Origin of the sequence: Streptomyces sp. NPDC092370 (assembly GCF_044755265.1) — a bacterium.
Taxonomy (GTDB): Bacteria; Actinomycetota; Actinomycetes; order Streptomycetales; family Streptomycetaceae; genus Streptomyces.
The window spans coordinates 224,117-335,027 of the sequence record NZ_JBIVQO010000006.1 but is presented as its reverse complement, the minus strand read 5'-3'; the positions used below and the strand labels follow the sequence as shown (position 1 = coordinate 335,027).

106 protein-coding genes and 4 pseudogenes (1 of these 110 only partly in view) are annotated in these 110,911 nt (G+C 71.9%); 63 read left to right on the top strand and 47 right to left on the bottom strand.

What is annotated here, in order from left to right; genetic code table 11:
- Positions 1-67: 67 nt before the first annotated feature.
- Positions 68-184, bottom strand: a pseudogene (locus tag ACIQHQ_RS20755) (LacI family transcriptional regulator); the annotation flags it as partial.
- Between the two features lie 148 nt (positions 185-332).
- A complete protein-coding gene (locus tag ACIQHQ_RS20750) occupies positions 333-1,037 on the bottom strand; it encodes a FadR/GntR family transcriptional regulator (RefSeq protein WP_402613358.1) in 705 nt (234 codons plus the stop codon).
- A 167-nt stretch (positions 1,038-1,204) separates the two neighbouring features.
- Between ACIQHQ_RS20750 and ACIQHQ_RS20745 the strand changes: the two genes are divergently transcribed.
- From ACIQHQ_RS20745 to ACIQHQ_RS20710, 8 genes are read left to right on the top strand one after another with little or no spacing between them, the layout of a single operon-like run.
- The gene (locus tag ACIQHQ_RS20745; protein ID WP_402613357.1) at positions 1,205-2,278 is read left to right on the top strand and encodes a sugar ABC transporter substrate-binding protein; all 1,074 of its coding nucleotides are present in this window, start codon (positions 1,205-1,207) and stop codon (positions 2,276-2,278) included.
- Complete coding sequence (locus ACIQHQ_RS20740) at positions 2,275-3,765, top strand: sugar ABC transporter ATP-binding protein (RefSeq protein ID WP_402613356.1); 1,491 nt, start codon at positions 2,275-2,277, stop codon at positions 3,763-3,765. The genes ACIQHQ_RS20745 and ACIQHQ_RS20740 overlap by 4 nt, the downstream gene beginning before the upstream one ends.
- Entirely contained in the window at positions 3,758-4,783 is a 1,026-nt protein-coding gene (locus ACIQHQ_RS20735) for an ABC transporter permease (RefSeq protein ID WP_402613355.1), read from the top strand. The genes ACIQHQ_RS20740 and ACIQHQ_RS20735 overlap by 8 nt, the downstream gene beginning before the upstream one ends.
- A gap of 37 nt (positions 4,784-4,820) precedes the next feature.
- The gene (locus ACIQHQ_RS20730; RefSeq protein WP_402613354.1) at positions 4,821-6,164 is read left to right on the top strand and encodes an L-fuconate dehydratase; all 1,344 of its coding nucleotides are present in this window, start codon (positions 4,821-4,823) and stop codon (positions 6,162-6,164) included.
- Positions 6,161-6,916: an SDR family NAD(P)-dependent oxidoreductase gene (locus ACIQHQ_RS20725; protein ID WP_402613353.1), complete on the top strand. Its 756-nt coding sequence runs from the start codon at positions 6,161-6,163 to the stop codon at positions 6,914-6,916. Before ACIQHQ_RS20730 ends, ACIQHQ_RS20725 begins: the two co-directional genes overlap by 4 nt.
- Positions 6,913-7,905, top strand: coding sequence for an aldo/keto reductase (locus tag ACIQHQ_RS20720; RefSeq protein ID WP_402613352.1), 993 nt, complete (start codon positions 6,913-6,915; stop codon positions 7,903-7,905). Before ACIQHQ_RS20725 ends, ACIQHQ_RS20720 begins: the two co-directional genes overlap by 4 nt.
- On the top strand, positions 7,905-8,222 hold the full coding sequence (locus ACIQHQ_RS20715; protein ID WP_402613351.1) for an L-rhamnose mutarotase: 318 nt from the start codon (positions 7,905-7,907) through the stop codon (positions 8,220-8,222). Before ACIQHQ_RS20720 ends, ACIQHQ_RS20715 begins: the two co-directional genes overlap by 1 nt.
- The gene (locus ACIQHQ_RS20710) at positions 8,219-9,052 is read left to right on the top strand and encodes an amidohydrolase family protein (protein WP_402613350.1); all 834 of its coding nucleotides are present in this window, start codon (positions 8,219-8,221) and stop codon (positions 9,050-9,052) included. Before ACIQHQ_RS20715 ends, ACIQHQ_RS20710 begins: the two co-directional genes overlap by 4 nt.
- Here ACIQHQ_RS20710 and ACIQHQ_RS20705 read toward each other — a convergent pair.
- Positions 9,040-10,461: a lipase maturation factor family protein gene (locus tag ACIQHQ_RS20705; RefSeq protein WP_402613349.1), complete on the bottom strand. Its 1,422-nt coding sequence runs from the start codon at positions 10,459-10,461 to the stop codon at positions 9,040-9,042. The two genes, ACIQHQ_RS20710 and ACIQHQ_RS20705, sit on opposite strands and share 13 nt — an antisense overlap.
- A 144-nt stretch (positions 10,462-10,605) precedes the next feature.
- On the opposite strand from ACIQHQ_RS20705, the gene ACIQHQ_RS20700 reads away from it, so the two are divergent.
- From ACIQHQ_RS20700 to ACIQHQ_RS20690, 3 genes are all read left to right on the top strand, one after another.
- Complete coding sequence (locus tag ACIQHQ_RS20700; protein WP_402613348.1) at positions 10,606-11,742, top strand: DUF6777 domain-containing protein; 1,137 nt, start codon at positions 10,606-10,608, stop codon at positions 11,740-11,742.
- A 77-nt stretch (positions 11,743-11,819) separates the two neighbouring features.
- A complete protein-coding gene (locus ACIQHQ_RS20695) occupies positions 11,820-13,907 on the top strand; it encodes a SpoIIE family protein phosphatase (RefSeq protein ID WP_402613347.1) in 2,088 nt (695 codons plus the stop codon).
- Positions 13,908-13,929: 22 nt separating this feature from the next.
- Positions 13,930-14,793: an Fpg/Nei family DNA glycosylase gene (locus ACIQHQ_RS20690; protein WP_402613346.1), complete on the top strand. Its 864-nt coding sequence runs from the start codon at positions 13,930-13,932 to the stop codon at positions 14,791-14,793.
- 12 nt (positions 14,794-14,805) lie between these two features.
- Here the strand turns inward: ACIQHQ_RS20690 and ACIQHQ_RS20685 are convergent, their stop codons facing one another.
- The 4 genes from ACIQHQ_RS20685 to ACIQHQ_RS20670 all read right to left on the bottom strand — a co-directional run bounded on the left by ACIQHQ_RS20685 (position 14,806) and on the right by ACIQHQ_RS20670 (position 17,008).
- On the bottom strand, positions 14,806-14,958 hold the full coding sequence (locus ACIQHQ_RS20685) for a hypothetical protein (RefSeq protein ID WP_402613345.1): 153 nt from the start codon (positions 14,956-14,958) through the stop codon (positions 14,806-14,808).
- A 36-nt stretch (positions 14,959-14,994) separates the two neighbouring features.
- Positions 14,995-15,645 carry a zf-HC2 domain-containing protein gene (locus tag ACIQHQ_RS20680; protein WP_402613344.1) on the bottom strand — a complete coding sequence of 217 codons (651 nt, stop codon included), beginning with the start codon at positions 15,643-15,645 and terminating at the stop codon, positions 14,995-14,997.
- Positions 15,646-15,796: 151 nt separating this feature from the next.
- Complete coding sequence (locus ACIQHQ_RS20675) at positions 15,797-16,309, bottom strand: hypothetical protein (protein WP_402613343.1); 513 nt, start codon at positions 16,307-16,309, stop codon at positions 15,797-15,799.
- A gap of 153 nt (positions 16,310-16,462) precedes the next feature.
- Positions 16,463-17,008, bottom strand: coding sequence for a sigma-70 family RNA polymerase sigma factor (locus ACIQHQ_RS20670; RefSeq protein ID WP_402613342.1), 546 nt, complete (start codon positions 17,006-17,008; stop codon positions 16,463-16,465).
- Between the two features lie 222 nt (positions 17,009-17,230).
- On the opposite strand from ACIQHQ_RS20670, the gene ACIQHQ_RS20665 reads away from it, so the two are divergent.
- Entirely contained in the window at positions 17,231-18,385 is a 1,155-nt protein-coding gene (locus ACIQHQ_RS20665) for a CapA family protein (protein WP_402613341.1), read from the top strand.
- Positions 18,386-18,388: 3 nt separating this feature from the next.
- Here the strand turns inward: ACIQHQ_RS20665 and ACIQHQ_RS20660 are convergent, their stop codons facing one another.
- Both ACIQHQ_RS20660 and ACIQHQ_RS20655 read right to left on the bottom strand, forming a co-directional pair.
- Positions 18,389-19,819 carry an amino acid permease gene (locus tag ACIQHQ_RS20660; RefSeq protein ID WP_402613340.1) on the bottom strand — a complete coding sequence of 477 codons (1,431 nt, stop codon included), beginning with the start codon at positions 19,817-19,819 and terminating at the stop codon, positions 18,389-18,391.
- 110 nt (positions 19,820-19,929) lie between these two features.
- Positions 19,930-20,390: pseudogene (locus ACIQHQ_RS20655) on the bottom strand (universal stress protein).
- Between the two features lie 82 nt (positions 20,391-20,472).
- On the opposite strand from ACIQHQ_RS20655, the gene lysX reads away from it, so the two are divergent.
- Both lysX and ACIQHQ_RS20645 read left to right on the top strand, forming a co-directional pair.
- On the top strand, positions 20,473-23,757 hold the full coding sequence (gene lysX / locus ACIQHQ_RS20650; RefSeq protein ID WP_402613339.1) for a bifunctional lysylphosphatidylglycerol synthetase/lysine--tRNA ligase LysX: 3,285 nt from the start codon (positions 20,473-20,475) through the stop codon (positions 23,755-23,757).
- A gap of 89 nt (positions 23,758-23,846) precedes the next feature.
- Positions 23,847-24,692 (top strand): polysaccharide deacetylase family protein, encoded by an 846-nt coding sequence (locus tag ACIQHQ_RS20645; protein WP_402613338.1) that lies wholly within the window; start codon positions 23,847-23,849, stop codon positions 24,690-24,692.
- A 39-nt stretch (positions 24,693-24,731) separates the two neighbouring features.
- On the opposite strand, the gene ACIQHQ_RS20640 is transcribed toward ACIQHQ_RS20645, so the two are convergent.
- Positions 24,732-25,400: a class F sortase gene (locus ACIQHQ_RS20640; RefSeq protein ID WP_402613337.1), complete on the bottom strand. Its 669-nt coding sequence runs from the start codon at positions 25,398-25,400 to the stop codon at positions 24,732-24,734.
- 351 nt (positions 25,401-25,751) lie between these two features.
- On the opposite strand from ACIQHQ_RS20640, the gene ACIQHQ_RS20635 reads away from it, so the two are divergent.
- Positions 25,752-26,345: a hypothetical protein gene (locus tag ACIQHQ_RS20635; protein ID WP_402613336.1), complete on the top strand. Its 594-nt coding sequence runs from the start codon at positions 25,752-25,754 to the stop codon at positions 26,343-26,345.
- 121 nt (positions 26,346-26,466) lie between these two features.
- Here the strand turns inward: ACIQHQ_RS20635 and ACIQHQ_RS20630 are convergent, their stop codons facing one another.
- The 3 genes from ACIQHQ_RS20630 to ACIQHQ_RS20620 form a co-directional block, all read right to left on the bottom strand.
- Positions 26,467-27,003 carry a hypothetical protein gene (locus tag ACIQHQ_RS20630; protein ID WP_402613335.1) on the bottom strand — a complete coding sequence of 179 codons (537 nt, stop codon included), beginning with the start codon at positions 27,001-27,003 and terminating at the stop codon, positions 26,467-26,469.
- 225 nt (positions 27,004-27,228) lie between these two features.
- Positions 27,229-27,993 (bottom strand): DUF4239 domain-containing protein, encoded by a 765-nt coding sequence (locus ACIQHQ_RS20625; RefSeq protein WP_402613334.1) that lies wholly within the window; start codon positions 27,991-27,993, stop codon positions 27,229-27,231.
- Between the two features lie 25 nt (positions 27,994-28,018).
- A complete protein-coding gene (locus tag ACIQHQ_RS20620; RefSeq protein WP_390978191.1) occupies positions 28,019-28,150 on the bottom strand; it encodes a hypothetical protein in 132 nt (43 codons plus the stop codon).
- A gap of 151 nt (positions 28,151-28,301) precedes the next feature.
- Between ACIQHQ_RS20620 and ACIQHQ_RS20615 the strand changes: the two genes are divergently transcribed.
- The 4 genes from ACIQHQ_RS20615 (at position 28,302) to ACIQHQ_RS20600 (ending at position 33,203) form a co-directional block, all read left to right on the top strand.
- Positions 28,302-28,649 (top strand): hypothetical protein, encoded by a 348-nt coding sequence (locus tag ACIQHQ_RS20615; protein WP_402613333.1) that lies wholly within the window; start codon positions 28,302-28,304, stop codon positions 28,647-28,649.
- Between the two features lie 291 nt (positions 28,650-28,940).
- Positions 28,941-29,921 (top strand): SCO0930 family lipoprotein, encoded by a 981-nt coding sequence (locus ACIQHQ_RS20610; protein ID WP_402613332.1) that lies wholly within the window; start codon positions 28,941-28,943, stop codon positions 29,919-29,921.
- Between the two features lie 328 nt (positions 29,922-30,249).
- On the top strand, positions 30,250-31,062 hold the full coding sequence (locus ACIQHQ_RS20605; RefSeq protein ID WP_402613331.1) for an SAM-dependent methyltransferase: 813 nt from the start codon (positions 30,250-30,252) through the stop codon (positions 31,060-31,062).
- The gene (locus tag ACIQHQ_RS20600; RefSeq protein WP_402613330.1) at positions 31,059-33,203 is read left to right on the top strand and encodes a putative bifunctional diguanylate cyclase/phosphodiesterase; all 2,145 of its coding nucleotides are present in this window, start codon (positions 31,059-31,061) and stop codon (positions 33,201-33,203) included. The genes ACIQHQ_RS20605 and ACIQHQ_RS20600 overlap by 4 nt, the downstream gene beginning before the upstream one ends.
- A gap of 98 nt (positions 33,204-33,301) precedes the next feature.
- Here the strand turns inward: ACIQHQ_RS20600 and ACIQHQ_RS20595 are convergent, their stop codons facing one another.
- Positions 33,302-34,186: a LysR family transcriptional regulator gene (locus ACIQHQ_RS20595; protein ID WP_402613329.1), complete on the bottom strand. Its 885-nt coding sequence runs from the start codon at positions 34,184-34,186 to the stop codon at positions 33,302-33,304.
- Positions 34,187-34,269: 83 nt separating this feature from the next.
- On the opposite strand from ACIQHQ_RS20595, the gene ACIQHQ_RS20590 reads away from it, so the two are divergent.
- The 5 genes from ACIQHQ_RS20590 (at position 34,270) to ACIQHQ_RS20570 (ending at position 39,369) form a co-directional block, all read left to right on the top strand.
- Entirely contained in the window at positions 34,270-34,977 is a 708-nt protein-coding gene (locus tag ACIQHQ_RS20590) for a succinate dehydrogenase (RefSeq protein WP_402613328.1), read from the top strand.
- A 1-nt stretch (position 34,978) separates the two neighbouring features.
- Positions 34,979-36,925: a fumarate reductase/succinate dehydrogenase flavoprotein subunit gene (locus tag ACIQHQ_RS20585; RefSeq protein ID WP_402613327.1), complete on the top strand. Its 1,947-nt coding sequence runs from the start codon at positions 34,979-34,981 to the stop codon at positions 36,923-36,925.
- Positions 36,922-37,671, top strand: coding sequence for a succinate dehydrogenase/fumarate reductase iron-sulfur subunit (locus ACIQHQ_RS20580; protein WP_402613326.1), 750 nt, complete (start codon positions 36,922-36,924; stop codon positions 37,669-37,671). The genes ACIQHQ_RS20585 and ACIQHQ_RS20580 overlap by 4 nt, the downstream gene beginning before the upstream one ends.
- Positions 37,672-37,786: 115 nt before the next feature.
- A complete protein-coding gene (locus tag ACIQHQ_RS20575; protein ID WP_402613325.1) occupies positions 37,787-38,554 on the top strand; it encodes a GNAT family N-acetyltransferase in 768 nt (255 codons plus the stop codon).
- Entirely contained in the window at positions 38,554-39,369 is an 816-nt protein-coding gene (locus ACIQHQ_RS20570; RefSeq protein WP_402613324.1) for a lysophospholipid acyltransferase family protein, read from the top strand. The genes ACIQHQ_RS20575 and ACIQHQ_RS20570 overlap by 1 nt, the downstream gene beginning before the upstream one ends.
- Positions 39,370-39,411: 42 nt before the next feature.
- Here ACIQHQ_RS20570 and ACIQHQ_RS20565 read toward each other — a convergent pair whose 3' ends face one another.
- On the bottom strand, positions 39,412-41,757 hold the full coding sequence (locus tag ACIQHQ_RS20565; protein WP_402613323.1) for an ATP-binding cassette domain-containing protein: 2,346 nt from the start codon (positions 41,755-41,757) through the stop codon (positions 39,412-39,414).
- Positions 41,758-41,768: 11 nt separating this feature from the next.
- Positions 41,769-42,755 (bottom strand): LLM class flavin-dependent oxidoreductase, encoded by a 987-nt coding sequence (locus ACIQHQ_RS20560; protein ID WP_402613322.1) that lies wholly within the window; start codon positions 42,753-42,755, stop codon positions 41,769-41,771.
- Positions 42,756-42,885: 130 nt separating this feature from the next.
- Here ACIQHQ_RS20560 and ACIQHQ_RS20555 point away from each other — a divergent pair, with 130 nt between their 5' ends.
- Positions 42,886-43,596, top strand: coding sequence for a DNA polymerase beta superfamily protein (locus ACIQHQ_RS20555; protein ID WP_402613321.1), 711 nt, complete (start codon positions 42,886-42,888; stop codon positions 43,594-43,596).
- Here ACIQHQ_RS20555 and rpmF read toward each other — a convergent pair.
- From rpmF to ACIQHQ_RS20540, 3 genes are all read right to left on the bottom strand, one after another.
- Entirely contained in the window at positions 43,579-43,749 is a 171-nt protein-coding gene (gene rpmF, locus ACIQHQ_RS20550; RefSeq protein WP_104786949.1) for a 50S ribosomal protein L32, read from the bottom strand. The genes ACIQHQ_RS20555 and rpmF overlap by 18 nt on opposite strands.
- A 106-nt stretch (positions 43,750-43,855) precedes the next feature.
- Complete coding sequence (locus tag ACIQHQ_RS20545) at positions 43,856-45,451, bottom strand: cation acetate symporter (protein WP_402613320.1); 1,596 nt, start codon at positions 45,449-45,451, stop codon at positions 43,856-43,858.
- Positions 45,445-45,891, bottom strand: coding sequence for a DUF485 domain-containing protein (locus ACIQHQ_RS20540; protein ID WP_402613319.1), 447 nt, complete (start codon positions 45,889-45,891; stop codon positions 45,445-45,447). Before ACIQHQ_RS20540 ends, ACIQHQ_RS20545 begins: the two co-directional genes overlap by 7 nt.
- 431 nt (positions 45,892-46,322) lie before the next feature.
- Between ACIQHQ_RS20540 and ACIQHQ_RS20535 the strand changes: the two genes are divergently transcribed.
- On the top strand, positions 46,323-46,817 hold the full coding sequence (locus ACIQHQ_RS20535; RefSeq protein ID WP_402613318.1) for a hypothetical protein: 495 nt from the start codon (positions 46,323-46,325) through the stop codon (positions 46,815-46,817).
- Between the two features lie 78 nt (positions 46,818-46,895).
- On the opposite strand, the gene ACIQHQ_RS20530 is transcribed toward ACIQHQ_RS20535, so the two are convergent.
- The 5 genes from ACIQHQ_RS20530 to egtA all read right to left on the bottom strand — a co-directional run bounded on the left by ACIQHQ_RS20530 (position 46,896) and on the right by egtA (position 51,617).
- Entirely contained in the window at positions 46,896-47,111 is a 216-nt protein-coding gene (locus tag ACIQHQ_RS20530) for a dodecin (protein WP_402613317.1), read from the bottom strand.
- 117 nt (positions 47,112-47,228) lie between these two features.
- Positions 47,229-48,191, bottom strand: a complete 963-nt coding sequence (gene egtD, locus ACIQHQ_RS20525; protein ID WP_402613316.1) for an L-histidine N(alpha)-methyltransferase — start codon at positions 48,189-48,191, stop codon at positions 47,229-47,231.
- On the bottom strand, positions 48,188-48,982 hold the full coding sequence (egtC, locus tag ACIQHQ_RS20520; RefSeq protein WP_402613315.1) for an ergothioneine biosynthesis protein EgtC: 795 nt from the start codon (positions 48,980-48,982) through the stop codon (positions 48,188-48,190). The genes egtD and egtC overlap by 4 nt, the downstream gene beginning before the upstream one ends.
- Positions 48,982-50,319 carry an ergothioneine biosynthesis protein EgtB gene (egtB, locus tag ACIQHQ_RS20515; RefSeq protein WP_402613314.1) on the bottom strand — a complete coding sequence of 446 codons (1,338 nt, stop codon included), beginning with the start codon at positions 50,317-50,319 and terminating at the stop codon, positions 48,982-48,984. The genes egtC and egtB overlap by 1 nt, the downstream gene beginning before the upstream one ends.
- Positions 50,316-51,617: an ergothioneine biosynthesis glutamate--cysteine ligase EgtA gene (gene egtA, locus ACIQHQ_RS20510; protein WP_402613313.1), complete on the bottom strand. Its 1,302-nt coding sequence runs from the start codon at positions 51,615-51,617 to the stop codon at positions 50,316-50,318. Before egtA ends, egtB begins: the two co-directional genes overlap by 4 nt.
- Before the next feature lie 293 nt (positions 51,618-51,910).
- Between egtA and ACIQHQ_RS20505 the strand changes: the two genes are divergently transcribed.
- A complete protein-coding gene (locus tag ACIQHQ_RS20505; RefSeq protein WP_402613312.1) occupies positions 51,911-52,756 on the top strand; it encodes a TIGR02452 family protein in 846 nt (281 codons plus the stop codon).
- Here the strand turns inward: ACIQHQ_RS20505 and ACIQHQ_RS20500 are convergent.
- The 3 genes from ACIQHQ_RS20500 to ACIQHQ_RS20490 are packed head-to-tail and all read right to left on the bottom strand — an operon-like array spanning position 52,719 to position 54,835.
- Positions 52,719-53,165, bottom strand: a complete 447-nt coding sequence (locus ACIQHQ_RS20500; RefSeq protein WP_402613311.1) for a type II toxin-antitoxin system PemK/MazF family toxin — start codon at positions 53,163-53,165, stop codon at positions 52,719-52,721. The two genes, ACIQHQ_RS20505 and ACIQHQ_RS20500, sit on opposite strands and share 38 nt — an antisense overlap.
- A 28-nt stretch (positions 53,166-53,193) precedes the next feature.
- Positions 53,194-53,364 carry a hypothetical protein gene (locus ACIQHQ_RS20495; protein ID WP_402613310.1) on the bottom strand — a complete coding sequence of 57 codons (171 nt, stop codon included), beginning with the start codon at positions 53,362-53,364 and terminating at the stop codon, positions 53,194-53,196.
- A gap of 25 nt (positions 53,365-53,389) precedes the next feature.
- Positions 53,390-54,835, bottom strand: a complete 1,446-nt coding sequence (locus tag ACIQHQ_RS20490; RefSeq protein WP_402613309.1) for an amidase — start codon at positions 54,833-54,835, stop codon at positions 53,390-53,392.
- A gap of 238 nt (positions 54,836-55,073) precedes the next feature.
- On the opposite strand from ACIQHQ_RS20490, the gene ACIQHQ_RS20485 reads away from it, so the two are divergent.
- Positions 55,074-56,462 carry a glycoside hydrolase family 43 protein gene (locus ACIQHQ_RS20485; RefSeq protein WP_402613308.1) on the top strand — a complete coding sequence of 463 codons (1,389 nt, stop codon included), beginning with the start codon at positions 55,074-55,076 and terminating at the stop codon, positions 56,460-56,462.
- 58 nt (positions 56,463-56,520) lie between these two features.
- Here the strand turns inward: ACIQHQ_RS20485 and ACIQHQ_RS20480 are convergent, their stop codons facing one another.
- Entirely contained in the window at positions 56,521-56,970 is a 450-nt protein-coding gene (locus ACIQHQ_RS20480) for a spore-associated protein (protein WP_402613307.1), read from the bottom strand.
- 344 nt (positions 56,971-57,314) lie between these two features.
- Here ACIQHQ_RS20480 and ACIQHQ_RS20475 point away from each other — a divergent pair, with 344 nt between their 5' ends.
- The 4 genes and pseudogenes from ACIQHQ_RS20475 (at position 57,315) to ACIQHQ_RS20460 (ending at position 61,464) form a co-directional block, all read left to right on the top strand.
- Positions 57,315-58,232, top strand: a complete 918-nt coding sequence (locus tag ACIQHQ_RS20475) for a hypothetical protein (RefSeq protein ID WP_402613306.1) — start codon at positions 57,315-57,317, stop codon at positions 58,230-58,232.
- Between the two features lie 59 nt (positions 58,233-58,291).
- A pseudogene (locus tag ACIQHQ_RS20470) lies at positions 58,292-59,011 on the top strand (SAM-dependent methyltransferase); the annotation flags it as partial.
- Positions 59,012-59,113: 102 nt separating this feature from the next.
- Complete coding sequence (locus tag ACIQHQ_RS20465) at positions 59,114-59,911, top strand: serine/threonine protein kinase (protein WP_402613488.1); 798 nt, start codon at positions 59,114-59,116, stop codon at positions 59,909-59,911.
- Positions 59,908-61,464 (top strand): protein kinase, encoded by a 1,557-nt coding sequence (locus ACIQHQ_RS20460; RefSeq protein WP_402613305.1) that lies wholly within the window; start codon positions 59,908-59,910, stop codon positions 61,462-61,464. Before ACIQHQ_RS20465 ends, ACIQHQ_RS20460 begins: the two co-directional genes overlap by 4 nt.
- A gap of 62 nt (positions 61,465-61,526) precedes the next feature.
- Here ACIQHQ_RS20460 and ACIQHQ_RS20455 read toward each other — a convergent pair whose 3' ends face one another.
- Positions 61,527-61,712, bottom strand: a complete 186-nt coding sequence (locus ACIQHQ_RS20455; RefSeq protein WP_402613304.1) for a hypothetical protein — start codon at positions 61,710-61,712, stop codon at positions 61,527-61,529.
- A gap of 420 nt (positions 61,713-62,132) precedes the next feature.
- Between ACIQHQ_RS20455 and ACIQHQ_RS20450 the strand changes: the two genes are divergently transcribed.
- The gene (locus ACIQHQ_RS20450) at positions 62,133-62,582 is read left to right on the top strand and encodes a hypothetical protein (protein WP_402613303.1); all 450 of its coding nucleotides are present in this window, start codon (positions 62,133-62,135) and stop codon (positions 62,580-62,582) included.
- A gap of 119 nt (positions 62,583-62,701) precedes the next feature.
- On the opposite strand, the gene ACIQHQ_RS20445 is transcribed toward ACIQHQ_RS20450, so the two are convergent.
- On the bottom strand, positions 62,702-62,833 hold the full coding sequence (locus ACIQHQ_RS20445) for a hypothetical protein (protein ID WP_402613302.1): 132 nt from the start codon (positions 62,831-62,833) through the stop codon (positions 62,702-62,704).
- A 548-nt stretch (positions 62,834-63,381) separates the two neighbouring features.
- On the opposite strand from ACIQHQ_RS20445, the gene ACIQHQ_RS20440 reads away from it, so the two are divergent.
- A complete protein-coding gene (locus ACIQHQ_RS20440) occupies positions 63,382-63,810 on the top strand; it encodes a VOC family protein (RefSeq protein WP_402613301.1) in 429 nt (142 codons plus the stop codon).
- A gap of 63 nt (positions 63,811-63,873) precedes the next feature.
- Here the strand turns inward: ACIQHQ_RS20440 and ACIQHQ_RS20435 are convergent, their stop codons facing one another.
- Positions 63,874-65,133 (bottom strand): MFS transporter, encoded by a 1,260-nt coding sequence (locus tag ACIQHQ_RS20435; protein WP_402613300.1) that lies wholly within the window; start codon positions 65,131-65,133, stop codon positions 63,874-63,876.
- Between the two features lie 141 nt (positions 65,134-65,274).
- Positions 65,275-65,727 (bottom strand): YbhB/YbcL family Raf kinase inhibitor-like protein, encoded by a 453-nt coding sequence (locus ACIQHQ_RS20430; RefSeq protein ID WP_402613299.1) that lies wholly within the window; start codon positions 65,725-65,727, stop codon positions 65,275-65,277.
- Between the two features lie 107 nt (positions 65,728-65,834).
- Here ACIQHQ_RS20430 and ACIQHQ_RS20425 point away from each other — a divergent pair, with 107 nt between their 5' ends.
- A complete protein-coding gene (locus ACIQHQ_RS20425) occupies positions 65,835-66,854 on the top strand; it encodes an RNA polymerase sigma factor RpoD/SigA (RefSeq protein ID WP_402613486.1) in 1,020 nt (339 codons plus the stop codon).
- A gap of 83 nt (positions 66,855-66,937) precedes the next feature.
- Here ACIQHQ_RS20425 and ACIQHQ_RS20420 read toward each other — a convergent pair whose 3' ends face one another.
- From ACIQHQ_RS20420 to ACIQHQ_RS20410, 3 genes are read right to left on the bottom strand one after another with little or no spacing between them, the layout of a single operon-like run.
- Positions 66,938-67,393: an archease gene (locus ACIQHQ_RS20420; RefSeq protein ID WP_402613298.1), complete on the bottom strand. Its 456-nt coding sequence runs from the start codon at positions 67,391-67,393 to the stop codon at positions 66,938-66,940.
- 56 nt (positions 67,394-67,449) lie between these two features.
- Positions 67,450-68,052 (bottom strand): DJ-1/PfpI family protein, encoded by a 603-nt coding sequence (locus ACIQHQ_RS20415; RefSeq protein WP_402613297.1) that lies wholly within the window; start codon positions 68,050-68,052, stop codon positions 67,450-67,452.
- Positions 68,049-69,038 (bottom strand): GlxA family transcriptional regulator, encoded by a 990-nt coding sequence (locus ACIQHQ_RS20410; protein ID WP_402613296.1) that lies wholly within the window; start codon positions 69,036-69,038, stop codon positions 68,049-68,051. The genes ACIQHQ_RS20415 and ACIQHQ_RS20410 overlap by 4 nt, the downstream gene beginning before the upstream one ends.
- A gap of 119 nt (positions 69,039-69,157) precedes the next feature.
- Here ACIQHQ_RS20410 and ACIQHQ_RS20405 point away from each other — a divergent pair, with 119 nt between their 5' ends.
- From ACIQHQ_RS20405 to ACIQHQ_RS20395, 3 genes are all read left to right on the top strand, one after another.
- On the top strand, positions 69,158-69,817 hold the full coding sequence (locus tag ACIQHQ_RS20405; RefSeq protein ID WP_402613295.1) for a dienelactone hydrolase family protein: 660 nt from the start codon (positions 69,158-69,160) through the stop codon (positions 69,815-69,817).
- 91 nt (positions 69,818-69,908) lie between these two features.
- Entirely contained in the window at positions 69,909-70,553 is a 645-nt protein-coding gene (locus tag ACIQHQ_RS20400) for a phosphoribosyltransferase (RefSeq protein ID WP_402613294.1), read from the top strand.
- 83 nt (positions 70,554-70,636) lie between these two features.
- Positions 70,637-71,617: a TerC family protein gene (locus ACIQHQ_RS20395; RefSeq protein WP_402613293.1), complete on the top strand. Its 981-nt coding sequence runs from the start codon at positions 70,637-70,639 to the stop codon at positions 71,615-71,617.
- A gap of 22 nt (positions 71,618-71,639) precedes the next feature.
- Here ACIQHQ_RS20395 and ACIQHQ_RS20390 read toward each other — a convergent pair whose 3' ends face one another.
- Both ACIQHQ_RS20390 and ACIQHQ_RS20385 read right to left on the bottom strand, forming a co-directional pair.
- Positions 71,640-72,830 carry a CaiB/BaiF CoA transferase family protein gene (locus ACIQHQ_RS20390; RefSeq protein ID WP_402613292.1) on the bottom strand — a complete coding sequence of 397 codons (1,191 nt, stop codon included), beginning with the start codon at positions 72,828-72,830 and terminating at the stop codon, positions 71,640-71,642.
- Between the two features lie 354 nt (positions 72,831-73,184).
- Positions 73,185-73,796, bottom strand: coding sequence for a TetR/AcrR family transcriptional regulator (locus ACIQHQ_RS20385; protein WP_402613291.1), 612 nt, complete (start codon positions 73,794-73,796; stop codon positions 73,185-73,187).
- Positions 73,797-74,037: 241 nt separating this feature from the next.
- Here ACIQHQ_RS20385 and ACIQHQ_RS20380 point away from each other — a divergent pair, with 241 nt between their 5' ends.
- The 4 genes from ACIQHQ_RS20380 to ACIQHQ_RS20365 are packed head-to-tail and all read left to right on the top strand — an operon-like array spanning position 74,038 to position 78,800.
- A complete protein-coding gene (locus tag ACIQHQ_RS20380; protein ID WP_402613290.1) occupies positions 74,038-74,583 on the top strand; it encodes a (2Fe-2S)-binding protein in 546 nt (181 codons plus the stop codon).
- Positions 74,580-75,572, top strand: a complete 993-nt coding sequence (locus ACIQHQ_RS20375; RefSeq protein WP_402613289.1) for an FAD binding domain-containing protein — start codon at positions 74,580-74,582, stop codon at positions 75,570-75,572. Before ACIQHQ_RS20380 ends, ACIQHQ_RS20375 begins: the two co-directional genes overlap by 4 nt.
- Positions 75,569-77,683, top strand: a complete 2,115-nt coding sequence (locus ACIQHQ_RS20370) for a xanthine dehydrogenase family protein molybdopterin-binding subunit (protein ID WP_402613288.1) — start codon at positions 75,569-75,571, stop codon at positions 77,681-77,683. Before ACIQHQ_RS20375 ends, ACIQHQ_RS20370 begins: the two co-directional genes overlap by 4 nt.
- Positions 77,676-78,800, top strand: coding sequence for an XdhC family protein (locus tag ACIQHQ_RS20365; protein ID WP_402613287.1), 1,125 nt, complete (start codon positions 77,676-77,678; stop codon positions 78,798-78,800). The genes ACIQHQ_RS20370 and ACIQHQ_RS20365 overlap by 8 nt, the downstream gene beginning before the upstream one ends.
- A gap of 180 nt (positions 78,801-78,980) precedes the next feature.
- Here ACIQHQ_RS20365 and ACIQHQ_RS20360 read toward each other — a convergent pair whose 3' ends face one another.
- Positions 78,981-79,544, bottom strand: a complete 564-nt coding sequence (locus ACIQHQ_RS20360; protein ID WP_402613286.1) for an NAD(P)H-dependent oxidoreductase — start codon at positions 79,542-79,544, stop codon at positions 78,981-78,983.
- Positions 79,545-79,670: 126 nt separating this feature from the next.
- Here ACIQHQ_RS20360 and ACIQHQ_RS20355 point away from each other — a divergent pair, with 126 nt between their 5' ends.
- From ACIQHQ_RS20355 to ACIQHQ_RS20345, 3 genes are all read left to right on the top strand, one after another.
- Positions 79,671-80,339, top strand: a complete 669-nt coding sequence (locus tag ACIQHQ_RS20355; protein ID WP_402613285.1) for a TetR/AcrR family transcriptional regulator — start codon at positions 79,671-79,673, stop codon at positions 80,337-80,339.
- An 82-nt stretch (positions 80,340-80,421) separates the two neighbouring features.
- A complete protein-coding gene (locus ACIQHQ_RS20350; protein WP_402613284.1) occupies positions 80,422-81,471 on the top strand; it encodes a LacI family DNA-binding transcriptional regulator in 1,050 nt (349 codons plus the stop codon).
- A 492-nt stretch (positions 81,472-81,963) separates the two neighbouring features.
- Positions 81,964-83,400, top strand: a complete 1,437-nt coding sequence (locus ACIQHQ_RS20345; RefSeq protein WP_402613283.1) for a benzaldehyde dehydrogenase — start codon at positions 81,964-81,966, stop codon at positions 83,398-83,400.
- A 35-nt stretch (positions 83,401-83,435) separates the two neighbouring features.
- Here the strand turns inward: ACIQHQ_RS20345 and trxA are convergent, their stop codons facing one another.
- Positions 83,436-83,816, bottom strand: coding sequence for a thioredoxin (trxA, locus tag ACIQHQ_RS20340; protein WP_402613282.1), 381 nt, complete (start codon positions 83,814-83,816; stop codon positions 83,436-83,438).
- A 121-nt stretch (positions 83,817-83,937) separates the two neighbouring features.
- On the opposite strand from trxA, the gene ACIQHQ_RS20335 reads away from it, so the two are divergent.
- Positions 83,938-85,368, top strand: a complete 1,431-nt coding sequence (locus ACIQHQ_RS20335) for a dihydrolipoyl dehydrogenase family protein (RefSeq protein WP_402613281.1) — start codon at positions 83,938-83,940, stop codon at positions 85,366-85,368.
- 171 nt (positions 85,369-85,539) lie between these two features.
- On the opposite strand, the gene ACIQHQ_RS20330 is transcribed toward ACIQHQ_RS20335, so the two are convergent.
- Complete coding sequence (locus ACIQHQ_RS20330; RefSeq protein ID WP_402613280.1) at positions 85,540-86,184, bottom strand: peptide deformylase; 645 nt, start codon at positions 86,182-86,184, stop codon at positions 85,540-85,542.
- 154 nt (positions 86,185-86,338) lie between these two features.
- Here ACIQHQ_RS20330 and ACIQHQ_RS20325 point away from each other — a divergent pair, with 154 nt between their 5' ends.
- Entirely contained in the window at positions 86,339-87,742 is a 1,404-nt protein-coding gene (locus ACIQHQ_RS20325; RefSeq protein ID WP_402613279.1) for a PepSY-associated TM helix domain-containing protein, read from the top strand.
- A gap of 68 nt (positions 87,743-87,810) precedes the next feature.
- Here ACIQHQ_RS20325 and ACIQHQ_RS20320 read toward each other — a convergent pair whose 3' ends face one another.
- The 3 genes from ACIQHQ_RS20320 to ACIQHQ_RS20310 all read right to left on the bottom strand — a co-directional run bounded on the left by ACIQHQ_RS20320 (position 87,811) and on the right by ACIQHQ_RS20310 (position 89,170).
- On the bottom strand, positions 87,811-88,170 hold the full coding sequence (locus ACIQHQ_RS20320) for a tetratricopeptide repeat protein (protein ID WP_402613278.1): 360 nt from the start codon (positions 88,168-88,170) through the stop codon (positions 87,811-87,813).
- Positions 88,171-88,238: 68 nt separating this feature from the next.
- Positions 88,239-88,691: a MarR family transcriptional regulator gene (locus ACIQHQ_RS20315; protein WP_402613277.1), complete on the bottom strand. Its 453-nt coding sequence runs from the start codon at positions 88,689-88,691 to the stop codon at positions 88,239-88,241.
- The gene (locus tag ACIQHQ_RS20310) at positions 88,688-89,170 is read right to left on the bottom strand and encodes a MarR family winged helix-turn-helix transcriptional regulator (protein ID WP_402613276.1); all 483 of its coding nucleotides are present in this window, start codon (positions 89,168-89,170) and stop codon (positions 88,688-88,690) included. Before ACIQHQ_RS20310 ends, ACIQHQ_RS20315 begins: the two co-directional genes overlap by 4 nt.
- Positions 89,171-89,282: 112 nt before the next feature.
- Here ACIQHQ_RS20310 and ACIQHQ_RS20305 point away from each other — a divergent pair, with 112 nt between their 5' ends.
- Positions 89,283-90,248, top strand: coding sequence for a pirin family protein (locus ACIQHQ_RS20305; RefSeq protein WP_402613275.1), 966 nt, complete (start codon positions 89,283-89,285; stop codon positions 90,246-90,248).
- Positions 90,249-90,838: 590 nt separating this feature from the next.
- On the opposite strand, the gene ACIQHQ_RS20300 is transcribed toward ACIQHQ_RS20305, so the two are convergent.
- Entirely contained in the window at positions 90,839-91,744 is a 906-nt protein-coding gene (locus tag ACIQHQ_RS20300; RefSeq protein WP_402613274.1) for a MerR family transcriptional regulator, read from the bottom strand.
- 1,779 nt (positions 91,745-93,523) lie between these two features.
- On the opposite strand from ACIQHQ_RS20300, the pseudogene ACIQHQ_RS20295 reads away from it, so the two are divergent.
- From ACIQHQ_RS20295 to ACIQHQ_RS20230, 14 genes and pseudogenes are all read left to right on the top strand, one after another.
- A pseudogene (locus tag ACIQHQ_RS20295) lies at positions 93,524-94,653 on the top strand (PLP-dependent cysteine synthase family protein).
- The gene (locus ACIQHQ_RS20290; RefSeq protein ID WP_402613273.1) at positions 94,650-95,951 is read left to right on the top strand and encodes an MFS transporter; all 1,302 of its coding nucleotides are present in this window, start codon (positions 94,650-94,652) and stop codon (positions 95,949-95,951) included. Before ACIQHQ_RS20295 ends, ACIQHQ_RS20290 begins: the two are co-directional and overlap by 4 nt.
- 485 nt (positions 95,952-96,436) lie before the next feature.
- Entirely contained in the window at positions 96,437-96,787 is a 351-nt protein-coding gene (locus ACIQHQ_RS20285) for an NADH-quinone oxidoreductase subunit A (RefSeq protein ID WP_402613272.1), read from the top strand.
- Positions 96,788-96,810: 23 nt separating this feature from the next.
- A complete protein-coding gene (locus tag ACIQHQ_RS20280; RefSeq protein ID WP_402613271.1) occupies positions 96,811-98,334 on the top strand; it encodes a hypothetical protein in 1,524 nt (507 codons plus the stop codon).
- Complete coding sequence (locus tag ACIQHQ_RS20275; RefSeq protein WP_402613270.1) at positions 98,327-99,271, top strand: NADH-quinone oxidoreductase subunit H; 945 nt, start codon at positions 98,327-98,329, stop codon at positions 99,269-99,271. Before ACIQHQ_RS20280 ends, ACIQHQ_RS20275 begins: the two co-directional genes overlap by 8 nt.
- 13 nt (positions 99,272-99,284) lie before the next feature.
- Complete coding sequence (locus tag ACIQHQ_RS20270; protein ID WP_402613484.1) at positions 99,285-99,848, top strand: NADH-quinone oxidoreductase subunit J; 564 nt, start codon at positions 99,285-99,287, stop codon at positions 99,846-99,848.
- Positions 99,845-100,150 carry an NADH-quinone oxidoreductase subunit NuoK gene (gene nuoK, locus ACIQHQ_RS20265; protein WP_402613269.1) on the top strand — a complete coding sequence of 102 codons (306 nt, stop codon included), beginning with the start codon at positions 99,845-99,847 and terminating at the stop codon, positions 100,148-100,150. The genes ACIQHQ_RS20270 and nuoK overlap by 4 nt, the downstream gene beginning before the upstream one ends.
- Positions 100,147-101,997, top strand: coding sequence for an NADH-quinone oxidoreductase subunit L (locus ACIQHQ_RS20260; RefSeq protein WP_402613268.1), 1,851 nt, complete (start codon positions 100,147-100,149; stop codon positions 101,995-101,997). The genes nuoK and ACIQHQ_RS20260 overlap by 4 nt, the downstream gene beginning before the upstream one ends.
- Before the next feature lie 5 nt (positions 101,998-102,002).
- Positions 102,003-103,511: a NuoM family protein gene (locus ACIQHQ_RS20255; protein ID WP_402613267.1), complete on the top strand. Its 1,509-nt coding sequence runs from the start codon at positions 102,003-102,005 to the stop codon at positions 103,509-103,511.
- Positions 103,512-103,516: 5 nt separating this feature from the next.
- Positions 103,517-104,938, top strand: coding sequence for an NADH-quinone oxidoreductase subunit N (locus tag ACIQHQ_RS20250; RefSeq protein ID WP_402613482.1), 1,422 nt, complete (start codon positions 103,517-103,519; stop codon positions 104,936-104,938).
- A 133-nt stretch (positions 104,939-105,071) separates the two neighbouring features.
- Positions 105,072-105,386 (top strand): hypothetical protein, encoded by a 315-nt coding sequence (locus tag ACIQHQ_RS20245; RefSeq protein ID WP_402613266.1) that lies wholly within the window; start codon positions 105,072-105,074, stop codon positions 105,384-105,386.
- Positions 105,387-105,492: 106 nt separating this feature from the next.
- On the top strand, positions 105,493-105,954 hold the full coding sequence (locus tag ACIQHQ_RS20240) for a hypothetical protein (protein WP_402613265.1): 462 nt from the start codon (positions 105,493-105,495) through the stop codon (positions 105,952-105,954).
- 87 nt (positions 105,955-106,041) lie between these two features.
- Positions 106,042-106,707, top strand: a complete 666-nt coding sequence (locus ACIQHQ_RS20235) for a DUF305 domain-containing protein (protein ID WP_402613264.1) — start codon at positions 106,042-106,044, stop codon at positions 106,705-106,707.
- Positions 106,708-106,838: 131 nt separating this feature from the next.
- Positions 106,839-107,705, top strand: coding sequence for a F510_1955 family glycosylhydrolase (locus ACIQHQ_RS20230; RefSeq protein ID WP_402613263.1), 867 nt, complete (start codon positions 106,839-106,841; stop codon positions 107,703-107,705).
- Positions 107,706-107,777: 72 nt separating this feature from the next.
- On the opposite strand, the gene ACIQHQ_RS20225 is transcribed toward ACIQHQ_RS20230, so the two are convergent.
- The 3 genes from ACIQHQ_RS20225 to ACIQHQ_RS20215 form a co-directional block, all read right to left on the bottom strand.
- Positions 107,778-108,407 carry a TetR/AcrR family transcriptional regulator gene (locus ACIQHQ_RS20225; RefSeq protein ID WP_402613262.1) on the bottom strand — a complete coding sequence of 210 codons (630 nt, stop codon included), beginning with the start codon at positions 108,405-108,407 and terminating at the stop codon, positions 107,778-107,780.
- A 43-nt stretch (positions 108,408-108,450) separates the two neighbouring features.
- Positions 108,451-108,855, bottom strand: coding sequence for a PaaI family thioesterase (locus ACIQHQ_RS20220; protein WP_402613261.1), 405 nt, complete (start codon positions 108,853-108,855; stop codon positions 108,451-108,453).
- Positions 108,856-109,726: 871 nt separating this feature from the next.
- Positions 109,727-110,422 (bottom strand): GAF and ANTAR domain-containing protein, encoded by a 696-nt coding sequence (locus ACIQHQ_RS20215; RefSeq protein ID WP_402613260.1) that lies wholly within the window; start codon positions 110,420-110,422, stop codon positions 109,727-109,729.
- 266 nt (positions 110,423-110,688) lie between these two features.
- Between ACIQHQ_RS20215 and ACIQHQ_RS20210 the strand changes: the two genes are divergently transcribed.
- A protein-coding gene (locus tag ACIQHQ_RS20210; RefSeq protein WP_402613480.1) for an endonuclease/exonuclease/phosphatase family protein crosses the window boundary here: on the top strand, positions 110,689-110,911 show its beginning. The gene runs 578 nt beyond the window's last position; only the first 223 of its 801 coding nucleotides appear in the window; the start codon lies at positions 110,689-110,691; its stop codon lies beyond the right edge, outside the window.

Sequence of the window (110,911 nt, the reverse complement as noted above, 5' to 3'; positions counted from 1 at the left end):
GTCCCCGTGCCACCGTGCGGCCGAACCCCACGCTGTCCTGGGACAGACGGCCCAGCGCCTACCGGCGGTCCGCCACCGCCGCCATCGCACCCGCGTCGTCCGCCCACACCGGCGAAGGACCCGGGTGCCGTTCGTCCGGCTCGCCGCCGATCACCACGGCGGGCAGGCCGAGTTCGTCGAGAAGTACGACGAGGAACAGCTCATGGCGCTGGTGACCCTGATCGCTTTCATGAGCACCGCGAACCGGCTGAACGTCCTACTCGAACAGCCGGCGGGCGGCTACCGGCCCGCTCCGTTCACGTAGCGGGGGGGTGCCGGGCCCTGGGCCTGACCTAGGGCTCGAGCTGCGCCCGCAGCCAGTGCTCCACCTCGCCCACGTGCGCGGCCGCCGCTGCCCGGGCCGCCTCCGGGTCGTGGGCGGCCAGGGCCCGGTGGATCGCGGCGTGCTCGCGGCGGGTGCGGGCGAAGGCGCCCTCCTCCTGGTAGCCGCGCCAGACGCGGGCGCGGAACGTCCGCGACGACAGGCCCTCCAGGATCGCGGCCATCGTCTCGTTGCCCGCGGCCACCGCGATCTCCCGGTGGAAGGCCAGATCGTGGGCGAGGATCTCCTCGGGATCGTCCGTGGCGTTCATCGCCGCCAGGTGCTTCTCCACCTCGGCCAGCTGGTCCGCGGTGATCCGCGCGGCGGCCAGCGCCGTCGCCGTCGACTCCAGGATGCGCCGGATCTCCAGCAGCTCCACCAGTTGCGGGCCGCGCGACAGGTCCGCCACGACACCGAAGGTCTCCAGCAGATCGCCGGCCTCCAGCTGGGTGACGTAGATGCCCGAGCCGTGCCGGGCCTCCAGCACACCCAGGACCGTGAGCGCGCGGATCGCCTCCCGCATCGAGCTGCGGGACATGCCGAGCTGGGCGGCCAGATCGCGCTCGGTCGGCAACCGCTGGCCCGGTTCCAGCCGGCCCTCGCCGATCATCGCTTTGATCCGCTCGATGGCGCGCTGCGTCACGGTGCCCTTCTGCGGCGCTGTCTCGTCGTCCACGCCATTCCTCCGATCACCGCGCTCCGCCGCAGTCTAACCAGCCAAGTGGTCGGACCACTATGGGCCGAAGGTGGGTAAACATGTCGTCGAAGGGTGTTCTGTCGAGGGAGTGGTCTGATAAGTATGCGGGCATCTGCTGGAACACCGGTCGATGGGAGCACCCCGAGATGCCCGGAGGCACAGTGTGGAAACGGAACACGTCACGGATCCTCGCCGCGGTCGCCGCGGCCGCCGGAATCTCCCTGATGCTCGCCGCCTGCGGCAGCACCAAGGACACCGGCGCCTCAGGGGCCGCAGGCGGTGACGGCACCGGCAAGGTCGGGGTGGTGCTGCCCCTGCTGACCTCACCGTTCTGGCAGGCGTACAACGACTACGTGCCGAAGATGGCGAAGTCCGAGGGTGTGGACGCGATGAAGACCGTCAACTCCAACAGCGACCCCTCGCAGCAGATCACCGACATCAACAACCAGCTCAACCAGGGCGTCGAAGGTCTGGTCGTCGCCCCGTTGGACAGCGCCGCCATCGAGGCGGGACTCGACCAGGCCGAGCGCAAGGGCGTGCCGGTCGTCGCCGTGGACGTCGCGCCCGACAAGGGCAAGGTCGCCATGGTGGTCCGGGCGAACAACACGGCGTACGGGGAGAAGGCCTGCCAGTACCTCGGCGAGCACATCACCTCCGGCAAGGTCGTGCAGATCATGGGCGACCTGGCCTCGGTCAACGGCCGCGACCGCTCCGAGGCGTTCCGCGCCTGCGTGAAGAAGAACTTCCCGAAGCTGAAGGTCCTGGAGATCCCCGCCAAGTGGGAGTCCGACACGGCGGCCTCCAAACTCGACACCCTCCTGAACGCCAATCCCGACATCAAGGGCATCTACCTGCAGGCGGGCGGCGTCTATCTCGCCCCGACGCTCCAGACCCTCAAGTCCAAGGGCATGCTGAAGAAGGCCGGGCAGCGGGGCCACATCGCCATCGTCTCCAACGACGGCATCCCGCAGGAGTTCGACGCGATCCGCAAGGGCGAGATCGACGCGACCGTCTCACAGCCCGCCGACGCCTACGCCAAGTACGGCATGTACTACATCAAGGCGGCGATGCAGGGGAAGACGTTCAAGCCGGGCCCGACGGACCACGACTCGACCATCGTCGAGCTGCCCAGCGGCATCCTGGAGGACCAGCTGCCCGCGCCGCTGGTCACCAAGGACAACGTCGACGACCCCGAGCTGTGGGGCAACACGGTCGGATGAGCAGCCCACTCGCCGAGGCCCGGGACATCGTCAAGCGCTACGGCCCCACCACCGCCCTCGCCGACGGACGGCTCACCGTCCTGCCCGGCGCGTCACACGCCCTCGTCGGCCGCAACGGCGCCGGCAAGTCCACCCTGGTCCGCATCCTCACCGGCCTGCAGGCCCCCGACGAGGGCACCGTCCGCTTCGACGGCGAACCCGCGCCCCCGCTCACCGACCGGGAGGCCTGGCGCCGCAAGGTTGCCTGCGTCTACCAGCACCCGACGGTCGTCCCCGAACTGACCGTCGCGGAGAACCTGTTCATCAACCGCCAGCCGCTGCGCCGGGGCCTCATCAGCTGGCGTCGCCTGAAGTCCGAGGCGGCCGGGCTCCTCGACACCTGGGACGTGCGCGTGGACCCCGGGGCCCGCACCGCCGACCTCAAGGTCGAGGACCGGCAGATGGTGGAGATCGCCCGGGCGCTGAGCTTCGGCGCCCGCTTCATCGTCCTCGACGAACCCACCGCCCAGCTCGACAACCGGGAGATCGAACGCCTCTTCACCCGCATGCGGGCGCTCCAGGACCAAGGCGTCACCTTCCTGTTCATCTCGCACCACCTCCAGGAGGTGTACGAGGTCTGCCAGACCGTCACGGTGCTGCGCGACGCCCGCTGGATCACCACCGCACCGGTCGCCGACCTCCCGCGCCACGCGCTGGTGGAGGCCATGGCGGGGGAGACCATCGCCGAACGGGCCGGGCGGCAGCAGGCCGTCGAGGCCGCGGGCACCGTCCTCCTCGACGTCCGGGGGCTCGGCTCGTCGGCGTACGAGAACGTCGACCTCACCGTCCGGCGCGGGGAGGTCGTCGGACTCGCCGGGTCCAGCGCCAGCGGCAAGATCGAGCTGGCCGAGACGTTCACGGGACTGCACACACCCACCACCGGAACGGCCCGGCTGGACGGAGCGCCGCTGCCGTTCGGCGATGTCGGCAGAGCCCTCCGAGCCGGAGTCGGCTTCGTGCCCCGCGACCGGCACGAGCAGGGCCTGGTCTTCGGCATGTCCATCGGCGACAACGCCACCCTCAGCGTTCTGCAGCGGCTCGGCCGCTTCGGCTTCGTCGGCACCGACCGCAAGCGCGGCGTCGCGACCGAGCTGATCGAGCGGCTCGACATCCACGCCGAGGGCCCCGAGCAGCCGGTCTCGGACCTGTCCGGCGGCAACGCGCAGAAGGTCGTCATGGCCCGGGCCCTCGCCTCCGACCCCCGCCTCCTGGTCCTCGTCAACCCGACCGCGGGCGTCGACGTGAAGTCCAAGGAGTCCCTGCTCGCCCGCGTCGACAGCGCCCGCGAGGACGGCACCGCCGTGCTCGTCGTCTCCGACGAACTCGACGACCTCAGGCGCTGCGACCGGGTCCTCGTCCTCTTCCACGGCCGTGTCGTCGCCGAGCACCCGGCGGGCTGGCGCGACCACGAGCTCATCGCCTCCATCGAAGGAGTGGACCATGGCTGACACCAAGGCCGCGCCGGTGACGCCGGTGAGCGGGACGGGCACCGGCTCGGCGAGGACCGTGCTGCTGCGCCGGGCCCGCGAACTCGCCCTCGTGCCCGCCCTGTTGCTGCTCATGGTGCTCGGCGCGCTCGTCAACGACTCCTTCCTCACCGAGCGCAACCTCATCTCGATCCTGGGTGCCTCCGCGGCCCTCGCGATGGTCGTGCTCGCCGAGTCGCTCGTCCTGATCACCGGCAAGTTCGACCTGTCCCTGGAATCGGTCGTCGGCATCGCGCCCGCCGTCGGAGCGCTGCTCGTCCTGCCCGCCGCCCAGTCCGGCTGGGGCACGGAGTTCCCCGCCGCCCTGGCGCTGGCGGCGGTCCTGGTCGCCGGAGCGGCCGTCGGTGCCCTCAACGGCGTCCTGGTCGTGAAGTTCAAGCTCAACGCGTTCATCGTGACGCTGGCGATGCTGATCGTGCTACGCGGTCTGCTGGTCGGCGCGACCAAGGGCAAGACGCTGTTCGGCATGCCCGACGGTTTCCACTCCCTGGCCACCACCACCTTCCTCACCGTGCCGCTGTCGGTGTGGCTCGCCGCGACCGCCTTCGCGGTCGCCGCCCTGGTCCTCAAGTACCACCGGGTCGGACGCGCCCTGTACGCCATCGGCGGCAACGCGGACGCGGCCCGGGCGGCGGGCATCCGCGTGGAGCGCGTCATGCTCGGCGTGTTCGTCGTCGCGGGCGTCCTCGCCGCGGTCGGCGGCATCATGCAGACCGGCTACGTCGGCGCGATCAGCGCCAACCAGGGCCAGAACATGATCTTCACGGTGTTCGCGGCCGCGGTGATCGGCGGCATCGCCCTCGACGGCGGCAAGGGCACCATGTTCGGCGCCCTCACCGGCGTACTCCTTCTGGGTGTCGTGCAGAACCTGCTCACCCTCGCGCAGGTCCCGTCGTTCTGGATCCAGGCCATCTACGGCGGGATCATCCTGGTCGCCCTCATGATCGCCCGGGTCACCACCGGCCGCGCCCAGGACTGACCCGCCCGCCCTCCGTACCCGACGAGAAAGGCCCTCCGTGTCCCCGACGCCCGCCCGCATCACCGCGGTCGACACCCACGACATCCGCTTCCCCACCTCGCGCGAGCTCGACGGCTCCGACGCGATGAACCCGGACCCCGACTACTCGGCGGCCTACGTCGTCCTGCGCACGGACGCGGCCGACGGGCACGAGGGGCACGGATTCGCCTTCACCATCGGGCGGGGCAACGAGGTACAGGTCGCCGCGATCGAGGCGCTGCGCGGACATCTGGTCGGCCGCGACCTGGACGAGCTGTGCGCCGACCCCTCCACCCTGAACCGCGACCTCATCGGCGACAGCCAGCTGCGCTGGCTCGGACCCGAGAAGGGCGTGATGCACATGGCGATCGGCGCCGTCGTCAACGCCGTGTGGGACCTTGCCGCCAAACGCGCCGGCCTGCCGCTGTGGCGGCTGCTCGCCGAGGCCGAGCCCGAGTGGATCGTGCGCCAGGTCGACTTCCGCTACCTCACCGACGCCCTCACCCCCGAGGAGGCCCTGACCCTTTTGCGCCAGGGCCGGCAGGGCGCCGAGGAGCGCACGGCCCGCCTGCTGGAGCGCGGCTATCCCGCCTACACCACCTCGCCCGGCTGGCTCGGCTACGACGACGACAAACTCACCCGGCTCGCGGCCCGGGCCGTCGCCGACGGCTTCCGGCAGATCAAGCTCAAGGTCGGGGCCGACCTCGACGACGACATCCGCCGCTGCCGTGTGGCGCGTTCGGTCATCGGCCCGGACGTCCGCATGGCCGTCGACGCCAACCAGCGCTGGGACGTCGACGAGGCGATCCGCTGGACCAAGGCCCTCGCCGAATTCGACCCGTACTGGATCGAGGAACCCACCAGCCCCGACGACATCCTCGGCCACGCGGCGATCCGCCGGGCCGTCGCGCCCGTGAAGGTCGCCGGCGGCGAACACGTGCAGAACCGGATCGTATTCAAACAGCTCCTCCAGGCCGGTGCGCTCGACGTCGTCCAGATCGACGCGGCCCGCGTCGGCGGCGTCCCCGAGAACCTCGCGATCCTGCTGCTGGCCGCCAAGTTCGGTGTGCCGGTCTGCCCGCACGCCGGGGGCGTCGGCCTGTGCGAGCTCGTCCAGCACCTGTCGATGTTCGACTACGTGGCCCTCACCGGCACCACCGAGAACCGCGTCATCGAATACGTCGACCATCTGCACGACCACTTCCTCGACCCGGTGGTGATCCGCGAAGGTCACTACACGGCACCCACCGCGCCGGGCTTCTCGGCGGCCATGCGGCCCGAGTCGCTGGCGCGGTACGGCTACCCGGCCGGAGAGTTCTGGGCCGCCGACCTCGATGAGACGAAGAAGGAGGAGGTCGCATGAGCGACTTCGAGGGCCTGAAGGCCCTGGTGACGGGCGGCGCCTCCGGTATCGGCCGGGCCACCGCCGAGCTGCTGGCCGAGCGCGGCGCCCGCGTCGCCGTCCTCGACCTCGACCCGACGCCGGTCGGCAAGCCGCTGCTCGGTCACCGCGCGGACGTCACCGACGACGCGTCCGTGCGCGAGGCCGTCGCCGCCGCGGTCGCCGACCTCGACGGCCTCGACATCCTGGTCAACAACGCCGGCATCGGCGCCCAGGGCACCGTCGAGGACAACTCCGACGACGTATGGCACCACGTCTACGACGTCAACGTCGTCGGCATGGTCCGCACCACCCGCGCCTGCCTGCCGCACCTGCGCGCCTCCGCACACGCCGCGATCGTCAACACCTGCTCCGTCGCCGCCACCGCCGGCCTGCCGCAGCGCGCCCTGTACAGCGCCACCAAGGGCGCGGTGTACTCCCTCACCCTCGCCATGGCCGCCGACCACGTCCGCGAGGGCATCCGCGTCAACTGCGTCAACCCGGGCACCGTCGACACCCCGTGGGTCGGGCGACTCCTCGACGCCGCGCCCGACCCGGCCGCCGAGCGCGCCGCTCTGGAAGCCCGCCAGCCCACGGGCCGGCTCGTCTCGGCGGCCGAGGTCGCGGGTGCCGTCGCCTACCTGGCGAGCCCGCTGTCCGGTGCCACCACCGGCACCGCGCTCGCCGTCGACGGCGGCATGCAGGGCCTGCGGCTGCGCCCGGTGGCCCGGTGAACCGGCTCGGCCGCAGCGCCGTCGAAGTCAGCGCCCTGTCCTTCGGCGCCGCCGCCATCGGCAACCTGTACACCGAGGTCGGCGACGAACAGGCGCACGAGGCCGTGGAGGCGGCCTGGCAGCGGGGCATCCGCTACTTCGACACCGCCCCGCACTACGGTCTCGGCCTGTCCGAACGGCGCCTCGGGGCCGCCCTGCGCGACCACCCCCGGGACCGGTACACCGTCTCCACCAAGGTGGGCCGCCGCCTGGAGCCCTCGGACAGCACCGGTGACGACCTGGCGAGCGGCTTCGCCGTGCCCGCGACGCACCGCCGCGTGTGGGACTTCACCGCTGACGGCATCCGCCGCACCCTGGAGGCCAGCCTGGAACGCCTCGGCCTCGACCGGGTCGACGTCGTCTACCTCCACGACCCCGACGACCACGCCGAAGCGGCCTTCCGGGAGGGCTACCCGGCGCTGGAGAAACTCCGCTGTGAAGGCATGGTCGGAGCGATCGGCGCCGGCATGAACCAGGCGGAGATGCTCAGCCGCTTCGTCCACGACACCGACGTGGACGTGGTGCTGTGCGCCGGCCGCTACACCCTGCTCGACCAGAGCGCCCTCACCGATCTGCTGCCCGCGGCCCACGAACGCGGCACGTCCGTCGTCATCGGCGGCGCCTTCAACTCCGGTCTGCTGGCCAGGCCCGAGCCCGGGGCGAGGTACAACTACACCGTCGCCCCCTCCGAACTGGTCGAGCGCGCCCTGCGTCTGAAGTCCGCCGCCGACCGCCACGGAACCACCCTGCGCGCCGCAGCCCTGGCCTTCTGCTCCGCCCACCCGGCCGTGGCGAGCGTCCTGGTCGGAGCCCGCTCGGCCCACGAAGTCCGCGACTGCGCCCACCAGTTCGCCGCCCGGGTGCCCGCCGCCTTCTGGCAGGACCTGCGCGCCAAGGGCCTGCTGCCCGCCGACGCACCCGTCCCCGCCGACGCGCCGAAGGAGCCGTGATGAGAGTCGCCCTGCACACCAAGGTCCGCGCCGACCGCATCGACCAGTACGAGGCGGCCCACCGCGAGGTCCCCGAGGAACTCACCGACGCCATCCGCGCGGCCGGCGCCACCTCCTGGACGATCTGGCGCAGCAACACCGACCTGTTCCATCTCCTGGAGTGCGAGGACTACGCCCGCCTCCTCGCCGAACTGGAGAAGCTGCCGGTCAACGTCGCCTGGCAGGCCCGCATGGCCGAACTGCTGGACGTCGTGCACGACTACTCCGGCGAAGGCGCGGACGCCGGTCTGCCCGTGGTCTGGGAACTGCCGTCATGACCGTGGTCGACGCCCACCACCACGTGTGGGACCTGTCCGTCCGGGACCAGGACTGGATCACTGGCCCTCAACTCGCGCCGCTCCGGCGCGACTTCACCATGGAGCACCTCGAACCGGAGGCGAGGGCCGCCGGAGTGGGCCGCACCGTCCTCGTGCAGACCGTCACCGTGGCCGAGGAGACCCCGGAGTTCCTGGCTCTGGCCGACCGGCACGACCTGATCGCCGGAGTGGTCGGCTGGACCGACCTCACCCGCCCCGACGTCGCCGACGAACTCGCCCGCCTGCGCGCCCTCCCCGGCGGCCGGTACCTCAAGGGCATCCGCCACCAGGTCCAGGGCGAACCCGACCCCGAGTGGCTGCTGCGCCGGGACGTACGCCGCGGACTGGCCGCCGTCGCCGACGCCGGACTCGTCTACGACCTGGTGGTGCTGCCGCATCACCTGCCCGCATGCGTCAGGGCCGCCGGAGACCTGCCCGGCCTCACCTTCGTCCTCGACCACCTCGGCAAACCCCCCATCGCCTCCGGTGCGCTCGAACCCTGGGCGTCCGGCCTGCGGGCCCTCGCCGCCCTGCCGAACACGGTCGCCAAGCTGTCCGGTCTGGTCACCGAGGCCGACCTCGCCGCCTGGACCGTCGAGGATCTGCGCCCCTACGCCGACGTGGCCCTGGAGGCCTTCGGTCCCGAGCGGCTGATGCACGGCTCGGACTGGCCGGTGTCCACCCTCGCGATTCCCTACGACGACACCCCGGACCTCACCCGCCGGCTGACCGACCCGCGCGACCACGCGCAGATCATGGAGACCACGGCCACCCGCGTCTACGACCTCTGAACCGGACCCGCCAGCCGCGTCGGCGGCAGGAACTGCCGCACGTACGTCCGCTCCCAGCACGCGCCCGTCTCCCGCAGCTCGCGCCACGTCGTGTAGCGGTAGCGGAACAGGCGGGCGCGCACGTACCGCGGGGGCTCGTCCGGCGGGAACGGCGAGCGGCGCAACAGCCTCAGGGTGTCCCGGTCGTTTTCCAGCAGCCGCTCCACCAGCGCCCCGAACCAGGGCTCGGCGTAGGCGGGGGACAGGGCCGCGAACCACATCAGCCAGTCGAGCCGCAGATGGTAGGGCGCGAACTGCCGCGGCCAGCGCCGCGGATCGCCCGGCTTGCCCTTGAACTCGTACTCCCGCCAATCCGATTCGGCACGCGGTACGTCGTCCGCCGTGCCCTCCACCACCACCTCGTAGCGGACCCGGCTCACGCTGCCGAACGCCCCGTAGGTGTTGACGAGATGGAGCGGGTCGAAGGAGCGGTTCATGACCTGGCGGCGGGAGAGCATGTTGCGGACCGGCCGGTAGCTGAGGCCGGCCAGCCCGGTGGCGACCGCCGACACCACGACGACGTACCAGAGCGGTGCGCCGGGAACGTCCGGCGGCTCGGCCGGGAACCGCACCGCCGACAGCGCCAGCACGATCGTGATCCAGTTCAGCCAGGAGAAGTTGCCCGACAGCACCAGCCACAGCTGGGTGACGATCATCAGGGAGGCGGCGACCGACGCGACGGGCTGCGGGGTGAACAGGGCGAACGGCACCACGAGCTGGGTGACGTGGTTCGCGGCCACCTCGACGCGGTGCAGCGGCTTCGGCAGATGGTGGAAGAACCAGCTGAGCGGGCCGGGCATCGGCTGCGTCTCGTGATGGTGGTCCAGACAGGTGAGCTTCCGCCAGCACGCGTCGCCGCGCATCTTGATCAGCCCCGCGCCGAACTCCACGCGGAACAGGATCCACCGCAGCAGGAACAGCACCACGACGGGCGGCGCCACCTCGTCGTTGCCGAGGAACACGGCGAGGAAGCCGACCTCCAGCAGCAGCGACTCCCAGCCGAACGAGTACCAGGTCTGCCCGACGTTGACGATCGACAGGTACAGCAGCCACGGCACCAGCCACAGCAGCATGCCGCCCCACAGCGGCAGAGTGGAGTCCACCCCGGCCAGCAGTGCCGCCGACACGGCGCAGCCCGTCCAGGAGCAGGCAGCGAAGAACCGATCCGAGTAGTGCAGCTGGAACAGGCTCGGCGCCCGCTTGAACGGCACCCGCTCGACGAACCGCGGCACCGGCAGCATGCCGCGCCGCCCGATCAGCGCGCGGAACTGAAGGGCCGCCGTCAAGAACGCAACCAGGTAGACGGCGGCCAGCGCCCGCTGGAACACCAGGCGGGTCAGCCAGTAGTCGGATGCGGTGAACCACTCCACGGCCGTGCGGCCCTTCTCTCTGCGCGACTGCCGGACCCGAGCATCACGCTGGGTGTGCGGATGCTCCGGTTGCGTAACTCGAGTGAGCGAAGCAAACAATAGTGACGCAGTGCCCGAAAGGGCCGAGGTGAGCGGGAGGACGAGGTGCGGACACCCACCGGGACCCTCCTCCTGGCCTGCGTGCTCTTCGTGGCGCTCCTCCTCTCGGGCTGCGGCGGCGACACCACCGGACACGGCGACGAGGCGGGCCCCCGGGAAGAACTCCTCCTCCAGCCGGCCGCCGCCCCGGGACCCGACCCCTTCACGGACTCCACGGCCCTCACGGCGGCTACCCCGTCCCCCGCCCCACGAACGCCGAGGGGTACGGACCGGGCGGTGGCCGCCCGCAGCGGCCCGCGCTCCCTCTCCGGCGGAACGCCCGGCCTGTACGCCGGCGCCGAGCGGACGGGCAGCTGTGACATCGGACGGCAGATCGGCCACCTCACCCGCGACCGCGCCAGGGGCCGTGTCTTCGCCCGGGTCGCGGGCGTCCCCTCGGCGTCCGTGCCCGACTACGTGCGCGCGCTGACCCCGGTCGTGCTGCGCGCCGACACCCGCGTCACGGGCCACGGCTTCCGGGCCGGACGTCTCACCCGCCGGCAGTCCGTCCTCCAGGCCGGTACCGCCGTCCTGGTCGACGACCGGGGTGTACCGCGGGTGCGCTGCGCCTGCGGCAACCCGCTCCGCCCGCCGACGGCTCTGCGTGGCACGCCGGTGACGAGGGGCGCCCCCTGGCTCGGCTACCGGCCCGGTGAGGTGATCGTCGTGACGCCCGCCCCGCGGCTCCTCGCGGACTTCACGATCATCGACCTCACCGGGCGGATCTGGATCGAACGCCGTACCGGCCACGACGTCCGCCACGACCGGGCCCTGCCGCCACCGGTCTGGTCGAGGACACGACCGGAGCCGCCGCGGGCGCCGCCTCCACCCGTGCTCCGGCCTCCCGTCCCCCCGGAGCCGGACCCGGGCACCGCATCCCCCCGGGACGCCCCGGCCGACACGAGTCTTCGGGGCACGGATCCGGCCCCGGACACGGCTGCGGACCCGGCCGTGCCGTCGGCCGACGAGACCGCCCCGCCTCCCGAGGGGCCCGCCGACCCGGAGGATCCCGGCGGTCCCGAGGAGGCCGGCCCCGACGCGGTCCCGGACACCCCCGATCCGCCCGACGGAGCCGGGCTGATCCCCGACGACCGGGCCGCCGACGGCATCCCCGGAGGTCCCACGGACGTCTTCACCGACTGAGCGACGGACCGGCGGAGCGGCTCGTAGACTCAGCACATCCAGTCGAAGAATCGGACGAATCCTGGCAAGGTGGGCCCATGGCTGATCGGGGAGCGAGCGCCCTGTCCCTCCCGGACGACTGGCCCGCCCACCCGGACCCGATCCTCGCGCTCAACCGGATGGGCAGCTTCGACTGGGATCTCGACACCGGCCTGATGCAGATGGACGCCCAGGCCCACGAACTCTTCGACGTGCGCCCCGACGAGTACGACGACCGCCCCGAGACCCTGGCCAAGCGCGTCCCGCCCGGAGAGGCCCGCCGCCTGGACACCGCGGTCTCCCAGGCCCTGAAGGACGGCAGCGAGAACTACGGCGCCTACTTCCGCATCCGCCGCCGCGACGGGACGCTGCGCTGGACCCGCACCCAGGGCTACATCCGGCGCGACGACACCGGACGCCCCCGCCGCATCATCGGCATCGTCCGGGACGCCACCCAGGAGCTCGGCGAGCGCGACGCCCGCCGCGACCAGGCCGCCCAGGACGAGGCACGGCGGGAGCAGACCAGTGTCGTCGAACTGACCACGGCCGCCCTCGCCCACGCCCGCACCGTCCAGGACGTCATCGACGTCCTCAAGGACACCCACGGCCTCGTCCACCTGGGCGCCACCAGCCTCGTCATGGGTCTGGTCGAGGCCGGCCGCATCCGCCTGGTCGCCGAGGGCCCCGCGGACAGCTTCGTGCCCGGCACCCGCGTCACGCGGATCGACGAGCCCTACCCGATGAGCGAGGTCGTACGGACCCTCGGCCCGTGCTTCATCGAGTCACCGCAGGAGTTCGCCGAGCGCTACCCGCTCCTGTGGCCGCACATCACCGACCTCGACATCACCTCGGCCGCCTATCTGCCCCTCATCGTCCAGGCCCGGCCGATCGGCGCGATGGGCCTGCTCTACAGCGACCGGTACGGCTTCACGTCCGAGGAACGCAACATCCTCGTCGCCCTCGGCAGCAGCATCGCGCAGAGCCTGCAGCGGGCCATGTTCTTCGAGCAGGAGATGGACCTCGCGCAGGGCCTCCAGCAGGCCATGCTGCCCCGGACCATCCCGAGCGTGCCCGGCGCCGACGTGGCCGTCCGCTACCGCGCCGCCACCCTCGGCGGCTCCGTCGGCCGGGACATCGGCGGCGACTGGTACGACCTGATCCCGCTGCCCGGCGGCCGGGTCGGCGCCGTCATCGGCGACGTCCAGGGCCACGACACCCACGCCGCCGCGGTCATGGGCCAGCTGCGCATCGTGCTGCGTGCCTACGCCGCCGAGGGGCACCCCCCGGCGACCGTGATGGCGCGGGCCTCCGTCTTCCTGCACGAACTCGACACCGACCGTTCTGCGACCTGCCTGTACGCCGAGGCGGACCTGTCCACGGGCGTGCTCCAGATGGTCCGCGCCGGCCACATCGATCCGCTGGTCCGCCACACCGACGGCTCCTGCCGCCGCGTCACCGTGCCGGGCGGGCTGCCGCTCGGGCTGTCCGCCGAGTTCGGCCGCCTCGAGTACCCGGTGGGCACCATTGAGCTCGACCCCGGCGAGACTCTGCTGCTGTGCACCGACGGCCTGGTGGAGCAGCCCGGCGCCGACCTCGACGACGGCATGCGCACCCTGACCGCGCTCGTCCACACCGGGCCCGACGACGTACGGGACCTCGCCGACCGGCTCATCGACGTGGCCGCCGAGCGCGGTGGCGACGACGACGTGGCGCTGCTCCTGCTGCGCCGGCGCGGCCCCGACAACCCGCAGTCCGGCCGCCGGCTCCAGCAGCACGTCGCCCCCGGCGACCCGGCGGCCCTGACCGGGGCCCGCCACATGATCCGCACCGCGGTCGCCGCCTGGGGAGCGGAGGACCGCGCCGACGAGATCGAACTGGTCGCCGACGAGCTGATCACCAACGCCCTGATGCACACCGAGGGCTCCGCGGTCGTCACCCTGCGGACCTTCACCGGCTCCCAGCGCCGGCTGCGCGTCGAGGTCGAGGACTCCTCCAGCGCCCTGCCGCGCCGCCGTGAAGCGGGCGAGTCGGGCGTCTCCGGACGGGGCCTGCTGCTGGTGGAGCTGCTCACCGACGTGTGGGGCGTGGAGGCCCGCGGCGGCGGCAAGGCCGTGTGGTGCGAGTTCGTGGTGCCCGACCACGACTGATCCCACGTGGCACTCTGGACCTATGCCGGAACTCCCCGAGGTCGAGGCGCTCAAGGACTTCCTGACCGAGCACCTCGTCGGCCACGAGATCGTACGGGTCCTGCCCGTCGCGATCAGCGTCCTGAAGACGTACGAACCGCCCCTGTCCGCGCTGGAGGGCCACGAGGTCACCGCCGTACGCCGGTACGGCAAGTTCCTCGATCTGCGGACCGCGGGCGGCCCGCACCTGGTGACGCACCTGGCCCGCGCGGGCTGGCTGCACTGGAAGGACCGACTGCCCGACGGGCCGCCCCGCCCCGGCAAGGGGCCTCTCGCGCTGCGCGTGGCCCTGGAGACCGGCGCCGGGTTCGACCTCACGGAGGCCGGCACCCAGAAGCGGCTGGCGGTGTACGTCGTGGGCGACCCGCAGGAGGTCCCGGGCGTGGCCCGGCTCGGTCCGGACCCGCTCGCCGACGACTTCGACGAGCGGCGCCTCGCGGAACTGCTGGCCGGTGAACGGCGGCAGCTCAAGGGTGCGCTGCGGGACCAGAGCCTGATCGCGGGCGTGGGCAACGCCTACAGCGACGAGATCCTGCACGCGGCGAAGATGTCGCCCTTCAAACTGGCGGCCTCCTTGAGCGAGGAGGAGACCGGGCGGCTGTACACGGCCCTGCGCGACACGCTCACCGAGGCCGTCGAACGCTCCCGGGGCGTGGCGGCCGGGCGGCTGAAGGCCGAGAAGAAGAGCGGACTGCGTGTCCACGGCCGCACCGGCGAGCCCTGCCCGGTGTGCGCGGACACCGTGCGCGAGGTGTCCTTCAGCGACTCCTCCCTCCAGTACTGCCCGACCTGCCAGACGGGCGGCAAGCCACTCGCGGACCGCAGGATGTCCCGCCTGCTGAAGTGACCCCGGCGCAGGTCACCGGGGCGGCGGTGTCCACTCGGCCATCAGGACGGTGGCCTCGTCCCGCAGCGGGCTGGTGGGCGAGCCGAGGAGGGAACGGATGAGCCGCCGCAGTGCCCCGGGTGCCGGCTCACCCGCCGCCATCGCCCGGACGTCCGGCAGTCTCACACCGGGCCGCGCCCGACGGCGGGGGCGGACGGATGGTCAGCTCGGCCGGAGACTCCACAGGACCTCGCCGGACGCCGAGCGGATCTCGTAGCGGGCGATGTCCTCCGGATGCATGGAGGAACTGGCCATCATCGGGTCGGGCTCGTCGCGGCCGGGCCCGTGCCAGCTGGTGGCGGTCTCCTCGGTGCCGTCGTGGCCCACGATCACCAGGTGGCAGGGGCGCGCGCCAGAGACGTTCTTCACCTTCAGCTCGACCTGGCTGCCCGAGGCCTCGTCCTCCGTCGTGACCTGCGCCCACACCCCCGTGCGCGCGTCCGTCGCGGCGACCGTCCGGCGCTCTTCGGCGCTGCCCTCGGCCATCATCGCGATGCCGGGTACCGACGCCGCGAAGACCACCGAGGCGGCGAGGGCGAACATCAGGCGCCGGCGTCCGGCTCGGCGCCGGGTCGCCACCTCGGCCAGCAGCCCGTCCAGCATGCGCGGCCCGGGCTGCGCCATCGGGTGCACGAACCGTGGCGTCGCCCGCCGGTACAGCATCAACTGCCGTGTGGTCGGGCCGAATTCCGTCACCTCTGCAGCGCACCGAGGGCACTCCATGAGGTGGTCCTCGAAGCGGAAGGCCTCCGCCTCGTCCAGCACGCCGAGCGCGTAGGCCGCGACGTCGCGATGCCTCTCCAGGGACCTCATGCCGAATCCTCGTGCCGTTGGGTGCGGGTGGGGTTACTCCTTGCTCCCACCGGTACGGACCAGGCGGCGGAATCACTCAAGCCGGTGACACAATCGCAACCAAAGGATTCGGAGCCCTCCGGCCCCCGGATTGGTCCGGGGCCGCGGAAATCTAGAAAAGATGGATCGCGAGGTGTCCGAGCGGCAGTCCGAGCTGCCAGGCGGGCGTCCAGACCTTCGGCCCCTCGTCCTCCCCGATCACCGGAGCGCCCCCCGGCACCGCGTTCAGGTCGGGTGCGAGCAGTTCCGTCTCCTGCAGCCAGCGCCAGGCTTCCTCGGCGAGGTCCAGGTCCGGTGCGGGCCGGCCCGCGCGTGCGGCGCCGACGGTGAGCTCGGCCAGCCGCCGGCGCACCCACTCCTGCCACGGCTGGTCGTACGCGGTCAGCGACAGCCAGGTCTCCAGCTGGGTGACGACCCGGATGCCGGACAGCTCCCCGTCGGTGTCGGAGAGGAAAATGGTGAGCGCCAGGGCATCGCGCCCGGCGCGGAACTCGAAGGACGTCGGCGGCATCAGATCGCCGGTCCGCAGCAGCTCGTCGGCGATGTACTCGGCGTACAACCACGCCATGGGGACGGTCAGTTCGCCGTCGGCACCGTCCGTGCTCCCCTGTTGTTCGTCCAGCATCCCTTCCTGCCTTCCTCCGGTACGTGCGCGTCGCCCGACACCGGGCCCCGGGAGCGCTGACGGCCCCCTTGCGGAACACGGATGAGAACAGCCGATTACTCAACTGGGGTCATCGGCAAGGCGCTTTACGGAGGCTTGACCCACCCATGGGTTTCACCGCAGGTCGGCGGCGTATCCCGGTAGCACCCTGCGCAGGGCGCGCAGCGCGTAGTACGCGCGGGACTTCACGGTACCGGGCGGGATGCCGAGGGTCGCCGCGGCTTCCGCCACACTCGCCCCCTGGAAATACACCAGCACCAGGACTTCACGGTGCTCCGGAGTGAGTGTCTTCACAGCCTGGCGGACGTCCAGCATCGCCGCGGCCCGCTCCGCGTGGTCGGAGATGACCCGCGCGTTCTCCAGCACCGCGTCGCCGACCTCGGCCGGACGGGCCTGACGGGCCCGCCGGGCGTCGATCGCGAGCCGCCGCGCCACGGTCATCAGCCAGGGCCGCACGGAGTCGAAGTCGTCGGTGCGCAGGGCCTCGGGATGCTGCCAGGCGCGCACCAGCGTCTCCTGCACCAAGTCCTCCGCGCGTTGCCGGTCGCCGTCGCAGAGCCGCAGCAGCAGCGCGAAGAGGGGCCGGCCGTGCTCGCGCTGCAGTGCGGCGAGCTCGTGCTCGGCGGTCGTCCCGTTCATGAGTGTGGATCCGGCCGTCATGGCCGTATGCCACCGCAGGGCGCGGCCGGGGCACAGGGCACGTACCCGGCTGTGCGGCGGACGGTCGATCGCGTCGACGAACGGTTCGACGAACGGTCAGGGTGCCCGGCCATGCGGGTGCCGGAGAGGCCGATGAGCGTGTCGGAGCCGCGTGGGGCGGTGTGAGCCTTCTTTCCTGTTCGTGTGTAAATACGACCACAACGCCCACAGTGGGGTGAATGCATGCTCGCACGCAGCCGACAGGTCGCCCTGGCCCTGACCGTCGTCCTCGCGGCAGGCGCTGCCTGCCAGGCCCGAGGCCACGACAAGCCCGACCGCGGACGCCCGGCACCGGCCGCGGCCGCTCCCCGCGGCTTCACGCTGGTCGCCTCCGGCGACGTCCTCCCGCACAGCTCGATCATCGACCGCGCCCGCTTCGACGCCGGCGGCACCGACTACGACTTCCGGCCGATGCTCTCCGGGATCCGCTCCGTCGTCTCCCGCGCCGACGTGTCCCTGTGCCACATGGAGACCGTCTACGGCGCGAATGGCGCCTACACCGGCTACCCCACCTTCAAGTCCCCGCCCGAGGTGGCCCGGGCCCTCGCCGTCACCGGTTACGACGGCTGCTCCACCGCCTCCAACCACACCCTGGACGACGGCGCCGACGGCATCCGCCGTACCCTCGACGCCCTCGACCGCGCGGGCGTCCGGCACGCCGGCTCGGCCCGCACCGAGGAAGAGGCGGCCACGGCGACCGTCCTGCGGGCCGGCCCGGCCGAGGTCGCCCACCTCGCCTACACCTACGACACCAACGGCTTCCCTCTCCCGGACGGGCAGCCCTGGGCCGTCAACCTCATCGACGAGACCAGGATCATCGAGGACGCCCGGGCCGCGCGCCGGGCGGGCGCCGACGTCGTCGCGGTCTCCCTGCACTGGGGCACCGAGTGGCAGGACGCCCCCGACGACCGGCAGCTGACCCTGGCCCGGACCCTCACCGCCGCACGCACCGGGGACCGCCCCGACATCGACCTGATCCTCGGCACCCACGCGCACGTCCCGCAGGCCTACGAGAAGGTCAACGGCACCTGGGTGATCTACGGCATGGGGGATCAGATCGCCGGCGAGATGACCAACTACCAGGGCGCCACGGACCCGCGGGGCAACCAGTCCACCCTCGGCCGCTTCACCTTCGCCCCGCCCGCACGGCCGGGCGAGCGCTGGGAGGTGACGAAGGCGGAGTTCGTCCCGCAGCTGTTCGACGTCGACGCCGGCCGCGTCGTGAACCTCAACCGGGCGATCGCCCGGGGCGCCGACGTCCGGGCCGTCCGCGACCGCATCCGCGACGTCGTGCTCAGCCGGGGCGCGGCCGGGGACGGACTGGTGATGGGCAAGTAGCGCCTACCCCGGTTCCCCGGGTCCGCGCCGCGCCATCTCGGAACTGCGGTACGAGTAGGCGAAGTAGACCACCAGCCCCAGCGCGAGCCAGACGGCGAACCGCATCCAGGTCTGCCATTGCAGGAACGTGATCAGCCAGATCGAGAAGACGACGCCCACCGCGGGCACCACCGGCATCCACGGCGTACGGAACGTGCGCGGCAGTTCCGGCTGCCGGTAGCGCAGCATGATCACCGCCGTGCACACCACCACGAACGCCAGCAGGATGCCGATGTTGGTCAGTTCGGCCGCCTCGCCGATCGGCAGGAACCCGGCGATGGCGGCCGAGGCCACCCCGACGATCCAGGTGACCCGCGTCGGCACGTGCCGTGTCGGGTGCGTCTTCGCGAACCACCTGGGCAGCAGCCCGTCCCGGGACATCGAGAACCACACCCGGGTCACACCCAGCATGAACGTGAACATCACCGTGAGGATGCCGATGATCGCGCCCACCGCGATGACGTCCGCCAGCGCGCCCAGCCCCACCGACTTGAACGCCGTCGAGAAGCCGCTCTCCTTGTCGATGTCCTTGTAGTCCTGCATGCCCGTCAGCACCAGGCAGGCCGCCACGTACAGCACCATCGAGATAACGAGCGAGTAGATGATCGCCTTCGGCATGTGCCGCTGCGCGTCCTTGGACTCCTCGGCCGCCGTCGACATGGCGTCATAGCCGAACACCGCGAAGAACACCGTCGCCGCGCCCGTGAACGCCCCGCCCACGCCGTACGGGAAGAACGGGTTGTAGTTCGCGGTGTCGATGTGGAACACGCCGACCCCGATCACCAGCAGCACGACCAGGACCTTCAGGATCACCACGACCGTCTCGAAACGGGCCGCGTTCTTGATGCCGAGGTTCAGCAGGTAGGCGGTGAGCAGGCACAGCAGCGCCGCGAACAGGTCGATCCGGTGGCCGTCTCCGGTGCCCGGGGCGCCCAGCATCCAGGCGGGCAGATCGGCGCCCATCTCGCCGACCAGGAAGCTGAAGTAGCCGGAGATGCCGATCGCGACCACCGCCACGATCGCCGTGTACTCCAGCAGGAGGTCCCAGCCGATGAACCAGCCCGCCAGCTCGCCGAGCACCGCGTAGCCGTAGGTGTAGGCCGAGCCGGCCTTCGGGATGAGCCCGGCGAACTCGGCGTACGACAGGGCGGCGGCGGCACTCGCGACGCCCGCGATGAGGAAGGAGATGAGCACGGCGGGTCCCGCCGTGCCGTTGGCGACGGTTCCCGCGAGCGTGAAGATGCCCGCGCCGATGATGCCGCCGACCCCGATCGCGGTCAGCTGCCACAGCCCCAGCGACCGTTCCAGCCGACCGCCCTCGCCGGCTTCCGTCTCCTCGATCTGCTCGATGGGTTTGCGACGGAGAATCCCCTCGCCCGTCCGGAGCCCGGCCATGCGCCTCACCTCTTCACGAGTGGCAAACGGCTGACGGCGGATCATGATGGCGCAAGCGACCGCCCGACGGAAGACACCACGCACACATCGGGCAAAGCCCCCGATCCGGCCTACGGCACGACCGTCACCGGCCACCGGCCCGCCTTCACCAGGCGTACCGCCACCGAGCCGACGATGCGGTGGCCCGCCTGTTCCGAGGCGCCCACGACCACCGCGTCCGCCGCGAGCTCGTCGGCCGCCTTCACCAGGCCGTTGTACGGATCGCCGCGGAAGGTGTGGAACTCCCAGCGGACCTCGAATACCCCCTTCAGCCGCTCGGCGGTGTCCCGGATCCGCGCCGCCAGGTCCTCGGCGATCTCGTCCGTCGTCTCCGGGACCGGTGCCCCCAGCGCAGCGCCCGCCGCCAGCACCGGCTGCACGTACACCACGGCGAGCAGCGCGCGCTGCCGCCGGGCCAGGCCGCCGGCGTGGGCCGCGGCCCCAGGGAGGAGTCGGAGCCGTCCACCCCGACCACGATCACCTTCGGCCCGTCCGTGCCCCGCTCGAACTGTGGGGAGTGGTGTTCCGTCACGCCGCGAGGCCATCGAACCGCGTGGTCCCGCGGCCGGGCGCTCGACGGGCGAGGAGGCCCGGGGGTTCCTACAGTCGAAGGCATGAGCGTCATCGCGGACACCGGGACGGCCGAGGACACCGCAGGCCCGATACGGCCACCCCGCCGGGCACACGGCCTCCTGAGCCGGGTGCCCGAGGGCTTCGCGGTCTTCTTCGGGGCTCTCGGTCTGCTCTGCGCCCTGCTCGCGTTGATCCCCCCGCTGCGCACCGGCCTGCGCCCGGTCGTCCGCTTCCTGGACCTGTTGCTCGTTCCGGTCAGCGCCAACCTCGCCTACGCCGTCTTCCTGTTCCTGCTCGCCGCCGCGACCGGCGCACGCAAGAAGATCGCCTGGTGGCTGGTGGTCGTCTACCTGGGCCTGCTGGTCCTCACCGACATCCTCGGCATGGCCGACGGCGAGTTCGCCGAGTCCGTTCCCTCCTTCGTGGTGTGCGGTCTCGCCCTGATCCTGCTGGTCATCGCCCGCAAGGAGTTCTACGCCGCCTCCCGCCGCGCCGCCGTACGCCGGGCCCTCGCCGTCCTGGTGGCCGGCCTGGTCGTGGCGATCCTGGTCGGCTGGGCCCTGGTCGAGGCGTTCCCGGGCAGCCTGCCGAGCGGCGAGCGCCTGGCCTGGGCGGCGAACCGGGTCTGCGGCGGCCTCGTGCCCGCCGGCAGCTTCGACGGCCGCCCGCCGCACACCCTGTTCTTCCTGCTCGGCCTGTTCGGCGCGCTCGCCCTGCTGAACGCCGCCGCCACCCTCTTCCGCTCCCAGCGCCTCGAAGCCGCCCTGCACGACGACGAGGAGGCCCGCATCCGCGCCCTCCTCGGCCGCTACGGCGACCAGGACTCCCTCGGCTACTTCGCCACCCGCCGCGACAAGGCCGCCGTCTTCTCACCCAGCGGCAAAGCAGCCGTCACCTACCGCGTCGAGGTCGGGGTGTGCCTGGCCAGCGGTGACCCCGTGGGCGACCGGGAGGCCTGGCCGCACGCGATCGCCGCCTGGCAGGAGGTGGCACGCCGCCACGCCTGGGTCCCGGCCGTGATGGGCGCATCCGAGGAGGGGGCCCGGGCCTTCGTCCGCGCCGGGCTCGGCGCACTCCAGCTCGGCGACGAGGCGATCCTGCGCGTCCTCGACTTCGACCTCGACGGCCGTGACATGCGTGTCACCCGCCAGGCCGTCAACCGCGTCCGCCGCCTCGGCGTCACCTGCCGGGTCCGCCGCCACTCCACCCTCTCCGAGGAGGAGATGCGGCAACTCGTCGAGCGGGCCGACGCCTGGCGCGACACCGAGACCGAACGCGGCTTCTCCATGGCCCTGGACCGCCTCGGCGACCCGGCGGACGGCGACTGCCTCCTCGCCGAGGCCCTCGACCCGGAGGGACGGCTCCTCGCCATCCAGTCCTTCGTGCCCTGGGGCAGGGACGGCGTCTCCCTGGACCTGATGCGCCGTGACCGCACCGCTCCGAACGGCGTCATGGAGTTCATGGTCGCGGAACTGTGCGCCGCCGCCCCGAAACTCGGCGTGCGCAAGGTCTCGCTCAACTTCGCCGTGTTCCGCTCCGTGTTCGAGGAGGGCGCCCGCATCGGCGCGGGACCGGTGCTGCGCCTCTGGCGCCGCCTGCTGCTGTTCTTCTCCAAGTGGTGGCAGCTGGAGGCCCTGTACCGCTCCAACGCCAAGTACCACCCCGAGTGGTACCCCCGCTTCCTCTGTTACGCGGAGGCCGCCTCCCTCGCCCGGGTCGGGCTCGCCTCCGGCATCGCCGAGGGCTTCGTCTCCGTACCGTCCATGCGCAAACTCTGGGGAAAAGGGCACCCGAAGGGCGGGCAGCGGCCCGCCACCACGGAGGGGCTGCCGTCGTTGGCGGCGCTCGGCCTCGCCGGAGGGGACGGGACCGAGCCCGCCGACCCCCTCTGCGGCCTGTCCGACCAGGTCCGCGTCCGGCACCACAAGCTCGGCCGGCTGCGCGCCGACGGCACCGACCCCTACCCGGTGGGCATCCCGGCCCGCACCCATACCCTGGCCGAGGTCCGGCCGGGCGAGGAGGTCACCGTCGCCGGCCGGATCATGCTCGTCCGCGACTTCGGCGGCATCGTCTTCGTCGTCCTGCGCGACTGGTCCGGCGACCACCAACTCGCCCTCACCCGCGACCGCTGCGGCCTCGCCCTGGACCGCTTCACCGCCGACACCGACATCGGCGACCACATCACCGTCACCGGCCAGGCGGGCGTCAGCGACCAGGGCGAGCCGACCGTCTTCGTCACCTCCTGGCAGCTCACCGGCAAGTGCCTGCGCCCCCTGCCCGACAAGCGCCGGGGCCTGGCCGACCCCGAGGCCAAGGTCCGCCGCCGCTACCTCGACCTGGTCGCGAGCCCCGACGCCCGCGAGGTGATCCGCGCCCGCTCCACCGCCGTCCAGGCCCTGCGCCAGGGCCTGCTGGACCGCGGCTACCTCGAGGTCGAGACGCCGATGCTCCAGCAGATCCACGGCGGCGCCAACGCCCGCCCCTTCACCACCCACATCAACGCCTACGACCTCGACCTCTACCTGCGCATCGCCCCCGAGCTGTACCTGAAGCGGCTGTGCGTCGGCGGGCTGGAGAAGGTCTTCGAACTCGGCCGCACCTTCCGCAACGAAGGCGTCTCCTACAAGCACAACCCCGAGTTCACGATGCTGGAGGCCTACCAGGCCTACGCCGACTACGACGTGATGCTCGACCTGGTCCGCGAACTCGTCCAGGGCGCCGCGACCGCCGCCTTCGGCAGCCCCGTCGCCCACAAGGACGGCACGGAGTACGACATCTCCGGCCGCTGGCCCGTCAAGACCGTCTACGGCGCCATCAGCGAGGCCCTCGGCGAGGAGATCCACCCCGGTACACACCTGCCCGCGCTGCTCCGGCTGTGCGACCGCGTCGGCGTGCCGTACACCGCCGACGACGGCCACGGCGACGTCGTCCTGGAGATGTACGAGCGGCTCGTCGAGGAGAAGACCCAGCTGCCCACCTTCTACAAGGACTTCCCGACCGACGTCTCCCCCCTGACACGGCAGCACCGCACCGATCCGCGCCTCGCCGAACGCTGGGACCTCGTCGCCTTCGGCACCGAACTCGGCACCGCCTACTCCGAGCTCACCGACCCCGTCGAACAGCGCCGCCGCCTCACCGCACAGTCCCTGCTCGCCGCCGGGGGCGACCCCGAGGCGATGGAACTCGACGAGGACTTCCTCGACGCCCTCGAATACGCCATGCCGCCCACCGGCGGCCTCGGCATCGGCGTCGACCGGCTGGTCATGTTCCTCACCGGCCTGACGATCCGCGAGACCCTGCCCTTCCCTCTGGTACGCCGACGCTGACCCTTCTGCGTGGGCCGAACGGGTGAATGTGTGCCGCCACACCGGTGTTGGTCAGGTGCGTCGGGAGTCCGCCGGGCGACTGATGAGTCATGAAGAAGGATCAGTTGCCCTCCCGGCTGCTCACCCGGCGCCGGGCGTTGATCGCGGGCGCCGGAACCGCGGGAGCGGTCGCGACGGCGGGAGTGCTCACGACGGTCACCGGGGACGGGCCCGTCGCCTCCCCCCCGGCCGCGGGCCCGCAGGACCACATCCCCCCCAAGTCCTCCGCGTACCGACTCCAGCCCATCACCGGCTTCGGCCCGCCGCGCGCCGTGCCCCGCCGAACCCTGGTACGCCGCGAACCGCTGCTGCGCGTGTCCGGCCGCGGCCGGACCATGGTGCTGACCTTCGATGACGGCCCCGACCCCCGCTACACCCCGGCCATCCTGGACACGCTGGCCAAGTACGACGTGCGCGCGATGTTCTTCGTGTGCGGCGAGATGGCCGTCGGCAACAAGAACCTGCTGGCCCGGATGGCCGACGAGGGCCACGTCGTGGGAAACCACACCTGGTCCCACCCGTTGCTCACCCGGCTCACCCGCCGGCGGATCCGCTCCGAGATGGAACGCACCTGCGACGTCATCGAGGACGCCTACGGGGAGCGCCCCGAGTGGTTCCGCGCCCCTTACGGCGCCTGGAACCGGGCCGTCTTCCAGATCGGCGCCGAACTCGGCATGGAATCGCTCGCCTGGACGGTCGACACCCTCGACTGGACCACCCCCGGGACCCGTTCCATCACCAAGCGGGTCGAACGCGGAGCCGCCCCCGGTGTCGTGTTGCTCTCGCACGACGCCGGGGGCGACCGCTCGCAGAGCGTGCGGGCCCTGCGGCGCTATCTGCCGGAACTTCTGGACTCCGGCTACCACGTCACCGTGCCCCGGCGGCACTACGCGTGAGGGACGCCTCGGGGCTCTCGCCGGTCAGGCCGGGAACGCTCAGAGCACCTCGACCAGGCGGGCGAACGCGACGACGTTCCCCGCATAGCCCTCCTGCTGGGAGAAGCCGCCGCCGCAGGTGATGACCCGCAGCTCCGGAGCGCCCTTGGAAGCGTAGACACGGTCTCCGGGGAAGTTGTTCTTGTCGAACACCTCGACGCCGTAGATCTCGAACACGGCGGTCTTGCCGTCCTGCCGGGCCACCTCGACGCGGTTGCCCTGCTTCAGGGCCCCGAGTCCGTAGAACACGGCGGGGCCCTGCTGGTTGTCGACATGGCCGACCACGACCGCGGTGCCCTTCTCCCCGGGGGTGACGGCACCGGTGAACCAGCCGGCCAGGTTGGGGTCCTCCGGCGGCGGCGCGCCGACCCAGCCGTCCGCGTCCAGGCCCACCGGGATGATCGGCGCGTCGACCTGGATCGCCGGGATCCTGACCCGGTCCGGGAGGGCGTAGGGCAAGGGGCGTACGGTCCCGGCGAAGGTGCCGCCGGGCACCCGGCTGTCTGCCGCCGCCGCGGTCGCCGGCTGCGGTGGGCCCTCGTCGAACTCCCCGGAACCATTCCGGATGAGCGCGAGGCCGGTCAGCAGAACAAGCGCTATCACGCCCCACGGGGCGCGCTTCTTCCGCCGTGCCTCCTCTTCCGCCTCGGCCAGCTCGGACGCAGACATTCGCCATCCCCTCTCGACACGGCCGTCGCCGTGTCAATCGCGCATACCAGCACGCTAAGCGGCACGCCGGAAACCGGCGACGGGGCGGGGGCGAACGGGTGGCCCGGGGCCGGAACGGGCGGAGCGCGGATATGAGGTGCGCCATCCGAGTTGCCGCCGCGAGGAAATTTCTGACGGTCCGTGACCTGCGGCGATATCCGATTGTGCGGTTCTGCCGTGTGGTCTTCTCTCACCAGGACGGACCATTCCCGAAATGCGTCTTGTGGCACGGCAACTGACTGTCTTTCTGGGAGGCGCTTTCTCGCCGATCGACCGGGGACGGGTCCCGGGGCGTCTTCCGCGGAGGTTCACATGCGTAACACTCGTGCCCTGGCGGTCGCCGGCGCAGCGGTCGCCGCCCTCGGCCTCTCCGCCCCCGCAGCCACCGCGTGGGACAGGCCCAGCAACATCGTCGCCCTGCCCGGCGTGATCGCCCGTGGCGGCCAGCTGACCATCACGGTCGACGGCTGCCGTCACGGCGGCACGGCCACGTCCAACGCGTTTGCGCCGACCCGGCTGTCGCCCACCCACCACGCCGGCAGGGGCAACGAGGGCGACAGGGGCGGTGACGGCAACGACGGCGGCAGGGGCGGCGACGGCGGCAGGGGCGGCGACGGCAACGAGGGCGGCAGGGGCGGCGACGGCAACGAGACCGCGCGGGGCACCGCCATCATCAACAGCAACGCCCGTCCTGGCGCGTACGACATCACGGTCACCTGCAACGGCAGGACCTTGACCGCGCCGCAGGCCTTCACCGTCATCGGCGGGGTCCGCGGCGGTCTCGGCGGCAGCAGCACCACTGGTGCGACCCCCACCGACATGGCCATCGGCGGCGGTCTGATGGCCGCGGCGGTCGTCGGCGGCGGCGTGTTCTGGATGCGCCGCCGGGCCGAGCGGCGCATCTGACGCCTCGCTCCGGCGCCGCCTCCTCGCACGTGAACGGCCCAGGCCCCGGCCCCCCGCACTCGGGGGGCCGGGGCCTGGGCCTGCGGCCGGAAAAGGGCCTGGGCCTGCGGCCGGAATTGTGTCAGCCGGCGTCCTCGTCGGCGCGGCGGCGCGAGAAGTGGTAAGCGACACCGAGCGACCCGGCGATCAGCGCGGCGCCCAGGCCGATCTCCTTGAGGTCGAAGCCGGCGACCGTGCCGCCCTCACCGGCGTGCACACCCTTGTGGGGGTGGTGCGCCTTGTGATGGCCGGGGTGGTGCGTGGGGTGATACGTCGGGCGGTCGTCCGCGATCGTCAGGAACGCCCTGCCGCTCGACCTGTCGCACTCGAACTCCACGTTGTACACGGCACCGGGTTTGGCGTCCCAGTCCACGACGGCCGTCGCCCAGGACTCGTGCGGCGCGATGGTGACCATGTCGAAGACCGGTGAGTTGACCGCCGCCTTGCCGCGGCACGCTCGGTTGCGCTCGACCCGCACGGTGACCTCGCCCCCCGGCGCGACGGTCGAGGGCTCGACGCCGAAGACGAAGTCGGTACGGATCGCCGCGTCGGCGGGCACGCAGGAGGTGAGGGCGCCGGCGCCCAGCAGTGCGGCCGAAGCGAGGCATATCGCGCGCATGGTGAATCCTCCGGGTCCCCGAGGAGCAATCGCGGACCTGTTCCGCTCACGTCACAAATGCACCTCGATGCCCGAAACGCTAGAAAGGAGCGCACGAGGGCGCGATCGCAGTAGCGCGAATGGGGCACGGGTGTGGGCCGCCCGGGGGAACGCCGTTGCGCGGCCGGGGGACCTCGACGGTGTGTCGCTCGGCCCCCCGGCAGGGATCAGTGCTGGAGTTCGCCGTCAGTCCTCGACGCCCGGGAAGAGGCTCAGGAACGGGTCCGCCGACGCGGTCACGCCCCGGCTGTAGGGCGAGTCGAAGTCCCAGATGAGGAACAGCAGGAAGGCGATCAGCGCCGAGAAGAGCCCGGCGAGGACCAGTTCACGGGTCGTTCTGCGGATCTGCAGGGCGAAGATCATCCCGATGGTGATGACGGCCCCGGCGATCAGCCCGAACCACACCACCCCCGGCATGGTCTCCCCGGTCGACTCCGCCCGGGCGATCCGGGCCTGGTTCGCCGCGGTCACCTGGTCCAGCAGCGGCTGGTAGGCCTGGGCCTCGAAGTCGGACGCCGGCTCGTAGTCGGTGACGTCCTGACGGATCCGCTCGAAGAGCTCGGTGCCGCGCTCGGTCATCTCGCCCTTGTCGGCCATGGTGTCCCACTCGGTGGTGACGACATGGCTCACATAGGTGTGGATGTCGTCACGGATGCGGTCGCGCTCCTCGGCCGGGTAGACCCGCACCCGCTCCGAGATCTCGTGCAGAGCGGTGGCCTCGGCCTGCACGTGGTCCTGGGCGGCGCTGCGCCCCTCCCAGACACCGGCGATCGCCAGGCCCAGGACGATCGCGTAGACCACGCCGATCCACATCGTCATGTACTCGATGACGTCCGGGGTCTCACTGGGGTCTTCGTCCTCGGACGCCGTGCGGTGGCGTACGAAGGTGATGAGGACCACCACGGCACAGGCGGCCAGCATCGCGAGGGTGAGAACAAGCCATTCCGGCAAGAGGTACCTCCAGGGGCTTCAGGGATCAGCGCGCGCGCAGCGCGGCGACGGCCACCACCGCGGGCACCGTGACGAGCAGGACGAAGGTGAGCGGCGACATCGTGCCGTTCGCCGGCCGCGGCCGCGGCGGCGTGGCCCGGTACCGCGGGTAGTGCACCGGCGTCGCGGACGGACGCGGTGCCGGTGTGGCCGGCGGAGCCGGAGCCGGGGGAGCGGGCCGTGGTGGCACGGGCCTCGGGGCCGGCCGGGGCTGGAATGGCGCCGGGCGTGGCGCGGGCGGCGGGGGAGGTGGCGGCTCGGGTCTGGCCGTGGGGGCCGGTTTCGGGGGCGGGGGCGGGGGTGTGGGCGAGGGCGGCGGCTTCGGGGTCGGTGTCGGCTTCGGCGGTGGCGGTGGCGGCGGCTTCGGCGGTGGTGGCGGAGCGGGGGTCGGAGTGGGTGTGGGGGTCGGGCTGGGTGTGGGGGTCGGCGTGGGCGGCGGGCACGGCGGCTTGGTCGGCCAGGTCTTCCTGCTTCCGGCGTACGCCACCGCCTCGGTGCCGTCCGGCCCCGTCGAGGCGTACGCGCAGGCGTCGGCCACCGCTACGCCGGCCGGTGCGCCGACGAGCGCCCAGGTGAGCGTCGCCACCGCCAAGACCCGTGCGGAGAGGGCGGCTTGAGTCGCGAGGGGTCCATGCACGACGAAGATCATGAGCCCTGTGCCGCCAGGATGTGCCGGAGCGCAAGGGGATTGCCCCGAAGGAGGGATATCGGGGTGTCGTCGGTTTGATCGGCGGTAGTCCGCAGGTGCTCGGAGCGCACGCGTGTGCGACGGCGCAGGGGGCCCGCCACGGGTTCCGGAAAGAAATGTGGCCGACGGTTGAACACAATGGCCACCCCCATGCGTACTCATGGTCGTGCGGCGGCGCAGTAGGGCGCTGCAACACCCTTGCGATTATGGGGAGTTGACGATGAAGACCTCCTGGCGGAGCGCCTCACTCGTGGCGAGCGCCGCGGCGGTCCTGGCGCTGACGACGGCGTGCGGTCAGGACAGCCCACCGGCGGCCAGCCAGAACGTGGGCGCCACGGCCGCGCCCGGGGACTACGGAAACATCGGTGCGGGCACCGGGACGGGAGCGAGTGGCACCGCGAGCGGCCAGCCGGCCGCGCCGAGCCCGTCCAGCCCGTCCAGCCCCGCGGGCAAGTTGTCCGTCTCCACCGCCGAAGAGGTCGGCAAGGTGGTGACCGACAGTCTCGGCCTCACCCTTTACCGGTTCGACCAGGACACGGCCGAGCCGCCCAAGACGAACTGCGACGGCGACTGCGCCAAGACCTGGCCTCCGGTCCCGGCCGACGACGCAGAGGCGGGCGAGGGAATCGACAAGGCGCTGCTCGGCTCGGTCACGCGGGCCGATGGCACCAAGCAGCTCACGGTCGGCGGCTGGCCGGCCTACCGCTACGCCAAGGACGTCAACGCCGGTGACGTCAAGGGCCAGGGCGTGGGCGGCAAGTGGTACGCGCTCGCCCCCGACGGCAAGAAGGCGCAGGGCGGCGGGGAAGTCGACGGCGGTGGCGAAGCGGTCCAGGCCGGGCTGTCCACGCGCAACGACCCCAAGCTCGGCGAGATCGTCGTCGACAAGAACGGCATGACCGTCTACCGGTTCAAGAAGGACGAGGCCTGGCCCAAGCCCGTCTCGAACTGCAGCGGTGCGTGCCTGGAGAAGTGGCCGCTGGTGGAGCCCGTCGACTTCGCCGACACCAAGGGCATCCAGAAGAAGGGCTACATGACCTTCGACCGGACCGACGGCAAGGGCAAGCAGCAGACGATCAACTGCTCGCCCATCTACACTTTCGCCGGCGACAAGGCTCCCGGCGACACCAACGGCCAGGGCGTCGGCGGCACCTGGTTCGCCGTCCGGCCCGACGGAAAGCTGGTCGGCGCGTCGGAGTAGCAGGAAACGTACCCGGGTTGATCATCGCGTCCACCCGCAGCGCAGACCCGGTCCGCCCCTCCGTGCCCCACGGAGGGGCGGACCGTTGTGCGTGCCGCACCTGAACTCATTCACTCCTTGACGGCTTTCCCTTCCGGACAGGACTCTCCGGAACGCCTCGGGCACTGATCGTCGTATGTTCGGGGGGTCTGTGGAGGGGTATCAATTCGGCACGTGCCGCAGGCAGTGACCGGGAACGGATGGTCAATTTCCGTTTCGGGTCGCTCCATTGGCGGGCGATCAGTAGCCTCTGCTCGAACACCGGATCGCCTACGCCTTGGAGAGATAGATGGAGCGTCCCGCCTGGGCCCCACGGAGCATCGACATCTCGGTGCCCAGCGTTTCCCGGATGTACGACTACTACCTGGGCGGATCGCACAACTTCGAGGTCGACCGGGAGGCGGCCCGCAGGGCCATGGAGTTCATGCCGGGGCTCCCCAAGATCATGCAGGCGAACCGCGCCTTCCTGCGCCGCGCCGTGCGTTACGCGGCCGACCAGGGCATCTCGCAGTTCCTCGACGTCGGTTCCGGCATCCCCACCTTCGGCAACGTGCACGAGGTGGCCCAGACCGCCCGCCCCGGCGCGCGCGTGGTGTACGTCGACCACGACCCGGTGGCCGTGGCGCACACCGAGGCGGTCCTGGAGGGCAACGACGACGTGGGCATCGTCGCCGCGGACCTGCGCAAGCCTCAGGAGATCCTGCGCAGTCCCGAGGTGGAGCGGCTGATCGACCTGAATCAGCCAGTGGCCCTGCTCCTCGTTGCCATACTGCACTTCGTGGAAGACGAGGACGACCCGTACGGGGCGGTGGCCGCACTGGGCGAGGCGCTCGCGCCCGGCAGCCTGCTCGTACTCACCCACGCCTCCTACGAGGGGATCCCGCTGCCGCCGGAGCGCTCCGGGGGCGCGGTGGACGTGTACGAGGACATCCGCAACCCGCTGATCATGCGCTCGCGCGAGGAGATCGCGCGGTTCTTCGAGGGGTACGACATGGTGGAACCCGGACTGGTGGCGATGCCTCGCTGGCGGCCCGACACCGCACCGGACGACGAGGACCCGTACGCGTTCTCCGGGTTCGCGGGCGTGGGGCGTACGGCGTGATCGCGGAACCGGACGGGCCGGAGGACAGACTGCGCCGGTTCGCGACGATCTGGAGCCGGGCCGTCTTCCCGGTGACCTCGACGTCGTCGACCCGCCCCGAGTTCGAGGCGCAACTGCTGCCCCTGGCCCGCCGTCTGAGCGAGGCACTGCTGGCCCGGGCCTTCGACTCCGACGCCGGCAGGTCGGTCGGCGCCGCCCTGGTGGACGTGCACTGCACCGACCCGGAGGCGCTCAGCCGCACCCTGGACTGCGTCGACGCCTACCTGGTCCTGTACTGCGGCGGCGACGGCGACCAGGAGGGCCTGCGGGCGCGGTGCGCGCGGCTCCAGCACGCGATGGCGGCCGGTTTCGCCCGGGCGCTGCGCGAGCGGACCCTGACCGAGCAGGAGGCCATCGCACAGGCCGCCCTCCAGGCGCAGGGCGTGGTGGCGCAGGCCCTGCACGCGAGCGAGGCGCGTTTCCGCGCCGTCTTCGAGGGCGCGGCCATAGGCATCGGCATGGCCGACCTCGAGGGCAACATACTGCAGGTCAACGGGGCGTTGCTGCGCATGTTCGGGATCTCCGAGCAGACGCTGCGCAACCGCAACGTCCGGGACTGGACCCACCCCGACGACGCTCCACAGACCTGGCGGCTCTACGACGAACTCGTGCGGGGCGAGCGGGAGCACTACCACCTGGAGAAGGCGTTCTACCGCCCCGACGGCACCGTCGTGTGGACCAACCTGACCGTCTCCCTGCTGAGGGACGCCGACGGCGATCCGCAGTACCAGCTCGCCCTCATGGAGGACACCACCGAGCGGCGGCTGCTCAACCTGCGGCTGCGCTACGAGGCCACGCACGACGCGCTGACCGGCCTGCCGAACCGCACCTTCTTCTTCGAACGCCTGGAGAAGGCACTGAGCGCCGGGGAGGGCCAGCGGTTCGGGCTGTGCTACCTGGACCTCGACGGTTTCAAGACCGTCAACGACAGCCTCGGCCACGCGGCCGGCGACCGGCTGCTGGTGGAGGTCGCCGACCGGCTCCAGTCCTGCGCCACGCGCCCGGGCGAGATGGTCGCCCGGCTCGGTGGCGACGAGTTCGTGGCGCTGACCACCGGTCCCGACACCCAGCGCGAGGTCGACGAACTCGCCGGGCGCATCATGAACGCACTGCTCGCGCCGATCAGTGTCGACGGCCGGGAGCTGACCGTGCGCGGCAGCATCGGCATCGTCGAGGGCCCGGCCGGGGAACGCAGCCCGGCGGAGGTGCTGCGCAGCGCGGACATCACCATGTACCGGGCCAAGTCGGCGGGCGGCAACCGCTTCGAACTCGCCGATCCGGAGGCCGACGCCCGGGTCATCACGCGGCACGGACTGACCACGGCGCTGCCCACGGCACTGGACCGGGGCGAGTTCTTCATCGAGTACCAGCCGCTGGTGCATCTCGGGGACGGCAGCGTCCGGGGCGCCGAGGCCTTGGTGCGCTGGCTGCATCCGCAGCACGGAGTCCTCGGGCCGGACCGGTTCATCCCGCTCGCGGAGCACACCGGGTTGATCGTGCCGCTGGGGCGCTGGGTGCTGGAGCAGTCGGTGCGCCAGGCCCGTGAGTGGCGGGAACTGCACGGCGGCGTCGCGGCGTCGGGGCCGCTGCGGATCAACGTGAACCTCTCCCCGTGCCAGTTGACGCACCCCGGCCTCGTCCAGGACACGGTCGACATCCTGGAACGAACGGGCATCGAGCCGGACGCGCTGTGCCTGGAGGTCACGGAGTCGGCGCTGATCGGTGCCGACGACGATCTGCTGAAGCCGCTGCGGAGGCTGGCGGAGATGGGAGTCGACATCGCCCTGGACGACTTCGGGACGGGCTACTCCAACCTCGCCAACCTGCGCCGGCTGCCGGTCAGCATCCTGAAGCTGGACCGGTCCTTCACCCAGAGCATGCAGCAGTTCCCGGCGGACCCGGTCGACCTGAAGATCGTCGAGGGGATCGTCTCCCTGGCCCACAGCCTGGACCTCGCGGTGACGGTGGAGGGCGTGGAGACGGGGGCGCAGGCCGAGCAACTGCGCATACTGGGCTGCGACACGGCCCAGGGCTGGTACTACGCCCGGCCGGGCCCTCCGGAGAGGCTGCACGAACTGGCCCTGGTCGACGCGACGGGCTAGGGGGTCAAGCCCTCAGGGGCGCGGAGAACCGCGCGCACGCCACAGTCGACTCGCACTCGTCAAGGGCGCTCACATCCAGTGGCGCCCCCGCATCCGCCTCACCGCTCCAGCAGCATCCGCTGCAACTCCCGAGCGGCCCGGGGCGGTGCCACATCACTGCGGTGCGCCAGCGCGATCACGCGATGCAGTCCGGGCCGGGCCAGCGGAGTCACCCGCAGCCCGCGCCCGGACCGGGCCGCCACCATCCGAGGCACCACAGCCGCCCCCAGCCCGGCCCGCACGAACCCCAGCACCGCGTCCATCTCCCCGCCTTCCACGGCGAAGTCGGGTTCGAAGCCCTCGGCCCGGCACGCCGCCACCGTCAGCTCCCGCAGGTCGTACCCGTGCCGGAACATCACCAGGCGTTCGCCCTCCAGATCGGCGACGCGCACCGTACGCCGGCCCCGGCCGGGGCTCGGGGCATCCGGTGAGGAGACCACGACCAGGTCCTCCCGCAGCAGCTCCACCGTGGTCAGCGCCGGCGACGGGGTGGGCAGCGGCAGCACGATCAGCGCCAGATCCAGCGCCCCGCGCGCCAGCTCCCGCACCAGATCGTGCGAGCCGCCCTCCTCGATCAGCAGCCGGATGCCGGGGTAGCGGTCGTGGAAGGCACGCAGCACATCCGGCAGCAGACCCGTGCACAGACTCGGCGTCGCCCCCAGCCGCACGCGCCCGCTGCGCAGCTGCACCAGTTCCTGCACCTCGTGGCGGGCCGTGTCCGCGTCGGCCAGGATGCGCCGGGCAAGGGGGAGCAGCGCCTCCCCGGCGTCCGTGAGCGTGATGTTGCCCCGGGCGCGCAGGAACAGATCCGCGCCCAGCTCCCGCTCCAGCGCCTTGATCTGCTGCGACAGCGACGGTTGCGCGACGTGGACCAGATCGGCGGCCCGGGTGAAGTGCCGGGTCTCGGCGACGGCCACGAAGTACTGGAGCTGCTGGAACTGCATCCTCCTACGATAGCTCCAGGCTATGGAATCAAGCCGGACCATGTCTTGGACCGATCGGCTGCGGGTCCGTAGCGTGCTGTTCCATGGCTCTCGCAACGCGGACGGACCGGCGGCCGTCCTTCGCACGCACCGTGTGGGACTCCACCGTCGGCAAGAAGACCGTGATGGCGGTCAGCGGTCTGATCATGCTGCTGTACCTGATCGCCCACATGATCGGGAACCTGAAGATCTACTTCGGCGCCGGCGAGTTCAACGCGTACGGGCACTGGCTGCGCACCGTCGGCGAGCCGTTCATGCACTACGAGTGGACGCTGTGGCTGATCCGCGTCGTGCTGGTGGCCGCCGTGGTCGCGCACGCCGTCGCCGCGTACCAGCTCAGCCGCCGCGACATCAGGGCGCGCCCCAGCAGGTACGTGCACAAGAAGCCGCGTGCGAGCTACGCGACGCGGACCATGCGGTGGGGCGGGATCATTCTCGGGCTGTTCATCGTCTGGCACGTCCTCGACCTGACCACCGGCACCGTGCACGCGGGTGGCTTCCAGGAGGGCCACCCGTACCAGAACGTCGTGGACACCTTCTCCACCTGGTACGGCAACGTCATCTACATCGTCGCGATGCTCGCGCTCGGCCTGCACATCCGGCACGGCTTCTGGAGTGCCGCCCAGACCCTCGGCGCCGGCAGCCGCACCCGCGACCGTGCCCTGAAGGCCGTCGCCAACATCCTCGCGCTGCTGCTCACGGCCGGTTTCATCGCCGTCCCCGTGGGCGTCATGACCGGAGTGGTGAGCTGACATGACCTACACCGACTACGCGACCGGTGAGCCGGTCGCCGACACCAAGGCCCCGTCCGGGCCGGTCAACGAGCGCTGGGACAAGCGCCGCTTCGAGGCCAAGCTGGTCAACCCCGCCAACCGGCGCAAGCACACCGTGATCGTCGTCGGCACCGGCCTGGCCGGCGGGTCCGCCGGTGCAACCCTCGCCGAACAGGGCTACCACGTCGTCCAGTTCTGCTACCAGGACTCGCCCCGCCGCGCCCACTCCATCGCCGCGCAGGGCGGCATCAACGCGGCGAAGAACTACCGCAACGACGGCGACTCCGTCCACCGCCTGTTCTACGACACCGTCAAGGGCGGCGACTTCCGGGCCCGCGAGTCCAACGTCCACCGCCTCGCGCAGATCTCCGTCGAGATCATTGACCAGTGTGTGGCGCAGGGCGTGCCGTTCGCCCGTGAGTACGGCGGGCTGCTCGACACCCGGTCCTTCGGCGGCGTGCAGGTCTCGCGCACCTTCTACGCCCGCGGCCAGACGGGCCAGCAGTTGCTGCTCGGCGCCTACCAGGCCCTCAGCCGGCAGATCGCCGCGGGGAACGTCGAGATGCACCCGCGCACCGAGATGCTCGACCTGATCGTCGTCGACGGGCGGGCGCGCGGCATCGTGGCCCGGGACCTGATCACCGGCCGGATCGACACGTACTTCGCGGACGCCGTGGTGCTCGCCTCCGGCGGCTACGGCAACGTCTTCTACCTGTCGACGAACGCCATGAACTCCAACGCCACCGCCGTCTGGCGGGCCCACCGGCGCGGCGCGTACTTCGCCAACCCCTGCTTCACCCAGATCCACCCCACCTGCATCCCGCGCACCGGCGACCACCAGTCCAAACTGACGCTGATGAGCGAGTCGCTGCGCAACGACGGGCGTATCTGGGTGCCGAAGGCGAAGGGGGACCGCAGGCCGCCCGGCGAGATCCCCGAGGAGGAGCGCGACTACTACCTGGAGCGCATCTACCCGTCCTTCGGCAACCTCGTCCCCCGGGACATCGCCTCCCGCGCCGCGAAGAACGTCTGCGACGAGGGCAGGGGAGTGGGCCCCGGCGGGCAGGGCGTCTACCTCGACTTCGCCGACGCCATCAAGCGCATGGGCCGGGGGGCCGTCGAGGCCAAGTACGGCAACCTCTTCGACATGTACCAGCGGATCACCGACGAGGACCCGTACGAGGTGCCGATGCGGATCTACCCCGCCGTGCACTACACGATGGGAGGCCTGTGGGTCGACTACGACCTCCAGACCACGATCCCCGGGCTGTTCGCGATCGGCGAGGCCAACTTCTCCGACCACGGCGCCAACCGGCTCGGCGCCTCCGCGCTGATGCAGGGACTCGCGGACGGCTACTTCGTCCTCCCCTCGACCATCAACGACTACCTGGCCCGCAACCCGCATCACGAGGCGGTCAGCGACGAACACCCAGCCGTCCAGGAAGTGCTGGCCGACACCCAGGACCGGATCAACCTGCTGCTGTCCGTCGACGGCGACCGCACTCCCGACTCCTTCCACCGCGAGGTCGGCGAACTCATGTGGGAGTTCTGCGGCATGGCCCGCACCGACTCGGGGCTGCGCAAGGCCCTGGAGCGCATCCCGCAGATCCGCGAGGAGTTCTGGCGGCGCATCAAGGTGCCCGGCACCGGTGAGGAGTTCAACCAGTCGCTGGAGAAGGCCAACCGCATCGTCGACTACCTGGAGCTCGCCGAGCTGATGTGCCTCGACGCGCTGCACCGCGAGGAGTCCTGCGGCGGTCACTTCCGCGAGGAGTCCCAGACTCCCGACGGCGAGGCCGCACGCAAGGACGAGGAGTTCGGGTACGCGGCCGCCTGGGAGTTCACCGGCACCGGCGAGGCTCCCGTCCTGCACAGGGAAGACCTGGTCTTCGAGTACGTCCACCCCACCCAGCGGAGCTACGCATGAAGCTCACCCTGCGCGTCTGGCGGCAGCGGAACGCCGACGCCGACGGCACGATGTCCACGTACGAGGTGGACGGGATCTCGCCCGACATGTCCTTCCTGGAGATGCTCGACACGCTCAACGAGGAACTCATCGTCAAGGGCGAGGACCCCGTCGCCTTCGACCACGACTGCCGCGAGGGCATCTGCGGGGCGTGTTCGCTCGTCATCAACGGCGACGCGCACGGGCCCGAGCGCACCACCACCTGCCAGCTGCACATGCGGTCGTTCCAGGACGGCGACACGATCGACGTCGAGCCGTGGCGGGCAGCGGCGTTCCCGGTGATCAAGGACCTGGTCGTGGACCGGTCGGCCTTCGACCGGATCATCCAGGCCGGCGGGTACATCACCGCGCCGACCGGGGCGGCTCCCGAGGCGCACGCCACGCCGGTGCCGAAGCCGGATGCCGACTTCGCCTTCGAACATGCCGAGTGCATCGGCTGCGGGGCGTGCGTGGCGGCCTGTCCCAACGGGGCGGCGATGCTGTTCACGTCCGCCAAGATCAACCATCTGAACGTGCTGCCGCAGGGGGCGCCCGAGCGGGAGACACGGGTGCTGGACATGGTGGAGCAGATGGACGAGGAGGGGTTCGGGGGCTGCACCCTCGCCGGCGAGTGCGCCACCGCCTGTCCCAAGGGGATTCCGCTCATGTCCATCACCAGCATGAACAAGGAGTGGCTGCGCGCCGCGCGGAAGGCCGCCAAGCGGTAGTTCAACAGCCGCACATCCTCTCTCCTGGCACAGGTCACGCGGGCTTCAGTCGGCATGGGCACAACAGTGAGCGGTGGCATCGCTCGCCGCCCCGGCCCGTGACCAGGAGAGAGCCATGACCGGCGTACTGACCGTCGACCGCCCCGCGCAACCCGCGGCCCCCACCCGCTACACCGTCGCCCTCGCCCGGAACGAGGAGGACGTACGTGCCGCGCAGCGGCTGCGGCACGACGTCTTCGCCGGGGAGATGGGGGCGCTGCTCTCCGGCCCGCAGCCGGGCCTCGACGCCGACCCGTTCGACGCGTATTGCGACCACCTGCTCGTCCGGGAGGAGACGACCGGCGAGGTCGTCGGCACCTACCGGCTGCTGCCGCCGGAGCGCGCGGCGGTCGCCGGGCGGCTGTACTCCGAGGGCGAGTTCGACCTGACCTCGCTCGACGGGATCCGGCCGCGGCTCGTCGAGGTCGGCCGCTCCTGCGTGCACCCCGGCCACCGCGACGGCGCGGTCATCAGCCTCATCTGGGCCGGTATCGCCCGCTACATGGTCGAGGGCGGCCACGAGTGGCTCGCCGGGTGCTGCTCCGTCCCGCTCGCCGACGGCGGCACCCTCGCGTCCGCCACCTGGGACCGGGTGAGCGGCAAGCACCTGTCGCCGGAGGAGTTCCGGGTGCGGCCGCTGCTGCCGTGGACGCCGGGCCCCGCGCCCGCCGCCCGCGTCGAACTGCCCGCCCTGCTGCGCGGCTACCTGCGCCTGGGTGCCTGGGTGTGCGGCGAACCGGCCCACGACCCGGACTTCGGCGTCGCCGACCTGTACGTGCTGCTGCCGATGAGCCGTGTCAACGGGCGCTACCTGCGGCACTTCCTCTCCCTCGTACCGGCCTGATGAGCGCCTGGCTGCCCACCGCGCCCTGCACCCCGCAGGCCTGTGTCGACAAGCCGGCGGCCGTGCGGGCACGGGCCGTGCCGCGTGCCGTGCTGCGGCTCACCGCGGTCCTCCTGCTCCTGCTCTGCGGGGTCGCACTGACACCCGTCCGGGCCCGGATACCGGCGTCCCCGGTCCGGCGGTGGTGCCGGTGGATCGTGCGGGCCGCAGGGGTCCGGGTCCGTATCACCGGTGCCGCCGCGCCCACCGGCGGGCTGCTGCTGGTCGCCAACCACATCTCCTGGCTGGACGTCCCGCTGCTGGCCGCCGTCCGTCCCGCCCGGATGCTGGCCAAGACCGAGGTACGGCGCTGGCCCGTCGCCGGTGCGCTGGCCGCGCGCGGCGGAACCCTGTTCATCGACCGGGACCGGCTGCGAGCCCTCCCGGACACGGTCGCCCGGGTCGCCGGGGCCCTGCGCGAGGGCGCCGCGGTCGCGGCGTTCCCCGAGGGCAGCACCTGGTGCGGCCGGGCCCAAGGCACCTTCCGCCGGGCCGTCTTCCAGGCCGCCCTGGACGCCGGGGTGCCGGTCCAGCCGGTGCGCATCGGCTACCGGCTCGGCGGCGGAACGCCCACCACGGCCCCCGCGTACGTCGGCGAGGACACACTGCTGGCCTCCCTGTGGCGGGTGGTGACGGCCCGCGGCCTGATCGCGGAGGTCGAGATCCTGGACCCCATACCCCCGGGCAGCAGTCCCGACCGCCGCTCCCTCGCCCGCTCGGCGCAACCGCGGGAGACGACCGCGCCGGCCTGGACGCACACGGTGCTGGTGGCGTAGGGGCCCGGGCCTCGGCGGGACCCGGTTGCCCGCCCCGGGACCTCAGCGGCCCCCGGACAGTGTGCGTGCCAGATACGGCGCGGTCCGGCTCGTCGCCGAGCGCGCGACGTCCGGGGGCGGTCCCGACGCCACGATCCGGCCGCCCGCGTCGCCACCGCCCGGGCCGAGGTCGATCACCCAGTCCGCCCGCGCGACGACGGACATGTCGTGCTCGACGACGATCACGGTGTGCCCGGCGTCGACGAGACCGTGCAGCCGGCGCATCAGGACGTCCACGTCGGCCGGGTGGAGTCCGGTCGTGGGCTCGTCGAGGAGGTAGAGCGTGTGGCCGCGCCGGCCGCGCTGCAGTTCGCTCGCCAGCTTGATGCGCTGCGCCTCCCCGCCGGAGAGCTCCGTCGCGGGCTGCCCCAGGCGGAGGTAGCCCAGACCCACGTCGAGCAGGGCGCCGAGGCTGCGCGCCACGGCCGGGGTGTCCGCGAAGAACCCGGCCGCGCTCTCCACCGTCAGATCCAGCACCTGCGCGATGTTCCGCCCGCGGTACGTCACTTCCAGCGTCCGCGGGTTGTAGCGGGCCCCGCCGCAGTCCGGGCAGGGCGCGTACGTGCTGGGCAGGAACAGCAGCTCCACGCTGACGAACCCCTCGCCCTGGCAGGTCTCGCAGCGCCCTCCCGCCACGTTGAAGGAGAACCGCCCGACACCGAAACCGCGCTCACGGGCCCCGTCGGTCGCCGCGAACACCTTGCGCACGACGTCGAAGAGTCCCGTGTAGGTGGCGAGGTTCGAGCGCGGTGTGCGGCCGATCGGCTTCTGGTCGACCGAGACCAGCCGGCCCACCCCGGCCGTGTCCCGCGTGATCTCGCCGATGAGCGTGGACTTGCCGGAGCCGGACACGCCGGTGACCGCGGTGAACACGCCGAGCGGGAACTCCGCGATCACGCCGCGCAGGTTGTGCCGGGTGATCGGGCCGGTCCTCAGCCACCCGGTCGCCTCGCGCACGTCCCGGGCCGGAACGGGGGAGCGGTCGAACAGGTAGCGGGCCGTCGCCGACTCCCCGACACCGGCCAGCTCGGCCACCGGCCCGCTGTGCAGCACCCGCCCGCCGTGCTCGCCCGCGTCCGGACCCACGTCCACCAGCCAGTCGGCGCCGCGCACCACGTCCAGGTGGTGCTCCACCACGAACACCGAGTTCCCGGACGCCTTCAGCCGCTCCAGCACCGTGAGCAGCGCCTCGGTGTCCGCCGGGTGCAGTCCGGCCGACGGTTCGTCGAGGACGTAGACGACACCGAACAGGCCGGAGCGCAGCTGGGTGGCCAGGCGCAGGCGCTGGAGTTCGCCCGCGGAGAGGGTGGGAGCGGGGCGGTCGAGGCTGAGGTAGCCGAGCCCCAGCTCGACGACCGGCGCGATACGCGACCTCAGGTCGTCGGTGAGGACCCGGGCGGCCTCCGAATCCCCGTCGAGACCGGCGGCCAGGTCCACCAGCGGCACGGCCGCCAGCTCGGAGATGGTCCGGCCGCCGAAGGTCACCGCCAGGGCCTCGGGGCGCAGCCGGCTGCCGCCGCACGCCGGGCAGGGCGCGCTGGTGAGGAACCGCTCGGCCTTCGCCCGCAGGGCCGGGCTCTTGGAGTCCGCGAACGTCTTCATCACATATCGGTGGGCGCTCATGTAGGTGCCCTGGTACGGCCGCTGGATGCGGTCGGCTTCCCGCACCGGGTGCACGGTGACCACCGGCTGCTCGTCCGTGAACAGGATCCACTCCCGCTCCCCGCGGGACAGCTCCCGCCACGGCCGGTCCACGTCGTACCCGAGCGCGTCGAGGATGTCCCGCAGGTTCTTGCCCTGCCAGGCGCCCGGCCAGGCGGCGATCGCGCCCTCGCGGATCGACAGCGACGGATCGGGGACCAGCAGTTCCTCGCTCGTACGGTGCACCCGCCCGAGCCCGTGGCACCGCGGGCAGGCTCCCACCACCGTGTTGGGTGAGAAGGAGTCGGAGTCGAGCCGATCGGCGCCGGGCGGGTAGGTGCCGGCCCGGGAGAACAGCATGCGCAGGGAGTTGGAAAGGTTGGTGACGGTGCCGACGGAGGAGCGCGAGGTGGGCGCCGCGCGGCGCTGCTGGAGCGAGACGGCCGGGGGCAGACCGGTGATCTCCCCGACCTTCGGGGCGCCGACCTGGTGGATCAGCCGGCGCGCGTAGGGCGCGACCGATTCGAAGTAGCGGCGCTGCGCCTCCGCGTAGATCGTGCCGAACGCCAGCGACGACTTCCCCGAGCCGGACACGCCGGTGAACACGGCCACCACGTCCCGGGGGATGTCGACGTCGATGCCCTGGAGGTTGTGCTCGCGGGCGCCGCGGACACGGACGAACGGGTCATGGGGGTCGCGGTCGTGCATGGCAGACGACTCTAACCGGAGGTGATCGCGGCCAGCCGCCGGTAGGAGTCCAGCAGGGCGTCACGGTCGTACGTGCTGGTCGTGACGAGTACCTCCTGCGCGCCCGTCTCCTTCAGCACCGTCTCCAGCTCGTGCGCGACCTGCTCCTCGGTGCCGGCGATGTGCCCGGTCAGTCCGGACTCGTAGAAGCCGCGCTCCTTGCCGGTCATCGTGCGTGCCTTCACGCGCTCGGCGGGAGGCAGGGGCGGGAAGGTGCCGTGGGTGCGGGAATACGCCATGGACCAGGCCTCGGGGATCAGCAGCCTCCGGGCCTCGTCGGGGGTGCCGGCCACGGCGATGGTGCCGGAGATGACGACGTAGGGCTCCGCGGCCCAGGGGGAGGGGCGGAACCGGTCGCGGTAGAGGTCGATGCCGCGCCGCATCCTCTCCCGGTTCCTGAGGTCGCCGATGACCATGGGCAGGCCCGCGCGGGCGGCGATGCCGGCGCCCTCACCCGTCGCCAGGACGAACGGCGGCACGTTCAGGCCCTCCGCGGGCCGGGCGTGGACCCCGGTGGGGGAAGTGCCCCGGAACCAGCCGAGCAGCTCCCCGAGCTGCGCCTCGAAGTCCTCGGCGTCGCCCTTGTCGCGGCCCAGCGCCCTGCGCACCCCGTCGGTGAAGCCGACCGACCGGCCCAGGCCCATGTCGATCCGCCCGGGGAACAGCGATTCCAGTACCCCGAACTGCTCGGCCACGACCAGCGGCCGGTGGTTGGGAAGCATCACCCCGCCGGTGCCGACCCGGATCGTGCGGGTCGCGCCCGCCACTGCGGCGGCCAGGACGGTCGGCGCGGAACCGGCGACACCGGGCACGCCGTGGTGCTCCGAGACCCAGAGCCGGTGGTAGCCCAGCCGCTCCAGCTCCTGCGCCAGCCGCACGGTGTCGCGCAGCGCCTCGGGGTGGGTGTGCCCCTCGCGGGTTCGGGAGCGGTCCAGGACGGACAGGCGCACGGGTTCCATACCGGGTTCTACGCCGGGCGGGGCCGTCGGTATTCCACCGCCGCGGTGGGGGACCCCCGGAAAACCGGGTGACCGTGTCCGGGCACGTCAGGACAATGTCACGGTACCCGGAAGCGAAAGGCGGCCGACCGTGACCGTCCCCAACGTCCTGCTCTGCGGCATCGTCGGATCGACCGCCTACGGTCTCGCCCGCCCGGGCTCGGACATCGACCGCCTCGGCCTCTTCGCCGCGCCCACCGAGGAGCTCCACGGTCTGCGCCGGCCGAAGGAGTCACACGTCAGCACGGCGCCGGACCGCACCCTGCACGAGGCGGCCAAGTGGTGCCGGCTGGCCCTGGGCGGCAACCCGACCGCGATGGAGCTGGTGTGGCTCCCCGACGACCTGTACGAGGTGCGCACCCCGCTCGGCGACGAACTCATCGGCATCCGCACGGCGTTCCTGAGCGCCAAGCGGGTCAGGGACGCCTACCTGGGTTACGCAACCCAGCAGTTCCGGCGGCTGGAGTCACGCGGTGACGGTTCCTTCTCCGCGGACACCCGCAAGCGCACCGCGAAGCACGCCCGGCACCTGAAGCGGCTTTGCGGGCAGGGGCTGGAGCTGTACACCACCGGTCGGTTGACGATCCGGCTCGAGAACCCGGAGGAGTACCACGCCTTCGGCGAGCGGGTCGCCGCCGACCCGTCGGCCGCGCTGCCCCTGCTCCGGCACTACGAGGCCGCCTTCGACGCGGGTCCGACGGCGCTGCCGGACGAGCCCGGCGAGGCGTCGGTCGAGGCGTGGCTGCGCCGGGTCCGCGCGCACTTCTACACGGAGGCGGCGTGCTCAGCCGTCGGGGCGTAGCAGCCCACGCTCGTAGGCCTTGACCAGGTTCTGCGGTACGAGGTGACGGACGCCGTCGACGGTGACCGGCACCAGCGCCGGCGTGGCCGCCTTCCACTGGGCGCGGCGGTGACGGGTGTTGCTGCGGGACATCTTCCGCTTCGGGACAGCCATGGGACTCCTCCTCGGTGGGGCGGGCACCGAGGACGCTACATGAAAATGGATCCCATTAACAATGCGCGTCCCCGGCGCCCGGCCACGGTCGTCCCGGAGGGAGGTGTCAGTCGTCCGCGCCCACGAGCATCCGCACCTCGAACCGCTCGTGCGCTGCCGCCTCTTCGGCCGGGCCCTTGTCCAGCACCGTGCCGAGCCAGCCCAGCAGGAATCCCACCGGGATGGAGACGATGCCGGGGTTCTGGAGTGGGAACCAGGCGAAGTCGGCCTCCGGGTAGAACGAGCCCGGAGCCGAGGAGACGACGGGGGAGAAGACGGCCAGCAGCACCGAGCAGAGCAGGCCGCCGTAGAGGCTGAGCAGGGCGCCCCTCGCGCTGAAGCGCCGCCAGAACAGGGTGTAGATGATCGTCGGCAGGATCGCGGACGCCGCGATGGCGAAGGCCAGGAAGGCCAGTGTCGCGGTGTTCGCCCCCCAGGCAACGAGGGCCAGCAGGATGCCGAGGACGCCGATGACCGCCCCGGACAGCCGGGCGACGGTCAGCTCCTCCGTCTCGCTCGCCCGGCCCTTGCGGATCACCTCGCTGTACAGGTCGTGCGCGAGGGAGGACGCCGCGGCCAGCGTGAGACCGACCGCCACGGCGAGCAGCGTCAGATACGCCAGGCAGGTCAGCAGGGCGGTGAGGACACTGCCGCCCAGCTCGTGGGCGAGCAGCAGGACGGAGGCGTTGCCGGTGCGGTCCGTGCTCTCGATGGTGTCCCGGCCGAGCAGCGCGGTGGCGCCGAGGCCCATGATCCCGGCCCCGAAGCAGACCGCGCCGACCAGAGAGACGGCCCACAGCACGGAGGAGCGCAGCACGCCGCTGTTGCGCGGGGTGAGCAGCCGCATCAGCACGTGCGGGAGGGCGGCGAGGCCGAGGACGATGGCCAGTTCGAGACTGAGGAAGTCCAGCTTGTTGCCGACGGTGCCGCCGTAGCGCAGCCCGGGTTCCAGGAAACTCAGGCCCGAACCGCTGCGCTCGGACGCCCTCTCCAGCAGGGCGTTGGGATTCCAGTCGAAGTGGTACAGCACCCAGCCCGCGGTGAACAGCACGCCCACCACCAGCATCACGGCCTTGATGATCTGGATGACCGTCGCACCGGGCATGCCGCCGAGCGAGGCGTACAGGATCACGAAGGTGCCGATCACGACCACGCACAGGGTGCGGGTGGTGCCGCTGGGCACACCGGTGAACTGAGTCAGCAGGGCCACGCTGCCGACGAGTTGGGCCACCAGATAGAGCGTGGCGATGGCCAGGATGCAGACCGCCAGGGCGACCCGCACCGGCCGCTGCCGCCGGGGCAGGCGCAGCGCCACCGTGTCGCCGAGCGTGAACCTGCCCGTGCGATGCAGGGGTTCGGCGATCAGCAGCAGCACCATCATCCAGGCCACGGTGGTGCCGCCGAGGTACATCAGCCCGTCGTACCCCGTGAGCGCCACGAGGCCGGTGCTGCCGAGGAGGGTGGCGGCGGACAGGTAGTCGCCGCACATGGCCAGACCGTTGCGCAGCGGTGACATGGCGCGGTTGCCGAGGTAGAACTCGCTGATCTCGTCGCGCTGGGGGGCCGTCAGCAAAGCCATGAAGAGCGTCATCACGACCACGGTGAGGAACAGGACGAACGTCAGTTGCAGACTGCGGTCGTCGATGGCGGCGGCGGTCACCACGTGCGGAACCCCTTCGTTCCGTGCTGGAGCGGCTGTCGGGCCCCCTGCGAGGACGCCGCCGACCGGGCGCGGCGGCTCTCCGTCTCGTGCAGCCGGCATCTCAGGCCGCGGGCGAGAGGATCCACCCGGGTCCGCATGTGCCGGGCGTGGCACCACGCTGTCACGCCCATGATGACGAACTGCCCGAGGCCGAGCGTGAGTCCGATCGTGAGGCGGCCGAACAGCGGCTGGTTCATCACCTCGGGCGCAAAACTCGACAGCAGCACATACAGCAGGAATCCGCCGACGGACAGGATCGTCGCCCGCAGGCCGAACCGGCGCTGCGCACGACGCAGGGAGTGAAATTCGGGATGGTCGGATATACGAGACGGCGGAGTATGTTCGATGTGCGGAAGCGGGAATGTGGGTGTGTCATCCCGCCGCGGTGAGAATTCGGGCACAGGCGCACCTTCTTCGCTGCATCGTGCCCCGCACTCGACCCCGTCGGGTCGGTGGACGCGTCCGGTTCTCGGGCAGGGGGAAGCAATGCCGGACGCGCGATGGGTGCGGGCTCGTGGGGGGTTCGTGAATCCGAAGAACTCGCTGTTCGGATTCACGCGGACGGCCTCGGGGGTTTCTGTGTGGAGTCCCCGGACAGCCCCGGCCACGGGTGGTGGCGAGGCTGAGAGCGGAGTATGGCAGTGCGGTGCTTGAGCCATCAACTGCGAGGATGAATGGCCCTGCGTACGTGGCTCATTCACGCCCCCGGGGCGGGTTGCCCCTACTGCGACAGCCTGCGGGAAAAGGACCGGTCGCCGGACGGCACGGACCATTTCCCGGATCGGCCTGTCTCGAATGCGCTCACAGCGCGAGGACCCTTACGCTGGGCAGCGTGAGCGACGACCGCAGCAAGGCACCGCTGGCCGTGTTCGACCTGGACAACACTCTCGCCGACGCCTCGCACCGGCAGAGCTTCCTGGAGCGCAGGCCGAAGGACTGGGACGGGTTCTTCTCGGCGGCGCCGCAGGACCCGCCGATCCCGGAGGGCATCGCGCTGGTCGAGGAGAGCGCGCGGGAGTGCGAGATCGTCTACCTCACGGGGCGGCCCGAGCGCTGTCGGCGGGACACGCTGGACTGGCTCACCGCCCAAGGGCTGCCCGAGGGGCGCGTGTACATGCGGCGGGACACCGACCGGCGGCCCGCCCGGTTCACCAAGCTGGAGATCCTGCGGCGCCTGGCCCGAACCCGCGAGATCCGTGTCCTCGTCGACGACGACGAGCTGGTCTGCGCGGACGCCCGGCGTGCGGGCTTCGCCGTCGTGCGGGCCGACTGGGTGACCCGCTCCGCCGAGATGAAGGCGGCACAGGAAAGGGAAGGGCGGACCTGAGCCGGGAGCCGGCCCGGCCGGAGCGGGAGCGTCACCGGGACGGACGATCCCGAGACCGCCCGCCCCGGTGCCGCTCGCCTACTCGGAATCGTCGAGGCGGAAGCCCACCTTGAGGCCCACCTGCCAGTGCGCGATCTGCCCGTTCTCGAGCTGGCCGCGCACCTGCGTCACCTCGAACCAGTCCAGGTTGCGCAGCGTCTGCGAGGCCCGGCCGATGCCGTTGCGGATGGCCTCGTCGACGCCGTCGGGGGAGGTGCCGACGATCTCCGTGACCCGGTAGGTGTGGTTCGACATGCCGCTGCTCCTCTTCCAGTGATGGGTACGCCATGCGTCACTCCACCGTGCCCCAAGCGGCGGCGAAGCGCGAGACGTCGTCTCCCGCGCACGCCGCCGCCCCCGGTTTCACCGCTGTCAGCGCGCCACGCTCAGCGACAGCGCGAACCGCCCCTCACCGTCCGTCCACCAGTGGGCGAGGTCCAGCCCCGCCGCGGACAGTTCGGCGCGTACACCCTCCTGCCGGAACTTCGCCGACACCTCGGTGCGCATCTCCTCGCCCGCCGCGAAGTCCACGGCGAGGTCGAGCGCCGGCACCTTCACCGTCTGCGCCGTACGGGATCGCAGCCGCATCTCGATCCACTCGTGCCCGGCGTCCCACAACGCCACGTGGTCGAACGCGGCGGGCTCGAAGTCGGCGCCGAGCTCGCGGTTGATCACGGTCAGGACGTTCTTGTTGAACGCGGCCGTCACCCCGGCCCCGTCGTCGTACGCCCGGACCAGCACCTCCTCGTCCTTGACCAGGTCGGTGCCCAGCAGCAGGGCGTCGCCCGGGGCGAGCAGGGCGCGTACGGAGGCCAGGAACGCGGCGCGCTCGGCGGGCAGCAGATTGCCGATCGTGCCGCCGAGGAACGCCACCAGACGGGGTCCCGGCGTGTCCGGCAGGGTGAGTTCCGCCGTGAAGTCGGCGATCAGCGCGTGCACGTCGAGCCCCGGCCGCTCGGCGGCGAGCGCCTGCCCGGCCTGGGTGAGGGCGCTCCCGCTGACGTCGACCGGGACATAGGTGCGCAGGTCCGTGAGGGCGTCGAGCAGGTGCCTCGTCTTCTCCGAGGAGCCGGAGCCGAGCTCGACCAGGGTCCGCGCCCGGGTCGCCGCGGCGATGTCGCCGGAGCGCGCGAGGAGGATCTCCCGCTCGGCGCGGGTGGGGTAGTACTCGGGCAGTTCCGTTATCTTCTCGAACAGGTCGCTGCCGTGCGCGTCGTAGAACCACTTCGGCGGCAGGGTCTTGGGGTGGCCGGTCAGACCCCGGTGGACGTCGGCGCGCAGCGCGGCGCCCGTGGCGTCCTCCGGCAGGGTGCGGGTGAGGTGGAACGGGCTCACGTACGGGGCTCCTTCGGCGATGGGGAGGACACGGCGACGTCGGCCGGCTCCTTCAGCGGCGTGAGCAGCACGTCGGTGCTGCTCGCCGCCAGCAGGGTGCGGTCGGGAACCTCCCGCCAGTGCGGATCGTCGTCGTAGGGCTCGGAGGCCACGACGGTGCCGCCGCCGGGCCGGGTGAGGTACCACAGGGCGTCGCCCCAGGCGGTCGCGGTGATGGTGTCGCCGTTGGTGAGCAGGAGGTTGAGCCGGGAACCGGGGGCCGCGGCGGCGACCTCCAGGACCGTGTCGGCCATCGCCTGGCCCTCCTCGTCACCGCTTCGCAGCCGGGCCAGGACCAGCGCCCACACGAGCGCCGAGTCGTTGCGGGCCTCCAGCGACAGCAACTCCTCGTGCGGCAGCGTCCGGGACACCGCGGCCAGCGAGCCGGGCCAGCCCTTCACCGCACCGTTGTGGCTGAACAGCCAGGTTCCCGCGGCGAACGGGGCGGCGGCCGCCTCCGCGTCCGCGCCCGAGAGGGTCGCGTCCCGCACCGCGGCGAGCAGCGCGGTGGACCGTACGACCCGGGCGAGATCGGCGAACGACAGGTCGGCCCAGATCGGTCCGGCCCGGCGGTAGCGGGCCGGGACCGGGTCGCCCTGCGCGTACCAGCCGACACCGAAGCCGTCGGCGTTGACCGTCCCGTACCGCTGGTGCCGGGGGGCCCACGACTGCCGGTACAGCCCGTGCGGGGGGTCCACGAGGAGGCTGCCCAGCGGCTCCTCGGGCCCCACATAAGCCACGTGACGGCACATCAGACGTCCTCCGACCGTGCCGTGCGGAAGCCGGAGAAGATCTGGCGCCGGATCGGGTAGTCCCAGTTGCGGAAGGTTCCCCGGCAGGCCACGGCGTCCACCGCGAACGAACCGCCGCGCAGCACCTTGTACTCGGGCCCGAAGAAGACCTCCGAGTACTCCTTGTACGGGAACGACTTGAACCCCGGGTACGGCAGGAAGTCGCTGGCCGTCCACTCCCACACGTCACCGATCAACTGCCGTACGCCGAGCGGCGACTCACCGGCCGGGTAGCTCCCGGCGGGCGCCGGACGCAGGTGCCGCTGGCCGAGGTTGGCGTGCTCGGGTCCCGGGTCGGCGTCACCCCACGGGTAGCGCATCGAGCGGCCGGCTGCCGGGTCGTGCCGGGCCGCCTTCTCCCACTCGGCTTCCGTGGGCAGCCGGCGTCCCGCCCAGCGCGCGTAGGCGTCGGCCTCGTACCAGCACACGTGGAGCACCGGCTCGTCGGGCGGGACGACCTCGGTGACGCCGAAGCGGCGCCTGAGGAACTGCTTCCCGTCGCGCCGCCAGAACAGCGGGGCGTCGATGCCGTGCTTCTGGATGTGCGCCCAGCCGTCGGCCGTCCACCACCTGGGGTTGCGGTAGCCGCCGTCCTCGATGAACGCCCGGTAGGCACCGTTGGTCACCGGGGTCGTGTCGATGTGGAAGGGCGCCACCTCACGCCGGTGTGCGGGGCGTTCGTTGTCCAGGGCCCATGGTTCGCCGGAGGTGCCCATCGTGAACGGACCGCCCGGGACGAGAACTTCGGACGGCCCGGTGAACAACGGCACCGGAGCCGGGTCGGGTGCCGTCAGGGCCTGCGGGCCCGTACGCAGCTGATGGGTGATCAGCATCGTTTCGTCGTGCTGCTGTTCGTGCTGTGCGATCATCCCGAAGGCGAACCCGGCCTCCGTCAGCCGTGTCCCGTGGAACGCGGCCCGCTCCAGCACGTCCAGCGCCCGGCCGCGCACCTCGGCGGCGTACGTCCGCGCCTCGGCCGGTGACAGCAGGGGCAGCTTCGGCCGCTCGGCGCGGGGGTGCTCGAAGGCGTCGTAGAGACCGTCGATCTCCGGGCGTATCGCCTCGTGCCCGGCGACGGTCCGCAGCAGCCACTGCTCCTCCTGGTTGCCGATGTGCGCGAGGTCCCAGACCAGCGGCGACATCAGCGGGGAGTGCTGGGCGGTCAGGTCGGGATCCTCCACGCAGCTCGTCAGCAGGGTGGTGCGGTCGCGGGCCACGACGAGTGAGGCGACCGCCCGCTCACGGAGCACCTCGGGGTCGACGGTCCCGGCGTCGACAGCGGGATCGGTGTCGGTCATGGGCGGAAGTCCTTCCCGTGGGCGCGACCGTCCGTGCCGCGCTGTCGGTCGAGCAGGTCGTCGGCGGGGCAGCGGCCCAGGACGACATAGCGGTCCAGATAGGCCGTGACGGCCTCGATGACCTCCGGGGAGGCGCCGAGCCGGGGCAGGGCGTCCAGCGCGGTCGTGAAGCAGGTGACGGCCACCTCGCGCAGTTCCGCGTCGGCCAGGCCGGTGCGGGCAGCGTCGAGCCACAGCGGGTTGTGCGGCGCGGGCAGCCCCAGCGTCCGCTCGGCCAGCGGCTTCACGGCCCGGTAGACGGTCTCGGTGGCCTGCGGGTCGTCGAAGAGCGCCGCCGTCACGGCGAGCGGCACGATCCACCCGTCGTCGCCGGGCTGTGCGTCGATCATGCGCAGTTCGAGGTGCCCGCGCGGCCTGACCGGCGGGAACAGCGTCGTGACGTGGTAGTCGAGATCCTCCCGGGTGGGCGGCCGGTGCGCGCCCGTGCGGATCCAGTCCCGGAAGGTGAGCCCTTCGGGAACCTCCCAGGGCCCGCTGTCCTGCCGTACGCACATCACGGGGGCGCCCAGCACGTGCCGGGCCCAGGCGCCCCGCGGGTCGGTGTCCAGCCGCGGTCCGCCCGCCCGGCCGGCGTCGATCCGGGTCCACGCGAGCTGCCGGGTGGACAGCCAGCCCGTCGACCGGTGCCCGGCGAGCGGGGAGTTGGCGAACGCGGCGACCAGGACGGCGCCCAGATGGTGGGCCAGCCACCAGCGGCGCACCAGGCCCTGCGGCCCGGGCTCCTCGTGACCGGCGTCCAGGCACACCTGCACGGAGGCGGAGGCGCACATCATGGCGCGGCCGGCGGGACCCGTGCGGTCCAGGCATGCCTCCATGGCGTCGTAGCGAGGTTCGCGCAGGAAGCGGCGGGGTTCGTGCCAGGGATCGTGGCCGAGGCCGACGAGGGTGAGGCCGTCCTGGCGCAGGACCGCGCGGACGGCGTCGAGGTCGGCGGAGACGGTGCTGACGACTTCCGTCAGCGAGGCGGCGGGGGGCGAGCTCAGCTCCAGCTGACCGCCGGGTTCCACGGTGAGCGCCGACCGCAGAGAGAGCGGCCGCAGTGCTGCGTAGGCCGCTTCGAGTCGTTCGGGGGTGACGGGGAGCTGCGGTGCGCGCAGCTCGTGGACGAGCCATTCCACCTCGACGCCGAGGCGGCGCGGCGGGCCGGTCTTGAAGCAGATGCCGCGGACCAGAGCCTCGACCTCGGCTTCGGACAGTGACGTGCGTGGCCGGGTACAGCCACGTGTCGAATCGGACATTGCGGGATCCTCCTGAGATTCCACCATGCCACCGGTCCAGGCTCTTCGGCGGCCCGGATCGGGATCACTCGTCCCACCCAAGACGCTCACGCCGCTCGGCACAAGGGGGCGAAGCGGGGCGTTCCCGGGCGGTCATACGGTACGGCCCGGCGTTTCCCGGCGATTTCCTCCGCGTTTGCTCCGGCGGTGAAAACTCCGTTGCACCGGAGATCGCACATCGCCCACCATGCCTGCGTGAGCACGACAAGAAGGGCCGCGCGGCGCGCGGTCACGGCGCGTACGGGGGTCACGCCGTGAGCGCACGCCTGCGCGGTATCGCGCAGCAGACGGAACAGATCGTCGCGGCCGGGGCCTACCGGGCGCCGGACGGGCGCGAGGTGTCGATCGCCGCGGAACTGCGGGCGGCGCGCGAGGGAACCCGCCTGTACGGGCCGGAGCCGGTGCCGGTGGCCGCCGATCGGGTGACCGGGGCGGGGGAGACGCTCGTCGAGGTCACGGGCGAGAGCAGCCTGGAGGCGGCCCGTCGGCTCGGCGGTCACGTGGCCGTGCTGAACTTCGCCTCCGCCCGCAATCCGGGCGGCGGCTACCTGAACGGCGCCCAAGCGCAGGAGGAGGCCCTGTGCCGGGCCTCCGCGCTGTACACCTGCCTGCTCGAGGCCCGCGCCTTCTACGACCACCACCGGGCCCACCGCGACCCGTTCTACACGGACCGTGTCATTCACTCACCGGCCGTGCCCGTCTTCCGTGACGACCGGGGCGCACTGCTGGCCGAGCCGTACACCGCCGGCTTCCTGACCTCTCCCGCGCCCAACGCGGGGGTGGTGCTGCGCACGGCGCCCGAACGGGCCGCCGAACTGCCGCGGGCCCTCGCGGTGCGCGCCGAACGCGTGCTGGAGACGGCCGCCGCCCACAGGTACCGCGGGCTCGTCCTGGGCGCCTGGGGCTGCGGGGTGTTCCGCAACGACCCCGCGCAGGTGGCGCAGGCGTTCCGGGCGCTGCTGGGGCCCGGCGGCCGGTTCGCGCGGGCTTTCGAGCATGTGGTGTTCGGGATCCTGGACCGGACGCGGGACCGTGTGGTCCTGGGAGCCTTCGAGCAGGCGTTCAGCTCCAGCCGTAGCGCTCCTGGAGGCGGCGCCTGACCAGGTTGAAGCGCATGCGGTCCAAGGCGCAGGCCTCCCGGCGCATGCCGTCCTCGTGCAGACGCAGCACCCGGTCCACGTCGACCCACGAGTCCCGGCCCGTCCGGTCCCACGGCCCGCCGCCGATCGGCACCCACTCCCGGTCGCCGTCGTGCCGCTTGCTGGACAACTGCACGGCCAGGAACGTACCGCCCGGCTCGCGGGCGACCACGAGTACCGGACGGTCCTTGCCGCGGCCGTCGTTCTCCTCGTAGGGCACCCACGTCCAGACGATCTCCCCGGGGTCCGGGTCGCCGTCGTGCGCGGGGGAGTACTCCGTTTGCACCCCGCCCACCTGGCGCGGGTCGGCCTGGACGGTGGCGGAGGGGCCGTGACGGCCCGGGACGTTCTCATCGGTGTACGCGGTCACGGGGGCACCCTAGAGGCCGCCCCCGTGATCACGCCCGACGGGGCACCTGTCGTCCGTCGGCACCTTCTGGGCCTGCCCCGCTGGGGGCGGAGGTGTCCTGCGGTGCCTGCCCGGTCCGGCCCGTCGAGGCGAGCGGCCGGCGGGCGAGGCCCAGCCCCGTGCCGCCCATGGTGAGCGCCTTGGCGAACAGGTCCGCCATGCCGTCGGCGCCGCCTTACCGTCGCTCAGGCGGCAGCGGAACGCGCCGTGAGCGGGGGTGACGGCCACTTCTCGGCCCAGCGCAGCTCCGCCTCCAGTTGGGCGGCCACCTGTACGAGCAGGGGCTCACTGTTGGCCGGGCCCAGCAACTGCGCGCCGACCGGCAGGCCGTCCGGTGTGAAACCGGCGGGCACGCTGACGCCGGGCCAGCCCAGCACGTTCCACGGCCAAGCGTACGGGCAGGCCGCGATCATCGCCCGGTCGGTGGCGAACCCGCTGAGTTCGAGCAGGGCGCCGATCCGGGGCGGGGGAGCGGCGGTCGTGGGCGCGAGGACCACGTCGTACGAGGTGAAGAAGGCGCCGATCCGCTGGTGCAACACGGCCTCCGCACGCCGGGCCGCCCGCAGCGGGGCCCCGCCGAGCAGCCGGCCCAGCCTCGCCGCGTCCCGGGTGCGCCGGTCCAGCAGGGCCGGGAAGGGCGCCTCGCCCACACGTTCGGCGATACCGGCCGTGGCGCGCGGCACGAAGGTCAGCCCGATCTGCCCGTACGGCGGGTCCGCCTCCTCGACGATGTGGCCCAGCGCCGCCAGCCGCTCGGCCAGTTCGACCACCCGGGTGCGCACCTCGGGCAGAAGCCGGGCGGGCACCGCGGTGAAGGGCGGTTTGAGGGAGAGCGCGATGCGCAGCCGCCCGGGGTCGCGGCCGACGGCCCGGGACACGTCCAGGGGCGGGGGCTGGTGCGGGTCCCGCTCGTGGTTGCCGCTCGCCGCGTCCAGCAGCAGGGCCGCGTCGGCGACCGAGCGGGCCAGGGTGCCGTTGACGGTGATGCCCTGGAAGGACTCGCCGCGGGGCCAGGTCGAGACACGGCCGCGCTGGGGCTTGATGCCGACCAGGTGGGTCCAGGCGGCCGGGATCCGCACGGAGCCGGCACCGTCCGAGCCGAGTGCGGCGGGCACGAGCCCGGCGGCGACCGCGGCGGCCGAGCCTCCCGAGGAACCCCCCGGTGTGTGGTCCGTGCTCCAGGGGTTGCGGGTGGCACCGAAGGCCGGCCCCTCGGTGAAGGGCCACTGCCCGAACTCGCAGGTGTTGGTCTTGCCGATGATCACGGCCCCGGCCGCGCGCAGCCGCCGCACCGCCTCGCCGTCCTCGGCGACCGGTGGGAACTCCCCGCAGCAGCCGAACGCGGTCGGTTCGCCGGCCACGTCCATGTCGTCCTTCACCGCGACGGGCACTCCGAGCAGCGGCTTGTGCGCGCTGTGCGAGGCCGCGTCCCGGTCCGCGGCCAGCTCCCGGTCGGCGGCCTCGGCCTCGGCGAGCGCGGCTTCGGTCCGGACGATCCGGAAGGCGTTGAGGCCGGACTGCGTCGCCTCGATGCGCGCCAGCGTCCGCTCGACCAGCGCCCGCGACGTCACCTCCCCGGCGGCCAGCGCACGGGCGGTCTCCGCCAGGCCTTCGCAACGGTCGAGCGTCATACGGACACCTCCGGAAGCGGCTTGTCTACCGAACGGTAACGTCCGGTGGCCGGTGGTGGAATGCCGACGGCAGGAGTGGAGGTTCACCCGCGGGCCACATCTTCCTCACTGGGCACATCGACCCCTGTTCAAACCATTGACGCCCCTCCGCTTCGCCCTTACGTTCTGAGCCCCCACCTCTGATCGGGTAGCCGAACCTTGTTCGGCATGTCGAACCCGTGTCCTAGGAGAGCCGCCCGTGACTCCACACCCCGCTGCCCCGTCCCGCCGCACGCTGCTGCGTGCCCTGGCCGCCGTGCCCGCCTCGGCGGTCCTGCTCGGCGAAACCCCCGGGCTGCTCGGCAGCGCCCTGGCCGCCGCGCCCCCGAGCGGCTCGGCCACCCGCTACACCATCGTGCCGTTCCTCGACAGCGACGACGGCACGGTCAACGTCTACCAGTCGGACGACGCCACCGACTTCCGGCTGCTGCGCTCCTCCGCATACACCCCGCCCGCGAACCGGATCCGCGACGCGAGCGTCATCCGGCACACCGACGGCTTCTACTACGTCACCTACACCACCCACACATGGCAGGACCCCAGTACGACCATCGGCTTCGCCCGCAGCTCCGACCGCGTCAACTGGACGTTCCTGTACGACTACACCGTCCCCGTCGCCAATCTCTCCCGCGCCTGGGCGCCCGAGTGGTTCGTCGACGGCGACGGCAGCGTGAGCATGATCGTGTCCTGCTCCACCAGGGACGCCGAGTGGATCTTCACGCCGTACCTGCTGAGGGCCACGAACGCGGCGCTCACGGCGTGGAGTTCCCCGGTCGCCCTCTCCGGCATCGGCGCCAACCACATCGACACGTTCATCGTGAAGATCGGCTCCACGTACCACGCCTTCCCGAAGAACGAGACGACGAAGTACATCGAGTACGCCACCGCCTCGAACCTCACCGGCCCGTACACGATCCGCCGGACGGGCGACTGGGCGGGCTGGGGCAGCTACCGCGAGGGCCCGGCGCTGGTGCAGCTCGACAACGGTGGCTGGCGGATCTTCTTCGACGGCTACGGCGACGGCAACTACTACTACAGCGACAGCTACGACACCTTCGCCACCTGGTCGGCCCCGGCCGCACTGCCCGCGATCTCCGGTACGGCGCGGCACTTCACGGTCGTCAAGGAGACGGTCACGGGCGGCCCGGCGCTGGCCCGGAACACCACGCGTTCCTTCCGCTCGGCCAACTACTCCACCCGCTACTGGGAGCAGCAGTCATCCCTGCTCAACCTGCCCGTGGTCAGCGCCTCCAGCAGTACCGCCGAGAAGCAGGCCGCCACCTTCACGATCGTCGCCGGTCTCGCCGACGGCAGCGGCTACTCCTTCCGGGACGCGGCCGGCAATTACCTGCGCCACTGGGACTTCCGCGCCCGGTTCGACCCGAACGACGGCACGAGGACCTTCGCCAGGGACGCCACCTTCATCCTCCGCGCCGGGGGGTCCTCGGGCTCGGTCCGCTTCGAGTCGTACAACTACCCGGGGTACTACCTGCGCCACTACGCCTACCAGTTGCGCGTGGAGCGCTCCAACGGAACGGATCTGTTCCGACAGGACAGTTCGTTCGTGCCGGTGACGGCCTGGGCGTAGGCGCGGGGCACGGAGAAGCCGGGCCCCACGGTCGCCCGTGGAGCCCGGCCGGGGAAGGTCAGCGGGTGAAGGTGACCCGGTGTTCCTTCAGGGAGCCGCAGTTGGAGCCGTACACCTGAACGTACGTGTTGGCGATGCTGCCGCCCCAGTCCACGCAGTGGCCCTTGCCGTAGGCGTAGGTGGGTCCGGCGTACGACGTGAAGAGGCCCTCGTCGTAGTCGCTTTCCTCGGTGTCCGGAACGGAGACCCAGGCGGACATGGCCACGGCCGTGCCCGGGTTGTTGCGGATGGTCGTGACGCAGTTCTTGCCGTTGGAGGCGTTGTACGTCAGGTAGACGGTCCCCAGCGAGCCGACGGTCGCCGAGTTGACCGTCTTGTAGCCACTTCCACAGACCTTCTGCGGAGTGGTGTTGGGTGCGGCCGAGGCCGGCGACGCCAGGGCGGTCATGGTCCCCACGGACAGGGCCGCCACGGCCGACGCGGCCAGGATGGAACGGGTGAATCGCATATTTCCCCCATGCAACTCTTCGAGGTGGTTGCTCCTGCATGGTGTGACCCGCGGGGTGCCCCATGGGTTGTGCTTCAGTTCGCAGGAAATTCAAGGGAGTTGGATTGAGCGCATGCGGGGGTGGCGGCCCTTGGCGCGAGGCCCGAGCTTTCCCGGACGTCGCTCTGCTTACTCGCGTGTCACTGAGAGCACACGCGAGATTCAGAGGATCTGTGCAGGGGCGTCACACAGACTGCACACCACCCTTTCAAAGTCTCGTTAGCGTTACGGCTCGCTCCCACGTGCGAACGTGACCAGGCCGCGGCCGGCGAGCCGCCGGAACAGCCAGATCGGGAAAACCACACATGGACTACTGCTCCTCGTGCCGTCGGCACCTCAACGGCGCCTTGGTCTGCCCGGGGTGCGGCGCCTACGCCCCCGACATCGACCCCTCCGCCGCGGGCGGCCGTTCCGGTCCGGTCCGCGTGCCCGCCATGAGCTCCGGCGTACCGGCCGCCTGGGAGTCCCCGGCCGCCACCGGCACCTGGCACGACGGGACCGTGTGGGACGAGACTCCCGCCCGCCCGCAGGAGAGCACCGGCTCCGGCTCGTCGGAGGGGTGCGACCCCCCGGACGCCGACACGGCCGAGGGCTATGAAGCAAGGCCGGAGGGGCGGGCGGCCCGGCGTCGTCAGATGGCCCGCTGGAAGAAGAACCAGCGCAGGGCCGTGGTGGCGACGGCCGTAGCGCTCGTCGGAGGCGGTCTCACCGTCGCCGCGATGAACGGGAACGCCAAGCCCGGCGTGCAGGCGGCCACGACGCCGCAGGACACGACCATGGGCGGCGCCGAGGGGGAGGCGCCCGCGTACTCCGAACCGACTACGAGCCGGCACGACACCGCGCGCTCCTCGCCCGCCACCGCGCCGCACAACGACCGCGCCTCGCGCCACGAGCGGTCCCGGCCGGCCGACCTCGGCGGCACCCCGTCGGACACCCGCACGGACGCGGCCGCCGCGCCCCGTGAGCTTCCGCTGACCACATCGTCACAGCGCAGGACCGTCCCGGACACCGTCGACACCGTCACCGGCGGCGCGGGTTCCTCCGGTTCGTCCGGTTCGACGGTCACCGAGCCGACGACCCCGCCGGTCGCCGGGTCCGACCAGGACGCCCAGCAGCCGACGTCCCCCTCGACACCCCCGCCCGCGACGACCACCCAGCCCGAGACGCCCCCCTCCGACTCCAAGTCCAAGGACCTCTGCCTGCTCGTCATCTGCCTCGGCTGACGAGGTGCGGCCACCGGCTACCGGTGGCCGCACGCGCCGCCCTCCGTACCCTCGGGCGCCTGACCGACGAGTGCTTCCGGCGCCCGCGGCTGGCCGCGGCGCAGGACGCCCTCGACCCCGACCGCCACAGTCTCGACCCGTATGCCCATGGGGGAGGAAACAGGGCCCGGCAGGTGCTCGATCCCGGATGCGGGACAGGCGTCGTCGCGTTGCTGCCGACGGCACCCGGCATCGAGGCCGTCGGCGTGGGTCCCGCCGAGGCGTCCTCGGACGTGGCACGCGGCACGCCGGGCGGCGGCCGGCTGCGGTGGATCGACGGCGATGCCGCGGCCCTGCCGCCGCTCGCCGCCGACCTCGCGACGAGGACGGGCAACGCCGCCCAGGAGATACCGGCTCACAGGACTGGCACAGGACCCCTGTGAGGGGTCCGCGCGGCGCTGCGGCCCGGCGGGCGCCTGGTGTTCGAGACGCGGAGACCGGCCCCGTCGCGCCTGGGAGGAGTGGAACCACGAGGGCCCGTACGGCGTGACAGAGGTAGCCGGCGCCGGCGCCGTCGAGTCCGGGCCGGCCTGCTCGACGTGAGCGGACCGCTGGTGACGTTCCGGTGGACCTGTGCGTTCGCCGCTCACGGGTGGACCCTGACGCCGGTCTCGACACAGCGCTTTCGCGAGCGGCGGGAGGTCGAGACGGAACTCGTCGCGCCGGGTTATGTGGTGGAGGGCGTACGGCACGCACCGGACCGGCCGGGCCGGGAGTTCGTGTTCGTCGCGCGACGCCCGGAAACAGCCCGCGGAGGCGGCCCCGCCGGCTCCGCGGCAAGCGGAGTCCGACCGTACAATCCTCGCGACCAAATCGGGGGCGACAGCAGCGGGGGAGTCCGCGTGGAAACGATCATCGTGCAATTGCCCGGTACCGCCCAGTGGGGTGAGGACGAGACGGGCAGTCCCGAACTGATCCACCTGGGGCCTGGGGACATCGCGGAATTCGGACGCGGCGGGGCGGGGGTCCGCATCGTCCTGACCGACCCGGGGATCTCCCGCCGGGCCGGGCAACTGGAAGCGGCCGGGGATTACTGGCGGCTGTCCAACTTCAGCCGCAACGTCTCGTACGTGGTGGAGAACCTGGAGGGGGCCGGCGAGTACCTCACCGTCGCGCCGGGGCGGCTCGGGGCGCCCGTGCCCTTCGAATTCTCCCGCGTGGTGCTGCCCGCTCTGTCCGGCACCGCCATGTTCAAGGTGTTCGCGCCCCAGCACGCCTACCTCGGCGAGCAGTCCGTGCCGGGCGGCGGCGATCAGACCGTCCACCCCTTCGCCCTGGACCCGACGTCGAAGTACTTCCTCGTCCTGGTGGCCCTGTGCGAACCCCGGCTGCGTGACCCCTCCGACTCGGCACTGCCCGGCGTCGGGCAGATCGTCGAACGGCTGCGGCCGCTGGAGTCCTGCCGGGACCTCACCCGCTCCGCGGTCAACTACCACATCGACTACCTCGCCTTCGCCAAACTGCGCCTGGACCTCGGCGAGGAGGCCACGGCCGCCGCCGACGGCGGGCGCACCGGCGCCAAGCGCACCCGGCTCGCCTCCGTCGCCCTGCGTTTCGGCCTGGTCCGCGAGGAGCACCTCCGCCTGCTGCCGCCCCGCGGCGCCGCCCGCCTCACCGACCCGCAGAAGGCGGGCGCATGACGACGCCGGACGAACGGGACGACGATCTGGAAGCGCCCCGCCCACCCGGCCTCCCGGAGGGGTTCCGCATCGAGGGATGGGAAGTGGGCCCGGTCATCGGCTCCGGCGGCTGGGGCACCGTCTACGAGGCCCGCAAGGCCGACGACGGCACGCCCGCGGCGGTCAAGGTGCTGCCGACCGGCGCCCTGGGCCCCGGACAACGCGCCACACTCGGGGAACTCGTGGCCCGCGAGGTCCGTTTCAGCGCCGAGGCCGACCACCCCCACCTCGTCCGCACCCACGCCGTGTGCACCGTCGAGGCACCCGAACTGCCCTCCCTGGACGGCGCGATCGCGCTGGTCATGGACCGGGCCGAGGCCAGCCTCAAGGACGTACTGGACGCCGCGGAGACGGGCGGGCCGATCGCGGACGCCGACCGCGTCCTGCGCGGCGTCGCCGCCGGACTCGCCCACATGCACGACGCCGGCTGGGTGCACGGCGACCTCAAGCCCGCCAACGTCCTGCTGGGCCCCGGCGGTCAGGTGTGGCTGGCCGACTTCGGTCTCGCCGCCGAACTCGACGGCACCCACGCCCACTTGCCGCCGCTGGGCACCCTCGACCATCTGCCGCCCGAGTGGTGGTCGCAGCGCACCGGCGCCCAGGGCGCCGTCGTCCGGCCCACCGCCGACATCTGGGCCTTCGGCGTCCTCGCCCACCAGGTGCTCACCGGCGGACTGCACCCCTTCCCCGGCGCGACGGCCCGGGCCCGCTCGCTCGCCGCCCAGACCTACGCCCGCGGCACCGCGCCCCTGCGCCTCGACGCCGGCCTCGACGAGGACATGCGCCGGCTGATCGCCGACTGCCTGTCCCCCGACCACGCCACCCGCCTCCCGCACACGGCCGCAGGTGTCGCCGCCCGGGTCCAGGCCGTCACCGGCGGCCCGCACCGCCGCCGAAGACGACTGGTGCCCGCAGCCACGGCCGGACTCGTCGTCCTGATCGCCGCCGCGGTCGCCGGGGCGGCCCTGCTCGGGGGTGGCGTAGGCGGCACGCGGGACGAAGACCGGGACACCGCAGCCGTCACCGGTACGCCGACGTCCGGCCCGCCGGCCGGCGAGATCCCCGAGGACTCCGACGTGCCCGAGGAATTGCGCCCCGTCATCGCCCGCGCGGCGCACCGCTGCACCGACGAGGAGATCACCCCCGCCCTGCTCGCCGCGCTGGTCAAGGCGGAGAGCAACTTCGACGCGAACGCCTCCCGCCCGGAGAGCGAGGAGTACGGCATCGCCATGTGGACACCGTCGGTGTTCCGCGCCTGGGCCGTGGACGGGGACGGGGACGGTGACAAGGACCACATGTCGCCGCCGGACGCGATCTCCACCATGAGTCTGTACGTGTGCTGGCTCGACCAGCGCTTCAAGCAGGCCGGGCTGCCGAAGAAGGACCTCCCCGCGCTCGTCGCGGCCGGCTACCGCACCAGCGACCGCACGGTCATCGAGGAGCGCGGCGTGCCGGAGCGGGTACGGCCGCACGTCGACAAGGTGATGCGCTACCTCGCCGAGTACGAGCGCTGAGCCGCACGAACGCGAGCGCTGGACGGAGCCGCGGCCCCGTCCACCGCTCGCGTTCGTTCCCGTCACGGCGCCGGCCGGCCGCACTCCGGGACGTTCGGCAGCCGGTTGTCCGGCGAGCTGATGCAGAGGAGCGAACGGGTCAGCCGGCCGAGGCCGGTGTACGCCTTGCCGTACGACTGCCCTCCTGGTGCAGCGACACCATGTCCTGCCGAGCACAGGGTGACCTCGTTCGCTTCCTGGTCGATCACGCCGGCGGTGACACCGGGCGGGACCCGGCGGACGCGGAGGTGTGGACAGTACCGGCGGTCTTGCCCGTCCCGAGTTGTGCCGCCGCACAGCTCCGGAGTGACGCGACCGCGACGACGGCCGCAAGCGCGGCCGCGCCGCGCCGCGCAGGAGCATGCGCATGGTCGCCCTTCCCGGATCGCCCGGCTTGTCCTACCGGACCTTGGCCCGCGGCGCCACGACAGGACTCCGGGCGGGGCGGTGGTCCTGATGAATGTCAAGGGCTCGGGCCGAGCGGGGCCACCTGCGGATTCGACCCTGATAAGTGTCAGGTGTCGGCGGTGCGGTGACGCCCCGTACGGTCACGACAAGCGAGCGACGGCCGGCCGGGGGCCGGTCGCCGCGCACGCCCTGATCCACCGCCGACACACGAAAGAGGGCTCATGAGCCGCCGATCACTCAGGACACTGCTGGCCGCGGGGGGCGCCGCCGCGGTGATGGCGCTCCTTCCGACCTCCGCCCAGGCCCAGCCGTACTCGGGCGGCAACTACGGGGCCTACGGCATGGAGGGGCAGTACCCCACCACCTCCTTCTGCACGGGCACCTTCCGGCAGATCGGGCCCACCCAGTACGCCGAAGGCATGGCCCTGAAGTACTTCTACTCCGACAAGTGCGGCTCGTTCGCCCGGATCGAGAACTCCCGGCCCGGCTGCGCGGCCGTGCTGCAGCGTTCCAACAACGGCGCGGGCCGGGTCGACGGCTGGGTCTCCGAGACCGTCGACTCCGGCATCAACTACGCCTACACGCAGATGGGCAACAACCTCAACGGCCGCGTCTCGCGCGCCCTGCTCGCGTGCGACGGCCACGACCTGGTGAACACCGGCTGGTACTGAGCCGCGCACCACACGCGAAACGGGGGCGGCCGGATCTCCGGTCCGCCCCTTCGGCGTCCACGAGCGCGGGCCACCGGATTCCCGGTGGCCCGCCACAGGCGTATGGGGGGAACGGCGCGTCAGCAGTCCGGAACGCCGGCGGTCCTCTCGCCGCCGCGGATGTACAGGCTGTCCACCCAGGCGACGTCGCCGCCCGAGAACTCCATGACGGCGGTCCACCAGTTGTCGGTGCCGACGGCCGAGTCGTGCACGGTCTGGCCCTGCTTCCGGCAGAAGGCGTCCGCCCACCACCGCGAGCGGACCGCGAGCCGCGGGGACCCGGTGGTCGGCTGCTGGCGCAGGCTGACGTCGGTGGCCCAGATGTAGCCATCGGTGAGGGGCGCCGCTGCCGGCCGGGGCCGCCTGGACCGTGGTGGCGGGGCCGCCGACGGCGAGCGCGGTCACGGCGACGCCCAGGGCGGTGCGGCTGATCAGTCGCTTCATGTGTCTGTCCCCCGCAGGACGAAGGTGAGGATGGTGCGGCCGGAGGTTGCCCTTCCGGGTCCGCAGTGCCCGGAGCGGGCTGCCTGCCGACGGTCAGAACTGCGGGGAGACGCGGAACCGCGCGGTCCTGACGATGGTCAGGATCAGCGGTGTCATCCCGCACGGGTGAGGACGTGCCCGAGGGCCCCCGACACGGCGAAAACCGTTCGACGCCCCCGCCACCGCTGCCTATGATCCACCGTGCGGCATCGCGTGCCGGTCACCGGCAGGGTGAGGCATGGAGGCGCCGCGGAGATGCCCGTGGAGGCATTCAACCGTGTCAGTCGAGTTCAATCACACCATCGTCCTGTCCCGTGACCGGGAGAAGTCCGCTCACTTCCTCGCAGACATCCTGGGACTGGAGGTCGGCGCACCGGCCGGGGTGTTCCTCCCGGTGACGACCGACAACGGCGTCACGCTGGACTTCGCCACCATCGACGCCGACATCCCCCAGCAGCACTACGCGTTCATCGTCTCCGAGGACGAGTTCGACGAGGCCCTGGCCCGCCTCGTGAAGGCCCGCGTCCCCATCCAGGCAGACCCGCACGGCAACCACCCCCGTCGCATCAACCGCAACGACGGTGGCCGGGGCGTCTACTTCCTGGACCCGGCGGGCCACGGCATGGAGATACTCACCCGCCCGTACGGCACGGATCCGGACTCGGAGCTGAACGGAGTCACGGAGGACGTGCCCGGAGCGGTCTGAACCGGCCCCGGGCTCGGGGCGGCGGCGCACTGCGAGACGTCGTCTCCCGCGCACGCCGCCAGGTCAGCCGCCGTCCGGCTCCACCGCCACGGGGGCCGGTTCAGCGCCGGCCCCCGTGGCGTGCTCCCGGCGCGGGAGCAGCAGCGGCGTGGCGAGCAGCAGGGCACCGGCCAGTGCGATGGCCGTCCGGGGACCGGTCCGGGCGGCCAGCACCCCCCACAGGGCGGTCGTCGCGGCGGTGGCCGCCTTGCCGGTGGCCGACCAGGCGGCCAGGGTGCGGGTGACCCGGTCCCTGGGAGTGCGGTCGAGGCGGTGGGTGGCGAGGACCGGGTTGAACACGCCGCAGCAGGTGATCAGGCCGAACTCGACCAGCATGATCAGAGCCAGGCCGGGTGCTCCGGGGCCGGTGAAGGCCAGGCCGATCGGCCAGCAGGCCCGGAGCACCCCCGCGGTGAGCAGGACGCGGTGCCGGCCATGGCGTGCGACGAGGCGGGGAGCCAGGCGGGAGCCGAGCAGGCCGCCGGTGCAGGGCACCGCGAAGGCGAGGGCGTACTGCCACGGCGCGAAGTGCAGGTCGTCGACCATCAGGACCAGCAGCGGCGGAGACGCCGCCATGATCAGGGAGTTCACCACGAGCGAGTTGAAGAACAGCGGGCGCAGGGCCGGGTCGGCCAGGATGTGGCGCCAGCCGTCGAGCAGTTCACCGGCCCGGGATACCGCGGGACGCGGCCGTACCGGGTGCTTCTCGGTGTCGCCGATGGCGCGGATGCCGATCGCCGAGAGCAGATAGCTCACGGCGTCGGCCACCACCGTCGTCACCGGGCCGAACAGGACGATCGCGGCCCCTCCCAGTGGCGGGCCGACCATGCTGGCGGTCCAGGTCGTCGCCTCCAAGCGTCCGTTAGCGACGAGCAGGTCCCGCCGCGGCAGCAGGTCCTTGAGGAACGCCCCGGTCGCCGCGTTGAAGGTGATGTCGGCCGCCGCCACGGCCACCGACACGAGCAGCAACTGGCCGAAGCCCAGTCGGCCGGCGGCGAACGCCACGGGGATGCTCAGCAGCATCACGCACCGGATCAGGTCCGCCGCGATCATCACCGGCCGTTTGCGGTGGATCTCCACCCACGGTCCGAGCGGCACCGACACCGCCGCGCCGACCGCCGGTCCCACCGCGGCCAGCAGCGACACCTGCGTCGGTCCGGTGTCCAGCGCCAGGACCGCGATCAGGGCGAACGCGTCGAACGCGAGCCATGTGCCGGCCGTGCTGACCGCGTACGCGCCCCACAGCCACCCGAACCGTCGCCCCAGCGACCGTCTGCCCGCCATGTCCGGCGCACTCCCCGCTCTCCCGGACAACCCGATGTTGTCCGGGAGCCATCCAAGCGAGAGGCAGGCAGGCCGGGCAAACAACCGTGCCCCGCCCACGCCACAACCATCCGTTGTGACGTCCGGAAAGGATGCGAGGGTTCAGCGCTGGTACAGCCCCACCAGTGTCGCGTCCGCGAGGCGGCGCCTCTCGACCTCCTCGTGCACCTGGTCCGCGCGCGGGGCGTCGGGCAGGACGCACGGTTCGGACAGGGCGTAGAGCCGGAAGACGTAGTGGTGGGCGTCGTCACCGGGCGGCGGATGCGGGCCACCCCAGCCGTGCTGCCCGTAGCCGTTGATGAGTTCCGTGCCGCCCGGCGGGCTCTGCCCGGCCTCGACGCCGTCGCTGTGCGGGTCGATGCCGACCACCACCCAGTGCGCGAAGGTCCCCGACGGGGCGTCGGGATCCTCGCACAGCAGGACCAGTTCGGCCGCGTCGTCCGGTACGCCGCTCCAGGTCAGCGGCGGAGAGATGTTCGGTCCCTCGTAGGAGTACCGGCGCGCGATGAAGGAGTGGTCGTTGAACGCGTCGCTGCTGAGTTCGATGCCGGTCATAGCGCCCGGGGTACCCCCGGGACTCCCGGGACACACGGTTCGGGACCGGATCCGCCGGGTACCCGGAAGGGCGAGCCGAACGAGGCGGGGGAGTGAGGAACCCGATGATGTCCCCCCTGGCAGAAGACCCCGCGAACGAGGTCCGGGAGGACCGCCGCGCCCCCGCCCGCACCGCGCGGCTGCGCAGCCGCATCCCCGAGCCCGACGAGGAGCCGGACCTCCTCGGCCAGTACCTCGCACAGATCTCGGCGACCCCCCTGCTCACCGCGGAGGACGAGGTACGGCTGGCCCGGCGGATGGAGACAGGCGTGCGGGCGATGGCGGAGCTGGACCTGGCCGACGCCGGTGAACGCGGCCTCACGGCGAAGCGGCGCCGGGAACTGGAGGACGCCCTTCGTGACGGGCAGGCGGCCAAGGACCACATGGTCCGTGCCAATCTCCGGCTCGTCGTGTCGATGGCCAAGCGGCACGCCCACCGCGGTCTGCCCCTGCTGGACGTCATCCAGGAGGGCAACCTCGGGCTGATCCGGGCCGTGGAGAAGTTCGACCACACCAAGGGCTTCAAGTTCTCCACGTACGCGACCTGGTGGATCCGCCAGGCGATCGAACGGGGCCTGGCCGCGCACGCCCGCTCCGTACGGCTGCCGATGCACGTCGTGGAGCAGCTGCAGAAGATCGCCAAGGTCGAGCGGCGGCTGCGACTCGACCTCGAGCGGGAGCCGACCGCCGAGGAGGTGGCCCGGGAGAGCGGCCTCGCCGAGGACCGGATCGGCTGGCTGCGCCATGTCGGACGGGACGCCGTCAGCCTGGACACACCGGTGGACGACAAGGGCGAGACCGTCGTCGGCGACCTCATCGCCGACACCGAGGTGCTCCGGGCCCCGGAGGTGGCCGAGTTCCGGGCGCTCGCCGAGGAACTCCGCGAGGCCGTCGGCACGCTCGCGCCCCGCGAGGCGATGATCCTCAGCCTGCGCTACGGGTTGCACGACGGGCACACCCGCACCCTGAACGAGGTCGCGCGGCGCGTCGGTCTGACCCGCGAGCGGGTGCGCCAACTCGAGAAGGAGTCGCTCGCCCGGCTGCGGGAGCCGGGCAACCGCGAACGGCTGGTGGCCTGGGCGGGCTGACGCCCCGCCTCTCCCACCTCACGCCCTGACGTCCGGCACCGCGGCGCTCAGCCCGCCGCGACGGACGTACCCCGCCGCCGAGGTCAGGCGTCGACCGTCACCGCACACGACCATCCGAAGGGATCCGGCCCGATCCGCAGCCGGTTCCACACCACCGCCGTCGGAACCGCCCCCGTGATCTCCACGTCCGCGATGCCGGTGACCGCCAGGCGTACGTCCAGGCCGCCGTCGGCCTCGTCCGCCTCCACGTCCACGGGCACCTGGCCGTACACCTGCAGCCGGAAGATGATCTCGTCCAGCAGCGAGGCGAGCAGGTCGTCGTCGCTGGCCTCGGGCAGGCGCACCCGGTCCACGGCGGTGGCCCGCACCCCGGAGACGTCCGCGAAACACTCCACCATCGCCAGGACGGCCTCCGCCAGACAATGCTCCCGGCACGCCGCCCACGCCTCGATCCGGATATCGCCTGGATGCGGCACCGCCCGGTGCCCGCACTCGCCCGGCTGCCGCCCTTGCCCGCCGTCGCCCGTGTCACCGCCCATGAACAACGCCTGCCCGAGGCTCGCCCACCCATGCGGCCCCGGACCCGCCATGTCGATCAAACGGGCTCGTCCGCGAGATACGGCGGCGCCGGGTCGTACTGGACACAGCGCCGCACCTCCCGCGCGTGCTCCCGCCCGTGCAACCGCCCCACCAGCCACAACGCACTGTCGATACCGGCCGATACACCCTGGCTGGTGACCAGGTTGCCGTCCACGACGTAGCGGGCGTCCCGGACGACGGTCACGTCCCCGAGGGCCTCCAAGGTGTCCTCGTGGCTCCGGTGCGTGGCCACCCGACGCCCGCGGGCGGGCCCGGCGGCGTGCAGCAGGAACGTTCCGGTGCACACGCCGTGCACCCACGCGGTCCGCTCCGCCGTCTTTTCGATCCAGCCGGTGACCACCGGGTTGTGCGGCTGGACCTCACGCGCGCCGCGCCCGCCCGGTACATGCAGCACGTCCAGCGGCGGATGGTCGTCGAGGGTGTGGTCGGGCAGGACGCGCAGCCCCTTGTTGCAACGCACCGGCCCGGGGTGCTCGGCGATGAGCACGGCCGAGTCGGCGCTCTCCCGGAGCCGGGCCGAGACGGTGAACACCTCCCAGGGCCCCACGAAGTCGAGCTCCTCGGCGTCCTCGAACACCAGCAGGCCATAGGTCGTCATGCGCTTCTTCCTTCCTCTGCGGGATCTGCCAGGGGTCCCGCGGTGGAGCGGAACCTGGCGCGGTAGTCCGACGGCGCGACGCCGAGCCGGCGGTGGAACGTACGGCGCAGGGTCTCGGCCGTGGAGAAGCCGTAGCGGCGGGCGATGGTCTCGACCGGCTCGTCCCCGTCCGTGAGCGCGCGCTGCGCCGCCTCGACACGCACCCGCTCGACGTACGCCGCCGGCGGGGCGCCCAGTTCGGCGGTGAAACGGCGTTGCAGGTGGCGGGGGCTCAGCCCCGCGTGCGCGGCGAGGCCGGCGATGTCGTGCCGAGCGCCCGGATCGGCGTGGATCGCGGCGACGGCGGCCCGCACCGGGTCCGTCGCCGGCTGCCGTGACCACAGCGCCACACTGAACTGCGACTGGCCGCCCGGACGGCGCAGGAACAGCACCAGCCGACGGGCCACCTCGTGCGCGACGTCCCGGCCCAGGTCGTCCTCCACCAGGGCGAGCGCCAGATCCATCCCGGCCGTCACCCCGGCCGACGTCCACACCCGCCCGTCCCGGACGAAGATCGGCTCGCAGTCCACGCGCACCTCGGGATGCTCCCGGGCCAACTGCTCCTCGCGGGCCCAGTGCGTGGTGACCCGCCGCCCCTCCAGCAGTCCTGCGGCCGCCAGCAGGAACACCCCGCTGCACACCGAGGCCACCCGCCGGGCCCCGGACGCGGCGGCGGCGACCCAGGCGACCAGCGCCTTGTCCTCCCGTGCCCGGTCGACGCCCCGGCCCCCGACCACCACGAGGGTGTCCGTCCCGGCGGGATCGAGGTCCGCCACGCCGCGCCCGGCGTGCACGAGCAGCCCGCTCACCGACCGGACCGGCCCCGCCCGGGTGGCCACGACCTCACAGGCGTACTCGCCCGCACTGTGGAACACCTCGTGCGGCCCGGTGAGGTCGAGCGGCTGGAAGCCGTCGAAGACGACGAAGACAACACGGTGATCGGTCACGACCTCACGCTCCACCGGCCCCCGGCACGGCGTCAACGACACGCATCCCACAGATCGCGCCATGGGACGTTCCGCCCCGGGCGGGTACCACGGGAGGCGGGGGGGAGAGGAGGCTGACGATGATCTCCCGGACCGTCACCGTGTCCGCGGGTGGCGTCGGACTGACCGGCGATCTGGCCGTGCCGGCGGACGCCCGGGCGATCGTGCTGTTCGCGCACGGCAGCGGCAGCTCCCGGCGCAGCCCCCGCAACCGCGAGGTCGCCGCCGGTCTGCGCGCCGCCGGACTCGGCACCCTGCTGATCGACCTGCTCACCGAGGAGGAGGAGCGCCGGGACGCCGTCACCGCCGAACTCCGCTTCGACATCCCCCTGTTGGGTCACCGGCTGACGGACGCCGTCGACTGGCTGGCGCGGGAGCCCGGCACCTCGGGGTTGCCCGTCGTCCTGTTCGGTGCCAGCACCGGCGCGGGTGCGGCCCTGGTCGCGGCGGCGCGGCGCCCCGACCGGGTACGGGGCGTCGTCTCGCGCGGCGGACGGCCCGACCTTGCGGGCGACGCCCTGGACACCGTACGGGCCCCGGTGCTGCTGATCGTGGGCGGCCGGGACACGCACGTGCTGCGGCTCAACCAGGAGGCCGCCCGGCGGCTGCCCGGCCCGCACACCCTCCGCGTGGTGCCGGGCGCCACCCACCTGTTCGAGGAACCGGGCGCGCTCGGCCAGGTCACCGAGGCGGCCCGGCAGTGGTGCGACGAGCAGGTGCGGACCGCCGACGGCCGGTGACCGTCGTGCGTGCATCGCCCCGCGGGCCCGGGGTACGCGGGGAACGAACCGGCCGAGGGCCCTCTCCGTGCGGGAAGCAGAGGTGACCGTCATGCGGTTCCGTGATCGTCGGCAGGCCGGTGAGGAACTGGCCGAAACACTGCGCGCCCGGCAGCGCGAGGGGGACCTGCCCGATCCCCTCGTCCTCGCCCTGCCCCGAGGTGGGGCCGCCGTGGCACGCCAGGTCGCCGCCGCGCTGGACGCCCCGCTCGACGTGCTCGTCGTACGCAAGATCGGGGCACCTCGCCATGAGGAGCTCGGCGTCGGCGCGATGGCCGGGGACGAGGTGCCGCTCCTGGACGAGGACGCCCTGCGCCACCTCGGCATCAGCGAGGCGGCGCTGGCCCCCGTCATCGAACGGGAGCGTGCCGAACTGCGCCGCCGTGAGCGGCTGTACCGGCAGGGGCGGCCCGCCCCTGGCCTGCGCGGACGGACCGTGATCGTCGTCGACGACGGCCTGGCGACCGGCTCCACGGCCCGCGCGGCGCTGCGCTTCGTACGCCGTCAGGCGCCCGCACGCGTGCTGCTGGCCGCGCCCGTGTGCTCCCCGGAAGGGGCCGATCTGATGCGGGCGGAGGCCGACGAGGTCATCTGCCTGCACCGGCCGGCCGCGTTCATGGCCGTGGGCCTGTGGTACGAGAACTTCGACCAGTTGACGGACCAGGACGTCCTGGAAGCCCTCCGCGTGCAGCTTTGACCCATTGTTCACCTGGCAGGAGTGGCGGAATCCGGCCACCGTGGACCACGCTGTCCTTCCCCCCACCTGTACCAGGAGCAACAGTGAACGTCTCGCTGTCCGTGTGGCTGCTGACCGTGGCAGCCCTGTGCGTGCTCGTCGCCGTCGACTTCTTCGTCGGCCGCAAGCCGCACGACGTGTCCGTCAAGGAAGCCGGGACGTGGACGGTGGTGTGGGTCGTCCTGGCCGTGCTGTTCGGCCTGGGGCTGTGGTACTTCGCAGGGAGCGGGCCCACGGGCGAATTCTTCGCCGGGTACATCACCGAGAAGTCGCTCAGCGTCGACAATCTCTTCGTCTTCGTCCTGATCATGGGGAAGTTCGCGGTGCCCACGCAGTACCAGCAGCGGGTTCTCATGGTGGGCGTCCTGATGGCCCTGGTCCTGCGGGCCGTGTTCATCGCGGCCGGCGCGGCGATCATCTCCGCCTTCTCCTGGGTCTTCTACCTCTTCGGCGCGTTTTTGATCTGGACCGCCTGGAAGCTGGTCCAGGACGCCCGCACCCAGGACCACGAGGAGGAGTACCAGGAGAACAAGCTGCTCAAGATGGCGGAACGGCGCTTCGGCGTGGCCGACCGCTATCACGGCACGAAGCTGTTCATCACCGAGAACGGCAAGCGGATCATGACCCCGATGCTGGTCGTGATGCTCGCGATCGGCTCCACCGACGTGCTGTTCGCCCTCGACTCCATCCCGGCCATCTACGGTCTGACGCAGGACCCGTACATCGTGTTCACCGCGAACGCCTTCGCCCTCATGGGCCTGCGCCAGCTGTACTTCCTCATCGGCGGCCTGCTGAAGAAGCTGGTCCACCTCTCCTACGGGCTGTCGATCATCCTCGGCTTCATCGGCGTGAAGCTGGTGCTGCACGCCCTGCACGAGTCGGGCGTCCACGTCCCCGAGATCGGCATCCCGTTCTCGCTGGGCTTCATCGTGCTCGTCCTGGCGGTGACGACGGTCACGAGCCTGCGGGCGTCGAAGAAGCAGGCGGCCGAGGCGGCGGCACAGCGGGCCCCCGAGTCCTCCTAGGCACCCCGCGGGACCAGGCCCGTCAGACGACTCCGTCCGCCCGCAGCGCGGCCACCTCGTCCGTGGTGCGGCCCAGTTCGGTGAGGATCGCCTCGGTGTGCTCGCCCACCGCCGGAACCGGGTCCATGCGCGCGGGCACGCCGGTGAGGTCGGCGGGCGGGAGCAGCGCCTCCACGGTGGCGCCCGGCACCCCGACCTCGGTCCAGCGGCCACGGGCGGCCAGCACGGGGTGGTCCAGAAAGGCGGCGACGTCGTTGACCCCGGCGCAGGCGATGCCGATGCGCTCCAGGTCCTTGAGGATCTCGTCGGAGCCGGAGCGGGCGAACCGCTCGGCGACGACGACGTCGAGCTCGTCCCGGTGGGCGACACGGTCGGACCCGGTGGCGAAGCGCGGATCGTCGACCAGCTCCGGCAGGCCGAGGAACTCGGCGCACAGGGCCGCCCACTCCCGCTCGTTCTGGATGGAGAACAGCACTTCCTTGCCGTCGGCGGCGGTGTACGTCCCGTACGGCGCGATGGTGGCGTGCCGGGTGCCGATGCGCGGGGGCTGGGTGCCGCCGTGCCGGGTGTAGTAGGCGGGCTGGCCCATCCACTCCGCGAGCGCCTCGAACAGGGACACCTCCACGGGGTGGGCCTCGCCGGTGGTGGCGCGGGTGTACAGGGCGGTGAGGATGCCGCTGTAGGCGTACATCCCGGCGGCGATGTCGGCCACGGAAATCCCGGTCCGGGCGGTCCCCTCGGGGGTGCCGGTCAGTGACACCAGCCCGGTCTGGCACTGCACGAGCAGGTCGTAGGCCTTGCGGTCGGCCCAGGGGCCGGTGGTGCCGTAGCCGGATATCGTGCACGGAATCAGGTTCGGGCGGCGGCCGGTGACGGTGGCGGCGTCCAGACCGAGCCGGGCGGCGGCGCCCGGCGCGAGGTTCTGCACGAAGACGTCGGCGCCGTCGAGGAGCTCGTGCAGGATCTCGTGGCCGCGGGGGTCCTTCAGGTCGAGGGTGAGCGACTCCTTGGAACGGTTGAGCCACACGAAGTAGCTGGAATGGCCGTGCACGGTCGTGTCGTACCGGCGGGCGAAGTCGCCGCCGCCGGGCCGCTCCACCTTGATCACCCGGGCACCGAGGTCGGCGAGTTGCCGGGTGGCGTAGGGCGCGGCCACGGCCTGCTCCAGACTGACCACCGTGACCCCGGTCAGGGGATACCGCTGCACGCTCATGCCTCAAGCTCCCGAATCGTGTACGGAGGGCGCTCGGACAGTCTGCCGCAGGGGCAGGACCCCGGCGCGGTCCGCCGACGCGATCCGGATCACGCCGACGGGTGGTTTCGCGGGGCGGTGATGCCGGTGGCGTGCGGCTTTCATCGGCACGACGCGGTTCGGAGCGACGGAGCCCACGGCCGGGCGCCGGGCCGATACGGCGGGGCGTACGGCGGATACGACAGGCCCTACGGCGGATGCCGCGTGGCGTACGGCCGCTACGGCCGGGACAGGTGCCGCGTCAAGAGGGCCGGTTGCAGCCGCAGCCGGCCCCTCGCGTGGGTCGAGATTCACCACGATCGCCGGGCCCGCCCTCTACGTGTCGCCGACCGGGCCCGCCCTCTGTGTGTCACCGCCGGGCGCCCCCACGCGCAGCGCGTCCATGACGAAGTCCAGCAGGCGGGTGGCGCGCGGCTGCCAGTCGTCGCGGGGGTCCATCGTCCAGAGTCCGCCGATGGCGAGGAAGAGGTCGTCCGCCGTGATCCCCGGCCGGATGGTGCCGGCCTGCTCGGCGGCCCGCAGCAGGAGTTCGGCCGCCTCGGTCACCGGGGCGTGTCCCGGCTTCGCCGGCTGCCCCGGTGCGCTGGTGGCCTGACGGATGGCGTCGGCCAAACCCGCCTTGGCCATGGCGAACCGCGCCAGCCGGTCCATCCACTCGCGCAGCGCCCGGTCGGGCTCCCTGCTCTCCAGCAGCGGTGCCGCGGTGTCGGCTACCTGCCGCATCTCATGCCGGTAGATCTCCAGGACGAGTGCCTCACGGGTGGGGAAGTGGCGGTAGAAGGTGCCCTGCCCGACGCCCGCCTTCCTGGCGATCGCGCTCAGCGGGGCGTTCGCCGAACGCGTCAGTTCCTCCAGCGCCACCGCCAGGATGCGCTCGCGGTTGCGCTGCGCGTCCGAGCGCAGCGGAGCGTCCTTGTCCTGCCGCACTCGCCCTCCTCGTGATCCATGGCCGAAACTCCGCCCTTGTTAAGCGGACAGTTGTCCATTAGGTTTTCCCGGTAACGGACAACTGTCCGCTTGCCTCATCGTATCGGCGTGCCGTCCGTACGGACAGCCCATGGCTGCCGCGCCCAGGACCGGCCCGCCCGCATCCCGCACGGCCGAGCGACGGCACCTCCAGCCGCAGCGCCGTGCTCCTTGACCTCGCGATGTGAGAGAGAAGGCTTCCATGCCCCCATCGACGTCCAGCGACCTCACCCTGTCCGTCAACGGCGAGAAGTACACGCTGACCGTCGACCACCGCACCACCCTGCTCGACGCCCTGCGTGAGCGCCTCGACATGACCGGCACCAAGAAGGGCTGCGACCAAGGGCAGTGCGGTGCCTGCACCGTCCTGGTCGACGGCCGCCGGAGCCTGGCCTGCCTGCAACTGGCGGTCGCCGCCGAAGGGCGCGAGATCACCACCATCGAAGGTGTGGCCGACGGTGATCAACTGCACCCCGTTCAGCAGGCGTTCCTCGACCTGGACGGTTTCCAGTGCGGCTACTGCACACCGGGGCAGATATGTTCGGCCATCGCCGTGATCGAGGAACACGCCGCCGGCTGGCCGAGTGCGGTTTCGGGCGACGTCCGGCCCGAGGCGGGACCACCACCGCTCACCCCGGAGGAGATCCGGGAGCGCATGAGCGGCAACCTGTGCCGCTGCGGCGCGTACGTGTCGATCGTCCAGGCCGTGGCCCGGGCCGCCGAGGAGATGAAGGGGGCCGCGGCATGAGGGAGTTCGGCTACCAGCGGGCGTACGACGTCTCCGGCGCCGTGGCGCTGCTCGACGGCGACGGGCAGGCCCGTTTCCTGGGCGGTGGCACCAACCTCGTCGACCTGATGAAGACCGGCGTGGAACGGCCCGCCCGGCTCGTGGACATACGCGAACTGCCCCTGAATCGCGTCGAACCGGCCGAGGACGGCGGGCTGCGCATCGGGGCGACCGCCACCAACAGCGACCTGGCCGCCCACCCGGAGGTCAGGCGCCGCTACCCCGCACTCGCCCAGGCGGTACTGGCCGGCGCTTCGGGGCAGCTGCGCAACATGGCCACCGTCGGCGGCAACCTGCTCCAGCGCACCCGCTGCGGCTACTTCACCGACATCAACTCGCCCTGCAACAAACGCGTGCCCGGCAGCGGCTGTCCCGCGATCGCGGGCGAGCACCACAACCACGCCATCCTGGGCGCCTCCGGCCACTGCGTGGCGACCCACCCGTCCGACATGGGCGTGGCCCTGACCGCCTTCGACGCGCGCGTGACCTACGAAACACCCGCCGGGCCGGGGGAGTTGCCGCTCGACGACCTGTACCTGCCGGTGGGGGAGACCCCGCACCGGGAGACCGCCCTGCCGGCGGGCGCGCTGATCACCGGCGTCACCCTGCCGCCCACCGCCACAGCCGTCAACTCCCGCTACCGCAAGGTGCGCGAGCGGGCCTCGTACGCCTTCGCCATCGGCTCCGTCACCGCCGCGCTCGACGTACGGGACGGTCTCGTGCACGACGTGCGCCTGGCGTTCGGCGCCGTCGCCTCCCACCCCTGGCGCGCTCGCACGGCCGAACGCGTCCTGACCGGCGCGCCGGCCGAGGCGGCGAACTTCGCGGCCGCCGCGGACGCCGAACTGGCCGCCGCCCGGCCCCTGCCCGACAACGGATACAAGGTGACCCTGATGCGCAACCTCGTCGTGGCCGTGCTGAGCGAACTCGCCGAGGAGGCCGCCCGATGACCATCGCCGCCAGGGGATCCGTCGGCACCGCTCACACGCGCGTGGAGGGCCGCGACAAGGTCACCGGAGCGGCCCGCTACGCCGGTGAGATCCCGTTCGCCGCACTCGCCCACGGCTGGCTGGTGCTGTCCACCGTCGCCCGCGGCCGCATCCGTGCCCTGGACACCGAGGCCGTGCTCGGCATGCCCGGTGTCCTCACCGTGCTCCACCACCACAACGCCCCGCGCGTCGACACCGGTTACATCGGCGTCATGGGCGTCCCGCCGGACCCGAGCGTCGGCCTCTTCCAGCACGACCGGGTGCCCCACGCCGGCTGGCCGGTGGCGCTGGTCGTCGCGGAGACCTCCGAACAGGCCAGGGAGGCCGCCGAGGCCCTCGTGGTGCACTACGACCAGGAGCCGCACGACGTGGCGTTCTCCGCCGGGCGCGACGCCGACGCGTACCCGCTCGACGGGCACATGCCAGCCGTGGTGGAGAAAGGCGACCTGGAGGCCGAACTGGCCGCGTCCACCGTCGTGGTGGACGCGTGGTACACCACCCCCGAGGAACACCACAACCCGATGGAACCACACGCGGCGGCGGCCCGGTGGGAGGGCGGCCGGCTCGAGGTCGTCGACTCCAACCAGGGCACCAGCTGGGTCGCCGACGAGCTCGCCAGGCTGTTCTCCCTGGACCCCGGCTCGGTGCGGGTCCGGTCCGAGCACGTCGGCGGCGGCTTCGGCAGCAAGGGCGCCCGCGCCCACCAGGTGGCCGCGGTGATGGCCGCGACCGTCCTGCAGCGCCCGGTCAGAGTCGTCATGACCCGTCGGCAGATGTTCTCGCTCGCCGGCCACCGCAGCCCCACCGCCCAGCGGGTCCGGCTCGGCGCCGACGCGGACGGGCGGCTGCGCGCCCTGGAGCACCGGTCGCTGAACCAGACCTCGACCGTGCACGAGTTCCTCGAGCCGGGCGCCGCGGCGAGCCGTTCGATGTACGCCGCCGACGCCCACCACACGGCCAACCGGCTCGTGAGGCTGGACGTCCCCACCCCGACCTGGATGCGCGCCCCGGGCGAGGCACCGGGCTCGTTCGCGCTGGAGTCGGCGCTCGACGAGCTCGCCGAGCGGTGCGGCATCGACCCCATCGAACTGCGGATCCGCAACGAGCCCGCGGTGGGCCCGGTCTCCGGGCTGCCGTTCAGCGGCCGCAACCTGATCGCCTGCTTCCGGGAGGGTGCCCGCAGGTTCGGCTGGGACGGGCGGGATCCGCGGCCCGGCGTGCGCCGGGAGGGCCGCTGGCTGCTCGGCACGGGCACCGCGGCGGCCTCCTTCCCCACGATGGCCATGCCGTCCACGGCGGCCGTGACCGCGGAGGCGGACGGCAGCTTCACGGTGCGGATCAACGCCGCGGACATCGGCACCGGCGCCAGGACCGCGCTCACCCTGGTCGCCGCGGACGCCCTGGAGGTGCCCGCTGACCGGGTCCATGTGCGGATCGGGGACAGCGACCTCGGCCCCGCGTCGATCGCCGGCGGTTCCGCCGGCACCCGCTCCTGGAGCTGGGCCGTCACGGCCGCCGCCGGGGAACTGCGCCGGAGCCTCGCGCCCGGCGCCGACATCCCGCCGGAGGGCGTCACCGTACGGTCGAACACGGCCGAGGCCGTCGGCGCGCTCGCCCAGAAGGAACGGCACGCCTTCGGGGCGCAGTTCGCCGAGGTCGCCGTCGACCCCGCCACCGGCGAGGTCCGCGTGCGCCGCATGCTGGGCATCTTCGCGGCCGGCCGCATCGTCAACCCGCTCACCGCCCGCAGCCAGCTCGTCGGCGGAATGACCTGGGGCATCTCCATGGCCCTGCACGAGGAGGCCGTCCGGGACCGGGCGAGCGGCGGCCTCTACGGAGCCGACCTGGCCGGCTACCACGTCGCCGCGCACGCCGACGTACCGCACATCGAGGCCGACTGGGTGGACGATCCCGACCCGGACGACCCGGTCGGCATCAAGGGCATCGGCGAGGTCGGCATCGTCGGCGCGGCAGCGGCGATCGCGGGCGCGGTGTGGCACGCCACCGGCGTACGTCACCGCGACCTGCCGATCCGGCCCGACCGCGTCCTGCTGGCGGGCGGCGATGCTTGATCTCGCGGGGCCCCTGCACGCGTGGATCGAGGAGGGCCGGGACTTCGCCGTCGCCACGGTCGTCGGCGTCGGCGGCAGCGCTCCGCGCCCTCCCGGCGCCGCGCTCGCCGTCCGTGCCGACGGTACGGCGGTCGGCTCGGTCTCCGGGGGCTGCGTGGAAGGAGCGGTGTACGACCTGTGCCTTCAGGCCCTCCACGAGGGCGAGGTGCTCGTCGAGCGGTTCGGCTACAGCGATGAGGACGCCTTCGCGGTTGGGTTGACCTGCGGCGGAACCATCGACGTCATGATCACCCCGTTCGTGGGCGGCCGTGCGGTCGAGTCGGCCGCGCTGGCGGCCGCCGCCCGGAACGGGCCCGTGGCCCTCGCCCGGGTGGTCCGGGGCCCGGCGGCGCTCCTCGGCCGGGCCCTGCTGGTGCGCCCCGACGGCTCCGGTGACGGCGCACTCGGCGTCGACCCGGACCTGCAGCGCACGGTGGCCGGCCGGGCTCGCGCCCTGCTCGACGCGGGCCGCACCGGCGTGGTGGAGCTCTCCGGGGACGGGTCGCACTGCCCCGGCGGGCTCACCCTGCTCGTGGAGTCGGCCGTCCCGCCGCCCCGGATGATCGTGTTCGGGGCGATCGACTTCGCGGCGGCACTGGTCCGGGCGGGCAGGTTCCTCGGCTACCACGTCACCGTGTGCGACGCCCGCCCCGTCTTCGCCACCCGGGCCCGTTTCCCGGAGGCCGACGAGATCGTCGTCGACTGGCCCGACCGCTACCTCCGGCGCACCGGGACCGACGGGCGGACGGTGCTGTGCGTGCTCACGCACGACGCGAAATTCGACATCCCGCTGCTCACGGAGGCACTGCGGCTGCCCGTCGCGTACGTCGGCGCCATGGGCTCCCGCCGCACCCACGAGGACCGTAACCGGCGGCTGCGCGAGGCGGGCGTGAGCGAGCGCGAGCTGACCCGGCTGAGGTCGCCGATCGGCCTCGATCTCGGGGCCCGCACGCCCGAGGAGACCGCCGTGTCCATCGCGGCGGAGATCATCGCGGCGCGGCAGGGCGGCACGGGGGCACCGCTCACCGGCTCGGACACGCCGATCCACCGGCCCGGGCGCGAGCCGCAGCCGGCCTGAGCCGCCGGTCGGGGCACCAGCGGGTCCGGGGACGAGCCGGTGCGGGCCTCAGCCGGCATAGGCCGGTGGGGCAGGACGAACAGCGAGGTCCCTGTCGAACGAAGACCCTCCCGTCGGCATGCCGGAGGGACCGGGGCCGTTGCCGGCCGCGGCCCCTCCGCGGGCGCGAGGTGAGGACGGTCAGGCCGCGGCGGGCGCGGAAGCGTGACCGTGCAGGCGGGCGATGACCTCGGTCAGCTGCTCGGCGACCTCGGCGTCATCGGCCGGGTGCGTCTCGGCGAAGCGGGTCATCGAGCCGGGGATGGACAGCTTGACGTCCTCCAGGACCTTGCCGCCGGCCACGCCCACGGACTTGCGGGTCTCGTCGTGCGCCCAGACACCGCCGTACTGGCCGAAGGCGGTGCCGACCACGGCGACCGGCTTGCCGCTGAGGGCACCGGCGCCGTACGGGCGGGACAGCCAGTCGATGGCGTTCTTCAGGACGGCCGGAATGGTGCCGTTGTACTCGGGGGTGAAGAGGATCAGGCCGCCGGCGGCGTTCGCGGCCTCGCGCAGGCGCGCCGCGGCGGCCGGGACGTCGCCCTCCACGTCGATGTCCTCGTTGTAGAAGGGGATCTCGGCGAGACCCTCGAACAGGCTCACCTCGGCGCCCTCGGGGGCGAGCTTGACGGCCGCCTCGGCGAGCTGGCGGTTGTGCGAGCCGGCACGAAGGCTGCCGACGAGGGCGAGGATACGAACGGACATGCTGACTCCCACGTATGAGGCACTGCTCTGACACTGCGCAATCGATCCGGACCAGGGTCCGTTTAACGTTCTAGCATCCTAACCGGACCGCGGTCCAGTTTGTTCCCGATGCTTTACGCTGGCTTCATGTCCGCCGTCCCGCCGCCCCTCCCGACGCCCCAGGAGCCCGTCGACCACCCCGAGCTGCTGCAGCTCGGTACCGCTCTGGAGGCCGACGAACCATGCCTGCGGGCCGACGCCGCGCGCAACCGCGCCCGGCTGCTCGAGGCCGCCGGACGGCTGGTGGCGGAGCGCGGCGCCGAGGCCGTGACGATGGAGGCGGTGGCCGCCGAGGCCCGCGTCGGCAAGGGCACGGTCTTCCGCAGATTCGGCGACCGCACCGGCCTGCTGACGGCGCTGCTCGACCACTCCGAGAAGAAGTTCCAGGCCGCGTTCCTCGGCGGCCCGCCGCCGCTCGGGCCCGGAGCGCCGCCCGTGGAGCGGCTGCGGGCGTTCGGCTGCGCCATGCTGCGCCGCTCGGCGGACGAGCTGGAACTGCAACTGGCTGCCGATCCCGGCGCAAACCGCCGTTACGTCGTCCCCGCCCGCCGCGTGCTGCGGCACCACATCGAGATGCTGCTGCGGCAGGCCGTCCCCGGAGCGGACTGCGCACTCCTCTCCCATGCGCTGATGGGCCAGCTCGACCCGGCCCTGATCCACCACCTGACCGAGCAGTGCGGCATACCGCTGCCCCGTCTGGAGGCCGCATGGATCGACCTGGTGGACCGGGTGGCGGGAGCGGGCGCGGCGCGCTGAGAAGCGCCCGCTCTGCTTCGTGAGCGCTCACGGCTTCCTCACAACTCCCCCGCCGGAAGGGCGCATTGAGGCTTCTGCCAAGATGCCGTACGTCATGGTGCAGATACCGAAAACGCCCGCGCCCCCGTCCCCCGCACCGTCGCGCTCCGTGCCCACGAGCGCCGATGTGGCCCGCCTGGCCGGCGTCTCGCGCGCGACCGTCTCCTACGTCCTGAACAACACCAGCGCCGTACGGATCAGCGAACCCACCCGCCGCCGTGTGCACGAGGCCGCCAGGGAACTCGGCTACGTACCGCACGCGGCGGCCCGCAGCCTGCGTGCCGGGCACAGCCGGATGGTCCTGATCCCCGCGCCGACCTTCCCCGTCGGCCCGCTCTACAGCCGGTTCCTCGCCGACCTCCAGGGTTCGCTCGCCGGTCTGGACTACACGGTGGTGCAGTACGGCACCGGCGGCCCGCACGGTGACGAAGCCGCCCGCGCGTGGGCAGAGTTGCGGCCCGTGGCCGTCCTCGTGCCCGGCTCCGGACTGGGCCCGCGCGGGGTGGCGGTGCTCAAGCGTTCGGGGGCGCGGGCCGTGGTCACCCTCGGCCCCGAGACCATCGAGGGTGCGCACGCCCTGCTGATGGACCACGATGTCGTCGGCCACAGCGCGGGCGCCCACCTCTACGACCTCGGCCGGCGCCGGATCGGCGTCGTCGTGCCGCAGGACCCCGGTCTCGAGGCGTTCTCCGCCCCCCGCCTCGACGGCGTGCGCCAGTCGCTGCGCGGCACGGACGCCACGGTGACCGAACTGCCCCTGGCCTACGACGAGCAGGCCGCGGCGCGCCTGGCCGCCCGCTGGCGGAGCCTCGGTCTGGACGCCGTGTTCACCTACAACGACGAGTACGCGATGCTGCTGATGCGGGCCCTGCTCGACGAGGGCATCCGCATCCCCGAGGAGACGGCCGTGATCGGCGCCGACGACCTGGTGCTCGGACGGCTGCTGCGGCCCCGGCTGAGCACGGTCCGTCTGGAGCTGCCCTCCGGCCATGAACTCGCCGAGCTGGTCGACCGTACGGTGCGCAGGCCCATCACCGAGCCCGAGACGCACAAGGTGCTCGGCGCGACGGTGCTGCACCGCGAATCCAGCTGACGCGACGGTGCTGCACCGCGACTCCAGCTGACGCGACGGTGCTGCACCGCGAATCCAGCTGACGCGACGGTGCTGCACCGCGACTCCAGCTGAGCCGACGGGCGACGACCGGGCGTTGCGTCGACGCACGCGCCGGCGCACGGTCCGATCGGCGAGGGTGGCGGTGTGGCCGGATTCGCGGTGCCGCTGTGCACGCGGTCAGCGGCTCTACAGCCAGTTCCCTGACGTGGCCGCCTCGCGCCGTGCGAATCCCCCGGCTCGGGCGGGTGAACCGTGCGAATTCCCCCGGCCCGGGCCGGGGAACCGGCTCCCGGTCCGCGGCACGGCTAGGATGTTGCATGCTCAACAAAACGGGGGCGCGTTCCCACCCGGGCCGCGGCGCACTCCGCCGCGCCCGCTCGGCGCGTCCCGCCATGTGACCGCCGAACCGGCCGCGCACACACGGGAATCGACCGTCCCGTCCGCCGGTGACCGATCGATCGGAGAGCCGTCATGCCGTTGCTCGACACCACGAGCTGGCAGCCCCGCAGCCTCACGGGGCCCGGGTACACCGTCACCGAGCCCGCCACCGGCCAAGCCCTGGGCTCCCTCACCCTCGCCGGGTCCGAGGACGTCGGGGCCGCCGCCGAGCGGGCGGCCACCGCCCAGCACGCATGGGCACGCACCCCGCACTTCGCCCGCGCCGCCGTGCTCCGCAAGGCGGGCGACCTGTTCACCGAGCACGCCGACGAACTGCGCGCATGGCTCGTCCGCGAATCGGGTTCCGTACCCGGCAAGGCGGACTTCGAGCTGCACGTCGCCGCCCAGGAGTGCTACGAGGCCGCCGCCCTCGCCTCCCGCCCGGCCGGCCAGGTGCTGCCCAGCGAGGCGCCGCGCCTGTCGTACACGCGGCGGGTCCCGGCCGGTGTGGTGGGCGTGATCTCGCCGTTCAACGCCCCGCTGATCCTCTCCATCCGCTCCGTCGCACCGGCCCTGGCGCTGGGCAACGCGGTCCTGCTCAAGCCGGACCCGCGCACGGCCGTGTGCGGAGGGCTGTCCCTCGCCGCGGTCTTCGCCGCCGCGGGCCTGCCGGAGGACCTGCTGCACGTGCTCCCCGGCGGCCCGGACGCCGGACAGGCCCTGGTGACAGACCCGCGGGTGCCGGTCATCTCCTTCACCGGCTCCACCGCCGCCGGACGGGCCGTGGGCGAGGCCGCCGGCCGTCACCTCAAGCGGGCCCACCTCGAACTGGGCGGCAACTCGGCCATGATCGTGCTGGAGGACGCCGACCTCGACGCGGTGATCTCCACGGCCGCCTGGGGGTCGTTCTTCCACCAGGGCCAGATCTGCATGACCACCGGACGCCACCTGGTGCACGCGTCCCTGTACGACGAGTACGTCGAGCGGCTGGCCGCCAAGGCCGACTCACTCTCCGTCGGCGACCCCTACCGGGATCAGGTCCACCTGGGCCCCATCATCGACTCGGGCCAGCTCACCAAGATCAGCGGTCTGGTCGAGGCCAGCACGAACGCGGGCGCCAAGCTCGCCGCCGGCGGCACCCACGACAGGCTCTTCTACCGGCCCACGGTCCTCGCCCACGTCGACGACCGCTCTCCAGCGTACACGGAGGAGGTCTTCGGCCCGGTGGCACCCGTCCGCTCCTTCACCACCGTCGACGAGGCGGCGGCGCTGGCCGCGCAGAGCCCGTACGGCCTCTCCCTGGGCATCGTCACCAGGGATCCGGCCCGCGGTCTCGACCTCGCCGAGCGCATTCCGACCGGCATCGTCCACATCAACGACCAGACCGTGAACGACGAGGCCGTGGCACCCTTCGGCGGAATCGCCGCCTCCGGCACCGGCGCCCGCTTCGGCGGTGAGGCCAACCTGGAGGCCTTCACCGAACTGCGCTGGACGACGGTACGCGGAGACGTTGCTCCGTACCCCTTCTAGGACCCGGCCGGACGGGCCTCGCGCCCCGGGGCCCCTCACTCGGCCGGCTGCTGCGCCTGCTGCTCGGCGATCGCCTTGCGCACCTCGTCCATGTCGAGGTTCCGGGCCTGCCCGATGACGTCCGTCAGGGCGGCCTCGGGCAGGGCGCCCGGCTGGGCGAACACGGCGACCTGGTCCCGGACGATCATCAGCGTGGGGATGGACTGGATACCGAAGGCCGCGGCCAGCTCGGGCTGCGCCTCGGTGTCCACCTTGCCGAACACCAGGTCCGGGTTGTCTCCCGCCGCCTTCTCGTAGACCGGGGCGAACTGCTTGCACGGCCCGCACCAGTCGGCCCAGAAGTCGATCAGGACGAACTCGTTGTCCGTGACCGTCTGGTCGAAGTTCTCCTTGGTGAGCTCCACGGTGCTGCTCATGGCGTCATTCCCTACTTCCTGGTGTGGGGTCAAAGCCGTCGGCACAACACGGCCGACCGGACACGTATTCCGCGCCCCTACCCATGTGGCCAGGGCGCACACCACCCACCAGACTGACCCCATGACGGAAACGGAAACCAACGCGTACGACGTCGTGGTGCTCGGGGCCGGGCCCGTGGGGGAGAACGTCGCCGATCGCACCCGCGCGGCCGGGCTGACCACCGCGGTCGTGGAGAGCGAGCTGGTCGGCGGCGAGTGTTCCTACTGGGCGTGCATGCCCAGCAAGGCGCTGCTGCGGCCGGTCATCGCCCGCGCGGACGCCCGCCGCGTACCGGGCCTGCGCCAGTCGGTGCAGGGGCCCCTCGACGCCTCCGCCATCCTCGCCCACCGCGACTACTACACCTCGAACTGGAAGGACGACGGCCAGGTCGGGTGGCTCGACTCCATCGGCGCCGACCTGTACCGCGGCCACGGGCGCCTCACCGGCCCCCGCACGGTGACGGTCAACGGCCCGGACGGCGGCGAGCGCGTCCTGACCGCCCGGCACGCCGTCGCCGTCTGCACCGGCAGCCGCGCCGCCCTGCCCGGCCTGCCCGGGCTCGACGCGGTCAAGCCGTGGACCAGCCGGGAGGCCACCAGCTCCCAGACCGTGCCCGGCCGGCTGATCGTGATCGGCGGCGGAGTGGTCGCCACCGAGATGGCCACGGTCTGGCAGGCCCTCGGCTCGAAGGTCACCCTGCTGGTCCGCGGCAAGGGCCTGCTCCCCCGGATGGAGCCCTTCGCCGGGGAACTGATCGCCGAGGCGCTCACGGAGGCCGGCGCGGACGTCCGTACGGGCACGTCCGTGGAGTCGGTGACCCGGGAGAACGGGACGGTGGTGGCCGTCACCGGCACCGGCGACCGCATCGAGGCCGACGAGATCCTCTTCGCCACCGGCCGCGCCCCGCGCACCGACGACATCGGCCTGGAGACGATCGGCCTCGACCCCGGCTCCTGGCTGTCCGTCGACGACAGCCTCCGCGTAACCGGCCACGACTGGCTGTACGCGGTGGGCGACGTCAACCACCGCGCCCTCCTCACCCACCAGGGCAAGTACCAGGCCCGCATCGCCGGTGCCGCGATCGCCGCGCGGGCCACCGGGGAGGCGCTCCTGGCCGGGCCCTGGGGCGCCCACGCCGCGACCGCCGATCACACCGCCGTTCCCCAGGTCGTCTTCACCGATCCGGAGGCCGCGGCCGTGGGCCTGTCCCTGGCCGAGGCGGAACAGGCAGGCCACCGGGTGAAGGCCGTCGACGTGGACCTGTCCACCGTCGCCGGGGCCGGCCTGTACGCCGACGGCTACCAGGGCCGCGCCCGCATGGTCGTCGACCTCGAGGGTGAGATCCTGCGCGGCGTCACCCTCGTCGGCCCCGGCGTCGGCGAGCTCATCCACTCCGCGACCATCGCGGTCGCCGGCCAGGTCCCGGTCGGCCGCCTGTGGCACGCCGTCCCGTCCTACCCGACGATCAGCGAGGTGTGGCTGCGGTTGCTGGAGGCCTACCGCGACGCCTGACCCCCCGTCCGTCCGGGCCGGGCCGGGGCAGGGACGACGGTCCCGCTGCGCGTGCGCGGGCACCACCGGCTCCCGCCAGCCGCCGTCCCACGGGTTCTCCTCGGCCTCCGGCAGCAGAAGAACCCGGTCCGGCCCGGCGCGTCGACGACCTGGGCCCGGCGGTTCGGCGGATCACGGCAGCTCGAAGCCGAGCGCCCGCGCCGCCTCCTCGGGTGTCGGCTGGGCCCAGCGCTCCGCCATCGCCTGGGTGGACGACAGTGAACGCGTCGCGGCGCGGTCCAGGTACAGGACGCCGTCGAGGTGGTCCGTCTCGTGTTGCACGATCCGGGCCGGCCAGCCCCTGAACACCTCGTCCAGCGCCCGCCCGTGCTCGTCCTGCCCCGTCAGCCGCACCTCGGCGTGCCGCGCCACCACCGCCTGCCAGCCCGGCACGCTCAGGCAGCCCTCGAAGAACGCGGCCCGCGCGTCGCCGACGGGCTCATAGACGGGATTGACCAGCACGCGGAACGGCTGCGGCGCCCGCCCGCGCGCCAGACGCACCTCCTCCGGCACCGGTGCGGGGTCCTCGATCACCGCGATCCTGAGCGGCACCCCGACCTGTGGAGCCGCCAGGCCGACCCCGGGCGCCGCACGCATGGTGACCCGCAGGGCCTCGACGAACCGTGCCAGCAGGGCGGGCCCCAGCTGGCCGTCGTACGGCTCGGCGGCGTGCCGCAGTACCGGGTCGCCGGCCGCGACGATGGTCAAGGGGACGCCCTCGTCGAGGAGTTGCCCGACCCGCTCGGCCAGGGGTGCGCGATCGCTCGGTGTTCCCATCGCGTCAGGATGGCACGGCACCCCCCACCCGCATGTGATGCGCGTCACAGGGGCTCTCCGGGAACCGAACGCCCCGCCGCCCCGACTACTGCACCGCCACGGTCGCCGCCCACACCGCGACGGCCCAGACGACGTCCCCCGGAGAAGCCCGCCGATGACCACCGCTCCCTCGACCACCACGGACGAGGCCTCGCAACCAGCCACCCCGGCACCGTCGAAGAGCAGCTGGGCCCCCTTGCGCCCGCTGATCCTGCGCCTGCACTTCTACGCCGGGGTGCTGGTGGCGCCGTTCCTCCTCGTCGCCGCCGTCACCGGCCTGCTGTACGCCGGTTCGTTCCAGGCCGAAAGGCTCGTCTACGACCACGAACTGACCGTCCCCGCAGGCGAGAACAAGCTGCCGATCAGTGAGCAGGTGTCCGCCGCCCGCAAGGCCCACCCCGAGGGCACGGTCTCGGCCGTACGCCCCTCACCCGAGGCCGACGCGACCACCAGGGTCATGCTGTCCGGCGTCCCGGGCGTCGACGAGGGCCACACGCTCGCGGTGTTCGTCGACCCGTACACCGCCGAGGTGCGCGGTTCCCTCGAACAGTACGGCTCGACCGGCGCGTTGCCGCTGCGCACCTGGATCGACGAGTTCCACCGGGATCTGCACCTGGGTGAGCCGGGGCGGCTGTACAGCGAGCTGGCGGCCAGCTGGCTGTGGGTCGTCTCGGCGGGCGGACTGGCGCTGTGGTTCTCCCGCCGCCGGGCCCTGCGCAAGGTACGGGGCACGAAGGGGCGACGGCGCACACTCGGCCTGCACGGCAATGTCGGCGTGTGGGCGGCGGCCGGGTTCTTCTTCCTCTCGGCGACCGGTCTGACCTGGTCGGCCTACGCGGGAGCCACCATCGACGAGCTGCGGACCTCACTGGGCCAGGCCACCCCGTCGGTGTCAGCGGCGGCCGGCGGTGAGCACGACGGCCACGGCTCCGCCGCCGGGCGGGCGGGCGACGCCGCACACGGCGTGGGACTGGACAAGGTCCTTGCCGCGGCGCGGGCCGAGCGACTGGGCGACCCGGTGGAGATCGTGCCGCCCGCCGACGCCGACTCGGCGTACGTGGTGAAGCAGGTGCAGCGCGGCTGGCCCTCGAAGCAGGACGCCGTCGCGATCGACCCGGCCGACGGCGAGGTCACGGACGTCGTGCGGTTCGCCGACTACCCGGTGCTCGCCAAGCTCACCCGGTGGGGCATCGACCTGCACACCGGCATCCTGTTCGGTCTGGCCAACCAGATCGCCCTGATGCTGCTCGCGCTCTCCCTGATCCTGCTGATCGTCTGGGGCTACCGCATGTGGTGGCAACGCGGGCGCGGCACCGCCTTCGGCCGTCCGATCCCACGCGGCGCCTGGCAGCAGGTCCCGCCGCAGATCCTCGTACCGCTGCTGGCGGGCGTCGCCGTACTCGGGTACTTCCTGCCGTTGTTCGGCATCCCGCTGGCGGCCTTCCTCGCCGCGGACATCCTGCTGGGGGAGATCGCCCACCGGCGGGGGCGGCGGTCGTACGGGACACCGGTCGAGTAGCGGACCGCCGCCGGCACACCGATGCCCGGCTCCCCGAGGAGCCGGGCATCCCTCAGGTACGGCGGGGGTCAGCGCTGCTCGAAGTCACCGCCGAGCGCGGAGGCGATCCGCAAGTGCGACTCCGCCTCCTCGTGCCGGTTCTGCCGCTGCAGGGTGCGGCCGAGCATCAGCCGGGCGTAGTGTTCCACGGGGTCCCGCTCGACGATCGTCCGCAGCTCGCCCTCGGCGCGCCGCAGTTGGGCCGAGTGGTAATAGGAGCGCGCCAGGAGCAGCCGGGGCCCGGTCTGCTCGGGCACCTCCTCGACCAGCCCGGCCAGGACGCGCGCGGCGGCGGCGTAGTCCTTGGCGTCGAAGAACAGCTGTGCGCGCTCCCAGCGCTCGGCCGGGGTTCCGTGGGCGTAGTACGTGGTGTCCTGGGTCGTGTTCACTCGGTGCCTCCTTCGAGGCCGACAACCGCGCCCGGCGGTTCGGTATTCCATTGGCCGGACGGGCTGCCCTAACGGGTCAGGGCGGCCAGTTCGGCGTCGGCCCGTTCGGTGATCAGGCGCAGCACCCGGCCCGTGACGGCCAGGTCCTGTGCCGGTATGCCGTCGTAGATCCGGGCCGTGATGGGGGCCGTCTCGCCGGAGGTCGTGGCGTACAGCTCGCGGCCGGCGTCCGTGATCCGTACCTCCGACGTCCCGTCGGGGGTCAGCAACTGCGCGGCGATCAGCTCGTCGAGCACGTCGTGCGCCTCGGTCGCGTCGATCTTCAGGGCACCGGTGACACCGTCGGCGAGCTGCTCGCGCGGCACCGGGCCGTCGGCGAGGGCGGCGAGCCGCAGGGTCACGGACTGCTGGAAGGTGATGCCGTGCCGGGCCAGCACGTTCTCGAGGAGAGCGCGGCCGGCGTAGTGGGCCAGGGCGATGACGCGGGGGTCGACACGGGGTGTGGTTGTGGTGGTGGTCATGACTGCTCCGTCTCGTTCTCGCTGAAGGGATCAAGCGGTGCGTCGAGCAGGGTCGTGAGGTCGCGCGTGAACTCCCGGGTGCGCGCGCCGTCGAGGCCGCCGAGCGGGTCGAGGAGCTGCTGGAGGAGCCCGTGGACGACCTCGATCGCCCGCCGGGTGACCTCGTGACCCTGTGGTGTGAGCGCGAGCTGCACCGCGCGCGGGTCGCGGGGGTCCCGGGTCCGTTCCAGGAGGCCGGCGGTCTCCAGTGCCCGGGCGAGCTTGGACACATAGAGCGGTTCCAGCCCGGTGTGGTCGGCGAGTCGGCGCTGGCTGGGCTGCTCACCGGAGCGCTGCATGCCGTGCAGCGAGGCCACCAGCGAGTACTGCGCGTGGGTGAGCCCCAGCGGGGCCACCGCACGGTCGACCGCGACCCGCCACTTCATCGACAGCCGCCACACCAGGAACCCGGGCGTGGCGCCTTCGGAACGATTGCTCATGCCAGATACTGTACATGGCTACTATGTACATGGCTACTGTTTTCGGGCTGGGTGCGACGCGGCCCGAAGGTGACGCTGACGGCGGCTCCCGCGCCGGACTAGGTTGGGCGCCATGAGCAATCTTGAGCGCGAGGCGGCCCCGTCCCTGTGTGGCGGCCGTGGCTTCGTGGTGGCGGAGCCGGTGCGTGAACTCCTCAGCGCTCGCCGGGTCAGGCTGGGCGAGTCCGGCGAAGTCCGCCGGCTGCTGCCCAACCTCGGCCGCCGGATGGTCGGGGCCTGGTGCTTCGTCGACCACTACGGTCCCGACGACATCGCCGACGAGCCCGGCATGCAGGTGCCGCCACACCCTCACATGGGTCTGCAGACGGTGAGCTGGCTGCACGAGGGGGAGGTGCTGCACCGCGACTCCACCGGCAGCCTCCAGGCGATCCGCCCGCGCGAACTCGGCCTGATGACCTCCGGCCGGGCGATCAGCCACTCGGAGGAGAGCCCGCGCTCGCACGCCCGCTTCCTGCACGGAGCGCAACTGTGGGTCGCCCTCCCCGACAGTCACCGCCACACCGAGCCGCGTTTCGAGCACCACGCCGATCTGCCGGTCGTCACGGCCCCCGGCCTGACGGCCACGCTGATCCTCGGCGACCTCGACGGCGCGACCTCACCCGGCACGGCGTACACCCCGATCGTCGGCGCCGACCTGGCGCTGACCCGAGGCGCGGACGTACGCCTCCCCCTGCAAGCGGACTTCGAGTACGCCGTCCTGTCCATGTCCGGCGAGGCCCACGTCGACGGCGTCCCGCTCCTGCCCGGCTCGATGCTCTACCTAGGCTGCGGCCGCACCGAACTGCCCCTGCGGGCCGAGTCGGACGCGGGCCTGATGCTCCTGGGCGGCGAACCGTTCGAGGAGGAACTGATCATGTTCTGGAACTGGATCGGACGGTCGCAGGGGGAGATCGAGCAGGCGCGCAGGGACTGGATGGAGGGGACTCGGTTCGGCGAGGTGAAGGGGTACGACGGGGATCCGTTGCCGGCTCCCGAACTGCCCGCGACGCCTCTGAAGCCGCGGGGAAGGGTTCGCTGACCTGCGAAAATGGCTGATTCGCCGGTGCGGGTGGGTGGTTCGCCGCAGCGTTTGTCATCCGCGGTTCCCTCGCGTGCGGGAGGGCGGCTGGGTTCGCGGCAAGCCTGATGCGCGGTGCTGCGCCATTCCACGGTGTCGCCGTCTGTGGGCGCCTGTGGCAGGGCTGTTGCTGACCCTTTGCCAACTCTACTGACACGCCATCAGGTGTCATCGGAGGTTGGTGTCCTGCCGTTGCGGCGGCAGGGTGGTCGCTGCGGGCTGGGTGGCCATCGGACGGATGGCCGACTGACTCCGGGTGCCGTGTCTTCGCATGCGCTCGGTGAGAACGGACAACAGCGCGCTGCCGATTCCGTCACGGCGGCGGCGGCGGTGCTGTGCGGGGCACAGCGCGTACAACTCCCCCTCACCCGGCGCGCGTACGCTCCTGCGGCTGCGCCGACGATCTGCCCGTCGGCCTCGGCGGCCACCAGCCAACCCGACCAGCTCGGCGCGCCACCAGGCATCCCTGTTTCCGCGCTGATGCGGGGGGCGCAGCCCTTGAAAACCGCCCAGCAATCAGAACAAGCACCGTTGCAGTACCGGGCCGTGTTCTAGGAAGCGGGTGACTCGTGGGCGGTGAGTTCTTCGGCCAATTCCATGCAGCGCAGGCGGGCCGGGGAGAAGTCGTAGGGCATCTTTCCTGTGGCTTCGAACGCGCTCATGGACTCTTGCCCCCTGCCAGAGCTTTGGCCGGCCTCGTCCTCACCCTCATCAGCGGTAACGGGGTGCAAAGTGTCCCAGGAGTCGAAGAGCGCGTCGTCGCTCTCCGCCAGGCCGGAATCCTCGATAACGGCTTGCAGCGCCTTTTCGAAGGCGTGCCGTTCGGCAGCCACCCGGGCCACGCGGGGATCATCGACAGCGATCGTGTCATCGAGTGCCTCTTCGGCGGCATCGATACGGTCGGAGTCCTCCCGCAGATCCGGGTGAGTGGCCAGGGCGGTGAAACGGGTGGCCTGGACGGCCGCACCGAGCGGGCCGAAGATCCGCTCGGTGACCAGCAGGCTGTCCAGGTCCGCCTGGCGCAGGGAGCCCTCGGGCAGGCTCTTGAGGCGGCTGGTGACGAAGTCGGAGAGCAGACCCATCCTGCTGCCCTCACTACGCATGCGCTGCACGGCAGTCCGTTGCCGCCGCAGTTCTGCTTCCTGGGCGACGAGGGTTTCCTCCAGCCGTTCCAGGATGCTCGCGATGCGGTCATCGCTGTCGGCACCGGCGGAAGCCGTGTCGGCGAAGGCGTCACGGATGTCGTCCAGGGCGATCCCGGCGTCGGCCATCTTGCGGATCCACAGCAGCCGGATCATGTCTTCGTAGCCGTAGCGGCGGCGGTCGTCGCCGCCTCGCGCGGGCTCGGGGAGGAGGCCGATCTCGTGGTAGTGACGGATCGCCCGCGGTGTGGTGCCGACGAAGGCCGCCGCGTCACCGATCTTGACCTGGCGCGGCGGGATGAAGGACGAATACATGAGCAGGGGCCTTCCTCAGTGGGGCGGGATGTGAGTCCACCGGACCACATACCGCTACGGAAGGTGCAACCCGAGTCACTCCGCCCGGCACCCGTGCCAGGAGAAGCACCCCTTCTCCCGTCAGCGGGTCGCCATGCGATGACAGGGGGATCTGCGTGCAACACAGGCTGGACAACGTGGCGGGCTGGGTGCTGCTCACTGCGGCAGTGGTGCTGCACCGAATGGTGGCCGGCAGGGCGGCGCGGGAGCGGTGGCAGCGGCGGAGGAACGCGGCACTGCGCTGTGCGCACCGGCGTGCGGTGCTGGTGCCGGAAGTGGCGGGCCGGTTGGGCCCGCCCGCAGGGGTGGGTACGTCAGGTCTCGAACGGGCGGAAGCCGGCGGAGCCGCCGGAGGTCGAGGAGGTCGCCTGACCTGGGTAGTCATCTACCTGGCCGGAAACCGGCTCAGAGGCGTGAAGGTGCCGGCGCTGAGGGTCCGTTGCGCGCTCGCCGCGACAAACAGGCCAGTTGTCCGACGAGTTGACCCGCTGTTTCGGGAAGTAGTGGTCGAGCACTGTCGGCAAGCCGCTAGGATCACGGCATGATCACGGCTTGCTCGCCTTCGCGCATGGTCCGGGCCCGCTCTGCGGGTCCGGTGCTCCGCGTCTTGGCCCTCGCCGTACTGCTGTTCGGAGTCGTAGTGACGCACGGCGTGCATGTCGAGAGTGTCGGTGGACACCTCTCCGTCAGTGCAACCGCACCCGCTGCACTCTCGGGTGATGACGTTCGCCCCGCAGCAGCGGAGCCCCCGCCACTGATCGCCGGGAAAGGCGATGATCATGGTGGTCATGAGCCGTCACATCCTGGTGAGCAGTGTGCATCGGGTCAGCCCCAGCAGGGTTCTGGCCTGGTATCGCCCTGCGTTGCCGCGTCGGTTCGTGAATCAGGCAGTGCCGACAGCGCTTCCACCGCGCGAGTTACTGCGGCTGGTGGGCCCATGGCCGGTGCCTCACCCGCGGCTCTGAGAGCAGCCTCCATGGTGCGGCAGGTCTAGAACGACGGAGTCCTCCAGCTGGCCTGCCGGCTGTCACCGGTTCGGCTGGTATCGCGAGACGAGCGTCGTCTCCCATGTTCATGATGGGTCATCACGTTCGTCGACGCCGTCCTGCCCCCCACCCATGTCTGCGCCTCGCTCCGTCCTCCTTGGAGACGTGGCAGCAGCGCGGAGGACCTGTGCCGACACACTTCCGTATCCCCGCTTATGCCCTTTGGATCCCAGGCAGCTCTCCCTCATGGCGCCGACTCGTCTCAACGATCCGCGGCGCCCTCGTACTGGCGCTCATGCTGTGCGCCGTCCTTCATGGCGCGGCAGAGGAGGCGCACGGGTCAGTGCCCGTACCCGCCGCTGCTTCGACGATTGCCGCGGGTGGGGAGCCTCACGAGCACCACATCCCCCACGGGGCCGAGGGCTGTGCGTCGGACACGGCCGTCCGTGCGGCCCAGTCGATGGAGGAGTTCCCGCTCGGCGCGATGGCCGTGGTCGCCCTTGTCGCCGTGTCCGCGATGGCGGGAAGAGCCCCGGCACGGCATGAACTGTGCAGACGTCGCAGGACACGCACCGGGCGCGTGACGCTCGTTCGTACGTCTCGGTGGCGGATCTAGACCACTCGCTCGCAGCTGACGGCCCCCGTCGCTGCCGCGTCCCCAGGCCTGCAGCGGACCTCGGTCCGTCCTGTCGCCGCGGGGGGCGCGAGATGAACCCTCACCATGCATTCATCGAGCGAGAGTGAACACACAACCATGCAGTCATTGACCAAGGCCGCGATCCCCTCGGGCCGTTCCGCCCTGTCCGGGCTGGTGGGCAACACCCCGCTGCTGCGGGTGTCGGAGCCGCTGGCCCCGGCCGGGCGTGGCTTCTGGGCGAAGCTGGAGGGCTTTAACCCCGGCGGTATCAAGGACCGTCCGGGGCTGCACATGGTGGAGCGGGCCCGGGCCCGTGGCGACCTGCGGCCCGGCGGACGGATCATCGAGTCCACCAGCGGCACCCTGGGCCTGGGACTGGCGCTGGCCGGGATGGTGTACGGCCACCCGATCACCCTGGTCACCGATCCGGGTCTTGAGCTGTCCATGACCCGGCTGCTGACCGCGTACGGTGCCCAGGTCAACGTCGTCTCCGAGCCACACCCCACGGGCGGCTGGCAGCAGGCCCGCCGCGAGCGTGTCCAGCGGCTGCTGGAGCAGCACCCCGGCTCCTGGTGCCCGGACCAGTACAGCAACCCCGACAACGTCGCCGCCTACACGCCGCTGGCCCTCGAACTCGCCTCCGAGCTGGGCCACATCGACCTGCTGGTGTGCAGCGTCGGCACCGGCGGCCACTCCGCGGGCGTCTCCCGGGTCCTGCGCCAGCTCTACCCCGAGCTGACCGTCGTCGGCGTGGACACCATCGGCTCCACGATCTTCGGCCAGCCCGCCCGACCCCGCCTGATGCGCGGACTCGGCTCCAGCATCCACCCCCGCAACGTCGCCTACGAGAACTTCTCCGAGGTGCACTGGGTCGCCCCGCACGAGGCCGTGTGGACCTGCCGCCAACTGGCCGCCTCCCCCACTACGCCACCGGCGGTTGGAGCGTCGGCGCGGTCGCGCTGGTGGCCGGCTGGCTGGCACGGACGATGCCGGCGGACGCGCGAATCGTCGCGATCTTCCCCGACGGTCCGCAGCGATACCTGGGGACGGTCTACGACGACGACTACTGCGCCGCCCACGGCCTGCTGGAGTCGCCACAGGCACCCGAACCGGAGCTGCTCGGCCGCATGGACGAGAAGGAGGTCACCCGCTGGACCCGGTGCACCACGGTCGTTGATCCCCTCACGCTGCAAGGCACCCAGGGCGGATCGGATGTCGAGGCCGACGCTTCGGAGGAGGACCGGTGAAGGGGCTGCTCACCCAGGTCCGGTCGTACGAACGCAGCGTCCAGCTGTTGATGGTGAACCAGTTCACCATCAACCTCGGCTTCTACATGCTGATGCCCTACCTGGCCGCCCACCTCTCCGGCACCCTCGGGCTGGCCGGCTGGATCGTGGGACTCGTCCTCGGCGTACGGAACTTCAGCCAGCAGGGCATGTTCCTGGTCGGTGGCACGCTCGCCGACCGGCTGGGCTACAAGCCGATGATCGTCGCCGGCTGTGTGCTGCGCACCCTCGGCTTCGCGGCGCTCGGGCTCGTCGACTCACTTCCCGCACTACTTGCCGCGTCCGCGGCCACCGGGCTGGCCGGGGCGCTGTTCAATCCGGCCGTACGGGCCTACCTTGCGGCCGACGCGGGGGAGCGCAGGGTCGAGGCGTTCGCGTTGTTCAACGTGTTCTACCAGGCGGGCATCCTGCTGGGCCCGCTGGTGGGGATGGTGCTGACCGGGGTGGACTTCCGCGTCACCTGCCTGGTGTCGGCCGGGATCTTCGCGCTGCTGAGCGTCGTACAAATCCGCGCGCTGCCCGCTCGGCGGGCTGAGGACGCCACGCGGCAGGGGACCGACGGCGGCCAGGGTGTGCTCGCCCAGTGGCGCGGCATCCTCGTCAACCGGCCGTTCCTGCTCTTCTCCGTCGCCATGATCGGCTCATACGTCCTGTCCTTCCAGGTCTACCTGGCGCTGCCGCTGGAGGTGCGCCGGCTCGGCGGCGACGGGGAGTTCGGCACCGCGGCGGTGGCGATGCTCTTCGCGGTCTCCGGGCTGAGCACGATCGTCGGTCAGACGCGGGTGACGGCGTGGTGCAAGGCGCGGTACGAGCCCGGGCAGGCGCTCGTGCGCGGGCTGGCGGCCATGGGCCTGGCCTTTGTCCCTCTGCTGCTGGCCACCGCAGTGCCCGTACCGGAGTCCGGGATCGGGCTGTGGCTGCTCGCGGCGGTGCCTCCGACGCTCGCCGCGCTGCTGCTGGCCGTCGGCACGATGATCGCCTACCCGTTCGAGATGGACACCATCGTCCGCCTCTCCGGTGACCGACTCGTCGCCACCCACTACGGGCTGTACAACACGATCTGCGGCGTCGGTATCACCGTCGGCAACCTGGGCACCGGCGCCGCGCTCGACGCCGCGCGGGCCGCCGGGATGCCCGCGCTGCCGTGGATCGCCCTGATCGTGCTCGGCCTGGCGTGCGCCGCCGCCCTGTACGGCCTGCACCGCACCGGCCGACTGGCGGCACAGCCCGCTTCCGAGTCGCTGGCCACGAGCGTCTGACCCGCCGGTCCTCTGGCCAGGGGCGGGGCACCGCACGGTGCCCCGCCCACGCGCTCGCGCTGCCGGCCGCCGGACCGCCGGCGGGCCTCCTCGCGCCACGCCTGGGGATGCGCACCGTTGCGGCCGTCGGACTCGCCATGCTGAGCGCCTCCTCAGCGGTGCTCGCCACCACCGAGGCGACGGACGGCTGTCGCCGGGCTCTCGTGGCCATGCCGCTGTGGAGGTGGGGCGCCGGGTCCGTCATCACCCCGACCAGCGACGCCATCGTCGGCTCGCTGCCCGAAACGGACCTCGGGTCGGCTCGGCCACCGACAGTGCCGCCATCCAGCTCGGCGCGGCGACCGGAGTCGCCGTCATGGGCAGCCTGCTCTCCGACCGTCGTTTTGGGCAGGAATGTTCCCGATGGTTCGGGCCCCGCCTCCAGGGCTCGAACCAGCCGGTCACGCACCATAAGCGGTAGGACGCCGAGAACGGAGGTCGGGCGGATGGATGCATGGCAGCCGATGCTGGTCCTCCTCGGTGTGGTCGGGGCCGGTCTGGTCGGCCTGTACGGGCTGGGCCTGTGGCTGGCGGCAGCGCGGGCTCCCCTGGAAACCGGCCCTTTCGCCGGAGGTTTCAAGCCGGGCGAGCACGCCGTGTCCCGGTTCCACGTGCGCTGGTACCCGGTCACCATGATCTTTCTGGCCTTCGACATGGAGATGCTCTTCATGTACCCGTGGGTGAAGGTCGTCTCGGAGGTCGGCACCACGGCCGTCGTGGAGATGTTCCTCTTCCTCGGCATCCTGTTGGCGGCGGTGACGTACGCCTGGCGTGAGGGGGCTCTGAGGTGGACCTGAGGGGTCTTGTGCGGCGTACGGCGATGAATCGCCCGGCGGTGTTCGCGGTCACGCTGCCCGGAGCCACGGAACTCCGGCTGGAGACCGAGGCGGAGGTGCGCCGGCGGGGGTGGCCCGGAGCCGGCACTCCAGCCGCCGCGGATCTGCTGGTCGTCTGCGGCGTTCCGGCGCCGGAGGACGCGGCGTGGCTGGACCGCATGGAGTGGTCGATGCCGCAGCCCGCCGTGCGCATCGTGGTGGGGGAGGGCGGGCAGGTCGCACACGCCCTCGGCACGGCGCGCAGGGACCTGATCGACAGGGCGATGACCCCGCGCGGCGCCGACGCGGCAGCTCATGTGAACCACCGCGACATGGCGGATCGGGCGGAGAGCCCGCGCCTCGGACACGCGGGGCACGAGCCCGGAGATCACCAGGACGAGGCGCACCCGTCCGGTCCGCAGGAACACATGGACGACCGGTCCGAGGCACCAACGGGCGAGCATGGCACCCACGAGCACGGCGAGCACGAGGTACACGCGGACGAGCACTGCCACGGCGCGCACCACGACAGCTCGCCGCCCGCAGCACCCGACGGCCAAGGTCATGACGACCACGGCATGGACCACGGCCATGGCGGTCATGCCGCTCACTCCGGCCACGAGGGAGACGCATCCCACCAACCCGCTGACCATGCGACGCACATGGACCACATGGGTCACCACAGGCATGGCGGCCATATGGATCACATGGGCCATGACATGCACACCATGGGAGAGGTGGCGGGCCTGCCGATGGCAGAACGGGCGGACGACCGGGACGAGTTGCGGCTCGACCAGCTGCATGTGCCCTTCGGTCCCGGGCTGAGCGACTGGCCGGCGGGTCTCGTTCTCCGTCTCACCCTGCAAGGAGACGTCGTACAGGGCGTCGAGGTGGACCGCCTCCCCGGGGTGTCCGGCCATCGACTGCCGTTCTGGGACGAGCCGTGGCTACGGGCCGCACACGGCGAGGATGTCACCAGGGGCGGCGCCGTACGCCGCCGCTGTGCCGCGCATCTGGACAGTGCGGGACGTCTCCTTGCCGTCGTCGGCTGGGACGACGTCGCAGTGCGGTGCCGTCGACTGCGGGACGAGCTGCTGTCGGGGGCGTCGCATGAGGGGATCGGCGGCGATCTGCGCAGGACGCTGCACAGAATCGGACGGTCCAGGCCCCTGCGCTGGTCGATCGCCGGGCTGGGGGAGTTGTCGGCGGACAGGGCCCGGGCGGCCGGAGTGACCGGACCGGCGCTCGCCGCGGACGGGGACGCGTACGACCGGCTGCTGATGTGGCTGAGCGAGGTCGAGCGCGGCCTCGAAGGGCTCGACGACACACGGCCGTTGGCGCCGGATGACCGGACCGGCCCACGTGGCCGGCTGGACGGGCCACGGCCGCCGTCACAGGCGTTGCTCGACGTCCTCCCCGAACTCCTGACGGGCGCCGAGTTCGCCTGCGCACGGATCATCGTGGCCAGCCTGGACCCCGACCTCGACGAACTCGCCCCCGCGACCGTGCCCGGAACGGCCCGTGCGTGATGCAGCGCCCCTGTGGGCGACCGTCGTCCTTCCCGTCACCCTGGCCGTGGCCGCCGTGTTCACCGCCGGGTTCGACGCGGTACTGTCCGCGTCGGCCGAGCGCGGCCGCGCCGGCAGTGTCCGGGAGGCCGGGCTGCGGGCGACGGCTCCGCTACGCGAGGCCCTGCGGCTGCTCGTTCAGCAGCCGCGCCGTACGACGGCCGCCGACCGGCTGCTCGGAAGGCTCGGAGTGGTGCTGGTCCCGGTGGCCGCTGTGCTCGCGGGTGCCGTACTGCCGTGGGGCTTTGGTGCCGTGAGCGATCCGTCCGTCGGCATCGTGTGGTTCAACGCGATGGAGGCCCTGGCCTGGGCGGCGGTATGGCTGGCGGGCTGGGGACCGAACTCGGCGCTGTCGCTGATCGGCGGGTACCGGTTCCTGGCGCAGGGGCTGGCGTACGAACTTCCGCACATGTTCGCGATCACCACCGCCTCTCTCGGCGCCGAGTCCCTGCGGGTCGGGGGCGTGGTCGCGGCCCAGGACGGACTGTGGTTCGCGGTGTGGATGCCGGCCTCGTTCGTCGTCTATCTGCTGAGCGCGCTCGCGATGGCGTTCTGGGGACCGTTCGAGCATCCGCTGTCGCGGGACGCGGCCGGTGGGGCCGCCGCCGAGCTGGCGGGTGTGGACCGGCTGGTGTTCCTGGGCGGGCGGTGGCTGCTGCTTGTGGTGACCGCCGGTTTCAGCGTGCCGCTGTTTCTCGGCGGAGGGCACGGCCCGCTGCTGCCGGGCTGGGCGTGGACGTTGCTGAAGACCGCGGCTGTCCTGGCGCTGCTGGTGGCTGGACGCCGGCTGCTGCCCACCTTGCGGATGGATCGGTACATGGAACTGGCGTGGATGGCGCTGGTGCCGCTGACGCTGCTTCAGGCGCTGTTCGTGGCCGTCGTCGTCATGAACCGTTGAGGAGGTGAGGGCCCTGCTCGACGACGTGATCTTCTGGGTGCTAGCCCTGCTGGCGGTGGCCAGTGGCGTCATGGTGTTCCGGTTCGACTCCATGGCCCGGGCGACGTACGCGCTGCTGACCTCGCTGCTGTGCGTGGGCGGTGAAGTGCTGCTGCTCGGGCTGGACTACCTCGGGGTCGTGATCGTGCTGATGATGACCATCGAGATGGCCATCATGGCCGTGTTCATGGTGATGTACATGATGAACCCGGCTGGGCTCATGCCGATGACCATGGTCCACAACAAGCAGGGTGCGGCCGCGATCTGCGCGGTGGTCTTCGTCGCGCTCGCCGCGGGGATCCTGCTCGCCCCGTGGCCGTCCCGGCGCGGCAGGCCGTCGGACGATCCCACCATGGATCTGGGCCTGTCGCTGATGGGTCCTCAGATGCTCACCATGATGACCCTGGGGCTCGCGCTGTTCGCCACCATCGTCGCGACCGTCGTCCTGGCCACCCGCCGGGGCCGCTACGACCGCTTCGGCGACGACCTGAAAGCGCGCAGGGCCGACGACCCGGTCCAGGGAGGGACGGGCCGATGAGCCTGGATCTGTTCCTGCTGCTCGCCGCCGCGCTGTTCTGTATCGGCTTGTTCGGCGCGCTCACCCAGCAGTCGATCGTGATGCTCATGATGGGGCTCGAACTGATGCTGGGCGGCATCATCGTGGGCGCGGCGGCCGTCTGGCACTACATCGCCCCGGCCGCCGCCGACGGGCAGGTGCTGGTGGTCCTCGCGGTCACCGTGATGGCGGTGGAGATGGCCATCGGGTTCGCCGTGGTCACGGCGCTCTTCCGGGCTCGTGAGGTCGACATGACCGACATGGCGGCGGAGCTGAAGGAGTGAGCGCGCTGCTGTGGGCGCTCGTCGCGCTGCCGCTGACGGTGGGGACCCTGCTCGCGGTCGCGGGCCGCCCGGCGGACCGGTACGCCCCCGGTGCCGCGGTCGGCACGGCCGTCGCCGCGCTCGGCCTCGCCGTCGCCGTGGCGTTCGAGCACCCGCGGGTCGCGGCGCCGCTGCTCGAAGGACTTCCCGCCGGGCTCGCGGTCGACGGGTTGTCGGGCCTCATGGTCGTGACCGTGACGGCGGTGACCGCGGCCGTCCTGCTGTTCAGCGTCGCGGACATCGGACCCGGCGAGGCGCGCGCCCGTTTCTTCGGCCTGATGCTGCTGTTCAGCGGCGCGATGCTGACCACGGTCACCGCGACCACCCTGCCGGTCCTGCTGATGGCGTGGGAGGTCATGGGCGCCACCTCCTGGGCGCTGATCGGCTACTGGTGGCGCGACCCCGGGCGCGGCGATGCGGCGAACACGGCCTTCCTCACCACCCGCGCCGCCGACCTCGGCCTCTACCTCGCCGCCGGGGCGGCGCTGGCGAGCGGGCAGGCCGGTTCACTCGCCCTCGAGGACCTCACGGCCGCGACCGGCGCGTGGTCCGACACCATCACCGCCGGCGTCATCGCGGCCGCTTTCGGCAAGTCGGCCCAACTTCCGTTCAGCTTCTGGTTGTCCAGGGCCATGCAGGGGCCCAGCCCGGTCTCCGCCCTGCTGCACTCGGCGACGATGGTCGTGGCCGGGGCGTATCTGCTGCTCCGGTTGGAGCCGCTGCTCGCGCAGTCCGGTTGGGGCGGACAGGTGGTGGCGTGGACGGGCGCGGTGACGGCGGTGGTGCTCGGCCTGGTCGCCGTGGCGCAGACCGACCTCAAGCAACTGCTCGCCGCATCGACCTGTGCCCAGATCGGCTTCATGGTGCTCGCCGCCGGGGCCGGTGCCGCCACTGGCGGAACTCTGCAGCTCGTCGCCCATGCCGCCGCGAAGAGCCTGGCCTTCCTCGTCGCGGGCGCCTGGCTGACGGCCCTCGGCACCAAGGCGCTGCCCGCCCTGCGCGGCGCGGCCCGGCGGCACCGCACGGCCGGGATCACCTTCACCGTTGCGGCCCTGGCTCTGGCAGGAGTCCCGCCCTTTGCCCTGTGGGCGGCCAAGGACGTACTCCTCGCCGGTGCCTTGGAGGACAACGCGGCGCTGTACATCGTCGGGTTGGCCGGTGCGGTGATCTCCGCGGTCTACAGTGCGAAAGCCCTGTGGTTCGTCTGGCAGCCCGCTGCCGTACCGGATGCCCGTGAGCAGCCGCTGCCGTATGCGGCCCGGCTGCCGCTCGCGGCTCTGGCCGTCGCCTGCGCCGCACTGACTGTCACGTCCTTCCCGCCCGTACGGGACGCGGTGGAGCGGGTGCTCGGCGGTGAGGCGCAACCGAATCCGTACGCATGGGAGTTCGCCCTGTCCGGCGCGCTCGCGGGGGCCGTCTCGGCCGTGGTCTGGATCCGTGGTCCTCAACTGCTGGCCCTGCCCAGCCCGATCACCTCCTTGGCGTCGGAATGGCTTCGCCTGGAGACCGCCGCGCGCACGCTCCTCGTGAACCCGGTACTGAGCCTCGCCGACGCGCTTGCCGCCTTCGACGACCGCGTGCTGGACCGCGCAGTCGAAGGCACCGCCCGCGGCTCGGTCCGGCTGGCGCAGTGGACCAACGCCCGGGCGGAGGGCCTTGTCGACGGCACCGTGGAGGGTGTGGCCGGCGGCGCCCGTGCGCTCGGCCGGTGGGCACGCCGACCGCAGACCGGGCAGTTGCACCAGTACCTCGCTCAGGCGGTCGCCGCCTTCACCGTCCTCGCCGTCGTCCTCGTCCTCGTGAGGTGACCGCCGTGCTCACGGCCCTCGTTCTGCTCCCGACCGCCATGGCGGCCCTCCTGCTGTGCCTGCCCCGCAGCGCGTCCCGCACCCTGTTCCTGTCGGCGTGGGCGGCGACCGCCGCCGCCGAGCTGGTCCTGACCGTGATCGTCTGGGCGGGATACCGGGCCGACGGCGGCATGCGGTACGAGACCCGGGCCCGCTGGATCCCCAGCGCGGGCATCAGCTACCACGTCGGCGTCGACGGACTGTCCCTGCCGCTGGTGGCCGTCACCTGCGTACTCTTCTTCGCCTGCGCCCTTTACGCGTGGCGCGAGACGCGAAAGGTGCGGGAGTTCGCGGCGCTGTTCCTCTTCCTGCAGACGACGTGCCTCGGCCTGTTCGTGGCCCTCGACCTGATCCTGTTCTTCGTCTTCTTCGACCTGTCCATCGTGGCGATGTACTTCCTCATCGCCGGGTGGGGACATGAGGGCGCCGCCCGCGCCGCGCTGAAGTTCTTCCTCTACACCTTCATCGGCTCCCTCGCCCTGCTGCTCGGCTTCATCGGCCTCTACCTGGCCGCTGACCCGCACACCTTCGACATCGTCGAACTGACCAACGCCAACCCCCTCGCCGGACGCTCCACCTACCAAGCCCCGGTCCTCCTCGCCATCGCCGCCGGGCTGGCGGTGAAGACCCCGACCGTGCCCTTCCACACCTGGCTGCCGCCCGCCCACACCGACGCCCCGGCCGCCGGGTCGGCGATCCTCGCCGGCGTGCTGCTGAAGATGGGCACGTACGGCTTCCTGCGCATCGCGATGCCCGTCCTGCCCGACGCCTGGCGCGACTACGCGCTCGTCTTCGTCGTCATCGGTGTGGTCTCGGTGCTGTACGGAGCACTGGTCGCCCTCGCCCAGACCGACTTCAAGCGGATGGTCGCCTACACGTCCGTGAACCACATGGGCTACATCGTCCTGGCGATCGGCGCGGCCGGGGCCGTCGGCGCCGGCCAGGAGGAGGCCCGCCGCCTCGCCGTCACCGGCTCGGTCTTCCAGATGGTCAGCCACGGCCTGCTGACCGGCGCCCTGTTCCTGCTGTCCGGCGTGCTGTACGAACGCGGGCGTACGTACGAGATGTCCGCGTATTCGGGTGTCGCCGAGCGGGCACCCGTCTTCGCCGCGCTGACCGGCGTCGCCGCCTTCGCCTCGCTCGGGCTGCCGGGCTTCTCCGGCTTCATCGCCGAGTTCCAGATCCTCACCGGAAGCCTCGGGCCCGAGCCGGTCGCCACCGGCCTTGCCGTGCTCGGGATCCTGCTCACCGCCGGCCTGTTCCTGCGCGCACTGCAACAGGTCTTCCTCGGGCCGCTGCGGCTGCCCGCCGCCGCGCCCGGTGCCGACCGGCCGTTCCCCGACGTCCGCATCTACGAAGGATTCGCGATCGTCCCCCTGCTGGTCCTGGGAGTCGTCCTCGGCCTCGCGCCCCGGTTCGTCCTCGACGTCATCGAACCGGCCTCCCGCGCCGTGCTGGAGCTGCTCGCGCGATGAACGAGATGACCGGGATGAACGAGAACCCCCTCGACCTCCTGCCCGAGGTGCTGATGGCCGCCTCGGCCGTGCTCGGGCTGCTGCTCGGAGCGTGGCTGCCGCGTCGCCGCCAGTGGCTGACCGGGGCGCTGGCGGGCGCAGCCTGTCTCGGAGGGATCGTGGCTGCCGCCATCGCTGCGGCAGGGCCGGTGAAGACGGCCTTCGGTGAGTCCTTCGCCATCGATCCGGTCACCGCCACCAGCAGGATCGTCATCCTGGGCGGCACCCTGCTCGTCCTCGCGCTCGCCATGCCGCGCCTGTACGCCGACCCGCGGGAAACCGAGTTCTACGTCCTCCTCCAGCTCGCCGCTGCAGGCGCCCTCGTACTCGCCGGAGCCCAGGACCTGCTGCTTCTCGCCGCCGGCTACCTGCTGGCCGGCGTGCCCGCCTACGCGCTCGCCGGATTCCGCAAGGACGGCCCCGGCACCGAGGCGGCCTTGAAGTTCTACGTTGTCGGCGCGCTCCTCGGCGTCCTGATGCTCACCGGCATCACCGTCCTGCTCGCCGCCGGCCGGGCGACCGCGTACCCCATGCTGCGCTCAGAGCTCGCCGAGGCACCGACCGGACTGGTGGCGGTCGGCACGCTCGCCCTGCTCGCCGGTGTCCTGTTCAAGGCCGGAGGCGTGCCCGGCCACTTCTGGGTGCCGGACGCGGTCCAGGGCAGCTCGGTCCAGGTCGCCGCCTTCCTCACCACCATCCCGAAGATCGGCGCCCTGGCGGCCCTCTACCGGCTCGGCGCGGTGCCGCTCGCGGACGCCGACCTGCCCTGGGCCGACCTGGTGGCCGTGCTCTCGGTCGCCTCCATGACCCTGGGCAACCTGGCGGCCTTCTTCCAGCAGGACGTCACACGGCTGCTCGCGTACTCCACCATCAGCCAGGTCGGCTACCTCCTGCTCCCGGTGGCCGTCGCCGGACGCACCGGCCTCGACCAGGTGGCGCTGCTGTACTACCTGGCCGGGTACGCGCTGACCAACCTCGGGGCCTTCGCTGTCGTCTGCGCACTTCCCGGAGCCCACACCATCGACGACTACCGCGGCCTGGCACGGGCGCACCCGGCCTTGCTGGGCTCGCTCGTCGTCTGCCTGCTGGGCCTGGTGGGCACGCCCCCGACCGCGGTCTTCCTCGGCAAACTGGAGGCCTTCAGCGCGGCCTTCGACGGCGACTACGCCTGGCTGGCCGTCGTCGCAGCCGTCAACACGGTGGCATCCCTCTTCTACTACCTGCGCTGGATCGCCCCGGCGTTCCTCGCGCGCGGACCAGCAGGTGATGCCCGACAGACGTCACGGACGGCCGCTGTGACCGCCTACGGTGCGGCGGCCGGATCCGTCGTTCTGGGGCTGCTCGGAGGGACCGTCCTCGACGTACTGGGCGGTCCCCTCGCGCCCTGACCGCGCAGGCCGTGCCGCCGCTGCTGGCAGGGGTCGGGATCACCGTGCAGGGCGCGATGGCGGTCTCGACTCTCGGTTCCCTCACCCTTGCCGTGCCGACCCGCGCCCGGGACCGCGCCCTCGCCTGTACGGCGTGCACCCTGACCCTGGCGCCCTCCTGGTCACCCGGTTCGGGAACGTCCCGATCAACGGCCGCGTCACACAGTGGGCCGCCACCACTCCGCCGGCCGACGGTGCGGAGATCCTGCGCCGCTGGGAACTGTTCGACAACGCCCGCACGCTCACCGCCGTCGCCGCCCTTGTGACCCTTGCCGTCCTCGCCGTCGGGCCGACGGCCTCCGGGCGACGACGGGTCCGAGAACGGGGCTCCGGGGCCGGGCCGGCTCAGGCATGTCCGGCGGTATGCAACCAGATCGTGAGGGCTGCAGCGATGGCGGTGCCGAGGTAGCCGCAGCCGCCTTGTCGTACGGGGCGGCCGGCGCCCGGTGCCGGCGCCCAGTACCAAGGGACTTAGTAGTATCCCTGTAGGTCGAGTACGGAGGGCAGGCTTGAGCATGAGCGGACGGCTACGCGCAGGTGGGGCCTTCGGGTACCTCCTGCTGGTCGTCATGCTCACCTTGGGCGTGTTCGCCATGCACACGATGGGCCACCCCGAACATTCCTCCGGGCACGGCATGAGCGGCGCGATCCCCGCTGTCGCGGGTGCGCACCAGGACGGCATGGCCCATCAGGCCGCACCCTCCGAGCCCTTGTCCTTGCCGGAGACGACGGCCGAGCACGGGACGGCGGCGTCGCCCACCAAGTCGCCGGTGAACGAGTTCCCGAGCGGCATGGACCCGATGTCCGTGTGCTTGGCGGTTCTCACCGTGTGGCTGCTCGGGCTGTTCCTGCATGCGCTGGTGTTCCGCCGACATGAGCGGCTGACCGTCCTTCTCGCCCGATCGATGGCCTTGGCGCGCCCCGGCACTCCACCGCCAAGACCGCTTCTCTCCCAGTTGTCAGTTCTGCGGATATAGGCCGAACCGTCGGGCGGCCACTTCCGTGCTGCCCGCGCAGACGCCTGGTCCGCACAGACAGAACTGACGACAAGAGGTACCTCGCACATGACTGCCTACAAGCACGCCCTCAACCGCCGCCTGAGCCGCCGTCTCGCGGTGGTGGGCGCCATCACGGCGGGCGGGCTGCTGCTCGCCGCCTGCGGCGGGAACGACATGGAGGGCATGGACCACGGGAGCGGCAGCGCTGCCTCCGCCTCCTCCTCGCCGACCCAGTCGACGGGTGAGAACCCGGCGCCCGGCGCGTTCAATGACGCGGACGTCATGTTCGCGCAGATGATGATCCCGCATCACGAGCAGGCCCTGGAGATGTCCAAGCTCGCGGACGGCCGGGCCTCCGACGCGGAGATCAAGACTCTGGCCGCGGAGATCGAGAAGGCCCAGGACCCCGAGATCCAGACCATGAAGTCCTGGTTGAAGGTCTGGGGCAAGCCGGAGTCCGCTGGGGAGAGCATGCCCGGCATGGACCACGGGTCCGGGAAGTCCGGAATGATGTCCGACGAGGACATGAAGAAGCTCGACGCTGCCAAGGGCACCGAGTTCGACCGGATGTTCGCGGAGATGATGATCGAGCACCACAAGGGCGCGATCATCATGGCGGAGGACGAGCGGAAGAAGGGTCGTAACGCCACGGCCAAGAAGCTGGCCGGCGACGTCGTGAGCGCCCAGTCCGCCGAGGTTGAGAAGTTCGAGAAGATCCTCGACCGGCTCTGATCCTCATCACCCACTGACCGCCCGGGGCTCCGGGGCGCGCACCCGAGGAGCCCGGGCGGTCACCTTCCCATGCCGGCACGACCGTGATCGGCGGTCGCCGCTCCCGTGCCCCAGTACGCCCCCGAGGAATCATGAACAAGCGCCCTGCCGCCGTGGCGGCCACTGCCCTGGCTCTCGCCCTCACACTGGCCGCATGCTCCAGCAACGGAGACAGCGCAGAATCGAACGGCTCGTCCGCCGCTTCCGGGACGACCGTGAGCCACATCCACGGTCTCGGTCTCGACCCCGCCGACCAGCGTCTCTACGTCGCCACCCACGAAGGCGTCTACACCGCCGACGCCAAGGGAGAGCCTGAGCTGGTGGGCGACAGCAAGGACGACTTCATGGGCTTCACCGTGGCCGACGACAAGACGTTCTACGCCAGCGGCCACCCGACCTCTGGCGGCAACAAGGGGCTCATCAAGAGCACCGACGCGGGCGAGACCTGGAAGTCACTGTCTCTGGCAGGCGAGTCCGACTTCCACGCCCTGGAGTCCGCCCGCGGCACCGTCTTTGGCTACGACTCCACCAACGGCCTGGTGCGCACGACCAAGGATGGCGTCTCCTGGAAGGACGGGGCCCGGCTGAAAGCGCTGGACATCGCAGTCAGCCCCACCGACCCCGGCGTCGTCCTGGCCACCACCGCCGAAGGCGTCGCACGCAGCAGCGACGGCGGAAACACCTTCGCCCCGGGGAAGGAGCCGGTGATGGCCTTCCTCTCCTGGGGCGCGAAGGACGGCCTCTACGGCATCGACACCTCCGGCGGCCTCAAGCGCAGCACGGACGGCGGCACCACATGGAAAAAGGTCTCCACCGTGCCGGGCGGCCGGCCACAGGCACTCACCGTCGTCGGCGCCGAGCATGTCCTCGCCGCCACCCAAACCGGGGTGTTCGAGTCGAAGGACGGCGGCAGGACGTTCAAGAAGCGCCTGGCGGTTACGTCGAGCGGTGGCCACTGATCCGCGACGGGCGGTCGGGCGGCCATCATGACGAGCATGGCGCACATCGCGCCGCCTCGTCGTCGCCGGCGTTCAGCCCGACCGCATCACGGCGGACATCGAGGGTCGGGAGGCGTGAGATGCGGTGAGAAGAGCGCCGTGCACGGCTGAGGACGCCGCCCGGGCGGCATAGCGAGCGGTGTCCGCAGGCCATGCGTCGCGTTCCTGGTGGATCAGGAGACACACCGCGCCGTGCACGCCGGCACACAGCAGTCTGGCGGTTTCGGTGGTGCTCTCCACCGGCACCCCGGCATCGAGACAGGCTGAGACCTTGTCCCGGACATAGCGGAAACACGCGTCCTCGTTCCGGCGACTGGCTTCGGTGGCCTCGCCATCCATCACCAGCCGGTACTGGGAGGGATGGCGAAGCCCGAATGCGATGTAGGCGACGCAGGTTTCGTAGAGCGCCGTCACCGGATCCGGGACGTTCCGGGACACTGCTTCCAACTCGATGAACAGCGAACTCCACACACGCAGGCATGTGGCGTGGACGAGTTCCCTCTTCGAGGCGAAGTGGAGGTAGACGGCCGGCGGGGTGACTCCCGCGCTCGTCGCCACCGCGCGAATCGTAAGAGCGTCGGCGCCCCCGTCCTCGAGCAGTTGATCGGCGATGTCGAGAAGCCGGTCGCGGAGCAGGCCGCCCTGGCCCTTGGCGGCGCGCATGCGGGAGCCGCTCACAGACTGGGGCCTTCGGGAGGCAGCGGCATCAGGATGTCTTCGGTTTGACCGCGGTGACGACCTGGGTCACCCGGGCGCACAGTTCGCCTTCGGCATCGTGTATGTCGACCTCGATGACGGTATTGCGACCCACGCGCAGGGGACGAGCTGTCGCCACGACGTCTGTGCGTGCCGGCCGAAGGAAGTGCGTGGTCGACTCCACGGTGGCCGGTGCGGCGCCGGCCGGACCGTTGAGGGCGGCGCACACGGCACCGCTCACATCGGCGAGTCCCATCAAGGCGCCGCCATGGAGGCCACCGCCCACCGTGGAGAGCGAGAGATCATGTGCCAGCGTGGCTCGCACGCCGGCTGCCGTCATCTCGTCGAACACGACTCCGAGGGTCTTGGCGTACGGCGCGAGCGCGTAGACGTCTTCGGCTGCGAGTGTGGGCACGGGCTGCTCCCATGTGAGTCGAGGACGATAAGTTATCGACGTTAACTCAGGCTGGCAACCCGGAAGTTGGCTCGGACCCCGAGTCGGCCGACCCGTCCTCGCCATGCGCTCCGAGTGGCACGTCAGACCGCCTCTGGAGCGGGGCGAGCTCGCAGGGTCCTGCCGCACCTGTCGACACCGGCTGCCGACATCTACGCACTGCTCGAGGAGGACGGGCACGTTCCGCGACGTGTCAGCGTACTCATCGACTGCCTCGCCGCACGGCGCCTGCTCCGGCTGGAGCAGGCGCAGGACCAGCCGCCCTCCCTCCGAGCGCCGACTAGTTGGCTGCCGGGCAAGAGGCGCACCTGACCGTGCCGGACCTGAACTGTCAGAAAACCCTCATTGACGGCTACGCTCTCGTACCGGGTGGGAGCGTGAGGTGTCCGCCGTCGGCCGATGGTGTGGTGTGATCGGGAACCGTCCACCGTCCCTCGCGGGAGTCTGCCTGGAGTGCGTGGCGCTCACGCCGGACGCCGAGGCATACCGCTGTCCGGTACCACCGTTCTCCATCACGGGAGCGGTTCCCTCGTGACAGCGCGACGAACGGTGACGCGGTCAGGAACTTTGCGATGCCGGGGTGACCCAGTGGCCCGGCACCTGCGATCTCGGCCGGCCGGGCGGGACGGGCGCGGACGGTTGCCGCAGGGGGGACGAGGGGACTGCGGTGCGGGGTGCTGGTGCCATCGGCGTTCCGGTAACCGAAGGCCGCGATCGGACACCGGGCGTGGACTGGTCCGAAAGCCCTCGTCGGGGGCGCTGCAGGCGCGGGAGCGGTCCGGACGGTTGAGAGGACCCGTCTGTGGTGATCATCGACACCGCCCGTCCGCCGTCACGCCGGATCACCGGTGCGCTTGTCACGGATCCGCTGCGCGACGTCCCGCAGCTTGATGTTGTGGTGCTGGGAGATGTTGCGCAGCACGTTGAAGGCGTCCTCCTCGCTCATCCCGTGGCGTTCCATGAGGATGCCCATGGCCTCGCCGATGGCGTGCCGAGTCTCCAGGGCGTGCTCCAGCTGATCGATGGTGCGGGCGTCCGCGAGGGCGACGGCGGCGTGCGAGGCCAGCAGCCAGCCGGCGGTGGTGTTCTCCTCGGTGAAGACCCCCGGGCGGCGGGCGTACAGGTTCAGCGCGCCGAAGTCCTCGTCATGGGTGTAGAGCAGAATCCCGGTCATGCTCCCGATGCCCAGTGCGCGGGCGGCCTCGGCGTACCGCGGCCAGTCCGGCTGGGGCCGGGTCATGTCCGCGATCCGGAACACGCGGTCCTCGTCCGCGCGACGGGCGAGATCGAAGCACGGCCCCTCACCCAGTTCACCCTGCACCCGGTCGGATTCCTCGACCATGTCGCCGTAGGAGGACAGCGTGACGGCGCGACCCTTGCGCACCGCGAGGATCCCGGCCGCGTCACAGCCGTCCACCAGTTTCACGGCCGACGCCGCGATCTCGTCCAGCGTCTGCTGCACCGAGTCCTGCTTGAGCAGCGTCCGCGCGAGCACGGCCATCTCCTCGGCGAACTTCTGCCACTCCATGTGCCACCGCCTGTGTCGATCACCAGTTCAGCCACCCTACGCACAGCCTGGCCGTTCCCGGCCGAAGGCGCCAGGACGGGGAGCGTGGCACGGGCCCCGGCAGCCTCTCCCCCCGGGGCGGAGCGATACGAGAGGGCACCGTGCCCGCGTGCCCGGTGACCCCGTCCCATAACCTCGTACGGGGAGGCCCGGACGCCGGGTGTATCCATGGTGAGGAGGCGAGGGTGCTCGGTAGGGGGACGGGAGCGCGGTTGTTCGCGGGCGCCATGGCGGCGGTTTTCGTGGTGCTCGTCGGCCCCAGCGCACCGGACGGCGCCCTGTACGCCGGGGCGCGGCGCGCCGAGGCCGTCCGGGACGTCGTGGCGAACCGTGTCATGACGTGGAACATCTGCAACCCCTGCGAGACGAGCGATGTCGACCGGGCCGCGGAGATCGCCGCGTACGCGCCCCAGGTCGTCGGCCTCCAGGAAGCGTGCGTGCGTGACGTCG

What these genes read in the sequence shown, in the direction of transcription:
- ACIQHQ_RS20565 (WP_402613323.1), bottom strand. Translation starts at nt 41,757, where the DNA reads ATGCACGACCGCGACCCCCATGACCCGTTCGTCCGTGTCCGCGGCGCC.
- ACIQHQ_RS20250 (WP_402613482.1), top strand. Translation starts at nt 103,517, where the DNA reads ATGACCGGGATGAACGAGAACCCCCTCGACCTCCTGCCCGAGGTGCTG.
- rpmF (WP_104786949.1), bottom strand. Translation starts at nt 43,749, where the DNA reads ATGGCTGTCCCGAAGCGGAAGATGTCCCGCAGCAACACCCGTCACCGC.
- ACIQHQ_RS20405 (WP_402613295.1), top strand. Translation starts at nt 69,158, where the DNA reads ATGATCTCCCGGACCGTCACCGTGTCCGCGGGTGGCGTCGGACTGACC.
- ACIQHQ_RS20575 (WP_402613325.1), top strand. Translation starts at nt 37,787, where the DNA reads ATGACCGGCGTACTGACCGTCGACCGCCCCGCGCAACCCGCGGCCCCC.
- ACIQHQ_RS20230 (WP_402613263.1), top strand. Translation starts at nt 106,839, where the DNA reads ATGAACAAGCGCCCTGCCGCCGTGGCGGCCACTGCCCTGGCTCTCGCC.
- ACIQHQ_RS20380 (WP_402613290.1), top strand. Translation starts at nt 74,038, where the DNA reads ATGCCCCCATCGACGTCCAGCGACCTCACCCTGTCCGTCAACGGCGAG.
- ACIQHQ_RS20375 (WP_402613289.1), top strand. Translation starts at nt 74,580, where the DNA reads ATGAGGGAGTTCGGCTACCAGCGGGCGTACGACGTCTCCGGCGCCGTG.
- ACIQHQ_RS20490 (WP_402613309.1), bottom strand. Translation starts at nt 54,835, where the DNA reads ATGACGCTCGACCGTTGCGAAGGCCTGGCGGAGACCGCCCGTGCGCTG.
- ACIQHQ_RS20460 (WP_402613305.1), top strand. Translation starts at nt 59,908, where the DNA reads ATGACGACGCCGGACGAACGGGACGACGATCTGGAAGCGCCCCGCCCA.
- ACIQHQ_RS20610 (WP_402613332.1), top strand. Translation starts at nt 28,941, where the DNA reads ATGAAGACCTCCTGGCGGAGCGCCTCACTCGTGGCGAGCGCCGCGGCG.
- ACIQHQ_RS20605 (WP_402613331.1), top strand. Translation starts at nt 30,250, where the DNA reads ATGGAGCGTCCCGCCTGGGCCCCACGGAGCATCGACATCTCGGTGCCC.
- ACIQHQ_RS20235 (WP_402613264.1), top strand. Translation starts at nt 106,042, where the DNA reads ATGACTGCCTACAAGCACGCCCTCAACCGCCGCCTGAGCCGCCGTCTC.
- ACIQHQ_RS20360 (WP_402613286.1), bottom strand. Translation starts at nt 79,544, where the DNA reads ATGTCCGTTCGTATCCTCGCCCTCGTCGGCAGCCTTCGTGCCGGCTCG.
- ACIQHQ_RS20400 (WP_402613294.1), top strand. Translation starts at nt 69,909, where the DNA reads ATGCGGTTCCGTGATCGTCGGCAGGCCGGTGAGGAACTGGCCGAAACA.
- nuoK (WP_402613269.1), top strand. Translation starts at nt 99,845, where the DNA reads ATGAGCCTGGATCTGTTCCTGCTGCTCGCCGCCGCGCTGTTCTGTATC.
- egtA (WP_402613313.1), bottom strand. Translation starts at nt 51,617, where the DNA reads ATGTCCGATTCGACACGTGGCTGTACCCGGCCACGCACGTCACTGTCC.
- trxA (WP_402613282.1), bottom strand. Translation starts at nt 83,816, where the DNA reads ATGAGCAGCACCGTGGAGCTCACCAAGGAGAACTTCGACCAGACGGTC.
- ACIQHQ_RS20695 (WP_402613347.1), top strand. Translation starts at nt 11,820, where the DNA reads ATGGCTGATCGGGGAGCGAGCGCCCTGTCCCTCCCGGACGACTGGCCC.
- ACIQHQ_RS20420 (WP_402613298.1), bottom strand. Translation starts at nt 67,393, where the DNA reads ATGGGCGGTGACACGGGCGACGGCGGGCAAGGGCGGCAGCCGGGCGAG.
- ACIQHQ_RS20745 (WP_402613357.1), top strand. Translation starts at nt 1,205, where the DNA reads ATGCCCGGAGGCACAGTGTGGAAACGGAACACGTCACGGATCCTCGCC.
- ACIQHQ_RS20725 (WP_402613353.1), top strand. Translation starts at nt 6,161, where the DNA reads ATGAGCGACTTCGAGGGCCTGAAGGCCCTGGTGACGGGCGGCGCCTCC.
- ACIQHQ_RS20665 (WP_402613341.1), top strand. Translation starts at nt 17,231, where the DNA reads ATGCTCGCACGCAGCCGACAGGTCGCCCTGGCCCTGACCGTCGTCCTC.
- ACIQHQ_RS20285 (WP_402613272.1), top strand. Translation starts at nt 96,437, where the DNA reads ATGGATGCATGGCAGCCGATGCTGGTCCTCCTCGGTGTGGTCGGGGCC.
- ACIQHQ_RS20325 (WP_402613279.1), top strand. Translation starts at nt 86,339, where the DNA reads ATGACCACCGCTCCCTCGACCACCACGGACGAGGCCTCGCAACCAGCC.
- ACIQHQ_RS20390 (WP_402613292.1), bottom strand. Translation starts at nt 72,830, where the DNA reads ATGAGCGTGCAGCGGTATCCCCTGACCGGGGTCACGGTGGTCAGTCTG.
- ACIQHQ_RS20430 (WP_402613299.1), bottom strand. Translation starts at nt 65,727, where the DNA reads ATGACCGGCATCGAACTCAGCAGCGACGCGTTCAACGACCACTCCTTC.
- ACIQHQ_RS20570 (WP_402613324.1), top strand. Translation starts at nt 38,554, where the DNA reads ATGAGCGCCTGGCTGCCCACCGCGCCCTGCACCCCGCAGGCCTGTGTC.
- ACIQHQ_RS20480 (WP_402613307.1), bottom strand. Translation starts at nt 56,970, where the DNA reads ATGCGATTCACCCGTTCCATCCTGGCCGCGTCGGCCGTGGCGGCCCTG.
- ACIQHQ_RS20280 (WP_402613271.1), top strand. Translation starts at nt 96,811, where the DNA reads ATGAATCGCCCGGCGGTGTTCGCGGTCACGCTGCCCGGAGCCACGGAA.
- ACIQHQ_RS20645 (WP_402613338.1), top strand. Translation starts at nt 23,847, where the DNA reads ATGAAGAAGGATCAGTTGCCCTCCCGGCTGCTCACCCGGCGCCGGGCG.
- ACIQHQ_RS20370 (WP_402613288.1), top strand. Translation starts at nt 75,569, where the DNA reads ATGACCATCGCCGCCAGGGGATCCGTCGGCACCGCTCACACGCGCGTG.
- ACIQHQ_RS20310 (WP_402613276.1), bottom strand. Translation starts at nt 89,170, where the DNA reads ATGAGCAATCGTTCCGAAGGCGCCACGCCCGGGTTCCTGGTGTGGCGG.
- ACIQHQ_RS20415 (WP_402613297.1), bottom strand. Translation starts at nt 68,052, where the DNA reads ATGACGACCTATGGCCTGCTGGTGTTCGAGGACGCCGAGGAGCTCGAC.
- ACIQHQ_RS20345 (WP_402613283.1), top strand. Translation starts at nt 81,964, where the DNA reads ATGCCGTTGCTCGACACCACGAGCTGGCAGCCCCGCAGCCTCACGGGG.
- ACIQHQ_RS20640 (WP_402613337.1), bottom strand. Translation starts at nt 25,400, where the DNA reads ATGTCTGCGTCCGAGCTGGCCGAGGCGGAAGAGGAGGCACGGCGGAAG.
- ACIQHQ_RS20215 (WP_402613260.1), bottom strand. Translation starts at nt 110,422, where the DNA reads ATGGAGTGGCAGAAGTTCGCCGAGGAGATGGCCGTGCTCGCGCGGACG.
- ACIQHQ_RS20660 (WP_402613340.1), bottom strand. Translation starts at nt 19,819, where the DNA reads ATGGCCGGGCTCCGGACGGGCGAGGGGATTCTCCGTCGCAAACCCATC.
- ACIQHQ_RS20305 (WP_402613275.1), top strand. Translation starts at nt 89,283, where the DNA reads ATGAGCAATCTTGAGCGCGAGGCGGCCCCGTCCCTGTGTGGCGGCCGT.
- ACIQHQ_RS20350 (WP_402613284.1), top strand. Translation starts at nt 80,422, where the DNA reads ATGCCGTACGTCATGGTGCAGATACCGAAAACGCCCGCGCCCCCGTCC.
- ACIQHQ_RS20475 (WP_402613306.1), top strand. Translation starts at nt 57,315, where the DNA reads ATGGACTACTGCTCCTCGTGCCGTCGGCACCTCAACGGCGCCTTGGTC.
- ACIQHQ_RS20240 (WP_402613265.1), top strand. Translation starts at nt 105,493, where the DNA reads ATGAGCGGACGGCTACGCGCAGGTGGGGCCTTCGGGTACCTCCTGCTG.
- ACIQHQ_RS20740 (WP_402613356.1), top strand. Translation starts at nt 2,275, where the DNA reads ATGAGCAGCCCACTCGCCGAGGCCCGGGACATCGTCAAGCGCTACGGC.
- ACIQHQ_RS20735 (WP_402613355.1), top strand. Translation starts at nt 3,758, where the DNA reads ATGGCTGACACCAAGGCCGCGCCGGTGACGCCGGTGAGCGGGACGGGC.
- ACIQHQ_RS20635 (WP_402613336.1), top strand. Translation starts at nt 25,752, where the DNA reads ATGCGTAACACTCGTGCCCTGGCGGTCGCCGGCGCAGCGGTCGCCGCC.
- ACIQHQ_RS20560 (WP_402613322.1), bottom strand. Translation starts at nt 42,755, where the DNA reads ATGGAACCCGTGCGCCTGTCCGTCCTGGACCGCTCCCGAACCCGCGAG.
- lysX (WP_402613339.1), top strand. Translation starts at nt 20,473, where the DNA reads ATGAGCGTCATCGCGGACACCGGGACGGCCGAGGACACCGCAGGCCCG.
- ACIQHQ_RS20530 (WP_402613317.1), bottom strand. Translation starts at nt 47,111, where the DNA reads ATGTCGAACCACACCTACCGGGTCACGGAGATCGTCGGCACCTCCCCC.
- ACIQHQ_RS20315 (WP_402613277.1), bottom strand. Translation starts at nt 88,691, where the DNA reads ATGACCACCACCACAACCACACCCCGTGTCGACCCCCGCGTCATCGCC.
- ACIQHQ_RS20670 (WP_402613342.1), bottom strand. Translation starts at nt 17,008, where the DNA reads ATGACGGCCGGATCCACACTCATGAACGGGACGACCGCCGAGCACGAG.
- ACIQHQ_RS20675 (WP_402613343.1), bottom strand. Translation starts at nt 16,309, where the DNA reads ATGCTGGACGAACAACAGGGGAGCACGGACGGTGCCGACGGCGAACTG.
- ACIQHQ_RS20630 (WP_402613335.1), bottom strand. Translation starts at nt 27,003, where the DNA reads ATGCGCGCGATATGCCTCGCTTCGGCCGCACTGCTGGGCGCCGGCGCC.
- ACIQHQ_RS20300 (WP_402613274.1), bottom strand. Translation starts at nt 91,744, where the DNA reads ATGTATTCGTCCTTCATCCCGCCGCGCCAGGTCAAGATCGGTGACGCG.
- ACIQHQ_RS20450 (WP_402613303.1), top strand. Translation starts at nt 62,133, where the DNA reads ATGAGCCGCCGATCACTCAGGACACTGCTGGCCGCGGGGGGCGCCGCC.
- ACIQHQ_RS20330 (WP_402613280.1), bottom strand. Translation starts at nt 86,184, where the DNA reads ATGGGAACACCGAGCGATCGCGCACCCCTGGCCGAGCGGGTCGGGCAA.
- ACIQHQ_RS20355 (WP_402613285.1), top strand. Translation starts at nt 79,671, where the DNA reads ATGTCCGCCGTCCCGCCGCCCCTCCCGACGCCCCAGGAGCCCGTCGAC.
- ACIQHQ_RS20680 (WP_402613344.1), bottom strand. Translation starts at nt 15,645, where the DNA reads ATGAGGTCCCTGGAGAGGCATCGCGACGTCGCGGCCTACGCGCTCGGC.
- ACIQHQ_RS20495 (WP_402613310.1), bottom strand. Translation starts at nt 53,364, where the DNA reads ATGGCGGACCTGTTCGCCAAGGCGCTCACCATGGGCGGCACGGGGCTG.
- egtC (WP_402613315.1), bottom strand. Translation starts at nt 48,982, where the DNA reads ATGTGCCGTCACGTGGCTTATGTGGGGCCCGAGGAGCCGCTGGGCAGC.
- ACIQHQ_RS20335 (WP_402613281.1), top strand. Translation starts at nt 83,938, where the DNA reads ATGACGGAAACGGAAACCAACGCGTACGACGTCGTGGTGCTCGGGGCC.
- ACIQHQ_RS20595 (WP_402613329.1), bottom strand. Translation starts at nt 34,186, where the DNA reads ATGCAGTTCCAGCAGCTCCAGTACTTCGTGGCCGTCGCCGAGACCCGG.
- ACIQHQ_RS20585 (WP_402613327.1), top strand. Translation starts at nt 34,979, where the DNA reads ATGACCTACACCGACTACGCGACCGGTGAGCCGGTCGCCGACACCAAG.
- ACIQHQ_RS20710 (WP_402613350.1), top strand. Translation starts at nt 8,219, where the DNA reads ATGACCGTGGTCGACGCCCACCACCACGTGTGGGACCTGTCCGTCCGG.
- ACIQHQ_RS20365 (WP_402613287.1), top strand. Translation starts at nt 77,676, where the DNA reads ATGCTTGATCTCGCGGGGCCCCTGCACGCGTGGATCGAGGAGGGCCGG.
- ACIQHQ_RS20425 (WP_402613486.1), top strand. Translation starts at nt 65,835, where the DNA reads ATGTCCCCCCTGGCAGAAGACCCCGCGAACGAGGTCCGGGAGGACCGC.
- ACIQHQ_RS20225 (WP_402613262.1), bottom strand. Translation starts at nt 108,407, where the DNA reads ATGCGCGCCGCCAAGGGCCAGGGCGGCCTGCTCCGCGACCGGCTTCTC.
- ACIQHQ_RS20580 (WP_402613326.1), top strand. Translation starts at nt 36,922, where the DNA reads ATGAAGCTCACCCTGCGCGTCTGGCGGCAGCGGAACGCCGACGCCGAC.
- ACIQHQ_RS20435 (WP_402613300.1), bottom strand. Translation starts at nt 65,133, where the DNA reads ATGGCGGGCAGACGGTCGCTGGGGCGACGGTTCGGGTGGCTGTGGGGC.
- ACIQHQ_RS20690 (WP_402613346.1), top strand. Translation starts at nt 13,930, where the DNA reads ATGCCGGAACTCCCCGAGGTCGAGGCGCTCAAGGACTTCCTGACCGAG.
- ACIQHQ_RS20715 (WP_402613351.1), top strand. Translation starts at nt 7,905, where the DNA reads ATGAGAGTCGCCCTGCACACCAAGGTCCGCGCCGACCGCATCGACCAG.
- egtB (WP_402613314.1), bottom strand. Translation starts at nt 50,319, where the DNA reads ATGACCGACACCGATCCCGCTGTCGACGCCGGGACCGTCGACCCCGAG.
- ACIQHQ_RS20590 (WP_402613328.1), top strand. Translation starts at nt 34,270, where the DNA reads ATGGCTCTCGCAACGCGGACGGACCGGCGGCCGTCCTTCGCACGCACC.